At 71.4% G+C, this 112,368-nt stretch carries 98 protein-coding genes, 5 tRNA genes and 3 pseudogenes (1 of these 106 only partly in view); 68 read left to right on the top strand and 38 right to left on the bottom strand.

All coding sequences use genetic code 11. The annotated features are described in order from the left end of the window. Both recQ and LY625_RS00525 read right to left on the bottom strand, forming a co-directional pair. A protein-coding gene (recQ, locus tag LY625_RS00530; RefSeq protein WP_233737055.1) for a DNA helicase RecQ crosses the window boundary here: on the bottom strand, positions 1 to 1,707 show its 5' portion. 123 nt of this gene lie to the left of the window's left edge; 1,707 of the gene's 1,830 nt are visible here — the first part of the coding sequence; its start codon is at positions 1,705 to 1,707; its stop codon lies beyond the left edge, outside the window. A 71-nt stretch (positions 1,708 to 1,778) separates the two neighbouring features. Then, positions 1,779 to 2,258: pseudogene (locus LY625_RS00525) on the bottom strand (Dps family protein); the annotation flags it as partial. A 160-nt stretch (positions 2,259 to 2,418) separates the two neighbouring features. On the opposite strand from LY625_RS00525, the gene hrpA reads away from it, so the two are divergent. Next, entirely contained in the window at positions 2,419 to 6,525 is a 4,107-nt protein-coding gene (hrpA, locus tag LY625_RS00520; RefSeq protein WP_255703216.1) for an ATP-dependent RNA helicase HrpA, read from the top strand. A 3-nt stretch (positions 6,526 to 6,528) separates the two neighbouring features. On the opposite strand, the gene LY625_RS00515 is transcribed toward hrpA, so the two are convergent. Beyond that, a complete protein-coding gene (locus tag LY625_RS00515; protein ID WP_233737053.1) occupies positions 6,529 to 7,032 on the bottom strand; it encodes a hypothetical protein in 504 nt (167 codons plus the stop codon). 82 nt (positions 7,033 to 7,114) lie between these two features. On the opposite strand from LY625_RS00515, the gene LY625_RS00510 reads away from it, so the two are divergent. Then, a complete protein-coding gene (locus LY625_RS00510) occupies positions 7,115 to 9,274 on the top strand; it encodes a bifunctional (p)ppGpp synthetase/guanosine-3',5'-bis(diphosphate) 3'-pyrophosphohydrolase (RefSeq protein WP_233737052.1) in 2,160 nt (719 codons plus the stop codon). Between the two features lie 5 nt (positions 9,275 to 9,279). Here the strand turns inward: LY625_RS00510 and LY625_RS00505 are convergent, their stop codons facing one another. Further along, the gene (locus tag LY625_RS00505; protein WP_233737051.1) at positions 9,280 to 11,373 is read right to left on the bottom strand and encodes a glycosyltransferase; all 2,094 of its coding nucleotides are present in this window, start codon (positions 11,371 to 11,373) and stop codon (positions 9,280 to 9,282) included. A 277-nt stretch (positions 11,374 to 11,650) separates the two neighbouring features. Here LY625_RS00505 and mrcB point away from each other — a divergent pair. From mrcB to tsaB, 6 genes and pseudogenes are all read left to right on the top strand, one after another. After that, a pseudogene (mrcB, locus tag LY625_RS00500) lies at positions 11,651 to 13,846 on the top strand (penicillin-binding protein 1B); the annotation flags it as partial. A gap of 92 nt (positions 13,847 to 13,938) precedes the next feature. Then, complete coding sequence (locus LY625_RS00495) at positions 13,939 to 14,475, top strand: hypothetical protein (RefSeq protein WP_233737050.1); 537 nt, start codon at positions 13,939 to 13,941, stop codon at positions 14,473 to 14,475. Continuing rightward, positions 14,475 to 16,577, top strand: coding sequence for an ATP-dependent DNA helicase (locus tag LY625_RS00490; RefSeq protein WP_233737049.1), 2,103 nt, complete (start codon positions 14,475 to 14,477; stop codon positions 16,575 to 16,577). Before LY625_RS00495 ends, LY625_RS00490 begins: the two co-directional genes overlap by 1 nt. Before the next feature lie 63 nt (positions 16,578 to 16,640). Further along, the gene (locus tag LY625_RS00485) at positions 16,641 to 17,708 is read left to right on the top strand and encodes an alpha/beta hydrolase (RefSeq protein ID WP_233737048.1); all 1,068 of its coding nucleotides are present in this window, start codon (positions 16,641 to 16,643) and stop codon (positions 17,706 to 17,708) included. A gap of 125 nt (positions 17,709 to 17,833) precedes the next feature. Beyond that, a complete protein-coding gene (locus tag LY625_RS00480; protein ID WP_233737047.1) occupies positions 17,834 to 18,283 on the top strand; it encodes a hypothetical protein in 450 nt (149 codons plus the stop codon). Between the two features lie 61 nt (positions 18,284 to 18,344). After that, positions 18,345 to 19,067 (top strand): tRNA (adenosine(37)-N6)-threonylcarbamoyltransferase complex dimerization subunit type 1 TsaB, encoded by a 723-nt coding sequence (tsaB, locus tag LY625_RS00475; protein WP_233737046.1) that lies wholly within the window; start codon positions 18,345 to 18,347, stop codon positions 19,065 to 19,067. A 40-nt stretch (positions 19,068 to 19,107) separates the two neighbouring features. Here tsaB and LY625_RS00470 read toward each other — a convergent pair whose 3' ends face one another. The 3 genes from LY625_RS00470 to gshB all read right to left on the bottom strand — a co-directional run bounded on the left by LY625_RS00470 (position 19,108) and on the right by gshB (position 22,275). After that, complete coding sequence (locus LY625_RS00470) at positions 19,108 to 20,340, bottom strand: hypothetical protein (RefSeq protein ID WP_233737045.1); 1,233 nt, start codon at positions 20,338 to 20,340, stop codon at positions 19,108 to 19,110. A 112-nt stretch (positions 20,341 to 20,452) separates the two neighbouring features. After that, positions 20,453 to 21,325: an energy transducer TonB gene (locus tag LY625_RS00465; protein ID WP_233737044.1), complete on the bottom strand. Its 873-nt coding sequence runs from the start codon at positions 21,323 to 21,325 to the stop codon at positions 20,453 to 20,455. Next, positions 21,322 to 22,275, bottom strand: coding sequence for a glutathione synthase (gshB, locus tag LY625_RS00460; protein ID WP_233737043.1), 954 nt, complete (start codon positions 22,273 to 22,275; stop codon positions 21,322 to 21,324). The genes LY625_RS00465 and gshB overlap by 4 nt, the downstream gene beginning before the upstream one ends. Before the next feature lie 203 nt (positions 22,276 to 22,478). On the opposite strand from gshB, the gene pilG reads away from it, so the two are divergent. The 7 genes and pseudogenes from pilG to LY625_RS00425 all read left to right on the top strand — a co-directional run bounded on the left by pilG (position 22,479) and on the right by LY625_RS00425 (position 33,939). Then, positions 22,479 to 22,883, top strand: coding sequence for a twitching motility response regulator PilG (gene pilG, locus LY625_RS00455; protein WP_233737042.1), 405 nt, complete (start codon positions 22,479 to 22,481; stop codon positions 22,881 to 22,883). 25 nt (positions 22,884 to 22,908) lie between these two features. Beyond that, a complete protein-coding gene (locus LY625_RS00450; RefSeq protein ID WP_233737041.1) occupies positions 22,909 to 23,274 on the top strand; it encodes a response regulator in 366 nt (121 codons plus the stop codon). Between the two features lie 14 nt (positions 23,275 to 23,288). Beyond that, positions 23,289 to 23,831, top strand: a pseudogene (locus LY625_RS00445) (chemotaxis protein CheW); the annotation flags it as partial. Positions 23,832 to 23,886: 55 nt separating this feature from the next. Then, positions 23,887 to 25,908 (top strand): methyl-accepting chemotaxis protein, encoded by a 2,022-nt coding sequence (locus LY625_RS00440; RefSeq protein ID WP_233737040.1) that lies wholly within the window; start codon positions 23,887 to 23,889, stop codon positions 25,906 to 25,908. A gap of 84 nt (positions 25,909 to 25,992) precedes the next feature. Beyond that, positions 25,993 to 32,091, top strand: a complete 6,099-nt coding sequence (locus LY625_RS00435) for an Hpt domain-containing protein (protein WP_233737039.1) — start codon at positions 25,993 to 25,995, stop codon at positions 32,089 to 32,091. After that, positions 32,081 to 33,376: a chemotaxis protein CheB gene (locus LY625_RS00430; RefSeq protein ID WP_233737038.1), complete on the top strand. Its 1,296-nt coding sequence runs from the start codon at positions 32,081 to 32,083 to the stop codon at positions 33,374 to 33,376. The genes LY625_RS00435 and LY625_RS00430 overlap by 11 nt, the downstream gene beginning before the upstream one ends. After that, on the top strand, positions 33,373 to 33,939 hold the full coding sequence (locus LY625_RS00425) for a chemotaxis protein CheW (RefSeq protein ID WP_233737037.1): 567 nt from the start codon (positions 33,373 to 33,375) through the stop codon (positions 33,937 to 33,939). The genes LY625_RS00430 and LY625_RS00425 overlap by 4 nt, the downstream gene beginning before the upstream one ends. A 10-nt stretch (positions 33,940 to 33,949) precedes the next feature. Here LY625_RS00425 and LY625_RS00420 read toward each other — a convergent pair whose 3' ends face one another. Continuing rightward, complete coding sequence (locus LY625_RS00420) at positions 33,950 to 34,687, bottom strand: 16S rRNA (uracil(1498)-N(3))-methyltransferase (RefSeq protein WP_233737036.1); 738 nt, start codon at positions 34,685 to 34,687, stop codon at positions 33,950 to 33,952. 139 nt (positions 34,688 to 34,826) lie between these two features. Here LY625_RS00420 and nudE point away from each other — a divergent pair, with 139 nt between their 5' ends. From nudE to LY625_RS00370, 10 genes are all read left to right on the top strand, one after another. After that, positions 34,827 to 35,378 carry an ADP compounds hydrolase NudE gene (nudE, locus tag LY625_RS00415; protein ID WP_233737035.1) on the top strand — a complete coding sequence of 184 codons (552 nt, stop codon included), beginning with the start codon at positions 34,827 to 34,829 and terminating at the stop codon, positions 35,376 to 35,378. Between the two features lie 2 nt (positions 35,379 to 35,380). Then, positions 35,381 to 36,178 (top strand): 3'(2'),5'-bisphosphate nucleotidase CysQ, encoded by a 798-nt coding sequence (gene cysQ / locus LY625_RS00410; RefSeq protein WP_233737034.1) that lies wholly within the window; start codon positions 35,381 to 35,383, stop codon positions 36,176 to 36,178. A gap of 4 nt (positions 36,179 to 36,182) precedes the next feature. Further along, positions 36,183 to 37,013, top strand: a complete 831-nt coding sequence (gene mazG / locus LY625_RS00405; RefSeq protein WP_233737033.1) for a nucleoside triphosphate pyrophosphohydrolase — start codon at positions 36,183 to 36,185, stop codon at positions 37,011 to 37,013. Positions 37,014 to 37,102: 89 nt separating this feature from the next. Continuing rightward, the gene (locus LY625_RS00400; protein WP_233737032.1) at positions 37,103 to 37,813 is read left to right on the top strand and encodes a response regulator transcription factor; all 711 of its coding nucleotides are present in this window, start codon (positions 37,103 to 37,105) and stop codon (positions 37,811 to 37,813) included. A gap of 13 nt (positions 37,814 to 37,826) precedes the next feature. Then, entirely contained in the window at positions 37,827 to 39,113 is a 1,287-nt protein-coding gene (locus LY625_RS00395; RefSeq protein ID WP_233737031.1) for a HAMP domain-containing sensor histidine kinase, read from the top strand. A gap of 64 nt (positions 39,114 to 39,177) precedes the next feature. Beyond that, the gene (locus tag LY625_RS00390) at positions 39,178 to 40,680 is read left to right on the top strand and encodes an efflux RND transporter periplasmic adaptor subunit (RefSeq protein WP_233737030.1); all 1,503 of its coding nucleotides are present in this window, start codon (positions 39,178 to 39,180) and stop codon (positions 40,678 to 40,680) included. Continuing rightward, on the top strand, positions 40,677 to 41,402 hold the full coding sequence (locus LY625_RS00385) for an ABC transporter ATP-binding protein (protein ID WP_233737029.1): 726 nt from the start codon (positions 40,677 to 40,679) through the stop codon (positions 41,400 to 41,402). The genes LY625_RS00390 and LY625_RS00385 overlap by 4 nt, the downstream gene beginning before the upstream one ends. After that, positions 41,399 to 42,634, top strand: coding sequence for an ABC transporter permease (locus tag LY625_RS00380; RefSeq protein ID WP_233737028.1), 1,236 nt, complete (start codon positions 41,399 to 41,401; stop codon positions 42,632 to 42,634). Before LY625_RS00385 ends, LY625_RS00380 begins: the two co-directional genes overlap by 4 nt. 72 nt (positions 42,635 to 42,706) lie before the next feature. Then, complete coding sequence (locus LY625_RS00375; protein WP_233737027.1) at positions 42,707 to 43,717, top strand: isoaspartyl peptidase/L-asparaginase; 1,011 nt, start codon at positions 42,707 to 42,709, stop codon at positions 43,715 to 43,717. A 135-nt stretch (positions 43,718 to 43,852) separates the two neighbouring features. Further along, on the top strand, positions 43,853 to 44,524 hold the full coding sequence (locus tag LY625_RS00370; RefSeq protein ID WP_233737026.1) for a LysM domain-containing protein: 672 nt from the start codon (positions 43,853 to 43,855) through the stop codon (positions 44,522 to 44,524). A gap of 69 nt (positions 44,525 to 44,593) precedes the next feature. Here the strand turns inward: LY625_RS00370 and LY625_RS00365 are convergent, their stop codons facing one another. Continuing rightward, the gene (locus LY625_RS00365) at positions 44,594 to 45,130 is read right to left on the bottom strand and encodes a hypothetical protein (protein WP_233737025.1); all 537 of its coding nucleotides are present in this window, start codon (positions 45,128 to 45,130) and stop codon (positions 44,594 to 44,596) included. 194 nt (positions 45,131 to 45,324) lie between these two features. Between LY625_RS00365 and LY625_RS00360 the strand changes: the two genes are divergently transcribed. Genes LY625_RS00360 through LY625_RS00325 form a run of 8 tightly spaced genes read left to right on the top strand, consistent with a single transcriptional unit; the run spans position 45,325 to position 50,759 of the window. Next, the gene (locus tag LY625_RS00360; RefSeq protein WP_233737024.1) at positions 45,325 to 45,711 is read left to right on the top strand and encodes a diacylglycerol kinase; all 387 of its coding nucleotides are present in this window, start codon (positions 45,325 to 45,327) and stop codon (positions 45,709 to 45,711) included. A 45-nt stretch (positions 45,712 to 45,756) separates the two neighbouring features. Beyond that, positions 45,757 to 46,494, top strand: coding sequence for a TerC family protein (locus tag LY625_RS00355; RefSeq protein WP_233737541.1), 738 nt, complete (start codon positions 45,757 to 45,759; stop codon positions 46,492 to 46,494). A 60-nt stretch (positions 46,495 to 46,554) separates the two neighbouring features. Beyond that, positions 46,555 to 47,133, top strand: a complete 579-nt coding sequence (locus LY625_RS00350) for a LemA family protein (RefSeq protein ID WP_233737023.1) — start codon at positions 46,555 to 46,557, stop codon at positions 47,131 to 47,133. Continuing rightward, positions 47,126 to 48,064, top strand: coding sequence for a TPM domain-containing protein (locus tag LY625_RS00345; protein ID WP_233737022.1), 939 nt, complete (start codon positions 47,126 to 47,128; stop codon positions 48,062 to 48,064). The genes LY625_RS00350 and LY625_RS00345 overlap by 8 nt, the downstream gene beginning before the upstream one ends. Positions 48,065 to 48,072: 8 nt before the next feature. Further along, positions 48,073 to 48,561 carry a TPM domain-containing protein gene (locus LY625_RS00340; protein ID WP_233737021.1) on the top strand — a complete coding sequence of 163 codons (489 nt, stop codon included), beginning with the start codon at positions 48,073 to 48,075 and terminating at the stop codon, positions 48,559 to 48,561. A gap of 21 nt (positions 48,562 to 48,582) precedes the next feature. Then, positions 48,583 to 49,458 carry a prolipoprotein diacylglyceryl transferase gene (gene lgt, locus LY625_RS00335; RefSeq protein ID WP_233737020.1) on the top strand — a complete coding sequence of 292 codons (876 nt, stop codon included), beginning with the start codon at positions 48,583 to 48,585 and terminating at the stop codon, positions 49,456 to 49,458. 3 nt (positions 49,459 to 49,461) lie between these two features. Further along, positions 49,462 to 50,256 carry a thymidylate synthase gene (locus LY625_RS00330; protein ID WP_233737019.1) on the top strand — a complete coding sequence of 265 codons (795 nt, stop codon included), beginning with the start codon at positions 49,462 to 49,464 and terminating at the stop codon, positions 50,254 to 50,256. Further along, positions 50,253 to 50,759 carry a dihydrofolate reductase gene (locus tag LY625_RS00325; protein ID WP_233737018.1) on the top strand — a complete coding sequence of 169 codons (507 nt, stop codon included), beginning with the start codon at positions 50,253 to 50,255 and terminating at the stop codon, positions 50,757 to 50,759. The genes LY625_RS00330 and LY625_RS00325 overlap by 4 nt, the downstream gene beginning before the upstream one ends. Here the strand turns inward: LY625_RS00325 and LY625_RS00320 are convergent. The 8 genes from LY625_RS00320 to LY625_RS00285 form a co-directional block, all read right to left on the bottom strand. After that, entirely contained in the window at positions 50,756 to 51,751 is a 996-nt protein-coding gene (locus LY625_RS00320) for a symmetrical bis(5'-nucleosyl)-tetraphosphatase (protein ID WP_233737017.1), read from the bottom strand. The genes LY625_RS00325 and LY625_RS00320 overlap by 4 nt on opposite strands. Before the next feature lie 129 nt (positions 51,752 to 51,880). Beyond that, entirely contained in the window at positions 51,881 to 52,714 is an 834-nt protein-coding gene (gene rsmA / locus LY625_RS00315; protein WP_233737016.1) for a 16S rRNA (adenine(1518)-N(6)/adenine(1519)-N(6))-dimethyltransferase RsmA, read from the bottom strand. Further along, the gene (gene pdxA, locus LY625_RS00310; protein ID WP_233737015.1) at positions 52,711 to 53,706 is read right to left on the bottom strand and encodes a 4-hydroxythreonine-4-phosphate dehydrogenase PdxA; all 996 of its coding nucleotides are present in this window, start codon (positions 53,704 to 53,706) and stop codon (positions 52,711 to 52,713) included. The genes rsmA and pdxA overlap by 4 nt, the downstream gene beginning before the upstream one ends. Before the next feature lies 1 nt (position 53,707). Continuing rightward, complete coding sequence (locus LY625_RS00305) at positions 53,708 to 55,018, bottom strand: peptidylprolyl isomerase (protein ID WP_233737014.1); 1,311 nt, start codon at positions 55,016 to 55,018, stop codon at positions 53,708 to 53,710. Beyond that, on the bottom strand, positions 55,015 to 57,408 hold the full coding sequence (gene lptD, locus LY625_RS00300; protein WP_233737013.1) for an LPS assembly protein LptD: 2,394 nt from the start codon (positions 57,406 to 57,408) through the stop codon (positions 55,015 to 55,017). Before lptD ends, LY625_RS00305 begins: the two co-directional genes overlap by 4 nt. Positions 57,409 to 57,484: 76 nt before the next feature. Beyond that, positions 57,485 to 58,411, bottom strand: a complete 927-nt coding sequence (locus LY625_RS00295) for a histone deacetylase family protein (protein ID WP_233737012.1) — start codon at positions 58,409 to 58,411, stop codon at positions 57,485 to 57,487. An 18-nt stretch (positions 58,412 to 58,429) separates the two neighbouring features. Further along, positions 58,430 to 58,984: a cob(I)yrinic acid a,c-diamide adenosyltransferase gene (locus tag LY625_RS00290; protein ID WP_233737011.1), complete on the bottom strand. Its 555-nt coding sequence runs from the start codon at positions 58,982 to 58,984 to the stop codon at positions 58,430 to 58,432. Positions 58,985 to 58,997: 13 nt separating this feature from the next. Next, positions 58,998 to 59,585 carry a DUF6580 family putative transport protein gene (locus LY625_RS00285; protein WP_233737010.1) on the bottom strand — a complete coding sequence of 196 codons (588 nt, stop codon included), beginning with the start codon at positions 59,583 to 59,585 and terminating at the stop codon, positions 58,998 to 59,000. A gap of 41 nt (positions 59,586 to 59,626) precedes the next feature. Here LY625_RS00285 and ubiH point away from each other — a divergent pair, with 41 nt between their 5' ends. After that, on the top strand, positions 59,627 to 60,907 hold the full coding sequence (gene ubiH / locus LY625_RS00280) for a 2-octaprenyl-6-methoxyphenyl hydroxylase (RefSeq protein WP_233737009.1): 1,281 nt from the start codon (positions 59,627 to 59,629) through the stop codon (positions 60,905 to 60,907). After that, positions 60,904 to 62,160, top strand: a complete 1,257-nt coding sequence (locus LY625_RS00275; protein WP_233737008.1) for an FAD-dependent oxidoreductase — start codon at positions 60,904 to 60,906, stop codon at positions 62,158 to 62,160. Before ubiH ends, LY625_RS00275 begins: the two co-directional genes overlap by 4 nt. Here the strand turns inward: LY625_RS00275 and LY625_RS00270 are convergent. From LY625_RS00270 to LY625_RS00250, 5 genes are all read right to left on the bottom strand, one after another. Then, entirely contained in the window at positions 62,124 to 62,702 is a 579-nt protein-coding gene (locus tag LY625_RS00270) for a hypothetical protein (protein ID WP_233737007.1), read from the bottom strand. The two genes, LY625_RS00275 and LY625_RS00270, sit on opposite strands and share 37 nt — an antisense overlap. A 95-nt stretch (positions 62,703 to 62,797) precedes the next feature. Then, the gene (rlmM, locus tag LY625_RS00265) at positions 62,798 to 63,868 is read right to left on the bottom strand and encodes a 23S rRNA (cytidine(2498)-2'-O)-methyltransferase RlmM (protein ID WP_233737006.1); all 1,071 of its coding nucleotides are present in this window, start codon (positions 63,866 to 63,868) and stop codon (positions 62,798 to 62,800) included. Positions 63,869 to 63,874: 6 nt separating this feature from the next. After that, positions 63,875 to 64,450 carry a nucleoside deaminase gene (locus LY625_RS00260; RefSeq protein WP_233737540.1) on the bottom strand — a complete coding sequence of 192 codons (576 nt, stop codon included), beginning with the start codon at positions 64,448 to 64,450 and terminating at the stop codon, positions 63,875 to 63,877. Continuing rightward, positions 64,450 to 64,881 (bottom strand): hypothetical protein, encoded by a 432-nt coding sequence (locus LY625_RS00255; RefSeq protein WP_233737005.1) that lies wholly within the window; start codon positions 64,879 to 64,881, stop codon positions 64,450 to 64,452. The genes LY625_RS00260 and LY625_RS00255 overlap by 1 nt, the downstream gene beginning before the upstream one ends. 43 nt (positions 64,882 to 64,924) lie before the next feature. Beyond that, complete coding sequence (locus tag LY625_RS00250; RefSeq protein WP_233737004.1) at positions 64,925 to 66,694, bottom strand: glutamine--tRNA ligase/YqeY domain fusion protein; 1,770 nt, start codon at positions 66,692 to 66,694, stop codon at positions 64,925 to 64,927. A 110-nt stretch (positions 66,695 to 66,804) separates the two neighbouring features. On the opposite strand from LY625_RS00250, the gene LY625_RS00245 reads away from it, so the two are divergent. Beyond that, on the top strand, positions 66,805 to 67,074 hold the full coding sequence (locus LY625_RS00245) for a DUF2007 domain-containing protein (protein ID WP_233737003.1): 270 nt from the start codon (positions 66,805 to 66,807) through the stop codon (positions 67,072 to 67,074). A gap of 70 nt (positions 67,075 to 67,144) precedes the next feature. Here LY625_RS00245 and LY625_RS00240 read toward each other — a convergent pair whose 3' ends face one another. The 3 genes from LY625_RS00240 to ahpC all read right to left on the bottom strand — a co-directional run bounded on the left by LY625_RS00240 (position 67,145) and on the right by ahpC (position 70,446). After that, entirely contained in the window at positions 67,145 to 68,050 is a 906-nt protein-coding gene (locus LY625_RS00240; RefSeq protein WP_233737002.1) for a LysR substrate-binding domain-containing protein, read from the bottom strand. Then, a complete protein-coding gene (ahpF, locus tag LY625_RS00235) occupies positions 68,047 to 69,627 on the bottom strand; it encodes an alkyl hydroperoxide reductase subunit F (RefSeq protein ID WP_233737001.1) in 1,581 nt (526 codons plus the stop codon). The genes LY625_RS00240 and ahpF overlap by 4 nt, the downstream gene beginning before the upstream one ends. Positions 69,628 to 69,882: 255 nt before the next feature. Next, positions 69,883 to 70,446, bottom strand: coding sequence for an alkyl hydroperoxide reductase subunit C (gene ahpC, locus LY625_RS00230; protein ID WP_233737000.1), 564 nt, complete (start codon positions 70,444 to 70,446; stop codon positions 69,883 to 69,885). Positions 70,447 to 70,703: 257 nt separating this feature from the next. On the opposite strand from ahpC, the gene prmC reads away from it, so the two are divergent. Continuing rightward, entirely contained in the window at positions 70,704 to 71,531 is an 828-nt protein-coding gene (prmC, locus tag LY625_RS00225) for a peptide chain release factor N(5)-glutamine methyltransferase (protein WP_233736999.1), read from the top strand. Positions 71,532 to 71,575: 44 nt separating this feature from the next. Beyond that, the gene (gene pip, locus LY625_RS00220) at positions 71,576 to 72,523 is read left to right on the top strand and encodes a prolyl aminopeptidase (RefSeq protein ID WP_233736998.1); all 948 of its coding nucleotides are present in this window, start codon (positions 71,576 to 71,578) and stop codon (positions 72,521 to 72,523) included. Between the two features lie 2 nt (positions 72,524 to 72,525). Here the strand turns inward: pip and LY625_RS00215 are convergent, their stop codons facing one another. The 3 genes from LY625_RS00215 to LY625_RS00205 all read right to left on the bottom strand — a co-directional run bounded on the left by LY625_RS00215 (position 72,526) and on the right by LY625_RS00205 (position 74,701). Then, positions 72,526 to 73,023, bottom strand: a complete 498-nt coding sequence (locus LY625_RS00215) for an NUDIX hydrolase (RefSeq protein WP_233737539.1) — start codon at positions 73,021 to 73,023, stop codon at positions 72,526 to 72,528. Positions 73,024 to 73,154: 131 nt separating this feature from the next. Next, positions 73,155 to 74,096: a 5'-3' exonuclease H3TH domain-containing protein gene (locus LY625_RS00210; RefSeq protein WP_233736997.1), complete on the bottom strand. Its 942-nt coding sequence runs from the start codon at positions 74,094 to 74,096 to the stop codon at positions 73,155 to 73,157. Then, the gene (locus LY625_RS00205; RefSeq protein ID WP_233736996.1) at positions 74,084 to 74,701 is read right to left on the bottom strand and encodes a nitroreductase; all 618 of its coding nucleotides are present in this window, start codon (positions 74,699 to 74,701) and stop codon (positions 74,084 to 74,086) included. Before LY625_RS00205 ends, LY625_RS00210 begins: the two co-directional genes overlap by 13 nt. Before the next feature lie 130 nt (positions 74,702 to 74,831). Between LY625_RS00205 and LY625_RS00200 the strand changes: the two genes are divergently transcribed. Continuing rightward, a complete protein-coding gene (locus LY625_RS00200) occupies positions 74,832 to 77,192 on the top strand; it encodes a DUF1631 family protein (protein WP_233736995.1) in 2,361 nt (786 codons plus the stop codon). 24 nt (positions 77,193 to 77,216) lie between these two features. On the opposite strand, the gene LY625_RS00195 is transcribed toward LY625_RS00200, so the two are convergent. The 4 genes from LY625_RS00195 to LY625_RS00180 all read right to left on the bottom strand — a co-directional run bounded on the left by LY625_RS00195 (position 77,217) and on the right by LY625_RS00180 (position 79,159). Further along, positions 77,217 to 77,636, bottom strand: coding sequence for a DUF3106 domain-containing protein (locus tag LY625_RS00195; RefSeq protein ID WP_233736994.1), 420 nt, complete (start codon positions 77,634 to 77,636; stop codon positions 77,217 to 77,219). A 3-nt stretch (positions 77,637 to 77,639) separates the two neighbouring features. Then, positions 77,640 to 78,044: a hypothetical protein gene (locus LY625_RS00190; protein WP_233736993.1), complete on the bottom strand. Its 405-nt coding sequence runs from the start codon at positions 78,042 to 78,044 to the stop codon at positions 77,640 to 77,642. Beyond that, positions 78,041 to 78,622 (bottom strand): RNA polymerase sigma factor, encoded by a 582-nt coding sequence (locus tag LY625_RS00185; protein ID WP_233736992.1) that lies wholly within the window; start codon positions 78,620 to 78,622, stop codon positions 78,041 to 78,043. Before LY625_RS00185 ends, LY625_RS00190 begins: the two co-directional genes overlap by 4 nt. Positions 78,623 to 78,739: 117 nt before the next feature. Next, positions 78,740 to 79,159, bottom strand: a complete 420-nt coding sequence (locus LY625_RS00180) for a hypothetical protein (RefSeq protein WP_233736991.1) — start codon at positions 79,157 to 79,159, stop codon at positions 78,740 to 78,742. Between the two features lie 109 nt (positions 79,160 to 79,268). Here LY625_RS00180 and sufT point away from each other — a divergent pair, with 109 nt between their 5' ends. Both sufT and LY625_RS00170 read left to right on the top strand, forming a co-directional pair. Further along, entirely contained in the window at positions 79,269 to 79,826 is a 558-nt protein-coding gene (gene sufT, locus LY625_RS00175) for a putative Fe-S cluster assembly protein SufT (protein WP_233737538.1), read from the top strand. 3 nt (positions 79,827 to 79,829) lie between these two features. Next, positions 79,830 to 80,135: a hypothetical protein gene (locus tag LY625_RS00170; RefSeq protein WP_233736990.1), complete on the top strand. Its 306-nt coding sequence runs from the start codon at positions 79,830 to 79,832 to the stop codon at positions 80,133 to 80,135. 3 nt (positions 80,136 to 80,138) lie between these two features. Here the strand turns inward: LY625_RS00170 and LY625_RS00165 are convergent, their stop codons facing one another. The 3 genes from LY625_RS00165 to wrbA are packed head-to-tail and all read right to left on the bottom strand — an operon-like array spanning position 80,139 to position 81,616. Continuing rightward, positions 80,139 to 80,624: an asparaginase domain-containing protein gene (locus tag LY625_RS00165; protein WP_233736989.1), complete on the bottom strand. Its 486-nt coding sequence runs from the start codon at positions 80,622 to 80,624 to the stop codon at positions 80,139 to 80,141. Between the two features lie 51 nt (positions 80,625 to 80,675). Next, the gene (locus tag LY625_RS00160; protein ID WP_233736988.1) at positions 80,676 to 81,029 is read right to left on the bottom strand and encodes a DUF2069 domain-containing protein; all 354 of its coding nucleotides are present in this window, start codon (positions 81,027 to 81,029) and stop codon (positions 80,676 to 80,678) included. Then, a complete protein-coding gene (wrbA, locus tag LY625_RS00155; protein ID WP_233736987.1) occupies positions 81,026 to 81,616 on the bottom strand; it encodes an NAD(P)H:quinone oxidoreductase in 591 nt (196 codons plus the stop codon). The genes LY625_RS00160 and wrbA overlap by 4 nt, the downstream gene beginning before the upstream one ends. Positions 81,617 to 81,709: 93 nt before the next feature. On the opposite strand from wrbA, the gene LY625_RS00150 reads away from it, so the two are divergent. Genes LY625_RS00150 through yccX form a run of 3 tightly spaced genes read left to right on the top strand, consistent with a single transcriptional unit; the run spans position 81,710 to position 83,848 of the window. Continuing rightward, positions 81,710 to 82,972, top strand: coding sequence for a YihY family inner membrane protein (locus LY625_RS00150; protein ID WP_233736986.1), 1,263 nt, complete (start codon positions 81,710 to 81,712; stop codon positions 82,970 to 82,972). After that, the gene (locus LY625_RS00145) at positions 82,959 to 83,579 is read left to right on the top strand and encodes a TlpA disulfide reductase family protein (protein ID WP_233736985.1); all 621 of its coding nucleotides are present in this window, start codon (positions 82,959 to 82,961) and stop codon (positions 83,577 to 83,579) included. Before LY625_RS00150 ends, LY625_RS00145 begins: the two co-directional genes overlap by 14 nt. After that, positions 83,576 to 83,848, top strand: a complete 273-nt coding sequence (yccX, locus tag LY625_RS00140) for an acylphosphatase (RefSeq protein ID WP_233736984.1) — start codon at positions 83,576 to 83,578, stop codon at positions 83,846 to 83,848. Before LY625_RS00145 ends, yccX begins: the two co-directional genes overlap by 4 nt. Here the strand turns inward: yccX and LY625_RS00135 are convergent. From LY625_RS00135 to hemA, 3 genes are read right to left on the bottom strand one after another with little or no spacing between them, the layout of a single operon-like run. Next, a complete protein-coding gene (locus tag LY625_RS00135) occupies positions 83,828 to 85,546 on the bottom strand; it encodes a tetratricopeptide repeat protein (protein ID WP_343223435.1) in 1,719 nt (572 codons plus the stop codon). The genes yccX and LY625_RS00135 overlap by 21 nt on opposite strands. A 6-nt stretch (positions 85,547 to 85,552) precedes the next feature. Continuing rightward, positions 85,553 to 86,638 (bottom strand): peptide chain release factor 1, encoded by a 1,086-nt coding sequence (prfA, locus tag LY625_RS00130; RefSeq protein ID WP_233736983.1) that lies wholly within the window; start codon positions 86,636 to 86,638, stop codon positions 85,553 to 85,555. Continuing rightward, entirely contained in the window at positions 86,635 to 87,897 is a 1,263-nt protein-coding gene (hemA, locus tag LY625_RS00125; protein WP_233736982.1) for a glutamyl-tRNA reductase, read from the bottom strand. Before hemA ends, prfA begins: the two co-directional genes overlap by 4 nt. 51 nt (positions 87,898 to 87,948) lie before the next feature. On the opposite strand from hemA, the gene LY625_RS00120 reads away from it, so the two are divergent. From LY625_RS00120 to fusA, 24 genes are all read left to right on the top strand, one after another. Then, positions 87,949 to 89,676, top strand: a complete 1,728-nt coding sequence (locus LY625_RS00120) for a tetratricopeptide repeat protein (protein WP_233736981.1) — start codon at positions 87,949 to 87,951, stop codon at positions 89,674 to 89,676. Continuing rightward, positions 89,673 to 90,311, top strand: a complete 639-nt coding sequence (gene lolB, locus LY625_RS00115) for a lipoprotein insertase outer membrane protein LolB (RefSeq protein ID WP_233736980.1) — start codon at positions 89,673 to 89,675, stop codon at positions 90,309 to 90,311. The genes LY625_RS00120 and lolB overlap by 4 nt, the downstream gene beginning before the upstream one ends. After that, a complete protein-coding gene (gene ispE, locus LY625_RS00110) occupies positions 90,290 to 91,204 on the top strand; it encodes a 4-(cytidine 5'-diphospho)-2-C-methyl-D-erythritol kinase (RefSeq protein WP_233736979.1) in 915 nt (304 codons plus the stop codon). The genes lolB and ispE overlap by 22 nt, the downstream gene beginning before the upstream one ends. 7 nt (positions 91,205 to 91,211) lie before the next feature. Continuing rightward, positions 91,212 to 91,288: transfer RNA gene (locus tag LY625_RS00105), tRNA-Gln, on the top strand. A gap of 16 nt (positions 91,289 to 91,304) precedes the next feature. Then, on the top strand, positions 91,305 to 92,264 hold the full coding sequence (locus tag LY625_RS00100; protein ID WP_233736978.1) for a ribose-phosphate diphosphokinase: 960 nt from the start codon (positions 91,305 to 91,307) through the stop codon (positions 92,262 to 92,264). A gap of 87 nt (positions 92,265 to 92,351) precedes the next feature. Then, positions 92,352 to 92,996, top strand: coding sequence for a 50S ribosomal protein L25/general stress protein Ctc (locus LY625_RS00095; protein WP_233736977.1), 645 nt, complete (start codon positions 92,352 to 92,354; stop codon positions 92,994 to 92,996). After that, on the top strand, positions 92,993 to 93,583 hold the full coding sequence (gene pth, locus LY625_RS00090; protein WP_233736976.1) for an aminoacyl-tRNA hydrolase: 591 nt from the start codon (positions 92,993 to 92,995) through the stop codon (positions 93,581 to 93,583). Before LY625_RS00095 ends, pth begins: the two co-directional genes overlap by 4 nt. Continuing rightward, on the top strand, positions 93,584 to 94,675 hold the full coding sequence (ychF, locus tag LY625_RS00085; RefSeq protein ID WP_233736975.1) for a redox-regulated ATPase YchF: 1,092 nt from the start codon (positions 93,584 to 93,586) through the stop codon (positions 94,673 to 94,675). A 48-nt stretch (positions 94,676 to 94,723) separates the two neighbouring features. Further along, positions 94,724 to 94,809: transfer RNA gene (locus LY625_RS00080), tRNA-Tyr, on the top strand. A 58-nt stretch (positions 94,810 to 94,867) separates the two neighbouring features. Beyond that, positions 94,868 to 94,941 (top strand) — tRNA-Gly (locus tag LY625_RS00075). 38 nt (positions 94,942 to 94,979) lie between these two features. After that, positions 94,980 to 95,055, top strand: a tRNA-Thr gene (locus LY625_RS00070). A gap of 40 nt (positions 95,056 to 95,095) precedes the next feature. Next, positions 95,096 to 96,286, top strand: coding sequence for an elongation factor Tu (gene tuf / locus LY625_RS00065; RefSeq protein WP_233736974.1), 1,191 nt, complete (start codon positions 95,096 to 95,098; stop codon positions 96,284 to 96,286). Between the two features lie 131 nt (positions 96,287 to 96,417). Beyond that, positions 96,418 to 96,493 (top strand) — tRNA-Trp (locus tag LY625_RS00060). 44 nt (positions 96,494 to 96,537) lie between these two features. Further along, positions 96,538 to 96,915: a preprotein translocase subunit SecE gene (gene secE / locus LY625_RS00055; RefSeq protein WP_233736973.1), complete on the top strand. Its 378-nt coding sequence runs from the start codon at positions 96,538 to 96,540 to the stop codon at positions 96,913 to 96,915. Positions 96,916 to 96,928: 13 nt separating this feature from the next. Then, on the top strand, positions 96,929 to 97,519 hold the full coding sequence (gene nusG / locus LY625_RS00050; protein ID WP_233736972.1) for a transcription termination/antitermination protein NusG: 591 nt from the start codon (positions 96,929 to 96,931) through the stop codon (positions 97,517 to 97,519). Between the two features lie 183 nt (positions 97,520 to 97,702). Next, positions 97,703 to 98,131 carry a 50S ribosomal protein L11 gene (gene rplK, locus LY625_RS00045; protein WP_233736971.1) on the top strand — a complete coding sequence of 143 codons (429 nt, stop codon included), beginning with the start codon at positions 97,703 to 97,705 and terminating at the stop codon, positions 98,129 to 98,131. Positions 98,132 to 98,135: 4 nt separating this feature from the next. Next, a complete protein-coding gene (gene rplA / locus LY625_RS00040) occupies positions 98,136 to 98,837 on the top strand; it encodes a 50S ribosomal protein L1 (RefSeq protein WP_233736970.1) in 702 nt (233 codons plus the stop codon). Between the two features lie 347 nt (positions 98,838 to 99,184). Next, a complete protein-coding gene (rplJ, locus tag LY625_RS00035) occupies positions 99,185 to 99,709 on the top strand; it encodes a 50S ribosomal protein L10 (RefSeq protein ID WP_255703212.1) in 525 nt (174 codons plus the stop codon). A 70-nt stretch (positions 99,710 to 99,779) separates the two neighbouring features. After that, positions 99,780 to 100,151, top strand: a complete 372-nt coding sequence (gene rplL, locus LY625_RS00030; RefSeq protein ID WP_233736969.1) for a 50S ribosomal protein L7/L12 — start codon at positions 99,780 to 99,782, stop codon at positions 100,149 to 100,151. A 223-nt stretch (positions 100,152 to 100,374) separates the two neighbouring features. Further along, complete coding sequence (rpoB, locus tag LY625_RS00025; protein ID WP_233736968.1) at positions 100,375 to 104,544, top strand: DNA-directed RNA polymerase subunit beta; 4,170 nt, start codon at positions 100,375 to 100,377, stop codon at positions 104,542 to 104,544. A 127-nt stretch (positions 104,545 to 104,671) separates the two neighbouring features. Next, the gene (gene rpoC, locus LY625_RS00020; RefSeq protein ID WP_233736967.1) at positions 104,672 to 108,907 is read left to right on the top strand and encodes a DNA-directed RNA polymerase subunit beta'; all 4,236 of its coding nucleotides are present in this window, start codon (positions 104,672 to 104,674) and stop codon (positions 108,905 to 108,907) included. A 285-nt stretch (positions 108,908 to 109,192) separates the two neighbouring features. Next, on the top strand, positions 109,193 to 109,564 hold the full coding sequence (gene rpsL, locus LY625_RS00015) for a 30S ribosomal protein S12 (protein ID WP_027070518.1): 372 nt from the start codon (positions 109,193 to 109,195) through the stop codon (positions 109,562 to 109,564). A gap of 15 nt (positions 109,565 to 109,579) precedes the next feature. Next, entirely contained in the window at positions 109,580 to 110,047 is a 468-nt protein-coding gene (gene rpsG, locus LY625_RS00010; protein ID WP_233736966.1) for a 30S ribosomal protein S7, read from the top strand. Between the two features lie 143 nt (positions 110,048 to 110,190). Continuing rightward, positions 110,191 to 112,278, top strand: a complete 2,088-nt coding sequence (gene fusA, locus LY625_RS00005) for an elongation factor G (RefSeq protein ID WP_233736965.1) — start codon at positions 110,191 to 110,193, stop codon at positions 112,276 to 112,278. Positions 112,279 to 112,368 lie beyond the last annotated feature (90 nt).

Raw genomic sequence — 112,368 nt, 5'->3', positions numbered from 1 at the left:
CGCCCGCAGGGTGGCGTCATGGAAGATCACGTAGGCGGGCACGTTCTGCTCGCGGGCGGCTCCGGCGCGCCAGCGGCGCAGCGCCTCGAAGCGCTGGCGCTCCTCCAGCGACAGGTCCTCCAGCGAGGCGTCCACGGACGCGCGCTGGCGGGTGGCGCGCGGGGGGCGCGCGGCGTCCTTGCGGAAGGTCAGTTCGCGCTCGCCGCGCAGGACCGGGCCGGCGGCCTGGGTCAGGCGCAGGGCGCCGTGGCGTTCGTGGTCGGCCTCCAGCAGGCCGAGCGCGACCAGCTGGCGGAACACGCTGCTCCACTGCCGTGCCGTGAGCTCCGCGCCGATGCCCCAGGTGCTCAGGCGCTCGTGGCCGTGCTGGGTTGCCTTGTCGGTCGGAGTGCCGCGCAGCACGTCGATCACGTGTCCGGCGCCGAAGCGCTGGCCGGTCCGGTACACGCAGCTCAGGGCCATGCGCGCGGCCTCGGTGCCGTCCCAGCATTCGGGCGGGCTGAGGCAGTTGTCGCAGTTGCCGCAGGCGCCGGCGTGCTCCTCGCCGAACCAGCCCAGCAGGGCCTGGCGGCGGCAGCCGGTGGACTCGCAGAAGCCGAGCAGGGCGTCGAGCTTGCGCAGCTCCAGCCGTTTGCGCTCGTCGCCGGCCTCGCCCTGGTTGATCAGCATGCGCAGGTTGACCACGTCGCCCAGGCCGTAGCTGAGCCAGGCCACCGCCGGCATCCCGTCGCGGCCGGCGCGGCCGGTCTCCTGGTAGTAGCCTTCGATCGACTTGGGCAGGTCGACATGGGCGACGAAGCGCACGTCCGGCTTGTCGATGCCCATGCCGAAGGCGATCGTCGCCACCACCACCACGCCATCGCCCTGCAGGAAACGGCGCTGGTGCTCGGCGCGGGTCTGCGCGTCCATGCCGGCGTGGTAGGGCAGGGCGTCGATGCCCGCCTGCTGCAGCTGCTCGGCGACCGATTCCACCCGGCGCCGCGAGAACGCGTAGACGATGCCGCTCTGCCCGCGGTGGCGGGCGAGGAAGTCCAGCAGGGCGCGGGTGCCGCCGCCGTCCTTCTGCACCACGGTGTAGCGGATGTTGGGCCGGTCGAAGGAACTGGTGAAGCGCCGCGCGTCCTGCAGCGCCAGCCGCTCGGCGATCTCCTCGCGGGTCGGGGCGTCGGCGGTGGCGGTCAGGGCGATGCGCGGAATGTCCGGCCAGCGCTCGTGCAGGACCGTCAGCTGGCGGTATTCCGGGCGGAAGTCATGGCCCCACTGGGAAACGCAGTGCGCCTCGTCGATGGCGAACAGGGCGACGCCGGGGCCGCCGTGGGCGCGGTCGAGCAGCGACAGGAAGCGGGGCGTCAGCAGCCGTTCGGGCGCGACGTAGAGCAGGTCCAGCGTGCCATCCAGGAAATCGCGCTCCACCGAAGCGGCCCCGGCGGCATCCAGCGTGGAGTTCAGGAAGGCCGCCTTGACGCCGAGCTGGCGCAGGCCCTCGACCTGGTCCTGCATCAGCGCGATCAGCGGCGAGACCACGATCGCGCAGCCCTCGCGCAGCAGGGCGGGGAGCTGGTAGCAAAGCGACTTGCCGCCGCCGGTGGGCATGAGCACCAGCGCGTCGTCGCCCCGGGCCACGCAGTCGACGATGTCCGCCTGCTCGCCACGGAAGCCTTCGTGTCCGAAGGTGGTGCGGAGCAGTTCCAGCGCAGCCTGTTGCATGCCGCATAGGGTACCAGCCGGCCCGGGGGCGGGCCGGCCGGAACTGCCTTCGGCGGGGTGGGAAAAGCCTGTTACTGCAGCAGCGAACGCAGCATCCAGGCGTACTTCTCATGCGTCTGCAGGCGCTGGGTCAGCAGGTCGACCGTCGGGTCGTCCCCGGCGTCGTCGGCCGTGCGCAGCACGCGCCGCGCGGTCCGGCACACCGCTTCGTTGCCCTGCACCAGCTGGGCGACCATTTCCTTCCACTCCGGTGCCCGGTCCAGCCCGGTTTCCTCCTCGATCGAGGTCAGCGCGGTGAACTCCTGATAGGAACCCGGCGCGTTGTAGCCCAGGGCGCGAATGCGTTCGGCGATGTCGTCCAGGGCCTGCCACTGTTCGGTGTACTGGTCCTCGAACATCACGTGCAGGGCGTTGAACATGGGCCCGGTGACGTTCCAGTGGAAGTTGTGGGTCTTCAGGTAGAGCGTGTACGCATCGGCCAGGAAGGCGGACAACCCGGTGGAGATCTCCTTGCGGTCGCCGTCCTCGATCCCGATATCCAGTTGCGGTGCACGCGAGTCGTTCCCTGGCGAGGCGGCCGGACGGGTCCGGGTACCGGCCGATCCGCGGGCGCCCCTTGTGGTCTTCGCGGTCTTGGTGGTGCTGCGGGTCTTCTTCGCGGTTGCCATGTCGTGAGTACTCCTGAGTCGTCAGCGGCGACAATTGCCAGCAATGCAACCTACCCATCGCCATGACAAGCCTTCGTCACGACGCCGCGGCCGCGGCGGCGGACCCGTGCCGCCGCCGCTGGCGCGCGGCCGCGAGGCGATCGACACCGCACTGAGCCGGGACCGTGGGCGCCTGATGGGCCTGTGGTCGCGCTGGCGCGAGGAGCCCGAGGACGCGGAGCGGCGCGAACGCTTCGAGCAGGCCGTCCTGGAGTCCGCTGGCCGGCGGGAGGCGCGCGCGGCGAAGCTGCCGCAGGCGCCGGTCGACCCCGGCCTGCCGATCGCCGCCGAGGCCGACCGCATCGTCGGGCTGATCCGTGACCACCAGGTCGTGGTGATCGCCGGCGAGACCGGCTCGGGCAAGACCACCCAGATCCCCAAGCTGTGCCTGGCCGCCGGCCGCGGGGCGGCGGGGATGATCGGCTGCACCCAGCCACGGCGGATCGCCGCGCGCGCGGTCGCCCGCCGCGTGGCCGAGGAGCTGCAGGTCCCGATGGGCGGCGCGGTCGGCTACCAGGTGCGCTTCACCGACAACGTCGGCGAGGACACCGCGATCAAGTTCATGACCGACGGCATCCTGCTGGCCGAGATCGCCTCCGACCGCTGGCTCTCGCGCTACGACACGATCCTGATCGACGAGGCCCACGAGCGCAGCCTCAACATCGACTTCCTGCTCGGCTACCTCAAGCAGCTGCTGGCCAGGCGCCGCGACCTGAAGGTGATCGTCACTTCGGCGACCATCGATACCGCGCGCTTTTCCGCCCACTTCGGTGATGCCCCGGTGGTGCAGGTGGAAGGCCGCGGCTATCCGGTGGAGGTCCGCTACCGGCCGCTGGAGGGCGAGGGCGACCGGGAGGGCGAGCGCACCGTCACCGACGGCATCGTCGCCGCCTGCGACGAGATCACCCGCGAGGACCCGCGCGGGGACGTGCTGGTGTTCCTGCCCGGCGAGCGCGAGATCCGCGATGCCCACCAGGCCCTGGAGCGCCGCAAGTACCGCCACACCGAGGTGCTGCCGCTGTACGCGCGGCTGTCGGTCCGCGAGCAGGACCGGGTGTTCAACCCCGGCCCGCAGCGGCGCATCGTGCTGGCGACCAACGTCGCCGAGACCTCGCTGACGGTGCCGCGGATCCTGTACGTTGTCGACCCCGGACTGGCCCGGGTCAAGCGCTACAGCGCCCGCGGCAAGCTCGACCGGCTGCACATCGAGGCGGTCAGCCAGGCGAGCGCCAACCAGCGCGCCGGCCGCTGCGGGCGCATCGCCCCGGGCACCTGCTACCGGCTCTACGGCGAGGCCGACTTCGATTCGCGCCCGGAGTTCACCGATCCGGAGATCCGCCGCGCTGCGCTGGCCGGGGTGATCCTGCGGATGCTTTCGCTGGGCCTGGGCGAGATCGACCGCTTCCCGTTCCTGGAGCCGCCGGAGCCGCGCGCGGTCGCCGACGGCTGGCAGGAGCTGGCGGAGCTCGGCGCGATCGGTGAATCGCGCGACGGTACGCGCCCGCTGACCGCGACCGGCAAGCTGATGGCGCGCCTGCCGGTGGACGTGAAGCTGGGTCGGATGCTGGTGGCCGCCAACGACAAGGCCTGCCTGCGCGAGATGCTGGCGATCGCGTCCTTCCTGGGCATCCAGGACCCGCGCGAGCGCCCGCCGGAGCAGCGCGCTGCGGCCGACAACGCCCATGCCCAGTTCGTCGACTACAGCTCGGAGTTCGTCGGCATTCTCAAGCTGTGGCAGGCCTACCAGGACGCCCACGAGGAGTTGACCCAGTCGCAGCTGCGCAAGTGGTGCGAGAAGAACTTCCTCGGCTTCCTGCGCATGCGCGAATGGCGCGAGCTGCACCGCCAGTTGAAGCTGCTGGTACAGGAACTGGGCTGGTCCGCAACGTCACCCCCGCGAAAGCGGGGCTCCAGGGACGTCGCCGTCGACCGCAAGCCACCCGCGACTGAGGCCACCCCCACCGGCGACGCCGAAAGCGTCCGCCTCACTGCCCCCGAATACGCCACCCTCCACCGCGCAATCCTCACCGGCCTGCCCACCCAGGTCGGCCACCGCATCCCGCCCGCCGGCAAGCCATCCCCCGGCCCCCGAAAGCCCGGCGAGCGCCGCACGCCCGCCGAGTACGAAGGCCCGCGAGGGCGCCGCTTCGGCCTGTTCCCGGGCTCCTGGCTGATCCGCAAGCCGCCGCCGTGGGTGCTCTCGGCCACCCTGCTGGACACCGAGAAGGTCTGGGCGATGACCAACGCCTCGATCGAGCCGCAGTGGGCGATCGACGAGCTCGGCCACCTGCTCGCCCGGCGCCAGTTCGACCCGCGCTGGTCGCGCTCGCAGGGCCGGGTGCTGGGCAGCGAACAGGTCAGCCTGTTCGGGCTGGTGCTGGCGCCGAAGCGCCCGGTGCATTACGGGGCGATGTTCCCGGAGGAGAGCCGGGCGATCTTCGCCCGCGACGCGCTGGTCACCGGCGAGATCAACACCCGCAGCGCGTTCCTGGCACGCAACCTCGAGGTGCTGGAGCAGGCGCGGGAGGAAGAGGCCAAGCAGCGCCGCGCCGGCATCGTGGTCGACGAGGACTGGATGACGCGCTGGTACCTCGACCGGCTGCCCGCGCACGTCCACAACACCCATGCGCTGGATGCCTGGTACGGCAAGCTGCCGGCGAAGGAGCGGGCCGCGCTGGAGTGGAGCCTGGACGACCTGCTGGTCGGCGACGGCACCGACGCCGACCGCTTCCCGCCGGTGATCGCCCTCGGCGATGCGCGCCTGGAGGTGAAGTACCGCTTCGATCCGGGGGCGCCGGACGACGGCATGACCGTGGTCGTGCCGCTGCACCTGCTCAATGCGCTCGACGAGGTGCGGCTGGGCTGGCTGGCGCCGGGCTTCGTGGCCGACAAGGCCGCGGCGCTGATCCGGTCGCTGCCCAAGGCGCAGCGGCGCAACTTCGTGCCCGCGCCGGACTTCGCCCGCGCCTTCACCGAGGCCCACCCCGGCCTCGACGAGCCCGATGCATTCACCGGCACGCTGGCGCGGTTCCTGGGCAGGCTGACCGGCGCGGAACTCGCTCCGACCGACTTCGACCAGGCCGCGCTGGAGCCGCACCTGCGCACCAACGTCCGGCTGCTGGACCGCGATGGCCGCAGCGTGCTGGCCGAGTCGCGCGACCCGGGTGAGCTGCGGGCGCGTTTCGGGGAGCGCGCCGCGAAGGCCTTCGCCGCCCGCGCGGCCGAGGGCCTGGGCCGCCGCGGCCTGACCCGCTTCCCCGACGAGGCGATTCCCGAGCGCGTGCCCGGCGCGGCCGGGGTGCCGGCCTGGCCCGCCCTGCACGACGATGGCGACAGCGTTTCGCTGCAGGTCCACGCCGACCGCCAGCTGGCCGAACGCCAGCATCCGCGCGGCGTGCGCCGCCTGCTGCAGCTGGCGCTGGCCGACCGCCTGCGGCAGGCGCGCCGGCAGTTGCCGGTCAAGCCGAAGACCGGCCTGCTCTACGCCGCGATCGAGTCCACCGCCCCGCCGGAACTGCGCCGCGAGGGCGACCAGCTGCGCGCCGACCTGGTCGACGGCGCCTTCGAGGCGCTGCTCGGGCAGCACGCCGATGCAGTGCGCCAGGTCCGCGACCCGGCGGGCTTCGACACCCTGGGCGAGTCACTGGGGCGCCAGCTGTTCCCCGAGGCGATGACCCGGCTGCAACAGGCCGAAGCCATCCTTGAGGCGGTCGCCGAGGCCAGGAGGAAGCTGGAGTCGCCGCTGATGGGCTGGGCCAGCGGCAACCTCGATGACATGCGTGCCCACCTGGCGTCCCTGGTGCCGGCCGGCTTCCTGCGCGGGGTCCCCGGTCCGGTGCTGACCGAATACCCGCGCTACCTGAAGGCGCTCGCCCTGCGCGGTGAGCGCGCCCTGCGCGATCCCACGCGCGACCAGGCGCGGATGCTCGAGCTCAAGCCCTTCGTCGATGCCCTGGACGCGGCCGCCGCGCGCGGCGAGGCCGGAGACCCGGAGTGGCAGGCCCTGCGCTGGGACCTGGAAGAACTGCGGGTGTCGCTGTTCGCCCAGGAACTGGGCGCGCGCGGCATCTCCCCCAAGAAGCTGGCCACGCGCCTGGCGCGCCTGCAATAGGCTTTATTCCACCCGCTCGACCTTCGCCCGGGTGTTGTAGCCCTCCACCCGCATGTACCAGGCCCCGAACATGCCCGGGGCGATGGTCACCTGCGGTGCATCCAGGCTCACCCCGGCCAGCGTGGTGCTGTCGATCTGGCGCCACACCTGCCCGTTGTCCAGGCGGAAGCTGCGGCCATTGCCGAAGCCTTCGAAGCGGCCGCTCAGCCGCGCATCGACGCGTTCGCCGTCACGCGCGGAAAGGAAGCCGCGGCGCTCCTCGACCACGCGCGCCTCGGTGCGCTCGGCGGTCCGGCGGGACTCCGCCTGGACGGTCTGTCCGAGCCATTCGTTCAGCCTTGCCAGTTCGGCCGGCTCCAGCTTGTGCAGGCCGGCCGCCATGAACTCCTCCGCGCTCATCCGCCGCTCGATGGGCGCATCGGGCGACTGGGCCGCTGCCGGGAGCGCGGCCGCCAGGGCGGCGGCGAGGAGTGGCAGGCGCAGGTGGGACAGGAGGGGTGTGGACATGCGCATCGAACTGTTCCTGCAGGCGGTGGACGGCTAGTGTAGACACACAGTCCCGCCTCCCGGTACACCCGCCCGGCTCGCCATGAGCGCCCCTGCCCCCGACCCCGCCGGCGTCCTGGAACGCCTTCCCGCGACCGCCGTGCCCGCCGGGCTGCTGGACCGCATGCGCGAGGCACTGGCCGCCCCCGGCGCCGGCGACGACGCACGCGACCCGCCGCAGGTGGTGGAAGCGATGCTGCAGGCGCTCCAGGTGCTGGACGCCGACGGCGACACCCTGGCTGCGGCGCTGCTGCATACCTGGCCGCGGGTGCTGGACGCCCTGGGGCCGGGCTTCGAGGCCGGGCACCCGCGCCTGGCCGGCCTGCTGGAAGGCCAGCGCGCGGCCTCCCAGGTGTGGGCGCTGCATGCCGAGCGCGGGGAGCACCAGCACGGCGCCGGCAGCGAGGGCCTGCGCCGGCTGCTGCTGGCGATCGTGCGCGACCTGCGGGTGGTGCCGATCCTGCTGGCGCGCCAGCTGGCGCGGATGCAGCACGCAATGGGGCTGCCCGAAGACCGGCGCCTGGCACTGGCCCGGCTGACCCGCGACATCCACGCGCCGCTGGCCAACCGGCTGGGCATCTGGCAGCTCAAGTGGCAGCTGGAGGACCTGGCCTTCCGCTACCTGCACGCCGACACCTACAAGCAGATCGCCCGGCTGCTGGACGAGAAGCGGGTCGACCGCGAGCGCTACATCCGCGAGGTGGTCACCACCCTGGACGCGGCGATGGCCGCGCACGGCATACGCGCCGACGTGGCCGGCCGGCCCAAGCACATCTACAGCATCTGGCGGAAGATGCAGCGCAAGCAGGCGCCGATCAGCGAACTCTACGACCTGCGCGCGGTGCGCATCCTGGTCGACGACGTGGGCGCCTGCTACGCCGCGCTGGGCGTGGTCCACGCGACCTGGCTGCCGATCCCCAGCGAGTTCGACGACTACATCGCCCGGCCCAAGCCCAACGAGTACCGCTCGCTGCATACCGCGGTGGTCGGGCCCGAGGGCAAGACCCTGGAGGTGCAGATCCGCACCCGCGACATGCACCGCCAGGCCGAGCTGGGCGTCGCCGCGCACTGGAAGTACAAGGAAGGCGGCGGGATCGACGCGGCCCTTGAACGCAAGATCGCCTGGATGCGCCGGCTGCTGGAGCCCGGCGGCGAGGCCGACGGGGTGGCGCTGGCCGGCGAGCTGGGCGCGGAGCTGGCCGAGGAGCGGGTCTACGTGCTGACCCCGAAAGGCGAGGTCATCGACCTGCCGGCCGGTGCCACCCCGCTGGACTTCGCCTACCGCGTGCACACCGAGGTCGGCCACCGCTGCCGCGGCGCCAAGGTCGACGGCCGCATCGTGCCGCTCAACCACCGGCTGCACAGCGGCGACCGGGTCGAGATCATGACCGGCAAGACCGCCGAACCGCGACGCGACTGGCTGATGGAGGCCAACGGCTTCCTCGCCAGCGGCCGCTCGCGGGAGAAGGTCCGCGCCTGGTTCCACAAGCTCGACCGCGCCCGCAACGAGGCCGAGGGCAAGGAGCTGCTGGACAAGGAGCTGCGCCGGCTGGGCCTGCTGGGCGCGGACCTGGCCCCGGCCTGCGAGCGCTTCCATCTCGACAGCGAGGGCGACCTGCACGTGCTGGTCGCGCTGGGCGACCTCGGGCCGCACCAGGTCGGCCGGGTGCTGGCCGAGCACGAGCGGGCGCGCAATGCGCCGGTCGAAAAGGTCCCGACGGTCCACGTGTCCAGGCCGGCAGGAAGCGGCCGTGCCCGTCCCGATGCCTTCACCGTGCAGGGCGTGGACAACCTGCTGGTGCAGATGGCCCGCTGCTGCCAGCCGGTGCCCGGGGACGCGATCGCCGGCTACCTGACCCGCGGGCGCGGAGTGACCGTGCACCGCAGCGCGTGCGCGACCCTGCAGCGGCTGGGCGCCCGGCATCCCGAACGCGTGCTGCAGGTCGAGTGGGGCAGCGCCCGCGGCGGCTACGAGGCCGACGTCGAGGTGCTCGCCGTGGACCGCAAGTGGCTGCTGAAGGAGATCACCAACGTGATCGCCCAGGCCAACGCCAACGTGCTGTCGATCAACAGCGACCACCAGCGCAACGGCGCCCGGGTCCGGATTCGCATGCGGCTGCGGGTGTCGGACTTCGGCCAGCTGTCGACGCTGCTGGGCAGGCTTTCGGGGCTGGCGGGAGTGGAGGAGGCGCGGCGGGAGTAAGGCGGTCAGGCCAGGAGCTGGCGGATCACGCCGCGCGCGGCATCGGCGGAGAAGTGGCGGTGCACGTTCTCCCGTCCGTTGTCCGACAGCCTCTGCCACAGGGCATCGTCGGTCACCAGCTGCAGCACGGCCGCGGCGAATTCGTCCGCCTCGCCGCCCAGCATCACGTCCACGCCGGGGACCAGGTGCATGCCCTCGACCGCGCAGTTCGTCGCCACCACCGGCAGCCCGTGGGCCATCGGCTGGTTGACCTTGCCCTTGACCCCGGCGCCGTAGCGCAGCGGGGCGACGGCGACCCGGCAGCCTTCCAGCCAGGGCGTCAGGTCGGGCACGTGGCCGTGGATGGTGACGCCGGGGCGCGCGCCCAGCCGTGCGATCGGCTGCGGCACGTCGCCGCCGATGCAGTGGAAGCGCAGGCCGGGCTGCCGCGCCAGCACGCGCGGCCAGACCTCCTCGACGAACCACAGCACCGCGTCCACGTTCGGTGGATGGCGGAAGCCGCCGACGAACATGACGTCGCGGCGCTGCGCCAGCGGCAGGCCCGGGCCGCCAGGCTCGTGCAGGTTGGAGAGCACCTCGACCCGGGCGTCCGGGGCGTCGGTGCGCAGCAGTTCGCGTTCCACCGCGCTCACCACCAGGGTGAGGTCGCTGCGGTCGATCACGTCCAGTTCCAGTGCGCGGGTGCGTCCGGCCGCGCGCAGCGCCCCGGTGTCGCCGCTGACCTCGGCGCCGCGCCGCTCGCGCAGGTAGTGCAGGTCCACGCTGTCGAACACCAGCTTCGCCTGCGGGGCGTGGCGGCGCAGCAGTGGCAGCATTTCGCGCATGACGTAGTGGCGCCCGACCAGGGCGACATCGAAGCGCGCGCCGTGCTCGCGCAGCCAGGCCGGCCATCCGGCCATCTGCGGCGCATGCCAGGCCTCCACCCCCAGCCGCTGCAGCGCGGTGGTGTAGCCGCCGTCATGGGCGCGGTCGGCGGCGGCGAACACCACGTGCGCGCCCTCGCTGCGCAGCAGCCGCATCAGGTTGACCAGGCGCAGCGAGCCGGAGTCGCGGTCGGGGCGGGGGGTGAGGGCGTCGACCACCAGCACGGTGCGGCCGTAGAGCCGGTCGGTGAGGCTGCCTTCCGGAGCGCCCGGCGCCGGGTGGCCTTCCAGTTCGCGCGCCCAGCGCGTGGCGAAGCGCGCCTGGTTCACCACCTGGTGCGCCTTGACCCCATGGCGGGTATCGGTGCCGGCGGTGGCGCCCTCCACGTGCAGCACCTCCGAGAACGGGTTGCACAGCACCTGCAGCCCGCGGGCGCGGACCTTCATCGCCAGGTCGGTGTCCTCGTAGAAGGCCGGTGCATAGTGCGTGTCGAAGCCGCCGAGCTCCAGCATCAGCGCGCGGGGCAGGGCGATCGCGGCGCCGGAGCAGTAGTCGACCCGGCGCAGGAAGGAGAACGCCGGATGGGCCGGCCCGCGCAGCCGGCCGAGCTTGTCCGCCGAGCCGTCGCGGTAGACCACCCCGCCGGCCTCCTGCAGCCGCCCGTCGGGATAAAGCAGCCGCGAGCCGGCGATCCCGGTCCCCGGCTCCTGGTCGAAGGTCGCCAGCAGGGCGTCCAGCCAGCCCGGCTGCGGCACCGTGTCGTTGTTGAGGAAGACCACGTATTCGCCGCGCGCCGATGCCAGCCCGTCGTTGCAGGCGGCGATGAAGCCGCCGTTGGCCTCGCGCACGTGCAGGCGCAGGCCATCGATCTGGCGCAACAGCGCCACGGTGTCGTCGGACGAGCCGTCGTCGACCACGATCACCTCCACCGCGGCTGCCGGCGGTTGCGCGGCCAGCGCGCGCAGGCAGCGCACGGTGTGGGCCGACTGGTTGAACACCGGGATCACGATGCTGGCCCGCGGCGTTTCGCTGGCCGGCACGGCGAAGGGCGCGAACGGGGCGTCTTCCGGAACCCAGGCGCGGGCCCGCCGGGCGACCGGCACCGGCCGCAGCTGGCGTGCCACCCGCTCCAGCGTCGAGCGCAGGCCGCGGCTGCGCAGGCTGGACAGCCCCCGCCAGGCCAGGCCGGTCGCACGGTCGATCAGGAATCGCAGGTCGGCCGCGGAAATCGGCATCAGCTCGGCACCCGGGAACGGTCCGGTATTGGGCCGGCCATGATAGGCGGCCGGGGCGCATCAGCGGCGCCCGGAAGGGTACGAATGAATCCCCGCCCGCCGCGCTCGCCGGGACCCCGGGGTGCGGCACCGCGGCTGCGATAGACTCCGGGGCCACAAGGGCGTGGCCCTGTCATTGTCCCATGCCGTGGCGCGAAACCGACCGAACACCCAGCGCGACACCCAGCGCGAACCCCGTCCCCGGGACCCCGGGGTCCCGTCGCCCTGGCCGCGCCGCGTGGCCACCTGGCTGCTGGCGGCCGCCGGCCTGGCGCTCGGCTTCCTGGTGCCGTACACGGTGTACCTCAACCACGAGGTCAGCGAGCGCTTCGACCAGTTGCGCTGGCAGTTGCCGACCCGGGTCTACGCCCGCCCGCTGGAGCTGGCCTCCGGCATGCCGATGGACTCGGCCACGCTGAAGACCGAGCTCGACGCCGCCGGCTACCAGGAAGCCGATGGCGTGCGGCCCGGGACCTACCTGCGCGAGGGCGGGCGGTGGAAGATCGCCAGCCGTGGCTTCCATGACGTCGGCGGTCCGGCGGCGCCGCGCACCATCGAGCTCACCGTGGGCGGGGGGCAGGTCTCGCGCCTGCGCCAGGCCGGCGGCGAGGCGATCGCCTCCGCGCGGCTGGACCCGGCGCGCATCGCCACGCTCTACGGACAGAAACAGGAAGAGCGCCGGCTGGTGCAGCTGCACGAAGTCCCCGAGCTGCTGGTCACCAGCCTGCAGGCGGTCGAGGACCGTGACTTCGCCCACCACCATGGGCTCGACGTCAGCGGCATCCTGCGCGCGGTCTGGGTCAACCTGAGGGCCGGCGAGAAGCGCCAGGGCGCCAGTACCCTGACCCAGCAGCTGGCGCGCAGCGGCCTGCTGGGCATCGGCCGCGAGCAGACCTGGACCCGCAAGATCAACGAAATGATCTACGCGCTGCTGATCGAGGCGCGCTACGACAAGCAGGTCATCCTGGAGGCCTATTTCAACCAGGTGTATTGGGGCCAGCGCGGTTCGCAGGCGATCCACGGGGTTTCCGCGGCGGCGGAGTTTTGGTTCGGCCGCGACCTGGACGAACTGGAGACCGAGCACATCGCGCTGCTGATCGGCGTGGTCCGCGGGCCGTCCTACTACGATCCGAGACGGCACCCGGAGCGGGCGCAGTCCCGCCGCGACTTCGTCCTCGGCGAGATGCACGAGACCGGCCTGATCGGCGATGCCGAGTACCAGCGCGCGCTGCAGGCGCCGCTGGGGATCACCGCGCGGCCCGGCACGGTGAGTGCCAATCGTTTCCCGGCCTATGTCGACGTGGTGCGCCGGCAGCTGGCCAGCGATTACACCAGCGATGCCCTGGCCGGCGCCGGTCTGGCGGTGATGACCGCGATGTCGCCGTCCGCGCAGGCCTACGCCGAGGGCGCGGTGACCGGCACGCTGAAATCGCTGGAGAGCGAAAAGCGCCCGGCCCTGGAAGCCGCGCTGGTGCTGACCGACGTGCACCAGGGCGAGATCCTGGCGGTGGTCGGCAGCGGCACTCCGGCCGCGCACGGCTTCAACCGCGCGCTCGACGCGCAGCGCCCGGTCGGATCGCTGCTCAAACCCTTCGTGTACCTGATGGCGCTGGCCGACCCGCGGCACTGGTCGCTGGCCAGCTGGGTCGATGACAGCGCGGTCAGCATCACCCTGGACAACGGGCAGGTCTGGAGTCCGGGCAACTCCGACGGCAAGAGCCACGGTACGGTGCGGCTGATCGACGCGCTCGCGCATTCCTACAACCAGGCGACGGTGCGGGTGGGCATGGACGTGGGTCCGGCGGCCATCGCCAAGGTGGTGCGGGATCTGGCCGGGCTGAAGGCGCCGGCCAACCCCTCGCTGATCCTGGGTTCGATGGACCAGAGCCCGTACGCGATGGCCCAGCTGTACCAGTTCATCGCCTCCGGCGGCGAGATCCAGCCGCTGCGGGCAGTGCGCGGGGTGCTGGATGCCGATGGCCGTGCGCTCAACCGCTATGACCACGACCCCGCGCCGGCGAACGGCAACGATGCGGTCGCCGCCCGGCTGATCACCATCGCGCTGCAGCACGCGGTGTCCTCGGGCACCGGCCGGCGGCTGGTCGCCGACGGCCTGGGCGGGCTTGCCCCGGCGGGCAAGACCGGCACCAGCAACGACAGCCGTGACAGCTGGTTCGCCGGTTACACCGGCGACCACCTGGCGGTTGCCTGGGTGGGCAACGACGACAACGAGCCGACCGGGCTGTACGGCTCCACCGGGGCCATGCGGGTGTGGTCGCGGCTGTTCAGCCAGTTGCCCACCAGCACCCTGGAGGCGGGCGACGAGGGCATCGACTGGCGCTGGGTGACCGGCTCCAACGTGACCGATGCCGACTGCCCGGGCGCGCGGCGCTTTGCCTTCGTGGCGAACTTCGCGCCGGCCTACGTGCCGTGCCGGGTGCCCGAGCCGGAGCCGGCCGAGAGCGAGCGCCGGGGCCTGCTCGACTGGCTCGGCTTCGGCCGTGACCGCGACGGGGAGGACGGGGAATGAACTGCAGGTACCCGGGCGTGGTCGCGCTGGCGATGGCGGTGTCGATCGCCGGCTGCTCGGTCGCGCCGGTGCAGGAGCCGGCCGCGCCGGTCCCGGCCTACGATCCGGTCGCCATGGTCGCGGCGATCCGCGCCGCCGGCAACGAGGGCAAGGAGCTGGTGGTCACCCCGCTGGGCGATGCGGCGGTCACCGACCTGCGCGCGCAGGCCGGGCGCCAGCTGCAGGCCGGCGAGGTCCAGGCCGCCGCCGACAGCCTGGACCAGGCACTGTCGGTCACGCCGGATGATCCGGCGCTGCTGCAGGAGCGCGCCGAACTGGCCGTGCTGCTGCGCGACCTGGACGCTGCGGCGGCGCTCGCCCGGCGTGCGATCGGCGCCGGCAGCGGCGTCGGCCCGTATTGCCGCCAGCACTGGGAAACCCTCCACCAGGTGGCGCTGGCGCACGCCCATGCGGACCCGGCGCTGGCGGGCGTGGCGGCGGACGCGGGCCGCCAGCGCGACGCCTGCACCGTTGGCCCGCCGCCGCGTTACTGATGGTGGAATCCGGCGACGTACATCCGCTGGCGGCCGCCAGCCGCGCCGCCCTGAGCGAGGGCGGCGAACTGGCGCGCAACATTGCCGCCTTCGCCGCCAGGCCCGCGCAGCAGGACCTGGCGGCGGCGATCGCCGAGACCCTCGCCGGGCGCGGGGTGCTGATGGCCGAGGCCGGCACCGGCACCGGCAAGACCTTCGCCTACCTGGTCCCGGCGATCCTGTCGGGGCGCAAGACCATCATCTCCACCGGCACCCGTGCGCTGCAGGACCAGCTCTACCACCGCGACCTGCCGCGGGTGCGCGATGCCCTCGGGCGCGGGCTCAAGGCCGCCCTGCTCAAGGGACGCGCCAATTACCTGTGCCACTACCGGCTGGAGCAGGCCAAGGGCAGCGGGCGCTTCGCCAGCCGCGAGGTCGCCGCGCAGTTCCAGCGCGTGGTCGCCTGGGCCGGGCGTACCCGGATGGGCGACATGGCCGAACTGGAAGGCCTGCCCGACGACTCGCCGCTGCTGCCGATGGTGACCTCCACCGTCGACAACTGCCTGGGCAGCGATTGCCCGTTCCATTCGGAATGCTTCGTCGTCCATGCACGCCAGCGCGCCCAGTCCGCCGACCTGGTGGTGGTCAACCATCACCTGCTGCTGGCCGACCTGGCCCTGCGGCAGGAAGGCTTCGCCGAGATCCTGCCCGGCGCCGAGGCCTTCGTGATCGACGAGGCCCACCAGTTGCCGGAGCTGGCGGCGCAGTTCTTCGGCGAGGCGCTCAGTGCCCGGCCGCTGGTGGAGCTGGCGCGCGACGCGGTCACCGAGTCGCGCGAGTCGCCGGGCGCGCTTGCGGTGCTGCAGGCGCCGGCGCAGGAGCTCGAACAGGCCACCCGCGCGGTGCGCGCGGCGATGGACGACTTGCCGGTGCGCGGGACCCGGGCACGCGCGGCCGGGCTGCCGCAGGTCGAGGAGGCGCTGGACCGGCTGGCGGCCGCGCTGGAAAGCCTGCACGCCGCCTTGCTGCCCCTGCGCGAGACCGCGCCGGGGCTGGACGGCTGCACCGCGCGCGCGCGCGACTTCGCCAACCGCCTCAAGCGCTGGCGCGAGGAGGGTGCCGGCGCCGACGAGGCGGATGAGGCAATGGACGCCACGCAGGACGCCGCCGACCCGGTCCCGGCCGCCGGTGCCGAAGGACCGGAAACCGCGCCCGCCGATGACCGTGGCCCCCTCGTGGAGGACGGCGACCCGGCGGTGACCTGGTACGAGCTCACCGCGCGCGGGTTCCGCCTGAGCCGGACCCCGCTGGACGTGGCGGGCCCGCTGGCGCGCCACCGGGCGCGCTCGCAGGCCGCCTGGGTGTTCACCTCGGCCACCCTGGCGATCGGCGGGCGCTTCGAGCATTTCGCGATCAAGCTCGGCCTGTCCAAACCGCGCACCCTGCTTGCCCCCAGTCCGTTCGACTGGCCGCGCCAAGCCTTGTGCTACCTGCCACCCCGGTTGCCCGAGCCGTCCTCGCCCGACTACACCGCCTCGGTGGTGCGGGCGGTCTGGCCGGTGCTCCAGGCCTCCGGTGGGCGCGCCTTCCTGCTGTTCGCCTCGCACCGCGCACTGCGCGAGGCCGCCGGCCTGCTGCGCGGCGCACCCTGGCCCCTGTTCGTACAGGGCGAGGCGCCACGGCCGGTGCTGCTGGAGCGCTTCCGCGCCAGCGGGAGCGGCGTGCTGCTGGGCACCGCCAGCTTCCGCGAGGGCGTCGACGTGCCGGGCGATGCCCTGGGCGTGGTGGTGATCGACAAGCTGCCCTTCGGCGCCCCGGACGATCCGGTGTTCGAGGCGCGCCTGGACGCGATCCGCCGCGAGGGCGGCAATCCGTTCCGTGACGAGCAGTTGCCGCAGGCGGTGATCGCGCTCAAACAGGGAGCCGGCCGGCTGATCCGTACCGAGGGCGACCGCGGGGTGCTGGTGCTGTGCGATCCGCGGTTGACCGGGCGCAGCTACGGACGGGTGTTCCTGGACTCGCTGCCGCCCCTGCCACGTACCCGGGACCCGGCCCGGGTGGAGGCCTTCCTGACAGGCACCGGGGCGCCGGCGGAGCCCGATGCCCGGGTTTGCCCCAGCTGACCGGCGGCGACGGATGTGTTTGCATCGGGCGCAGTCACCCATCCACGGACGTGGAGCGCACGCATGACCGGTCCGGTTTCATTCGAATCCCAATCCCTGCAGCAGCTCTCGGCCTGGACGAGCGCGCCGCCACCCGACGGCATGGACGCGGCGGCGACGATGCAGTGGTGGAACGGCCTGTCGGGCGCCGAGCAGCAGGTTCACCTGTACGGGCAGCCCTCCGCCCTGGGCGGGATGGAAGGCCTGCCGGCGGAGGTGCGCCACGAGGCCAACCTGCAGGTCCTGCGCGGCGATGCCGCCGCCGGCAGCCAGCCGCAGGAGGCACAGGCGCTGCTGGACCGCATCGAGCAATCCTGGAACGGTCCCGAAGGCGAGCGCATCCACCTGCTCGACTACCAGCCGCCCGGGCGCGACGGCCAGGATGCGAAGGTGGTGGCCTCGATCGGCAATCCCGACCATGCCGACAACGTCGCGGTGTACGTGCCGGGCACCGGCAGCGACCTGGGCAACTTCGGCGGCTCGCTCGACCGTGCCGACGCCCTGCGCGCCCAGTCGGAGATGGTTCCCGGTTCGGGCGACACGGTCACCATCGCCTGGCTCGGCTACGACGCCCCCGACCACATCCCGGCCGCGGTCCTGCCCGGGTATGCCCTGGACGGCGCCCCGGAGCTGCAGTCCTTCACCCAGGGGCTGCGCGAAACCAATTCCGATGCCCGGGTGACCGTGATCGGCCACTCCTACGGCTCGACGGTGGTCGGCACCGCCGATGCGCTCGACGGCGGCCTCGGGGTCGACGACATCATCGCCCTGGGCAGCCCGGGCATGGGCTACGAGCAGCCCTCCAATGTCGGTTTCCTGTTCGACGACATCACGATCGGCGACGTCGGGGAGATGAACATCGACGCCGACCACTTCTGGGCCGGCGCCAACAGCAACGACGTGGTCACCTATACCCAGGCCCACGGCAACAGCCCGGTGGACTGGAGCTTCGGTGGCCAGCGCATCGCCACCGGCGACCTCTCGGGGCATTCGTCCTACTGGGACAACGGCAGCGAGTCGATGCGCAACCAGGCCTACATCATCACCGGCAACCACGAGCAGGTGACCACGGAACGCAGGCGTTTCGGGTGAGCCATGGGGACCGGCCCGAAGGGCCGCGCCGGCCGCGTGCCGCCGCGGCCCTTGTCGTGCTGGCTGCCGGCGCCATCCTGGCGGGCGGTTGCCGCGCGCCGGTCCACGGTGTAGAGAAGGGAACCATGCAGACAATTTCCAGCCGCGACGCCGCGCAGGCCTTTGCCCCGCGCGTGGAAGCCTTCCTCGACACGCTGCCGCTGCGGCGCGAGAAGTTCGAGGTCCGTGCCAACCGCTGCGCCGGCAGCGAGGGCGAGCAGCGCAACGACATCTACACGGTCTGGGTCGGCCTGCAGGCGGTCGCGCCAGGCAACGACGCCGCCCGGGTGCTCGGCGAGGTCCATGACCGCTGGCGCGACGACGGCTGGGAGATCACCCGCTGGCGCCGGCTCGAGAACGGCGGCATCAACCTGGGCGCGCGCGATCCGGACGGCAACGACTGGGTGCTCGACTCCGGGTTTGCCGCGGGGCCCGAAAGCTACGTGGTCGGGTTCTTCAACACTCCCTGCATGCTCGACCCGTCGGGCGCCGTGGATTTCGGGCCGATTGCCGCGCGCGCCGACCTGGTCCGCTGAGCGTCCCACCCGGCGCCGCCCGGCGCTACCCTGTCCGGCCGCCCGTTCCGGAGCCCGCCCGATGATCCTGCTCGCCCTGGAGACCTCCACCGAGGCCTGCTCGGTTGCCGTGCTGCACGGTGACCGGGTGCTGGAGCGCTTTGCCCTGGCACCGCGCCGGCACGCAGAGCTGGTCCTGCCCTGGTGTGGCGAGGTCCTGGACGAGGCCGGCCTGGCCCGCGGGCAGATCGATGCGGTCGCCGTCAGCCGGGGCCCCGGAGCGTTTACCGGCGTACGGCTGGGCATCGCGGTGGCGCAGGGCCTGGCCCTGGCGCTGGAGCGGCCGGTGGTCCCGGTTTCCACCCTGGCGGTGCTGGCAATGGAGGCGGCGGCGCTGGCGCCGGAGGACGCGGCCAGTGGGGTGCGGGTGCTGGCGAGCCTGGATGCACGGATGCAGGAGGTCTATGCCGGCTGCTTCGAGCTGACCGCCGGGGGTGTCGCCGCCATCGGACCGGAAACCGTCGGCCCGCCGGATGCGGTGGAGCTGCCCGGCAACGGCGGTGCCTGGGTGGGGGTCGGCACCGGACTGGGCGCACTGGAAGGCGCGCTGCAGTCACGGCTGGGCGATCGCCTCGCCGCGGCGGATGCCACCGGCCTTCCGCGGGCCGGGCAGCTCGCCCGGCTGGCCGCGGGGGCCTGGCGGCGCGGCGAGGCGGTCGCGCCGGAGCAGGTCGAGCCGGCCTACCTGCGCAACCGGGTCGCGTTGACGCTGGCCGAGCAGAAGGCATTGCGGGAGGCCCGCTGAGGCCGCGCCCGCACCCGGGCGAAAGCCGCGACCTCCAGCCTCAACGCCCCAGGATCCCGCGCAGCAAGCCGCGCGCGGCGTCCTTCACCGTCTCCCGCCCGGTCTCCCCGGCCACGTCCGCGGCATCGGGGACCGCGGCCTCCATGCCGGGCATCAGCATCGCGGTGGACTTGTTGCGAACCCGCACGTTCCACTCCGGGCGCCAGTCATTGCCGGCGCCGGCGGGACGGGGCTGGGGGATGTGGCTCTCGCCGCCGTAGGCGACCATCTGCACCATCGGGGCCACGGCATCGCCGCCTTCCCCGGCGAACACTTCGCGCGGAATGCTGCACGAGCGTGCATCGCGATCCAGCAGCACCCGCTCGCGGGTCCACTCGTCCAGCCTGGCGTTGGGCAGGTAGTCGACCAGTTCCGGCCCGGCGTCGCCGACTTCCGAACTGCTCCACATGACCAGGGTCTCGCCGCCGCGGTTGCCCATGGCGTGCAGGAAGTAGGCCCGGGCGCCATCGACCGGCTGCCATTCCAGGGTCAGTCCATCGGCCGCCGAGCCCTTGCGCTCGACCTGCAGGGCCGGCATGAAGTCATGCGCCTGCTGCAGCTCGAACTGCAGCGCGGCCGGCAAGGCCTCGCCGGTCACCTGGTGGCTCCCGCGCAGCGAGGCTTCGGCCGGCACCGCCTTGCGGTCCGAGGGGTTGGGCCACAGTGCGTACTGTGGGCCGGCGTCGATGCCGCCCTGGGGGACCTGCCGCGGAGTCATCGCGTTGCCGCTGGTGTGGGCGACCCCGTCGCGCACCTGGACCGTGAATTCCAGCGGCTGGCCCGGCCCCACCGAGCTGCCGCAACCCCAGTAATACAGGATCCGCATCTGCCCGCCGTCGGCCTGGCCGTACGGATTGGAGCCGGAACCCGGGCCAGCCGACCCCGCCACGCGCTCCGTGGGCGGCAGCAACTCCAGTTGCGCGCCCATCCGCGCCGCCCCGGGGATGGCCTGCCTGGCCGGGGTGCCCGGCTGGCGATGGTTGTGCAGGGCCACGTCCAGGTACTTGCCGGGCATCGCCGGGTGCCGCGCCATGCCGTAGCTGGCCTGCCCGCCGCCCACCAGGCCGGCCAGCCGGCCGGCCGCGCCCATCCCGGGCATCCCCGGGGCGCTGTGGGTGGCGACGTCGATGTACAGCTCGGCCTGGGTCGCCTGGGTGGACTGGGCCGCCGCCGGCGGGGCGAGGGCGAGCCCGGCGGCGAGCGCCGGGACGAAGATGCGGAAACACGTGCTCATGGGCGGGTACCCCGGGGTGTGGGCCGGAACGGCGGCCCTGCCGTGCCCGGAAGCCCCGGGACACCCGCTACAACGCGATCGGTGTCCGGGAACTGACAGGCGCGCCCGTGGCCTACCGGTCCACCAGCTCGCCGCCGGCCAGGAATGCCCAGGTCCGGGTGACATGCAGGATGTCGGGGTTCTCGTCAGTGCGCGGCAGCGGCGGGTAGGGCTCGGCCAATGCCGCGATCCGCAGCGCCGACTCGTCCAGCAGGGGGATGCCGCTGCTGCGCAGGATCCGTGACTGCTCCACGCTGCCGTCGCGGCGCACGGCGACGCTGATCACCACCTCGCCGGCCAGCTGGCGCCGGCGCGCCTCGTCGGGATAGTTGAGGTTGCCCACGCGCTCGACCCGGTCGACCCACTCGCGCAGGTAGCCGGCCCAGGCGTATTCGGTGGTGCTGGCGGAAACGAACTTGCGCGTCGGACGTTTGGCGTAGGCCTCCGAGCGCAGGTGGATCTCGGCGGCCAGCCGGGCCATTTCCGCGTCATGGGCAATGCGCTCGGGGCCACGGGGCAGGGCGCGGGTGTCCGTTTCCGGCGTTTCCCGGGCCGCGGCCAGGGGCCGCTCGCCGCGCGCGCTGTCCACCACCCGTGCTTCCGGCGGAGGCTGCGGGTCCGGGGCCTGGGCCCGCAGCTGCCGGGCCGCCAGCCCGGCCTCGGGCTGGGGCAGCGGTCCGGACTGGTTCTCGCGCGGGCGGGTGCTGCGATCGTGCTCGCCACCGCCCTGGTTGTTGGCCTGGGCCAGGAAGTCGGCCTGCTCGGGGCTGAGAACGGTATTGGTGCGGGTCAGGATGACATCCAGCGTCGGCACCACCGGGGCGGCGCGGTGGAGGGTGAAGCCCACGCCCAGCAGCAGGGCCGCATGCAGCGCCAGCGACAGCGCGAGGGTCGCCCCGAGACGCTGGCCGGAGCCCGGGTCGTGGCCCGCCAGGGTCGCGCTCATGACCCGGAAGCACGCGCCTCGATGGCGTCGAACAGCTGCCCGGCGATGTTCAGGCCGAACTGCGCGTCGAGCTCGCGGATGCAGGTGGGGCTGGTCACGTTGACCTCGGTCAGCCAGTCGCCGATCACGTCCAGGCCGACGAACACCATGCCGCGGCGCTTCATCTCCGGGCCGACCTGCGAGGCGATCCAGCGGTCGCGGTCGCTCAGGGGACGGCCTTCACCCCGCCCGCCCACCGCGAGGTTGCCGCGGAACTCGTCACCCTGGGGAATGCGCGCCAGGCAGTAATCCACCGGCTCTCCATCGACGAGCAGGATGCGCTTGTCGCCGTCGGAGATCTCCGGCAGGAACTGCTGGGCCATCGCCAGGCTCGCGCCCCCCCGGGTGAGGGTTTCCAGCACCACGTTGGTGTTCGCCTCGCCGTGCCCGAGCAGGAAGATCGAGCGTCCACCCATGCCGTCCAGTGGCTTGAGCACCGCGCGGCCCTGCTCGGCGAGGAACGCCTTGAGCGCGGCCGGGTCGCGGCTGACCAGGGTCGCCGGGCAGCACTGCGGGAACAGCAGCGCGGCCAGCTTCTCGTTGTAGTCGCGCAGCCCCTGCGGGTCGTTGACGACCAGCGCACCGGCCCGCTGGGCCAGGCCGAGGATCTGGGTGTCGTGGATGTACTCCGCGTCCACCGGTGGGTCGGTGCGCATCAGCACCACATGGCCGGGGCCCAGCGGGATCGTGGACCAGTCGCCCAGTCCGTACCAGCCCGACGGGTCCTCGCGCACCTGCAGCGGAGCCATGTGGGCGACCGCTTCGCCGCCGCGCAGCGCCAGCCCGCCCGGGCGCACGTAGTGCAGCCGGTGGCCCCGCCGCTGCGCCTCCAGCAGCATCGCGAACGTGGAGTCCTTGGTGATGTTGATGGACCCGATCGGGTCCATCACAACGACGATGTCCAGGGGCATGATCGCGCCGTCGGTGGCCTGCGCCGATGGTATCAGGCGTGCCGGCCGTGCCGGGCACCGCGGCGCGCGGGCGTGACGCAGGTCGCGGTGGCCGCCGGCGGCGTCCGATGCAGCTTGACACCCGGGCGCTTGCTTGAAATAAAGGGCGCCTCGCGACGCGCCGGGGAATCGCGTCGACGGATCGCCACAGGGGTGTCACTCAAATGCAGGATGTAGGTCGCAAGGGCAGCCTCGAAGGCTTGCGGGTCATGGTCATCGACGATTCGAGGACGATCCGCCGGACCGCCGAGACCCTGCTCAGGCGTGAGGGCTGCGAGGTGGTCACCGCCACCGACGGCTTCGAGGCACTGGCCAAGATCGCCGACCAGCAGCCGCAGATCATCTTCGTCGACATCATGATGCCGCGGCTGGACGGCTACCAGACCTGCGCGCTGATCAAGAACAACCAGGTATTCAAGGCCACGCCGGTGATCATGCTCTCGTCCAAGGACGGGCTGTTCGACAAGGCGCGCGGCCGGATCGTCGGCTCGGAGCAGTACCTGACCAAGCCGTTCACGCGCGAGGAGCTCCTCGACGCGATCCGTACCCACGTCAACAACGCACACTGACTGGCCCCAGGGGGGTGGGGCATTCATGGCACGCATCCTGCTGATCGAGGATTCGCCGACGGATACGGCGGTCCTGACCCAGTTGCTCGAACGCAACGGGCACTACGTACTGGCCTCGGACAACGCCGAGGACGGGATCGAGATCTGCCGCCGCGAGCGGCCGGACCTGGTCCTGATGGACATCATCCTGCCGGGCATGAACGGCTTCCAGGCCACCCGCGCGCTCTCGCGCGATGACGACACCCGCTCGATCCCGGTGTTGATCGTCAGCACCAAGGGCATGGAGACCGACAAGGCCTGGGGCCTGCGCCAGGGCGCCCGGGACTACATCGTCAAGCCGCCGCGCGAGGACGACCTGGTCGCGCGCATCAACGCGCTGCTGGAGCCGTGACCGGGCTCGCCGCCATGGCACTGGACGCCTTCGAGATCCTGCTCGACTACGAGCACCGCAGCCTGGGGCACGTCGCCGGGTTGCCCGAGCAGCTGGAGGCGCCGGGGCTGTGGCGCGGCGTGGGCTACCGCATCGGCCGCCGCCGGCTGGCGTCGGGCTTCGACGAGGTGGTCGAGATCCTGCCGTTGCCGCAGGTCACCCCGGTCCCCGGCTCGCAGCCGTGGATGCTCGGGCTGGCCAACGTGCGCGGCAACCTGCTGCCGGTCGCCGACCTCAAGCAGTTCCTGGAAGGCGGGCGCACCGTCCTGCACGAGGCCCAGCGGATGCTGCTGGTGCGCCAGGACGGTGGCGATGTCGCGGTGCTGATCGACGAGCTGTTCGGCCAGCGCAGCTTCGTCCCGGCGCAGCGCCTGGACGGGCCGGTGCTGGCCGCCTCCGGCATCCCGGCCGGCCGCTACTCCCACTTCATCGACCAGGGCTTCCGCCTGGATGGTCACGACTGGGGCGTGTTCAGCCTGGAACGGCTGACCCGCACCCCCGAATTCCGGCAGGCCGCCTGCGAGCTGGCCCGCCCGCACACCAGCGCCAGCGGCAACACACCCGAGGAACACCATGAGCACTGATATGAACTCCATGGCCGGCAAGGTCCGCAATGCCGGCGTCAATACCTGGCTGGTGCTGCTCGCGCTGGCCGTGCTCGTGTTCGGCCTCAATACCGGCTACGCCACCTGGAAGGGCGCGCGGCTGGGCGGGGCCAGCACCGCGGCCTCCGACCTGCGGGTGTACTCGCAGCAGCTGGCGGTGCAGGCGCGCGAAGCGGTCGGCGGCGACGCGGCCGCGTTCGGCGCGTTCAACGATACTCGCGGGCAGATCGACGGCACCCTGGCGCAGCTGACCGGGCAGTTCGGCGAGACGCCGGGCGTGGCAGGCCCGATCGAACAGGCCAACGCCACCTGGGCACCGCTCGAGCACAGCGCCGAGCAGCTCGCCGGAAGCCAGCAGGCGGTTCTGGGCCTGGCCGGCAGGGCCGACAGCTTCACCGCCGAGGTGCCGCAACTGCAGGCGCGCCTGGACGAGCTGGTACGCGCGATGTCGACCAGTGGCTCGCCGTCCTCGCAGGTCTACTACGCGCTGCGCCAGGTGGTGCTGTCGGGCACCATGGCCCGCCGGGTGACCGAGATCCGTGCCGGCGGCGCGGCGGCCACCGCGGCCGGCGACGGCCTGGCCCGCGACGCCTCGGTGTTCGGCAACGTGCTGGCCGGCCTGCGCTCGGGTGACGAGGCCTCCGGCATCGCCGCGCTGTCCAACGCCGGCGCGGTCGAGGCGCTGGGCCAGGCCGAGGCGCTGTGGGCGGAAATGAAGACCGACCTCGACGCGATCCTGGCCTCCTCCGATGCCCTGTTCGCCGCCCAGGCCGCGGCCGACGCGATCACCTCCGGCTCCGACAGCCTGCTCGACGAGGCGCGTTCGCTGTTCGACGCCTTCACCGCCTTCGGCTCGATGCGCGATACCAGCCTGCTGGGCAACATCTGGATCTCGATCGTCTCCGGCGCCTTCGCGCTGCTGGCCATCGGCGGCCTGCTGTTCTCGCTCAACCGCCAGCAGCAGGCGCGCTACGAGACCACCAAGGAGCTCAACGACCGCAACCAGGAGGCGATCATGCGCCTGCTGGACGAGATGGGCTCGCTCGCGGAAGGCGACCTGACCGTCAAGGCCACCGTCACCGAGGACGTGACCGGGGCGATCGCGGACTCGATCAACTTCGCCATCGAGCAGCTGCGCAGCCTGGTGCAGACCATCACCGACACCTCGGTGCAGGTCGCCGCCAGCGCCCAGGAGACCCAGGCCACCGCCATGCACCTGGCCGAGGCCGCCGAGCACCAGGCGCAGGAGATCACCTCCGCCTCCAGCCGCATCAGCGAGATCGCCGCCAGCATCGACCAGGTGTCGAAGAACTCCGCCGAGTCCGCCGACGTGGCGCAGCGCTCGGTGCAGATCGCCACCACCGGCGCCGGCGTGGTGCGCCAGACGATCCAGGGCATGGACAACATCCGTGACCAGATCCAGGAAACCTCCAAGCGCATCAAGCGCCTGGGCGAGAGCTCGCAGGAGATCGGCTCGATCGTCGAGCTGATCAACGACATCTCCGAGCAGACCAACATCCTGGCGCTGAACGCGGCGATCCAGGCGGCTTCGGCCGGCGAGGCCGGCCGCGGCTTCGCGGTGGTCGCCGACGAAGTGCAGCGGCTGGCCGAACGCTCCTCCAACGCGACCAAGCGCATCGAGTCGCTGGTGCAGACCATCCAGGCCGACACCAACGAGGCGGTCAGCTCGATGGAGCAGACCACCTCGGAAGTGGTCGCCGGCGCGCGCTTGGCCGAGGACGCGGGCACCGCGCTGGGCGAGATCGAGAAGGTGTCCTCGGACCTGTCCGGGCTGATCCAGGGGATCTCGCAGGCGGCGCAGCAGCAGTCCGGCGCGGCCGCCAACATCACCCGCACCATGAGCACGATCCAGCAGATCACCTCGCAGACCAGCCAGGGCGCCAACCAGACGGCCCAGTCCATCGGCAACCTCGCGCAGCTGGCCGCCGACCTGCGTCGCTCGGTGGCCGACTTCAAGCTTCCGGCCTGACCGGGGGCCGGGCAGACGGATGAACAGCCATACCCGCCGGGCGGCACGGCCGGCGCCCGGCCCCGCGGCCGGCGGGGATGAACGATGACAGTGATGCGCGACGCTATCGACACCACCACCCTGGGCTGGATCAAGCCCGAGCTGGACGAGACCCTGCGGCATGCCCGCGAGGAGATCGAGGCTTTCTCCCAGGCTCCGGAGGACGTCGAGCGCATGCGGGTGTGCGCCGGCCTGCTGCACCAGGTCCACGGCACCCTGCGGATGATCGAGCTATACGCCCCGGCGATGGTCGCCGAGGAGATGGAGCGGCTGGCGGTCGCGCTGGTGCACGGCTCGATCGACGACCGCGACGACGCCTGCGCGATGCTGATGCGCGGCGCGGTGCAGTTGCCTGACTACCTCGAGCGCCTGCAGGGCGGGCACCGCGACATCCCGATCGTCCTGCTGCCGCTGCTCAACGAGCTGCGTGCCACCCGCGGCGAGCCGGGGCTGAACGAGAGCATCCTGTTCGCGCCCGACCTGGACCGCCCGCTGCCGCAGGACCTGCCGGTGCCGGAACCGCGCCAGCCCACCTTGCCGGGCAGCGGCCGGCCGGCTCCGAGCCCGGCGCTGGGCGCGCTGCGCGAGGCGCTGGCACAGTGGCCCGAGGACGGCGCGCCGGCCGACCCGGAGCAACTCGCCACCACCGTCGACGAGCTGCTCTCGCAGGTCTCGGTGGAGCCGCTGCGGCGGATGCTGTGGGTGGCCTCGTCGGTCGCCGGGGCATTGCGCGATGGCGCGCTGCAGCCGACCCGCGCCCTGCGCGCGGCATTCAGCGGGGTCGAGCGCGAGGCGCGCCGCGCGCTGGCCGACACCGGCTTCGGCAGCCCCGAGGCCAATGCCGAGCCCACCCGCCAGCTGCTCTACCACGTCGCCCACAGCCAGGGCGGCCACCCGGCGCTGGACAACCTGCGCCGTACTTTCGAGCTCGACGCCGAGCTGCCCAGCGAATCGGAGATCGAGCACGCCCGCGGCAGCCTCAGCGGCCGCAACCGCGCGCTGCTGGACACCGTGTCCGCGGCGATCAAGGAAGACCTGCTGCGGGTCAAGGACGTGCTCGACCTGCACCTGCGCACCGGCCAGACCGGCGTCGACGACCTGCGCCCGCAGGTCGAGACCCTGGGCCGGGTCAGCGACACGCTGGGCATGATGGGCCTGGGCGTGGCGCGCGGGGTGGTGCTGCAGCAGCGCGACGCGATGCACGAGATCGTCGCCGGCCAGAAGCCGGCCGACGAGGCCTCGCTGCTCGACATCGCCGGCGCCCTGCTCTACGTCGACGCCTCGCTGGACGAGCAGGTCGCCCGGCTCGGGTTGCCCGACGACCGGGCCGATGCCGACCTGATGGCAGCCGAGTCGCGCCGCGTCCTGGAGGTCGTGGTGCGCGAGGCGATCGCCAACTTCGGCGATGCCCGCCAGGCCTTCGTCGCCTTCGTCGAAACCGGCTGGGACCACGCCGAGCTGGCCGAGATCCCGCGCCTGCTCGACGAGGTCGGCGGTGCGCTGCGTATCCTCGACCTGTCGCTGCCGGCCGACTACCTGCTGGGTATCCGCCGCTACACCGAGGTCGAGCTGCTGGACCGCAAGCGCGTGCCCAACAGCCGCCAGCTCGACACCATGGCCGACGCCCTGGCCAGCGTCGAGTATTACCTGGAAGCCCTGCGCGAGCAGCGCCCGAGCCGCGAGCGGATCCTGGACATCGCCCGCCAGAGCCTGGAGCGGCTGGGTTACTGGCCGGTGCCGGCCCCGCGCCCCGAGGAAGAGGGCGAGTCGCCGGTGAGCTTCGCCGACCGCGACGGGGCGGCCGCGGCGCTGGGAATGGACCTGGCCGACGGGACCGGATCCCCGCGACAGCCCGCTGGTGGGGAGGTCATCGCGGTGCCGGAAACCGGCGCTGCCGACACGCCTGTCCCCGTCCTGCCGGAGGCCGGATCCGGGACCGCGGCGACGGCCACGGACGCGGACGCGGAGGCCGTCCCGTTGTCGGCGCCGGCGGCCCCGGCAGTGGGCGGCTTCGAGCACAGCGCGGACATCGACGATGACATCCGCGAGGTCTTCCTCGAGGAACTCGACGAGGAGGTCGCGAACCTCGGCGGCCTGCTGCACGGCTGGCGCGAGGCGCCCAACGATGCCGAGCAGCTGCGCCCGATCCGCCGCATCTTCCACACCCTCAAGGGCAGCGGCCGGCTGGTCGGCGCGCGCGCGCTGGGCGAGTTCAGCTGGAAGATCGAGAACATGCTCAACCGGGTGCTCGACGGCAGTCGCGATGCCAGTCCGGCAGTCGTGGCGCTGGTCGGCCAGGCCCACGTGGTGCTGCCGCAGTTCCGCGCCGCCCTGCAGGGCGAGCAGGGCGTGGCCGCGGACCTGGAAGCAATGGAGGCGGTCGCCGAGCGCGTCGCCGCCGGCGAGGAAGCCCACTACCACGGGCCGCTGGAAGCCGCCGCAGCGGCCGCCGAAGCGCCCCCGGCAGCGGAGCCCCCGGCCGCCGCCCCGGCCGCGGATGCCGGAGCCGCCGGGCAGGCAGCTGCCCCGCGGGATGTCCCGGCTGCCGTCGACGCGGTCCTGCTGGAGATCCTGGCTGCCGAGGCCGGCGGCCACCTGGCCACCATCGCCGGCTGGCTGGAGGCCTCGCGGGAGGTGCCACAACCGGCCGACGACCGCCTCCAGCGCGCCATCCACACCCTCAACGGCGCGCTGGCGATGACCGAAGTACCGGTGATCACCGACATCACCTCGCCCGCGGAGGCCTATGTACGCCGGCTGCTGGGCAGCGGGCAGCCGGCCAGCGCCGAGGGCGTGGCGGCGATCGCGGCGGCGGCCGACGCCGTCGCCCGGACGCTTGCCGCACTGGAGTCGGAGCGCCCGCACGTCCCCCTGTTCGAAGGCTTGGCGGCTCGCGTGGAGGCCCTGCGCGACAGCCTGCCGCCGGTCCGCCCGGTGATGCCGGTGGAGCTGGAGGACGAGCCGGAGGCCGGTGCCGCGGAGCCGGACGCAGGGTTGACCGCGGTGGACATGAGCGCGCACCTGGACGTGGCGACGGGCGCTGCCGGCACCGCCGGGGAGCAGCCCATGGAGCAGCCCATGGAGCGGGCCCCCGCGGATGCCGGCGCCAACGATGCCGGGGATGCCGCCGCGCGTGCGGAAGTGGAACGGCTCGAGGCGGAGCTTCTCGAGGCGGAGCGCCTGGAAGCCGAGCGGCTTGAAGGCGAACGGCTGGAGGCCGAGCGCGTCGAGACAGGGCGCCTCGAAGCGGAGCGCCTCGAAGCCGAGCGTCTCGAGGCAGAACGCCTGGAAGCCGAGCGGCTTGAGGGCGAACGGCTGGAGGCCGAGCGCGTCGAGACAGAGCGCCTCGAAGCAGAACGTCTCGAAGTCGAGCGTCTGGAGGCAGAGCGCCTCGAAAGAGAACGCGCCGAGCACGAGCGGCTCGAGGCCGAGCGTCTTGCCGAAGAGGAGGCGGAGTACGCGCGCCTGGAGGCCGAATATGCCGAGGCCGACCGGCTGGCGCGTGAGCGCGCGTCCGCCGAGGCGGCTGCCGCGCAGGAGCACCAGGAGCAGGGGGAGCCGGAAGAGCCGGAGCAGCCGGAAACGGCCGGCATCGCGCCTGTGAAGGTGCGGATTCAGGACCCGGAGCAGCCGCTCGACCTGGCCGAGCTGGACCCGGAACTGGTGGACATCTTCGTCGAGGAGGGCAAGGACCTTCTCGACCATTCCGACGGGTTGCTGGCCGGCCTGCGCGAGTCGCCGGAGGACCGCGAACTCCTGGTCGGGCTGCAACGCGACCTGCACACCCTCAAGGGTGGCGCGCGCATGGCCGGGATCATGGAGGTCGGCGAGCTGGGCCACGCCATGGAATCGCTGCTGGAGGCCGTGGTCGACCAGCGCCAGGAGCTGGGCGCCGACGGGGTGCCGCTGCTGGAGTCCGCGTTCGACCGCCTGCATGTCATGGTCAGCCGGGTCGGCGACCGCCGGGCCATCGCCCTGCCGCAGGCGCTGATCGAGGAGTTCGATGCGCGCGCACGCGGCGAGCGTCCGGCCGCCGTGTCGCGGGAGGTACCGGCGCCGGCACCGGCAGTATCCGGACCGGACCGGGCAGGCGTGGAAGCAGCCGATGCTCCGCTGGCGTCCGATATCGCCGCTGACTCCGATGCTCCCGCGGCCGCACAGGCGCCAGCGGTACCGGCCCCGGCGCCGGCGGCGGTCCCGATCACGGAGCCGCTCAGCGCGATTCCGACGGCGGACACCCCCGGACTCGCCCCGCTGTCGCCCCCGGTCGAACCGGTGGCCGCGCCCCTGGACGAGGACGACATCGCGGTGCGCGCCCCGCAGGAACAGGTGCGCATCCGCGCCGACCTGCTGGACCGCCTGGTCAACTACGCCGGCGAGGTGGCGATCTACCGCGCCCGGCTCGAGCAGCAGCTGGGCGCCTTCCGCGGTGCGATCGCGGAAATGGCCGCCACCAACACCCGCATCCGCGACCAGCTGCGCCGGCTGGAGATGGAGACCGAGGCGCAGATCGTCGCCCGCTACCAGCGCGAGGGCGACCAGCGCGAACAGTCCTTCGACCCGCTGGAGCTGGACCGCTTCTCCGACCTGCAGCAGCTGTCGCGCGCGCTGGCCGAGTCGGCCGCCGACCAGGACAGCCTGCAGCAGACCCTGGATGACCTGACCCGCCAGTACGAGACCCTGCTGCTGCAGCAGTCGCGGGTCAGCTCCGAGCTGCAGGAAGGCCTCATGCGCACGCGCATGGTGCCGTTCGACAACCTGCTGCCGCGCCTGCGCCGGGTTGTCCGGCAGGCGTCGGGGGAGCTGGGCAAGCAGGTGGCGCTCAAGCTCGATGGCACCCAGGGCGAGCTCGACCGCAACGTCCTGGAGCGCATGACCGCACCGCTGGAGCACATGCTCCGCAACGCCGTCGCCCACGGCATCGAATCGCCGGAGCAGCGGCGGCAGGCGGGCAAGCCCGAAGAGGGCGTGGTCAACATCTTCGTGCGCCGCGAAGGCTCGGAAGTGGTGATCGAGGTCGCCGACGACGGCGGCGGACTGGACCGCGCGGCGATCCGCCGCCGCGGCGAGGAGCGCGGCCTGCTGCGCGCGGGCGCCGTGCTGGCCGACGCCGAACTCGACACCCTGATCCTGGAGCCGGGTTTCTCCACCGCCACCCAGGTCAACCGCCTGGCGGGCCGCGGGGTGGGCATGGACGTGGTCGCCAGCGAGGTCCGCCAGCTGGGCGGGGCGCTGGACATCCGCTCGCGCCCCGGCAGCGGGACCACCTTCACCCTGCGCCTGCCGCAGACCCTGGCGGTCACCCAGGCGGTGTTCGTGCGGGTGGGCGAGACCACCTTCGCGGTCCCGATCGCCTCGGTCCGCGGCGTCGCCCGGATCCCGCGCGAGCAGTTGCTGGAGGCCGAGCGCAGTGGCCGCGCGGCCAGCTACGATTACGGCGGCGACGAATACACCGTGCACGACCTGGGCCTGCTGGCCGGCAGCGCGCCGGTGCGCGGGGAAGGCCAGCTGCAGATGCCGCTGCTGCTGATCCGCGCCGGCGAGCTGCACGCCGCGGTGACCGTGGACCAGGTCCTGGGCAACCGCGAGATCGTGGTCAAGCCGGTCGGCCCGCAGGTCGCCTCGATCCCGGGCATCTTCGGCGCCACCATCATGGGTGACGGCCGGGTGGTGGTGATCCTGGACGTGGCCCCGTTGGTGCGCCGCCATGCCGCGCTGCCGGCCGCCCCGGCGCCGGCCCATGGCGACGGGCGGCGTCCGGTCCCGCTGGTCATGGTGGTCGACGACTCGGTCACCATGCGCAAGGTCACCGGACGCGTGCTCGAACGCCACAATCTGGAGGTGGTCACCGCGAAGGACGGCGTCGACGCGCTCGAGCGCCTGGCCGAGCAGGTGCCGGACCTGATGCTGCTGGACATCGAGATGCCGCGCATGGACGGCTACGAGCTGGCCACCCAGATGAAGGCCGACCCGCGCCTGCAGGAGATCCCGATCATCATGATCACCTCGCGTACCGGCGAGAAGCATCGCCAGCGCGCGATCGACCTGGGCGTGGAGCGTTACCTGGGCAAGCCCTACCAGGAGCCGGAACTCATGCGCAACGTGCTGGAACTGCTGGGGACGGACCGCGCCCATGGCCGCTGAACCGGTGCGTGTCGCCCTGCTTGCCCGTCCGGGCCCCGCCCGCGACCGCCTGCGCGCGGTGATCGAGGAAGCGGCCGTCGACTGCGTGCTCGAAGCCGACCCGGGGGAACTGGAGCCGGAGGCACTGGTCGCCGCGGCGCCGCAGCTGGTGCTGGTCGCGTTGGAGGCGCAGGTCGAGGAGGCGCTGGAACGGTTCGATCCGGTGCTGTTCGATCCGGCGGTGGACGTGGTCTACGAGGAGGCCGAACTCGCCGCGGGGCGCGAGGGCTGGGAGGTCGCGCGCTGGCAGCGCCACCTGGTCGCCAAACTGCAGCGCCATGGCAGCGTGCTGCCGCCCGGGCACGAGCCCGAGGAAGACGCCGCAGCGGGTGGCGGGCCGGGCGGGATGCCGGAGCCGCCCGCGCCGGAGCCGGAACCCGCTGTGCCGGCGGCCGAACCCGAACCGGCTGCAAGCCCCTTCGATCCGGTGCTGGCGGAGTCCGGCGACGAGGGCTTCGAGCCGGCACCCGCGTTCCCTCCGGAGCCTGCATCCGGTCCGGTGTCGCGGGAGCCGGTGCCGGAAGCGGAAGCGGGAGCGGAAATGGAAACGGCCGCGCGGCGGCCCGAGGTGCTCAGCCTTGACGATGGCGCCGGCATGGCGCCCGGCGGCGCCGACGAGGCCGAGGCCAGGGGCCGCTTCGAACGTGACCTGGACATCCTGGAGTCGCGTATCGCGGGGCTGCAGCTGGTCGACGATGCGCCGCCCGCAGCCGGTCCATCCGGTGCCGTCGTCGTACTGGCCGGAATCGGTGGCCCCGACGCGGTACGCCAGTTGCTCGGCGCGTTGCCGCCCACGCTGCCGCGGCCCGTGCTGGTCCGCCAGCAGCTCGACGGCGCGCGCTACGACAAGCTGGTCGCGCAGATGCAGCGCATCAGCCCGCTGCCGGTGACCCTGGCACAGCACGGCGCGCCGCTGGAGCGTGGCGTGGTCCATATCGTGCCCCCGGAGCTGGGCCTGGCGATGACGCCGGACGGCCCCCGTTTCACCACGGGCGGCGAACTGCTCGACGTGCTGCCGCCGGGCGACAGCGCGGTGGTCCTGCTCAGCGGCAGCGACCCCACCCTGGTCGACGGCCTGATGAAGCAGCGCCTGGCCGGCGCACTGGTCGTGGGCCAGGTCGCCGAGGGCTGTTATGACCCCGCGGCGTCACTGGCGCTGAAGAACCGCGGTGGCGACACCGCGACCCCGGTCCAGCTTGCCGCCCGCATCGCCGATCGCTGGCCCGGCGGCGGAGAGTCCGCATGAACATTCCACACGACCCCGGCGCGCCCGGCGCCGCCGCCCGCGACGGACAACGGGATATCCGCGGAGTCCTGATCCAGGTCGCGGGCGCACGCCTGCTGCTGCCGAACGCGTCGATCGCCGAGGTGCTGTCCTACGCCGAACCCGAGCCCGTGGCCGATGCCCCGGAATGGCTGCTCGGCCGCATCCGGTGGCGTGGCTGGCCGGTACCGCTGGTCGCCGCCGCGCGTATGGCCGGGGGCCGCGCCGCGGGCGACGAGCGGACCGATCTCGGGACCAAGGTGCTGGTGCTCAAGGCGCTGGGCGCGCGCCCGGGGCTGCCGTACTTCGCGATCCTCAGCAGCGGCTTCCCGCGGCTGGTCACGGTGTCGCGGAGCGCGCTGGAAGTGGAGGCCGCGGGCGTCGCGCTGCCCCCGCTGGTGCTGGCGCGGGTGGTGCTCAACGAGGAGAAGGCGCTGGTACCCGACCTTCACGGAATGGAAGCCCGGATCAGCGAAGCGCTCGAGGCGGCGGACGCGTCCGGAGGTGGATCCGCCACCGGCGAGGCCGGCGGCGCCGCGGACTGAGCCGCACCGGCTAGCGCAGGTCGCCGTAGCAGGCCTGCAGGGCGGCGACCGCCGCCAGTCCCGCGGTTTCCGTGCGCAGGATCCGTGGCCCCAGGCGCAGCCCCGCGAACCCGGCCCCGTGCAACTGCTCGCGGTCACGGTCCGACCAGCCGCCTTCCGGACCGATCGCCAGGTACACCGGCTCTCCCGCCGGTGGCCGCAACGCCGTCAGCGCCCGGTCACCTTCAGGGTCCAGCAGCAGCCGCAGGCCGCCGGCCGGCAGCGAGCCGAGCACTTCGGCCAGTCCGCGCGGCGGTGCGACCGCAGGCACGCGTGCCCGCCAGCTCTGCTCGCAGGCCGCGGCGACCACGCTGCGCCAGTGCGCCAGGCGCTTGGCGGCACGTGGCGGATCGAGCCTGACCTCGCTGCGATCGGACGACAGCGGGAGCAACTCCGCCACCCCCAGTTCGGTGGCCTTCTGCAGGATCAGGTCCATTTTCTCGCCACGTGCGATGCCCTGCAGCAGCACCAGCCGCAGCGGCGACTCGCGCTCGACCGGCTGCCCGGCGCCCACCCGGACCCGCACCACGCGGCGGTCGGCCACCAGCACGCTCGCCTGGTAATCGTGGCCGTCACCGCTGAACAGCACGAACGCGTCTCCGGCGCGCAGGCGCAGCACGCGCACCAGGTGCCCCGCTTGGGCTTCCGGCAAGTCGAGCTCCATCCCGGGCGCCAGCGGCAGTTCGACATGGATCCGGGTCACCCGCACAGGCCGTTCTCCTTCATGGTCTGGCCGCAACCGCGCTCTGCTAGCATCGAAGCATCGTGAGTCGTCATCCGCATCCCGCCATTATCCACCCACCCTCCGGCATCGTCCGCTCGCCCAGTGAAGGGTGGGGGGCCCGGTCGTGACCCGTCGCCTGCCGGTCGTCCACGGCACCAGCGTCGAGGAGGCCGGGCCGTACCGGCTCGAGCACCTGGACCTGGAGTTTTCCAACGGCGAGCGCCGCCGCTTCCAGCGCCTGCACAGCCGCGGCCATGGTGCGGTGATCGTGGTGCCCCTGCTCGATGACGACACCGTGCTGCTGGTGCGCGAGTACGCGGCCGGCATGCACCGTTACGAGCTTGGCCTGGTCAAGGGGCGGATCGATGCCGGCGAGGGGGCGCTGGAGGCGGCCGACCGCGAGCTCAAGGAAGAGGCCGGCTACGGCGCGCGTGAGCTGGTCGACCTGCGCCAGCTGACCCTGGCGCCGACCTACATGAGCCACAGCGCGCACATGGTGATCGCCCGCGACCTCTACCCCGAGCGCCTGCCCGGTGACGAGCCCGAGCCGCTGGAGGTGGTGCCGTGGAAACTCGACGCACTGCACGAGCTGGTGCTGCGCGAGGATTTCTCTGAAGGCCGCAGCATCGCCGCCCTGTTCATGGCGCGCGAGTGGCTGCGCCACCACCGGGCTTGAGGATGGAACTCGACACCGGCCTGCGCGAGGGCGTGATCGCGATCGCCAATGCCGCCGCCGCCGCGATCCTGGACGTCTACCGGCGCGACTTCGACGTGGTGCGCAAGGCCGACCAGTCGCCGGTCACCGCCGCCGACCTCGCCGCCCACCACTGCATCGTCGACGGCCTGCGTGCCCTGACCCCCGGCATTCCCGTGCTGTCGGAGGAGTCCGCGCCGGAGGAGATCGCCCGGCGCCGCCACTGGGACCGCCTGTGGCTGGTCGACCCGCTCGATGGCACCCGCGAGTTCATCAAGCGCAATGGCGAGTTCACCGTCAACATCGCCTATATCCAGGACGGCGTCGTCCGCTATGGCGTGGTGCAGGCGCCGGTGACCGGGACCGCCTGGCACGGCGGCGCGGAGCTGGGCGCATGGCGGCGCGATGCCGATGGCGAACGGCCGGTCCGGGTGCGCGCGCCGGCCACCGCCCCGCTGCGGGTGGCCGCCAGCCGCTCGCACCGCACCCGCGACGCCGAGGACTTCATTGCCCGCATGGGCGAGACCGAAGCGGTCGGGCTGGGCTCCTCGCTCAAGTTCTGCGTGCTGGCCGAGGGCGGGATCGACTGCTACCCGCGCTTCGGCCCCACCAGCGAGTGGGATACCGCCGCCGCCCAGGCGGTGGTCGAGGGCGCGGGCGGCCAGCTCGTCGACCTGCAGGGCCGCCCGTTCCGCTACAACTGCCGCGACAGCCTGCTCAACGGCGGATTCATCGCGCTCGGTGACCCCGCGCTGCCCTGGCGCGACTGGGCGGGGCGGTAGGCGCATGAAACAACGTCCCCCGGCCGGTTCGAACCTGGAGCGCCTGCTCGCGGTCATGGCCGCGCTGCGCGATCCCGACGGCGGCTGCCCGTGGGACCTGGAGCAGGATTTCGCCAGCATCGCCCCGTACACCATCGAGGAAGCCTACGAGGTGGCCGACGCCATCGACCGCGGCGACATGGACGACCTGCGCGGGGAGCTCGGCGACCTGCTGCTGCAGGTGGTGTTCCACGCCCGCATGGCCGAGGAGGAAGGGCTGTTCGGCTTCGACGAGGTGGCCGGGGCGATCGCCGACAAGATGGTCCGTCGCCACCCGCACGTGTTCGCCGGCGGCCAAGGCGACGGCAGCCCCGGGCAGTGGGAGGAGATCAAGCGCCGCGAGCGCGAGGCTGCCGGCGATCGGGACGCCTCGGCGCTGGCCGGCATCGCCCGTGGCCTGCCCGAATGGCAGCGCGCGGTGAAGCTGCAGAAGCGCGCGGCCCGGGTCGGCTTCGACTGGCCTGCGCCCGGTCCGGTGGTCGACAAGCTGCACGAGGAGATCGCCGAGGTCCAGGCGGAACTGGCGGCACCGGACCGGGGCAGTGCCGCGGCCCGGGCGCGGCTGGAGGAGGAGATCGGCGACCTGCTGTTCGTCGCCTGCAACCTGGCGCGGCACGCCGAAGTGGACGTGGGCACTGCGCTGCGGCGAGCGAACGGCAAGTTCGAGCGCCGCTTCCGCGCTATGGAAAAGTTGGCCGCCGGCGGCGGTGCCCCGATGCGTTCGCTGGACCTGGAAGCCCAGGAAACACTGTGGCAACGGGTCAAGCAAGCCGAGAAGGATAGCGGGCCGGCGTGAAACCAGCGGGTATGGCAGGTGAAATCCTTCACGCCGCCTAGACCTCCCGCGCGGCAGCCTTCACAAAATTGAAGGTGGGAGACAGTTCTATGCAGTCGAACCGGGACGGTGGCCTGGTCCTCCTGATCGAGGACAACCGCAACATTTCCGAAATGATGGGCGAATACCTTGAAAGCCGCGGCTTCGAGATCGATTACGCCGCCGACGGCCTGGACGGCTACCGCCTGGCCGCGGAGAACAGTTACGACGTGATCGTGCTCGACCTGATGCTGCCGCGGCTGGACGGGGTGGAAGTCTGCAAGCGCCTGCGCGAGGAGGCCCGCAAGTCCACGCCGGTGCTGATGCTCACCGCGCGCGATACCCTCGACGAGAAGCTCACCGGCCTGTCCGCCGGTGCCGACGATTACCTGACCAAACCCTTCGCGGTGCAGGAGCTGGAAGCCCGGCTGCGGGCGCTGATCCGCCGCGAGCGCCGCCAGGTGGGCGGCGAGGTGCTGAAGGTCGCCGACCTGGTGCTCGACCCGGCCAGCCTGCGGGTCACCCGTGGCGGCGCCGAGCTGCAGCTCTCGCCGATCGGCCTGCGCCTGCTGACCATCCTGATGCGCGAATCGCCGCGGGTGGTGAGCCGGCAGGAGATCGAACGCGAGATCTGGGGCAACGGCCTGCCCGACTCGGACACCCTGCGCAGCCACCTCTACAACCTGCGCAAGACCATCGACAAGCCGTTCGACAAGCAGCTGCTGCACACCGTGCAGTCCGCCGGCTACCGGATCGCCGACATCAGCCAGCCGCCCGAGTGACCGGCGGGCGGTAATGTCACCCGGGCTCCCACGTCGGATCAAGCTGGCGTTCATTGCGCAGGCCGCGGTCGCCAGCGTGCTGATCACCATCGGCATCGTGCTGGCCGGGGTGGCGGTGCGTGGCTCGGTGCTGGACGAGCGCATGCAGCGCGAGGCCGACATCTGGTGGTCCGCGCATGCGTCCGGCACCCCCGTGCGGTTGCCGCACACCAGCACGATGGCCGGATACTTCGCGCCGGCCGGCGGCGAGGAGACGGTTCCGGCCCACATACGCGGGCTCGAACCGGGCCGCCACCGGGTCGAGGAGGACGGCCGGCCGGGGGTGAAGCACGACGTGCTGGTCGACCGCCGGGAGCCGGGGACGTTCTACCTGTCCTTCGAAGCCGGGCACATCGACCGGGCGATCCTGTGGACCGGGCTGGCCTCGCTGCTGCTCTCGCTCGCGGCCACCTACCTGATGACCTGGCTGACCTACCGCACCTCCAAGCGCATGGTGCTGCCGGTGAGTTGGCTGTCGCGGGTGGTCTCGCGCTGGGATCCCCGGCATCCGGATACCGACGCCATCCGTCCGGGCAACCTGCCCGACGATGCCGGCGCGGAGGTCCACCAGCTCTCGCGCGCGCTGCTCGGGCTGGCCGAGCGGGTCGGGGATTTCGTCGAGCGCGAGCGTGACTTCACCCGCGATGCCAGCCATGAGCTGCGCACGCCGCTGACGGTGATCCGGGTGGCGGCGGACATGATGATCGCCGACCCGGACACCCCGGCGCGGACGCAGCGCTCGCTGGCGCGGATCCAGCGGGCCGGGCGGGACATGGAGGCGGTGATCGATGCCTTCCTGATCCTCGCCCGCGAGGCCGGCAACGCCCCGCAGAGCAGCGAGTTCGATGTCGCCGCGGTCGCCGCCGAGCAGGTCGAGCGGATGCGCCCGCTGGCGGCCGGCAAACCGGTGGAGATCGGGCTGGTGGACCATGGCGCCACCACCCTGTTCGGTCCGGCCCACGTGCTGGCGGTGATGCTGGGCAACCTGCTCAGCAACGCGGTGAAGTTCACCGAGCAGGGGCGGGTCGAGGTGCACCTGTACGGGGACCGGATCGAGGTCCGCGACACCGGCATCGGCATGGACCCGGAAACGCTGTCGAACGCCTTCAAGCCGTTCTTCCGCGCCGACGTGAACCGCGAGCAGAGCGCCGGGATGGGCCTGTCGATCGCGCGCCGCCTGGGCGAGCGGCTGGGCTGGCCGGTGTCGCTGGAGAGCCTGCCGGGCGATGGCACCCTGGCGACGATCCGCTTCATGGGCTGAACGGGGCGGTCAACCACTCCCCCGCCGGTGCGTTGGTGTCTCCAGTCACCCCTCCGAGGCCCGCATGGCACATCCCTCCCGTTCGCGCGCGGCCGCATCCGCGCACCGGCGCCGCTGGCGCACTCCCCTGGTCATTGCCGTCGTGGTGCTGCTCGTGCTGGCGGGCGCCTGGTGGTGGCAGGGCCGGGCAGGCGGGGACGCCGGCAGCGGTTACCGCACCGCAACCGTGGAGCGTGGCGACATCCGGGTGGTGATCTCGGCGACCGGTACCCTGCGGGCGATCTCCACGGTCGACGTCGGCAGCCAGATCTCCGGCCTGGTCACCGAGGTGCTGGCCGACTTCAACGACCAGGTGAGCCGCGGCCAGGTCATCGCCCGGATCGACCCCAGCACCTACCAGGCGCAGATCGAGCAGGGCACCGCCTCGGCCAACGCCGCGCGCGCCAGCCTGGCCACCGCCGAGGCGGCGCTGCGCAACGCCGAGGCCGATTACCGGCGCAAGTCCGAACTGGGCCGGTCGCAGCTGGTCTCGGCCAGCGACGTCGACGTGGCGCGCACCGCGCTCGACCAGGCCCGCGCCCAGGTCAACGCCGCGCGGGCGCAGATCACCCAGCAGCAGGCCTCGACCCAGACCTCGCGGCTGAACCTGGAGCGCACCGAGATCCGCTCGCCGGTCGACGGCGTGGTGCTGACCCGCACCGTGGAGCCGGGACAGACCGTGGCGGCCAGCCTGCAGGCGCCGGTGCTGTTCCAGATCGCCGAGGACCTGTCGCAGATGGAGATCGAGCTGGCGATCGACGAGGCCGACATCGGCCAGGTCGTCTCCGGCCAGGGCGTGTCCTTCACCGTGGATGCCTTCCCCGACCGGCGCTTCCGCGGCGAGGTCCAGCAGATCCGCCTGTCGGCCACCAACACCAACAACGTGATCACCTATCCGGTGGTGGTGGCGGTGGACAACGCCGACCAGGTGCTGCTGCCGGGCATGACCGCCAATGCCGAGATCGAGGTCAGCCGCCGCGACGCGGTGCTGCGGGTGCCCAACGCGGCGCTGCGCTACAAGCCGGCCGAGGATGCCGGCATCGCTCCGCCGCAGCGGGGCGCGGGCGGGTTCGACGGGGACATCGCCGCACTCGGGGCCGGGCTCGGGCTGGATGCCACGCAGCAGTCGGCGCTGGACGCGGCGCTGGAGCGGATGCGCGGGCAGGCGGCCCAGCGCCGCACCGCGGCCGCGTCCACGGGCGCGGGTGCGGGCGGTCCGGCCCCGCAGGCGGCGGGCGGTGCCCCCTCGGGCGACATGCAGGCCGCCATGCGCCAGCGGACGGGCGAGCGCCTGGCGGCCCAGTTCGCGGACTTCCGCGCCACCCTGGACGAGGTTCGCCAGGCCGAATGGGACCGCGGACTGGCGGCCCTGGCCGGTGCCCGCCGCGCACCGCTGTACCTGCTGGAGGGCGGCGGCGTGCGCGCGGTGATGGTGCGCGTGGGGGCGAGCGACGGCAGCTGGACCGAGGTCTCGGGCCCGCTGGAGGACGGCGACCAGGTGGTCGTCGGCAGCGAGCGTCCGTCGTGACCGGCCCCGCGCCGGCCGCGACCGTCGGCGATCGGCCGCCGGTCATCGAGACCCGCGGCCTGGGCAAGGTCTACTCGCCGGGCAGCCAGGCCGAGGTGGTGGCCCTGCGCGGAGTGGACCTGCGCATCGGACACGGCGAGTTCGTCGCCATCATGGGGCCCTCCGGTTCGGGCAAGTCGACCCTGATGAACCTGCTGGGCTGCCTCGACACCCCGACCACCGGCAGCTACCTGTGCGACGGGGTCGACGTGTCCACGCTGGACGCCGAGGCACTGGCGGTGCTGCGCCGGGACACGATCGGCTTCGTGTTCCAGGGTTTCAACCTGCTGCCGCGGATGACCGCGCTGGAGAACGTGGCGATGCCGATGGCCTACGCCGGCATTCCCGGCGCGGAGCGCACCGGGCGCGCGCACCAGGCGCTGGCCGCGGTGGGCCTGGCCAGTCGCGAGTCGCACCGGCCCAGCGAGCTTTCCGGCGGCCAGCAGCAGCGCGTGGCGATTGCCCGGGCGCTGATCAACCGCGCCCCGGTGTTGCTGGCCGACGAGCCGACCGGCGCGCTGGACAGCCGCACCGGCGAGGAGATCCTCGCCCTGTTCAAGCAACTGCGCGACGACGGCCACACCGTGGTGCTGATCACCCACGACCCCGAGGTCGCCGCGCATGCGGACCGGACCTACGTCATGCACGACGGCGAGCTGCACCTGCAGGAGGAGCCGGCATGAACGTCCTGGAAGTGCTGCGCACGGCGGCCTACGCGCTGCGCGGCAACTGGCTGCGCAGCGCGCTGACCTCGCTGGGCGTGATCATCGGCATCGCCGCGGTGATCGTGATGGTCTCGGTCGGGCAGGGTACCCAGTCGGAGATCGACAAACTGGTCTCCGGACTGGGCTCGAACCGGCTCGACATCAATCCCAATACCCGCCGCGTGGCCGGCGGTGTGCGCGCCAGCGCGACCAGCTTCTACACCCTGACCACCCGTGACGCGGAGGCGATCCGCGAGGAAATTCCCGAGGTCCAGTACGTCGGCGGGGTGCTGCGTGGCAGCACCCAGGTGGTGTTCGCCGAGAACAACTGGTCGGCCAGCTGGCAGGGCGTGCAGCCGGACTGGTTCGAGCTGGAGGCCTGGGGCCTGGCACTGGGTGCCGGTTTCGATGCGCGCGACTACGGCGGTTCGACCAAGCCGGTGATACTGGGCGAGACGGTGCGCCGGGAGCTGTTCGGCGACCAGGACCCGGTGGGCGAATCGATCCGCCTGGGGCGGGTGCCATTCACCGTGGTCGGGGTGCTGGACTCCAAGGGCCAGGGCGGCTGGGGCCAGGACCAGGACGACGTGATCCTGGTGCCGCTGGAGACCGCACGGCGCCGGCTGATGGGCTCGATGGGCCTGCCGCCGGGCGCGGTGCAGCAGATCGCGGTGGGGGTGACCCGCGCCGGGGACCTGGATTACGTGCAGGAGCAGATCGAGGCCCTGCTGCGCCAGCGCCACGACATCCAGCCCGGCGCGGAGGATGACTTCCGGGTCCGCAACATCGCCGAGATCGTCGCCACCCGGACCCAGACCACCCGCCTGATGTCGTTGCTGCTGGCCGCGGTGGCGACCATCTCGCTGGTGGTAGGCGGTATCGGGATCATGAACATCATGCTGGTCTCGGTGACCGAGCGGATCCGCGAGATCGGACTGCGCCTGGCAGTGGGCGCGGGGCCATCGGACATCCGCCGCCAGTTCCTTGCCGAGGCGATGCTGATCTCGCTGATCGGTGGCGCGCTGGGCATCGCGATCGGGGTGGTGGGGGCGCTGCTGGTCGGACGGTTCGGTTCCTTGCCGGTGGTGGTGGACCTGCAGGTGGTCGGGCTGGCGGCGGGTTTCTCGATCGCCACCGGCCTGTTCTTCGGCTACTACCCGGCGCGCAAGGCCTCGCAGCTGGACCCGATCGAAGCCCTGCGGCAGCAGTAGCCATGACCGTCGGCCGGTGACACGCGGCGGCCGGGGCGCCATGCTCCGGCCACCACCCCTCTGGAGCCGAACATGCGACCTTCCCTGCTGCTGGCCGTGCCATTGCTGGCCCTGGCCACCGGTTGCGCCCACGCCAGGCCTGACGACGCGGCTGCCGCGGGCCGCACCGCGCTGGTGATCCACGGCGGCGCCGGGGTGATCGAGCGCGGCTCGCTCGATCCGCAGGCCGAGCGCGCGATCCGCGCCACGCTGCAGCAGGCACTTGCCGCCGGCGGCGATGTCCTCGCCGGCGGCGGTGCCGCGCTCGACGCGGTGGAGGCCGCGGTGCGGGTGCTGGAGGAATCGCCCCACTTCAACGCCGGCAAGGGCGCGGTGTTCAACGCCGAGGGCGGTCACGAGCTGGATGCCTCGATCATGGAAGGCCACACCCGTCGCGCCGGCGCGGTGGCCGGGGTGACCACCGTGCGCAGCCCGATCCGCCTGGCGCGAGCGGTGATGGAGCATTCGCCCCACGTGATGCTGGCCGGTGGCGGCGCGGAAGCGTTCGCCGATACCCGTGGCGAGATCGAACGGGTGCCCAACGACTGGTTCGATACCGCGCCGCGCCGCCGTGCGCTGGAGCGCGCGCAGCGCCAGGCCGCGGCCGGCCGGGAAGACGCGGCCGCCTACTTCGGTACCGTCGGCGCGGTGGCGCTCGATGCCCGCGGACACATCGCCGCGGCCACCAGCACCGGCGGCATGACCAACAAGAAGTGGGGCCGGGTCGGCGATTCGCCGCTGGTCGGCGCCGGTACCTGGGCCGACGCGGGCTGCGGGGTATCCGGCACCGGCTGGGGCGAGTTCTATATCCGCAACGCGGTCGCGCATGACGTGTGCGCACGCATGGCCTATCGCGGCGACAGCCTGGCCACGGCGGCCGAGGCGGTGGTGAACGGCGTGGTCGTGGAGGCTGGCGGCGACGGCGGGGCGATCGCGCTGGATGCGCAGGGCAACATCGCCATGCCGTTCAATACCGCCGGCATGTACCGTGGCTGGATCAATCCCGACGGCAGCCGCGGAGTGGCGATCTACGCCGACGAGTGAAGGTCCCCCGGGGCGGCCCCATCTAGGGTTGCCCCCGGTTGTGGGCACCGCGGAAGCCGGACAACACTGCAGCCATCGAGGCCCCCTGCGGCCCTCCATACCACAGCCGGGGCCCGGCCCCGACGGAGAGGAACGATGACCGCCATCGGCAACCACAGCATCTCCTGGGGCGACACCCTGTCGGCCATCGCACAGCGCTACGGCACCAGCGTGAACGCGCTGATGGACGCCAACTCGCACATCACCAACCCCGACCTGATCTACGCCGGAGGGAGCCTCGCGATCCCCGGCGGCGCGACGGGCGCGACCGGCGCGACCGGCGCGGGCGGCACGGCCACGGCCGGTCCGGTGGGGTCCACCGGACCCGTCGCGGCCGGGTCCGGCAACGGCGCGGACGCCGCCGCCATCGCCGAAGGCCTGCTCGGCCGCAATGCCAGCGAGCTCAAGCACAGCGGCGACATCCCGATGGAAAGCTGGGTGCCCAACAACGTCAACTGCGCCAACTTCGTTTCCGGGGTGCTGCAGAAGGCCGGAATGATCGACTCCGGCCAGGCCAGCGCCTCGGTCGACGTGCTGGCCTCCAACCTCAAGGGCGCCGGCTGGCAGACCACCTCACTGGCCAACGCCAAGCCCGGCGACGTGGTGCTGATGCAGAAGAACGGCCAGTCGCACGTGGTCCTGTTCCACGGCTTCGAGAACGGCCAGCCGAAGTTCATCGGCTCCAACAACGTCAACGCCGACGGCAGCCAGCGCGTGAGCTGGGGCGGCGCTTCGGGCAACTACGAGATCATCACCCCGCCGCGTTGAGCCGGGCGGGCGATGTGAAAAGGCCGGGTGGCCCAGCCCCCGGCCTTTTTCGTTTCGGGGTATCCGGTTTCAGAACCCGAACACGGCCCTCGGTGCCGCGTGCTCCTGCGGCCATGTCAGCCAGCTGACGTCGCCCGGTCCGATCGCGTGGTCGAGGATCACCCATTCGCCGGGGCCGGTCGCGCAGCCGGCGGTGGCATCGCCGCTGTCCGCATCGACAGCGGCCTCCGGGACGGCGGCGGCGTCCGCCCCGGCCCCTGCGGGCGCCGGATCATGGCGCAACAGCGCCACGTAGACGTCCGACATGCTTCCGGCCGCCGCACGGTCGGCGTAGTCGGTGCCGCGGAAGTCCGGCCGCTGCCCGCCGGGGGTGCGCATGTTGCCCTGCAGGAACGCCCAGCGCCCCAGGCAGTCCAGGCGCTCGACCTCGACCACCACATGTTCGCCGAACAGCTGGCGCAGCGGGGCGGTGGCGGTTTCCAGCAGCGGTTGGTAAAGCGCGTCGTCCGGGTGCAGCGCCTGCGGTCTGGCCTGCGGGAAGGTGGCGGACATGGCGGTCCCCATGGCAAGGATGGCGAAGGTCCCGAGGATAGCAATCGGTCGCATGGAAGGTGTCCTGGGGTTGGCCCGGTACGGGTGATGCTGGCACGTCCCGGTGCCCGCGGGGTGAAGCCCCGGGCAGGGCCGGGACCACTGTGGCAGAATCGCCCGCTTGCGCGCAGCACCGGTCCCCTTTGAATGTCCCGCACAGCCGAGCAACGCCGTTCCACGCCCGCCCCCGAGCGGACGCACTGAGTCCAATGGCGGACGAGACCGGCCACCTTCCGCGGCGGCCAGCGCAGGTACTGGCCGCGGCCCGGTGGTCGCTGCAGGGCCTGGGCGCGGCCTGGTACCACGAATCCTCCTTCCGGCTGGAGGTCTACCTGTTCGTCGTGCTCGCCCCGCTGGCCTGGTGGCTGGGCACCGATGGCGTGGAACGGATGCTGCTGATTTCGCCGATGGTGCTGGTGCTGGTCGTGGAACTGCTCAACTCCGCCATCGAGGCGGTCATCGAACGCTACGGCGCGCAGCACCATGAACTGGCCGGGCGGGCCAAGGACATGGGCTCGGCCGCGGTGTTCCTCGCCATGCTCCTGGTCGCGCTGAGCTGGGCGGCCATCCTCTGGCCGCGCCTCGGCGCTGGCTGATCCAAACACCCCCGAATCACTGGAACGGAAACGCCCGTGTACGAAATGCTGCTCGATCCGGAAGTCTGGATCACCCTGCTGACCCTGAGCGCGATCGAGATCGTGCTGGGCATCGACAACCTGGTCTTCATCTCGATCGCCGTCAGCCGCCTGCCGGTCACGGTGCGCGAGCGGGCACGCAAGATCGGCATTGCGGTTGCCTGCATCTCGCGGATCGTGCTGCTGCTCACCCTGGCCTGGCTGGCCGGGCTGACCCACGATCTGTTCACGCTGTTCGGGCAGGGCATCTCGGTGCGCGACCTGGTGCTGATCCTCGGTGGCGCGTTCCTGCTGGTGAAGGGGGTGATGGAGATCCGCGACGGCATCGTCGGCGAGCCCGAGTCGGCCGACGTCCACGCCAGGCCGGCCGCCTCTTTCGGCATGGTCATGGCGCAGATCGCAGTGATCGACATCGTGTTCTCGCTGGACTCGGTGATCGCCGCGGTGGGCATGGCCGACCAGACCTGGATCATGGTCACGGCGATCCTGCTGGCGGTGTCGATGATGCTGCTGGCGGCGCGGCCGCTGGGCCAGTTCATCGACCGCAACCCCACGGTGAAGATGCTGGCGCTGGCCTTCATCGTGCTGATCGGCGCCTACCTGGTGACCGAGGGCTTCGACCTGCACGTGCCGAAGGGCTACATCTACGGCGCGATGGGTTTCTCGGCGGCGGTGGAGTTCCTGAACCTGTGGGCCAAGAAGCGCGCCGGCCTGCGCCGGTTCCCGGAGCACGGCGGGGCGTGAACCGCCCCTTCGCACGGCCGGTGGTGCAATGGCGCGGCCCCTTTTGGACGGAGTGATCGCATGGCCCGGTTGATGGCGCTGGTACTGGTACTGCTGCTCAGCGGTTGTGGCTACAACACCATCCAGCAGAAGGAAGAGGCGGTGGATGCGGCCTGGTCGCAGGTCATCAACGTCTACCAGCGGCGCGCTGACCTGGTGCCCAACCTGGTGGCCACCGTGCGTGGCTACGCCCAGCACGAGCAGCAGGTGTTCACCGAGGTGACCGAAGCACGCTCGCGGGTGGGCAGCGTCAACGTGGATGCCGGCGACCAGGCTTCGCTGGAGCAGTTCCAGCAGGCCCAGGGACAGCTGCAGAGCGCGATCGGGCGCTTGCTGCTGGTGGCCGAGAACTACCCGCAGCTCAAGGCCGACCAGAACTTCCTGCAGCTGCAGGCACAGCTGGAAGGCACCGAGAACCGCATCACCGTCGAGCGCCAGCGCTACATCGGCGCGGTGCAGGACTACAACACCTTCATCCGGCAGTTCCCGCAGAACCTCACCGCCAAGGTGTTCGGCTACCAGACCAGGCCGAACTTCACCGTCGACAACCTGCAGCAGATCCAGCAGGCGCCGCAGGTGGACTTCGGCTCGAATGGCTGAGCGCCTGCCCGGCGGGCGGCGCTGGCTGTCCGCCCTCCAGGCGTGCGGGCTGCTCCTTGCGCTGCTGCTTGCCCCGTGGACCCAGGCGCAGGAGCTGGCGCCGATCCCGGCCCTGGACTCGCCGGTGGTCGACACCACCGGCACCCTGGACGCGGGCACGGTGCGGCAACTGGAGGCGCAGGCACTCGCCCTGCAGCAACGCAAGGGCAGCCAGCTGCAGGTGCTGGTGGTCCCCACCACCGTGCCCGAGGACATCGCGCAATACGCGGTGCGGGTGTACGACCAGTGGCGGCTGGGCCGCCAGGGCGTGGACGACGGCCTGTTGCTGGTGGTCGCCATCGACGACCGCCGGGTCCGCATCGAGGTCGGCTACGGACTGGAGGGCGCGATTCCCGACGCGACCGCCTCGCGGGTGATCCAGGAGTACCTGGTCCCACGCTTCCGCGCGGGCGACTTCGCCGGCGGCATCGTCGAGGCGAGCGCGGTGCTGGTCGGGCTGGTCGACGGCGAGCCGCTGCCCGAGCCGATGGCCGGCCACCGGGCCTCCGGGTCCGGCGGCGGCTGGCTGGTCGGGCTGTTCGCCGCGTTCATCGCCGCGCAGGTGGTCCGCGGGATCTTTGCGCGCGCCCCGCGTCCGCTGCGTGGCGTGATCGGCGCCGGCGCGGCCGGCGGGGTGGCGCTGCTGCTGTCGGGGATGCTGCTGGTTGGCGGCCTGGGCGCGCTCATCGGCCTGCTGTTCGGCCTGGCCAGCCTGGCCCGGCCGGGCCGCTACGCGAACGACCGCGGCTGGGGTGGCGGCGGCTGGGGCGGACCTCCGTTCGGCGGTGGCGGCCGGGGCGGTGGAGGGTTCGGCGGCGGCTTCGGCGGCGGAGGTGGCTGGGGTGGCGGCGGTGGCTTCAGCGGGGGCGGTGGCGCCTCCGGCGGCTGGTGAGGGACGTGATGCGCCTGCTCAGGCACCTGTTCGCGCCCTCGGCGCGCACCCTGTTCCCGGCCGGATGCCTGGAAGAGATCACCCGGGCGATCGCCACCGCCGAGCAGCGCCACCGCGGCGAGATCTGTTTCGCGGTGGAAGCCTCGCTGCCGGCGGGCGCGCTGCTGTCCGGACTGGCTCCGGCGACCCGCGCCCGGCAGGTGTTCGGCGAACTGGGAGTGTGGGATACCGAGCTCAACAGCGGCGTGCTGGTGTACCTGCTGCTGGCCGACCACCACATCGAGATCGTCGCCGACCGCGGCTATCGCGGAAAGGTCGACGACGCACAATGGCGCCAGGCCTGCGACACTGTCGCCGCCGGCCTGCGCGAAGGGCAGCCCGGCGCCGGCATCCTGCGCGCGGTGGAGATGATCTCAGCGCACATGGAGCGCCATTTCCCGCAGGGCGGGGACGGGCGCGACGAGGACGAGCTGCCCAACCGCCCCCACCTACTGTGAATCCACCACGCCCGTGAGCGCATGATCCAGTTACACGACATCGACCCGATCGCATTGGCCCTGGGACCGGTGCGCGTGCACTGGTACGGGATCATGTACCTGCTCGGCTTCGGCATCGCCTGGTGGCTGGGCCGGCGGCGGATCCGCGCCGGGCGCCTGCCGGGCGTGAACGAGGAGGCCTTCGGCGACCTGCTGTTCTACGGGATCCTCGGGGTGATCCTGGGTGGGCGGATCGGCTACATCCTGTTCTACGTCTTCGACGAGTTCCTCGCCAATCCGCTGATGCTGCTGAAGGTCTGGGAAGGCGGCATGAGCTTCCACGGCGGCCTGCTGGGCGTGGTCGCGGCGGCCTGGTGGTGGTCGCGCAGGCAGCGGCTGCACCTGATGGATACGGTCGACTTCGTCGCCCCGCTGGTGCCGCCCGGCCTGGGCCTGGGGCGGCTGGGCAACTACATCGGCGGCGAGTTGTGGGGCAAGTTCACCGGCGGCAACTGGGGCGTGGTGTTCCCGCACTCGGACCTGGGGCCGTACACCGGGCTGCCCATGGAGCAGCTGCGCCGGCTGCATGCCTCCGGCGCGCTGGATCCGTTCGCGCGCCACCCCTCGCAGCTGTACCAGGCCGCGCTGGAGGGCCTGGTGATGTTCTGCGCGCTGTGGTGGTATTCGCGCCGGCCGCGCCCGCGCTACGCGGTCGCCGGGCTGTTCGCGCTGCTGTATGGCAGCTTCCGCTTCCTGGTGGAGTTCGTGCGGATGCCGGATGCGCAGCTGGGCTATCTCGCCTTCGGCTGGCTGACCATGGGGCAGGTGCTGAGCCTGCCGCTGATCGTCCTCGGCCTGGGCTGGCTGGCCTGGTCGCGGCGCCAGCCGGTGCTGCAGCCGGCACCGCAGGGGGAGTAGACGATGCGCCAGTATCTCGAGCTGCTCGGGCATGTGCTCGCGCACGGGACCGTGAAATCCGACCGTACCGGCACCGGCACGCGCAGCGTGTTCGGCTGGCAGATGCGCTTCGACCTGGCCGACGGCTTCCCCCTGGTGACCACCAAGAAGCTGCACCTGCGCTCGATCATCCACGAGCTGCTGTGGTTCCTGCGCGGCGATACCAACATCGGCTACCTGAAGGAAAACGGCGTTTCGATCTGGGACGAATGGGCCGATGCCCAGGGTGAGCTCGGGCCGGTCTATGGCAAGCAATGGCGGCGCTGGGCGCGGCCGGACGGCGGCGAAGTCGACCAGCTCCGCGACGTGATCGCGCAGATCAAGGCCAATCCGGATTCCCGCCGGCTGGTGGTCTCGGCCTGGAACGTCGCCGACCTGCCGGACATGGCATTGATGCCCTGCCACGTGATGTTCCAGTTCTACGTCGCCGATGGGCGCTTGAGTTGCCAGCTGTACCAGCGCAGCGGCGACATCTTCCTGGGCGTGCCGTTCAACATCGCCAGCTACGCGCTGCTGACCCACATGGTGGCGCAGGTATGCGGGCTGCAACCGGGCGAGTTCATCCACACCCTGGGCGATGCGCACCTGTACTCCAACCACCTGGAGCAGGCCCGCGAGCAGCTCTCACGCGCGCCGCGGGCGCTGCCCCGGCTGGTGCTCAACCCCGTCGTGCGCGACATCCTCGGCTTCCGCTTCGATGACATCGCCATCGAGGACTACGACCCGGCCCCGGCGATCCGCGCCCCGGTGGCGGTGTGAGTGGCACGCCGGAACTGGTGCTGCTCGCCGCGCTGGACCGCAACCGGGCGATCGGGCGTGACAACGACCTGCCGTGGCGATTGCCGGATGACCTCAGGCGCTTCAAGGCACTGACCTTGGGCCAGCCGCTGCTGATGGGGCGGCGCACCGCCGAATCACTGGGGCGCGCGCTGCCGGGCCGCCGCAACCTGGTGCTGACGCGCAGCGGACAGGTGCCGTGGGACGGCATGGAAGCGGTGGAGTCGGTTACCCGGGCGCTGCGCCTGGCCGCGGCGGACCGGGCACGGCAGTTGTGGGTGATCGGCGGGGGCGAGGTGTACGCGCTGTGCCTGCCGCGGGCGACGCGGATGCACCTGACCCATGTCGACACCGCGGTCGAAGACGCCGATACCTTCTTCCCGTCCTTCGATCCCGCTCAGTGGCAGGTGATGGCGCGCGAGCCGCACCCGACGGATGGACGGCACGCGCACGCTTTCGAGTTCGTCGACTACCGGCGCCGCTAGGCGCGTCCGCCGGCGGGGCCGGACGTGCCCGGCGGGGCGGCGTCCCGTGCCGGTCCGGTGGCTTCCACGTCGGACCGTCCCCCGTTGCGCTGCCCGCCGCCACGGCGGCGGCCACCGCCGGAACGGCCGCCACCATCACGCCGGGGCGGCCGCGCGCGTGGCGGACTGGCCGGCACGTCGCGCCCGGGCACCTGGACCACCTGGAGCCCGTCGGTGTCCAGGCGGAGCGCGGTAAGCCGCCCCCCCCAGACCGCGCCGGTATCGATCGCATGCACTCCGCCACTGATGTGCAGGCCCAGCGTGGACCAGTGGCCGCAGGCCAGCTTCAGGTCGCGCTCCACCCGCCCGGGCACCGAGAACCACGGGTACAGCCCCGGCGGCTGGGTGCCCGGGGCCCCCTTGTCCTCGTAGGAGATCCGCCCGCGCGGCGAGCAGTAGCGCATGCGGGTGCAGATGTTGATGATCGCGCGGTGCCGGTCGGTGCCCTGCAGGCGCGGGTTCCACGCCGGGCCATCGCCGTACATGTTGCGCAGCAGCCGCTGGTAGTTGGGCCCGTGCAGGACCGCCTCGACCTCGGCGGCGTACTTCTCGGCCATCTGGGTGGTCCATTTCGGCCCCAGGCCGGCATGCACCATCATCCAGCCCAGGTCGCGGTCGACGTGGACCAGCTTCTGCCCGCGCAGCCAGCCCAGCAGCTGCGCGGCATCCTCGGCCAGTACCACCCGCTGCAGGTCCGGGTTGACCTTGCGCTTTTCTTCCTCGCGGCGCTCGCCGATCGCCAGCAGCGACAGGTCGTGGTTGCCCAGCACCACGGTGGCCTGTTCGCGCAGCGAGTGCACCAGCCGCAGGGTCTCCAGGGACTGGCCGCCGCGGTTGACCAGGTCGCCACAGAACCAGAGCCGGTCCGACGCCGGGTCGAAGCCGATCTTCTCCAGCAACCGTTGGGTGGCGTCGTAGCAGCCCTGCAGGTCGCCGATGGCCCAGACGGCCATCAGCCGTGCGCTCCGTGGCGACGGCGGGCGGGAGGAGGGGCAGGGTCGGGGCAGGCAGGCATGGCGACAGTGTAATGAACCCGGTGCCGGCCGGACGCATGCGGCAGCGGGATTTCCGGTTCCGCCGGCTCAGCCGTGGCCGGCGCGCACGCCTTCGCGCGCCAGGTGGTTGGCGAGCGCGATGAAGTCCGCCACCGGCACCTGCTCGGCGCGCACCTTTGGAGACACGCCGGCGGCGTCCAGGGTGGCCGCATCGCAGGTACGCGCGAGCGCGTTGCGCAGGGTCTTGCGCCGCTGGCCGAAGGCCTCCCGCACCACCTGGGCGAACAGCGCCCGGTCCTGCACGCGGACCTGGTCCGCCGGCAGCGGCACCAGCCGCACCACGGCCGAGTCGACCTTCGGCGGGGGGCGGAACGCACCCGGCGGCACGGTGAACAGCGGAATCACCGTGCAGAACGCCTGCAGCATCACCCCCAGCCGGCCGTAGACCTTGCTGCCGGGACCGGCGGCCATGCGGTCGACCACCTCCTTCTGCAGCATGAACACCATGTCGGTGATCGCCGCGGCGTGGTCCAGGGCATGGAACAGGATCGGCGAGGACAGGTTGTAGGGCAGGTTGCCGACCAGCCTGATCCGCGGGGATTGCGCGCCGGAGAGCTCGCGGGCGAGTGCGCTGAAATCGACCGACAGCACGTCGCGGTTGATGATCCGCAGGCTCCCGAGCCCGTCGGCCGCCGCGGTGAGCGGGGCGACCAGGTCGCGGTCGAACTCGATCACCGTCAACGCCCCGTCGCGCCGCAGCAGCGGGAAGGTGATCGCCCCCTGTCCCGGGCCGATCTCCACCAGCGCCTCGCCCGGCCTCGGGTCGACCGCGCGGACGATCCTGTCGATGACCGTGCGTTCGTGCAGGAAGTGCTGCCCGAGGTGCTTCTTCGCCGGCTCGCTGAAGCCCTGGCTGGTCATGCCGTCGTTGCTCCGGTGTCGCGCCGGGCCAGCGCGATGGCCGCGCAGGCATCGACCGCGGCGAACAGGCTGGAGGGATCGGCCACGCCGCGCCCGGCCAGGTCCAGCGCGGTGCCGTGGTCGACCGCCACCCGCGGGTAGGGCAGGCCCAGGGTGAGGTTCACCGCCTGTTCGAAGCCGCTGTACTTGAGCACCGGCAGGCCCTGGTCGTGGTACATGGCCAGCACCGCATCGGTGCCGGCGAGCCGGGCGGGAAGGAAGGCGGTGTCGGCGGGCAGCGGGCCCTCCAGTTCCATCCCCTCGCCGCGCAGTGCCTCCAGCACCGGGATGAGCACGTCGATCTCCTCGCGGCCGAGATGGCCCTGCTCGCCGGCATGGGGGTTCAGGCCCAGCACCGCGATGCGCGGCCGGGACACACCGAAGTCGCGCCGCAGGGCCGCATGCAGGATCCGCAGGGTCCGTGCGAGCGCGGTGCCGGTCACCGCGTCGGCGACCTCCCGCAGCGGCAGGTGGGTGGTCACCAGCGCCACCCGCAACCCCGGGTTGGCCAGCATCATCACCACCTCGCACCCGGCATGGCCCGCCAGCAGGCCGGTGGTCCCGGTGTAGGGAATGCCGGCGTCGTTGACCACCGCCTTGTGCACCGGACCGGTGACCAGTCCTTCGAAACCGCCCGCGATGCAGCCTTCGGCGCCCAGCAGGAGGGCATCGATGACGGCACGTGCGTTGGCCGGGTCCGGATGGCCCGCGCGCACCTCCGCGGCGACGGGCACCGGCGACAGGGCAAGCTCGCCAGGACCGGCATCGGCCGCGCGCCCGGCGGGCAGCAGGCGCAACGGCAGGCCCAGTCGGGCTGCCGCCTGCTCCATCACCACCGGGTCGGCCAGTGCGACCAGCGCGGCCGGGTTGCGGCGCTGGGCGAGCCGCACGCACAACTCTGGCCCGACGCCGGCCGGTTCTCCCGGGACCAGCGCGAGCCGGGGGCGCTGCATGTCAATCGGCCTGGGCGTCGTCGTCCGGGGCCGAGGCGCGCAGGTCGACGTAGGCCTCGTTGCGCATTTCGCGCACGAAGCGCTCCCAGCGGTCCTCGAGCTTGCGCCGGCCGAGCATCTCGCGCACCTGGGCACGCCGGCTCTGGTCGCCGATGTCGGCTTCGCGGGTGCCGGTGAGCTTGACGATGTGCCAGCCGGCCGGGGTCTGGAACGGCTGTGACAGCTCACCGTCGCGCAGCCCCGCCAGCACGGTGGCGAACTCCGGGCCGTATTCCTGCGGCATGAACCAGCCCAGGTCGCCGCCGTTGGCCTGCGAGCTGGTGTCCTGCGACTGCGTACGGGCGAGTTCCTCGAAGGAGGCGCCGCCGACCAGCCGGGCGTGCAGGGTGTCGGCCTCGGCCCTGGCTTCCGCCGGGTCCGTGCCCTCGGCGGTCCGGATCAGGATGTGGCTGGCGCGTACCTGGGTGGCCATCTGCGTACCGGCCTGGGAGCCGTCGCGTGCGTCCACCAGCTGGACCAGCTGGAAGCCGCTCGGCCCGCGGATCGGCGCGGTCACCTCGCCCGGGCTCATTTCCGCCACCAGCTGGGAGAATGCCGAAGGGATCTCGTTGCGGCCGCGCCAGCCCAGGTCGCCACCTTCCAGCGCGTTGGGGCTGTCGGAGTAGCGCACCGCGGCAGCGGCGAAGTTCATCTCGCCACGGTCGAGCAGGGCCTTGATGCCTTCGATCTTCTGCTGCGCGGTATTGATCTGCTCGGGGGTGGCGCCTTCCGGCAGGCCGACCAGGATGTGGGCGATGTGGTACTGCTGGCCACCCCCGGCCTGGGCCTGTAGCGCAGCGTCGACCTCGGCGTCGGTCACCGCGATCTCGCTCTGGGCGAAGCGGTTGCGCAGGTGCTGGATCATCAGCTCCTCGCGCACCGAGTCGCGGAACTGCTCGAAGTCCAGGCCGTCGGCGGCAAGCTGGGCCACCAGCTGCTGCGTGGTGGCGCCGTTCTGGCCGGCAATGGCGGCGATGGCCTGGTCGACTTCCTGGTCGCCGACCCGGACGCCGGTGTCACGGGCGCGGGCGACCTGCAACTTGAGCAGCACCAGCCGCTCGGCCACCTGGCGCTCGAGCACGGCGGCCGGCGGCAGCTGGTCTTCGCGACCGACGTACTGGGAGCGGATGTTGGCGATCGCGCGATCCAGCTCGCTGCGCAGGACGACGTCCTCGTCCACTACTGCGGCGATGCCGTCGATCGGCTCCACCTGTGCATGCGCTGGCCCCGCCAGCAGTGCCCCGACGAGGAGGCAGGCGAACAGTTTCTTCATGGGATCGGATCGAGGGAGGAGTCGAAGGAGTCGCTGTCCAGCGAGGAGGGCGGGACCAGGTAGAGGTCGTCGCGCTCGTAGCCGAGAATAGCACGGCGCAGCAGCTCGCCGGATTTCTGCCCGGCCGAGCCCAGGCCCTTGAGCTCGATCTCGAAACGCAGGGAATCGTCGAGCTCGCCGCTGCGGTGGCGGATGTAGCGGCGGGCCACCAGGCGCACCGCCATGCAGCAGCTTTCCCACTGCACGCCGCCGATCGACTCGATCAGCTTGCGCTGGTCGAGCGAGTAGTAGTAGCGGCCGACCAGGCTCCAGTCCCGGCTGACCGGGTACAGGAACGAGAAGTCCACCTGCTCGGCCAGGTTGCGGCGGTAGCGGTAGCCCAGGTTCACCACGCCGGTATCGCCGACCAGGTAGCGCGTGCGCAGGCTGATCAGGTCCTCCCGGCGCTCCTTCGGGTCCCACTGGTAGGACGCGTTGATGGTCCAGCGGTCGCCCGGTGCGACGCCCACGTCGGCCACCCACGCCGACCGGCCACGTTCCAGCGGCGCCTGGTTGCGGTTGAGGGTGACCCGGCTGTCCTCGAAGTAGTGGATCTGGCCGATGCTGGCCGCCAGCCGCTCGCGGCCGTCCTCTTCGCTGATCAGGCGGGTGGTCACCGCGGTGGTCAGCTGGTTGGCGTCGATCTGCCGGTCCGGTCCGGTGAAGCGGTTGTCGCGGAACAGCTGGCCCCAGCTGAAGGTCATCGGGTTGGTGTCGAAGCGCGGCAGCCCGGCCTGGTCCTCGTAGGGGACGTTGAGGTAATAGATCCGCGGCTCGAGCGTGTTGAGGAAGCTTTCGCCGGCAATCTCCACCTGCCGGTCGAAGAACAGCCCGGCATCCAGCGAGGTGATCGGCAGGCTGCGGGTGGGCGAGTCCTCGCCGCCGTTGGCCGCGGCCAGCGCGTCGTCTAGCTGCCAGGCGGTGTAGCGCCAGGCCAGCTTCGGGGTGACGTACCAGCTCGGGCCTTCCAGCGGCATCGCCAGGTATGGCTTGAGGTCCAGGCGCGAGCCCTCGTCACGCACGTCGTGCTGGAACTTCACCGCCTCGGCGTTGATGCCGGCCTCGAACCAGTCGCCGACCGGCTGCGCCCAGTTCAGGTAGCCGCGCGGCATGCGGTCGTAGCGCAGGTTGCGCTCGGTGAGGGTGTAGTCGGCGAGCTGGTTGTGGTCGGCCATCACTCCGGCATCCCAGTACCGGCCGCGGCCGTACACACCCAGCGCGCTGCGGATGTTCCAGGCCGACATCCCGTACTGGCTGTTGCTGAAGTCCTCGAGGTAGTGCGGGTCGCTGACCCAGCCCAGGTTGGCCTGCGCCCGCCAGTTGCCCCACAGCGCGTGGGTGGCGTTGAACTTGAAGGTGCCGCGGTCGTCGGTCGGCGGGGTGCGCGAGCCGGCATAGCGCTCCGGTTCGTTCTCCGGCAGCTTGTCGGTCGGCATCCAGGCTCCTTCGAGGATGCCGCGGCCGCCCCTGTAGAGCCAGCGGAACTCGGCGCCGAGCATCGCCCCGCGCTCGGTCATGATGCGCGGGGACAGGGTGGCGTCGTAGTTCGGCGCCAGGTTGAGGTAGACCGGCTGCTCGTAGTCGAAGCCGTTGCGTCCGGACAGCCGGATCGAAGGCCACAGCAGGCCGGTGCGCCGGCGGTCGTCGATCGGGAACATCAGCCAGGGCACGTACAGCACCGGCACCTTGCCGATCCGGATGCTGGCCTGCCGGGCGACGGCCAGGCCTTCCTCGGTGTCGATGTCGATGCGGTCGGCGCGCAGTTCCCAGCCGCGCTCCGAGGGCGGGCAGGTGGAGTAGGTCGAGCCCAGCAGCAGGCCCTGTTCGCCCTGCAGCTCGATCTTCTCGGCGCCGCCGTTGCCACGGCGTTCGATCAGCTGGTAGCGCAGGTCCTCGATGGTGTGCCGGTCGGTCTCCTGGTCGCCGTGGGCGCGCTCGGCGAGGATCCGCATCCCGGAATCCTGGTAGCGCACGCTGCCCTCGGCGACATAGGTGCCGGTCTCGCTGTCGTAGGTGAGCTGGTCGGTGCCCAGGAACTGGTCGCCGCGGGTCAGCTCGACGTTCCCCTGGAAGACCGTGCTCGCGGACTCGCTGGCATCGAGCGCGTCGCCGGCGATGTCGGTCGGCAGGTTCTCGCGATCGGCCGGCGTGCCGACCGGCTCGGGCGCGTCAAGGAACGGCGGGACCGCATCCTCCAGCGGACACAGCCGCCAGTCGTCATCGAGTCCCTGTGCATGGACCGGCAGGGCGGCAGCGATGCACAGCGACAAGGGAAGGAAACGGAAGCTGTTTCGCACGCGGCCATCCGGTTGGGCGGGAAAAACGTCCGCTAGCTTGCCGGAAGTGCCCATTCACCGGCAATGCGGGGGGTGCCCGCTTCTGCGGGCGTTCACCCTTGCACGCACCGGGTGAAGAAGCTGCGCAAGCTCAGGCCAGCGCGCCGACGTGCGCCGTCACCGCCTCGGCAAGTGCCGGCAGCGAGTAGCCGCCTTCGAGCGTGGACACCAGCCGTCCGCCGGCGTGCCGGTCGGCGATGGCGCGGATGCGCGTGGTCAACCAGGCGAAATCGTCGGCATCCAGGCGAAGGTCGGCGAGCGGATCCAGGCGGTGGCCATCGAAGCCCGCCGAGACCAGCACCAGTTGCGGCCGCCAGGCGTGCAGCGCCGGAAGCAGGTGCTCGTCCCAGGCCTGGCGGAACCCGCTGCTGCCGGTGCCGGGCGCCAGAAGCCGGTTGAGCGCATTGCCGCCGCCGTCGCTGCGGCCGGTGTCCGGAAACAGCGGCGACTGGTGGCTGGACAGGTACAGCATCGACGGCTCCCCGGCGAGGATCTCCTGGGTGCCGTTGCCGTGGTGCACGTCGAAGTCGACGATCGCCACCCGCGACAGCCCGTGCCCATGCACCGCGTGGGCGGCGGCGACCGCGACGTTGTTGAGCAGGCAGAAGCCCATTGGCGTGGAGTGCCCGGCATGATGGCCTGGTGGGCGTACCGCGCAGAAGGCGCGTGCCGCCCCGCCGGCGATCACCGCATCGACTGCCGCGATCCCCGCGCCGGCGGCCCGCAGCGCGGCGCCGGCCGAGCCGGGGCCGACCACGGTGTCGGGGTCCAGGTGCATCGGTGGATCGCCTTCGGCGAAGCGGCTGTCCAGCACCAGCGCCAGGAGCGAGGGGTCATGGACGCGCAGCAACTGGGCGCGGGTCGCCTCGGGTGCGCTGTGCCAGGGCAACCCGGGAAAGGCATCCGACAGCGCCCCGGTCACCGCCTCCAGCCGTGCCGGCACCTCGACGTGTGCCGCACCGGGAACATGCCCCAGGCAGGCGGGATGGGTATAGAGATGGACGCGCGCGGCGTCCATCAGCGACGGGCGCGGGCCTCAGCCCTTGCGGCGTTCATGGTTCCACAGCACTTCGCCGTGCCCGCTGGCCCGGGCCAGCACGCGGGCGAGCACGAACAACAGGTCGGACAGGCGGTTGAGGTAGCGCACCGGCTCGGCGCGCACGTCCTCGTCGCGGGCCAGCGCGATGGTTTCGCGTTCCGCGCGGCGCACGATGGTGCGCGCCAGATGGCAGCGCGCCGCCGCCTCCCCACCGCCGGGGAGGATGAACTCGCGCAGCGGCGGCAGGTCCTCGTTGAAGCGGTCCAGGTGTGCCTCGAGCCGGTCGATGTCGGCGGCGTGGATCGCGGCGTGGCCGGGGATGCACAGCTCGCCGCCGAGGTCGAACAGCTGGTGCTGGACGGCGGTCAATACCTCGCGGACGGGGTCCGGCACATCGGTGGCCAGCACCAGTCCGATTGAGGAATTGGCCTCGTCCACGGTGCCGTAGGCAGTGACCCGCACCGAGTCCTTGCCGACCCGGCTGCCGTCGCCCAGCCCGGTCGAGCCGTCATCGCCGGTGCGGGTGTAGATCTTCGACAGCCGGTTGCCCATGGAACAGGCGGCCTCAGGCGGTCTGGGCGCGCAGCACCGGGACCTGGCGGCGCAACAGGGCGAAGCCGCCGAACAGCGCGGCCGCGTAGGCCAGCGTGCCCAGCACGGTCCACTGGAAGAACGGCAGGCCGGCGACATAGGCCGCACCCAGTCCGGCGGCGTTCTTCGGGTACATCGGGTCCATCAGCCAGGCGCCGGCGTTGGTCACCAGGAAGAAGAACACCGAGGCGCCCAGCGAGTATCCCAGCACGCTGGCGCCGCCGACGCGGCCACGCAGGCCGAATCCCATCACCGCGATCGCGGCGGTGGCGGCATAGACCAGCCAGATGCCGGTGCTGGAGAACCAGCTGCCGTACAGCCCGCCATGCATCCGCGCCAGCACCAGGTCGGAGATCGCCAGCGCCAGCACCGGGACCAGGACCGCCCAGCGCCGGTTGAGGAAGTAGGCGCCACCGAACAGCGCCAGCGCCGCCACCGGCGAGAAGTTCGGCGGATGCGGCAGCACGCGGGTCAGCGCGGCCACGACGATCAGGCCCAGCAGGACGAGCGGACCAGCGGTGAACAGACCGCCGAGCGGCGACTTGGAAGCGGTAGGGGTCATGGTGCGGAGTACGGGCCGACGGGAGCCGCTAGCATAGCGCAATGACCACGACCGACCCCGCCCCGGCCCCTCCCGCCCCGGCTGTCCAGGACCCGTCCACGACCCACGACGTGGTGATCGTGGGCGGCGGCCTGGTGGGCGCCAGCCTGGCGATCGCGCTGGAGGGCTCCGGACTGGACGTGGTGCTGCTGGAGGCCAGCGCCGGTGCGATGCCGGCGGTGTTCGACCAGCGCAACCTGAGCTTCGCCGAGGCCACCGTGAATGCGTTGGCCGCGCTGGGCGTGATGCGGCATTTGCAGGGAGCGCCGGCGCCGATCCGCCGGATCCACGTCAGCCGCGCCGGTGATTTCGGACGGGTCGTGCTGGAGGCCGGCGCGCACGGGCGCGAGGCGTTCGGGCAGGTGGTGGTGGCGCGCGATTTCGGCCATGCGCTGGAGGCGCGGCTGGCGGAGATGCCCGGCTTGCGGCGCCTGCGTCCGGCGCGGTTCCTGAGGCTGGAAGACGGCGACGGAGCCGCGCGCGTGCTGTGGATCGCCGATGCGCAGGGCGAGCGCACGCTGCGCACCCGGCTGCTGGTCGGGGCCGATGGCGCCGGTAGTGCGGTCCGCGGCGCGCTGGGCATCGGCATCGGGACCCACGATTACGCCCAGACCCTGTTCGTCGCCCGCCTGCAGGCCGACCGGGTGCCGGACGGCACCGCGTTCGAGCGCCTCGGCGATGACGGCCCGGCGGCACTGCTGCCACGCGCCGACCGCCACTACGGGCTGGTGCTTGCGGTGCCGCGGACGCGGGCGGACGAGGTCGCGGCGATGGACGAGGCGGCCTTCGTGCAGCTGGCGCAACGGCGCTTCGGCTGGCGTGCGGGGCGTTTCATCGCCTGCGGCCCGCGCACGGCCTATCCGGCAGTGCGCACGGTTGCCGCGGCGCTGGTCGCGCCGCGCGCGGTGCTGGTCGGCAACGCCGCCCAGGCCATCCACCCGGTCGGCGCCCAGGGCTTCAATCTGGGCCTGCGCGATGCGCTGACCCTGGCCGAGGAGATCCGCGCCGCGCGTGCGGCCGATCCGGCGGCCGATTGCGGCGCCGCCGGCCTGCTCGCCCGCCACGCCACGCGCCGCGTGGAAGACCGCGCCCGCACCCTGGCGTTCTCCGACGGCCTGGCCCGGGTGACCGCCAACTCCGCCCCGCTGTTGCGCCCGCTGCGCAGCCTTGGCCTGCTGGCGACCGGCCTGTCCGCCTCGCTCCAGGCCGGGCTGGTCGGCGGAGCAATGGGCTATCGCGGTGACGTGCCGGCGCTGTGTCGTGATCCGGGAGTGGCCGCATGAGCCGGCGCGCGCCGAGGCGGCATGAGCTCGATGCCGTGGTGGTCGGCGCCGGGGTGGTGGGCACCGCCGCGGCGCTGGGCCTGGCGCGTGCGGGGCTGCAGGTGGCGCTGGTCGAGGCCCGCGAGCCGCCGCGCTGGCAGGCCGATGCGCCCGACCTGCGGGTGTTCGCCGTGGCCCCCGACAACGGTGCGTTGCTGGATCGCCTCGGTGCCTGGCAGCCGATCAGCCGGGCGCGCGTCCAGCCCTACCGGGCGATGCGGGTGTGGGACGCCGGTGGTGGCGAGGCGCTGGTGTTCGATGCCGACCGGCTGGGCCGGCGCGAGCTGGGCTGGATCATCGAGAACCGCCTGCTGGTCGATCGCCTGTGGGCGGCGGCGCAGCAGGCCGGGGTCCGGCTGCATTGCCCGGACCGGATCACCGGACTGGAGCAGGGGCTGGACGGCGCGGGCGTGGAGCTGGAATCCGGGCAGCGGCTGCGGACGCGGCTGGTGGTCGGGGCCGATGGCGCCGGATCGCGGGTCCGTGAGCTGGTCGGCGTGGAAACCCGCGGGCGCAGCTACGGTCAGCGCGGGCTGGTGGCCTATGTCGAGCATTCGCTTCCGCACCAGGCGACCTGCTGGCAGCGTTTCCTGCCGGGGGGTCCACTGGCATTCCTGCCCTTCGCCGGCACGCCGGAGGGGAGGCATCGCAGCTCGATTGTCTGGAGCCTGCCGGAGACCGAGGCCGAGCGCCTGTTGCAGGTCGACGATGCGCGTTTCCTGGCCGAGCTGTCGCGTGCGTTCGATGGCCCGCTGGGTGGGTTGGACGCGGTATCGGCACGCGCTGCGTTTCCCCTGCGTCGCCAACTGGCGCGGACCCAGCTGCAGGGGCGGGTGGTGCTGGTGGGTGATGCCGCCCATGTCGTCCATCCGCTGGCGGGACAGGGCGTCAACCTCGGGCTGCGCGACGTGGCGGGGTTGCTGGACGCGCTGAGGACCGATGCCGGCGGGGATGTCGGGGCTCCTGCTCGCCTGGCGCGCTGGCACCGCCGGCGGCGCAGCGACAACACGGTCTCGGCCCATGCCTTCGACCTGATTGACCGGGTCTATTCCAACGAGGCCCCGCTGCCGGCACTGCTGCGGGGCCACCTGCTGGGCCTGGCCGGGCGCATGCCGCCACTGACGCGTGCGCTATGGCGGCATGCGGCAGGGATGGCGGAAGGCGGTGCCAGCGGCCCTCACCGTTCGTCGAGCGGTTCGACCTCGTCCGGGTGATCGCCCTGCGCCGCTGCATCGGCGGTGGGCGGCGCCGGGGGCGAGGGCGGCAGCGTATTGGCGCGCGAGGTGGCCACCGCGGCGGCGCCAGCGACCCGGCTCGCGTCCTGCGCAGCATGGCTGGCCTCATGCGCCTCGCGCGCGGCGCGATCGGCCTGTGCGGCGGCACCGGCCATCTGGTCGCCCACGGCCGCCGCGGTGCCGGCCCCGCTCGCTTCCCGCGCGGCGTGGCCCGCGCGCTGCGCGGCCCGGTCGGCGTCGATCGCGGCGTGGTGGGCGACATCGGCTGCAGTCGCCGCCATTGCCTCGCCATCGCGGCTGGCCGCCTGCACGTCCCTGTCCAGGGCGCCGGCGGTGCGCGCCGCGTGCCGGGCCTGTTCGGCGGCACGCCGGGCCTGCACAGCCTGGTTGCGCGCGGCCTCGGCGGCGTCCGCGGCCGCGGCCCGGGCCGCGGTATCGCTTCCGTTGTGCTGGGCGAGGGCGCCGCCGCTGCCGACCGCGGCCAGCAACGCCAGGATCAGTGTCTGGGAACGGATGCTCATCGGACGCCTCGCGCTGTGGGGAGTCCGCGACCCTAGCGCCGGACCGGTCAACAGCCGGTACAGGGCGAGGCAACGCCCGGTAAACGACGCGGGCGTCAGTCCACGCTGCTGGCGTAGACCGTGATCTCCTCGCGGTCGTGGTAGAGCTGCCGGGCGCGCAGCCGCACCGGATAGCCGGCTTGCGAGGTGAACAGGTCCAGGCACAGCCGGGTCTCGTCCCAACGCTTTTTCATCGGCAGCTTGAGGTTGAACACGGCCCGGCGACACCAGTCGTTGGCGAACCACTCGGCCATGCGCGCCGCCACCCGCCGCGGCTGCTCGACCATGTCGCAGACCATCCAGTCGAGCTTCTGCCTTGGCTGCCAGCGGAAACCGTCTTCGCGCACGTGGCGCACCCGGCCGGCGGCCAGCAGCTCCTCGTGCATCGGACCGTTGTCCACCGCGGTGACCATCAGCCCGTGGCGGGCCAGCACCCAGCTCCAGCCCCCCGGGGCGGCCCCGAGGTCCGCGCCCTGCATGCCTTCGCGCAGCAGGCGCTCGCGGTCGCCGGGGGCAAGCAATACCAGCAGTGCCTCCTCCAGCTTCAGCGCCGAGCGGCTCGGGGCATCCGGGTGCATGCGCAGCCGCGGGATGCCCAGTGGCCACGGGGCGCTGTCGGCCGGGTGGCTGCGGGCCAGCAGCAGGTGCCGGCCGCCCAGCAGGACCACGTGCAGCCGCGGCGCGGCCGGTTCGTCGCGCGGCGTGAGCCGGCCGGCCTTGCGCAGCGCCGGGCGCAGGGCGTTGCCGAAACTGCGCGCCAGCCCGGCCAGTGGGCGACCGTCATCGGAATCGGCGTGTTCGACCCACAACTGGCCGAAGGGCGGCAAGCCGCCGGCGGCCAGCGTGTCCAGTACCCGCAGGACCGGTCCGACGCGGTCGCCCCCCTCCAGCTCGCGCAACTCGGCCAGGCGCAGAAGCTTCTGGCGGGCGAACACCAGATCGCGGAACCGCAGCGCATGGTCCAGGCCAGTGGCATCGCCGTCGGCGGGGAAGAATTCGACCAGGCCGCTGCCGCGGCTGGTGCGGGCATGCCCCGGATGGCCGGCCAGCGCCGCGCGCTCGCCGAGCTCGGCTGCCAGCTCCGGCTCGAAGCCGGCGCGGCAGAAGCACAGCAGGCCGTCACCCATCGGTCGTCAGTAGTTCGGGCCGCCGAGCTGGCCGTAATCGGCCAGTACCCCGCGGGCCCGGTCACGCAGGATGTCGCGGCGGACCTGGATGCCGCGGCGCTCGAGCTCGCCGGTCCAGTCCGCCGGCAGCGGGCCCTCGTCGAACTCGGTCAGTGCCTCCACGTCCTCGCTGCGGGCACCGATCAGCAGGTGGTCGATGCCGGCCCAGAAGCTGGCGCCATAGCATTGGCAGCACGGCTGGGCGGAGGTCGCCAGGGTGACCGGGCCCAGGCTGTTGCCGGCCTCGTCCTCGTTGAGACGGCGGCGCTGGGTGCGTTGCTGGGCGAGCATGAAGGCCATGGTTTCGGCATGGGCCAGCGAGCAGGTATGCGGCACCACGCGGTTCACGCCGACGGCGATGATCCGGTCATCGGGGCCGAACACCGCGGCGCCGAACGGGCCGCCGGTCTGCGCGTCGACGTTGCGCCGGGACAGTTCGATCGCCAGTGCGACCTTGTCCTCGTCGGACGGATGGGCGCGGGTGGCGTCGACCGCTTCGTGCACCCATACCGGCAGGGTGAGGTGGACCTGGGCCTTGAGCATCATTCGAGCATTGCCTCTCTTCTGTTGTCCTTGCAGCTGCCCTGCACGCACTGGCACCCGGCGATCTCCGGGAACCCGCAGACGCCGGCGCGGCCTTCCGCCGCGCATTTCGCCTGCACGCCCTCCGGGTCGGTGGGGCTGTCCACGTTCACGCAGGCCGGGTAGTAGCCACAGCAGTTGCCGACGTTCTTGACCGTGCAGTCGGCATCGGTGTCGCAGCTGCGGTCGGGTTGCACCGCGTCACCGCTGGCGGCCGGCCCGCCGCCGATGCGCGGGGCATTGGGGATCGGCCCGCGGTGGACGACCGGACTGCCGTCGTCCCCGGCGCCGGAGGGCGCGCCGGCGTGCGATGCGTCACCGGGCGCGGCGCAGCCAACCAGCAGGAGCGCCAGGCCGAGTGCGAGGGCGGGAAGGGCGCGGAGCAGGTTCATTGCGATCTCCTTGTCCGGGGCGCCCGTGCCCGGGCGGGTCCGCTCAAGCCTTGCCGGCCCAGGTGTCACGCAACGTGACGCTGCGGTTGAACACCGGCGCGCCGGGCGCGTGGTCGTGGCGGTCGGCGACGAAGTAGCCCAGGCGCTCGAACTGGAAGGCGTGTTCCGGCGGGACGTCCGCCGCCGCCGGTTCGACCCAGCCACGGACGGTCCGGCGCGAGTCCGGGTTCAGGTGGTCCTGGTAGGTCTTGCCGTCCCGGTCGTCGTCGGGCTCGGCGACATTGAACAGGCGGTCGTAGAGGCGGATCTCGGCGGCAACGGCATGGCGCGCGCTGACCCAGTGGATGGTGCCCTTGACCTTGCGGTTGGCGCCTTCCATCCCCGGCCGCGACTGCGGGTCGAGCGTGCCGCGCAGTTCGACCACGTTGCCTGCGTGGTCCTTGACCACTTCGTCGCAGCGGAAGATGCCGGCGCCGCGCAGGCGCACCTCGCCCCCCGGCACCAGGCGCTTGAAGCCCTTGGGCGGGACCTCGGCGAAGTCCTCGCGCTCGATCCAAAGCTGCGCCGAGAACGGCACCCGGCGACTGCCGAAGGCCTCGTCCTTGGGGTGGTTGGGGAACTCGAGCGACTCCTCGTGTCCGTCGGGCAGGTTGGTGACCACCAGCCTCAGCGGCTCGACCACGGCCATGCGGCGCGGCGCGGCGGCGTCCAGGTCCTCGCGCAGGCAGCCCTCCAGCACCGAGAAATCGATCACCGAGTTCTGCTTGCTCACGCCCAGCCGGTCGGCGAACAGGCGCAGCGAGGCCGGGGTGTAGCCGCGCCGCCGGATGCCCTGCAGGGTCGGCATGCGCGGGTCGTCCCAGCCGTCCACCAGCCCGGCCTGCACCAGCGCCATCAACTTGCGCTTGCTCATCACCGTGTAGTTGATGTTCAGGCGCGAGAACTCGATCTGCCGTGGCTTGGCCGCGGTGTTGGGCAGGCCGCGCGCCACCAGCGGCGCCATCAGTTCCGGGTGGCCGGCCAGGTCCACCCGGTCCACGCACCAGTCGTACAGCGGCCGGTGGTCCTCGAACTCCAGCGTGCACAGCGAGTGGGTGATGCCCTCGACCGCGTCGCCCAGCGCGTGGGCGTAGTCGTACATCGGGTAGATCGGCCAGGCGTCGCCGGTGTTCTGGTGCGGGACCTTCTTGATCCGGTAGATCGCCGGGTCGCGCATGTTGATGTTGCCGCTGGCCATGTCGATCTTCGCCCGCAGGGTGCGGCTGCCATCGGCGAAATCGCCGGCACGCATGCGCCGGAACAGGCCCAGGTTCTCCTCGACGCCGCGGTCGCGGTAAGGCGACGCGGTACCCGGTTCGGTGAGGGTGCCGCGGGTGGCGCGCACTTCCTCCTGCGACAGGTCGCAGACGAAGGCGTCGCCCTGCCGGATCAGCTTCTCCGCCGCCAGGTAATACACCTCGAAGTAGTCCGAGGAGTGGCGCAGCTCGTTCCATTCAAAGCCCAGCCAGCGCACGTCGTCCTGGATCGCGCGCACGTACTCGGGGTCTTCCTTCACCGGGTTGGTGTCGTCCAGGCGCAGGTTGCAGACCCCGCCGAACTCGTCGGCGATGCCGAAGTCCAGGCAGATCGCCTTGGCATGGCCGATGTGCAGGTAGCCGTTGGGCTCGGGCGGGAAGCGGGTGCGGATGAAATCGTGCTTGCCACTGGCCAGGTCGTCGCGGACGATCTGGCGGACGAAGTCCTGCTTCAGCGGCGCCGGCTCGGTGGCCGGGGCCAGGGTCGGGGGCGCGGGACGGGAAGGCGTGTCGGACATGCGGCAGCCGGGCAGGAGAAGGGGACCGTCCAGTTTAGCCGGTGCACGGCGGATTGGCGCGGCGGTGGCAGCCCCGGCGTATGCTGGACCGGCCCCGCGAGGACTCCGCCATGCGTACCGTCTACGAAGCCGCCAACCTGATCGACGCCCACCTGGTCCGCCATGCGCTGGAGGGAATCGGGATCCCGGTGTTCCTGGCCGGGGAGGCACTGGCCGGGGCGATGGGCGAGCTGCCGCTGTTCGGCCTGGTGCGGGTACAGGTGCCCGACGTGGCCTGGCCGGCGGCCCGGGCCGAGGTCGAGGCGCTGGGTTTGGGGGAGCCGGCGCCAGCGGTGGAAGGCGCCGATCTGCCCGACGGACTGGCACCCCACGCTCCGTAGCCCGGGTAACGCCAAAGACCACGTAGCCCGCATCCGTAGCCTTGCCCCGGGTGCGCTGCGCTTACCCGGGCTACCGGGGCGGGTGGAGCAGGTGGGAGGGGAGTTTGCGGATTTCGGCGGCGATGGCTTGCAGCAGGCCGTCGATCGCCGAGCTGCGGCGCCAGACCAGGGCCACCCGGCGGAACGGCGGGGTGCCGCTGAACGGCACCAGCCGCAGGTCGGGCGAGGGCGGGACCGGCGGCTGCACCGCGAGTACCGGCAACAGGGTGCTGCCCACCCCGGCGGCGACCATCTGCCGCAGGGTCTCCAGGCTGGTCGCGCGGAAGTCGCGCTCGCCGGCACCGGCCAGACGGCACACGTCCAGTGCCTGCTCGCGCAGGCAGTGGCCTTCCTCCAGCAACAGCAGGCGCTGCTCGTCGAGGTCATCGATGCCCAGCGGACCGCGGCCGGCGAGCGGATGGCCGGCGGGCGTGGCCAGCACGAACGGCTCGTCGAACAGCGGCTCGGCGTGCAGCTGCCCGTCGGCCAGCGGCAGGGCCAGCACCGCGGCGTCCAGGCGGCCGTCGTGCAGGCGCTCCAGCAGCGCGTCGGTCTTGTCCTCCACCAGCAGGAACTCGAGCCGTGGGAAGCGCTGGCGCAGGCCGGGGAGCACGTGCGGCAGCAGGTAGGGACCGAGGGTGGGAAACAGCCCGAGGCGGATGGTACCGGCCTCGGGGTCCTGGCTGCGACGGGCGATGTCGGCCATCTGGTCGACGTCGGCGAGTACCTTGCGTGCGCGTTCGACGATCTCGCGGCCGACCGGGGTCAGCATGACCTTGCGCGGCGCGCGCTCGAACAGCGCCACCCCGAGTTCCTCCTCCAGCTTGCGGACCTGCGTCGACAGCGTGGGCTGGCTGACGAAGCTGGCCTCGGCCGCCCGGCCGAAGTGGCGATGCTCGGCCAGGGCGACCAGGTAGCGGAGGTCGCGCAGGTTCACGCGGCTTGTGCGGCGGCCGGGGCGGAGGTGCGGATCAGGTGGTCGAAGGCGCCCAGCGCGGCGGTCGAGCCGGCGCCCATGGCGATCACGATCTGCTTGTACGGCACGGTGGTGGCGTCGCCGGCGGCGAGCACGCCCGGGACCGAGGTCTGGCCGCGCTCGTCGATGACGATCTCGCCGCGCGCGCTGAGCTCGACCGGGGAGCCCTTGAGCCACTCGGTGTTGGGCAGCAGGCCGATCTGCACGAAGATGCCGGCCAGCTCGACGGTGTGGGTCTCGCCGGTGCCACGGTCCCTGTAGACCAGGCCGGTGGCCTTCTGGCCGTCGCCCAGCACCTCGGTGGTCTGCGCGTTGAGCAGGATGTCCACGTTGGGCAGGCTGCGCAGCTTGCGCTGCAGGACCTCGTCGGCGCGCATCTGCGTGTCGAACTCGACCAGGGTGACGTGCTCGACGATGCCGGCCAAGTCGATGGCCGCTTCCACGCCGGAGTTGCCGCCGCCGATCACTGCCACGCGCTTGCCCTTGTACAAGGGGCCGTCGCAGTGCGGGCAGTACGCCACGCCCTTGGTGCGGTACTGCTCCTCGCCGGGCACGCCCATCTGGCGCCAGCGGGCGCCGGTGGCCAGGATCACCGACTTCGACTTCAGGCTGGCGCCGTTCTCCAGCTGCACCTCGATGAGGCCGCCCGGCTCGCTCGCCGGGACCAGCTTCGTCGCGCGCTGCAGGTTCATCACGTCCACGTCGTACTCGCGCACGTGCTGTTCCAGCGCGGTCGCCAGCTGCGGGCCTTCGGTGTACTTGACCGAGATGAAGTTCTCGATCGACAGGGTGTCCAGCACCTGGCCGCCGAAGCGCTCGGCCGCCACGCCGGTGCGGATGCCCTTGCGGGCGGCATAGATGGCCGCCGCGGAACCAGCGGGGCCACCGCCCACCACCAGCACGTCGAAGGCGTCCTTGTTCGCGATCTTGCCGGCCTCGCGCTCGGCGGCGCCACTGTCGAGCTTGGCGACCAGCTCCTCGACCGTCATCCGGCCCTGCCCGAACGGCTTGCCGTTGAGGAAGATGGTCGGGACGCTCATCACCTCGCGCGCTTCGACCTCATCCTGGAACAGGGCGCCGTCGATGGCGACATGGCTGATGTTGGAGTTGAGCACGCTCATCGCGTTGAGCGCCTGCACGGTGTCCGGGCAGCTCTGGCACGACAGCGACATGTAGGTCTCGAAGACGAACTCGCCCTCCAGGTCGCGGACCTGGTTGGCCAGCTCCCCGTCGACCTTCACCGGATGGCCGCCGACCTGCAGCAGCGCCAGCACCAGGGATGTGAACTCGTGGCCCATCGGGATGCCGGCGAAACCGACCGACACGTCGGTCCCGGCGCGCACGATGCGGAACGAGGGCCTGCGCGCATCGTCGCCGTCGCGGCGGGTGATCCGCTCGGAGGTGGAGGCGATCTGGTCGAGCAGCGCGTCGAGCTCGCGCGCCTTGTCGCTGTCGTCGAGGGAGGCGACCAGCTCGATGGGCTGGGTCAGCTTCTCCATGTAGGCCGTCAACTGGGCCTTGAGGTTTTCGTCAAGCATCGTGGGGGCTCCAGCAATGGGGGGAGGGAGGGGAGAGGCGAACGCCTGAAGCAGCGGCCTGGCCTTGGGGGAGGGGAGCCGGAGGGGAGGCCGGCGACGCAGGCCGCTGGTTCAGAAGAACGCATCCAGGGAGCGTGTCCGGGAGAGCGCCGGTGGGAAGCGCGTCCGGGGAAGCTGCGGAGGCGGGCGGCGCGTGCCGCCCGCTCCGGGGCCGGCCGGGGCTGGGCCCCGGCTGGCGTACCGCGTACTGCAGGGTCAGATCTTGCCGACCAGGTCCAGCGACGGGGCCAGGGTCTTCTCGCCTTCCTTCCACTTGGCCGGGCAGACCTCGCCCGGATGGGCGGCGACGTACTGGGCGGCCTTGACCTTGCGGACCAGGTCGTTGGCGTCACGGCCGATGCCCTCGGCGGTGACTTCCATCGCCTGGATGGTGCCGTCCGGATCGATCACGAAGGTGCCGCGGTCGGCCAGGCCCGCGTCTTCGCGCATCACCTCGAAGTTGCGGGTGATCGCGCCGGTCGGATCGCCGATCATGGTGTAGCGGATCTTCTTGATCGCCTCGGAGGTGTCGTGCCACGCCTTGTGCGAGAAGTGGGTGTCGGTCGAGACGCTGTAGACCTCCACGCCCATCTTCTGCAGCTCGTCGTACTTGTCGGCCAGGTCTTCCAGCTCGGTCGGGCAGACGAAGGTGAAGTCGGCCGGGTAGAAGAAGAACACCGACCACTTGCCCTTCAGGTCGGCGTCGGAGACTTCGATGAACTTCCCGTCCTTGAAGGCCTGGGCCTTGAACGGCTTGACTTGGGTGTTGATCAGGGACATTCGCGGTTCCTCTTGGAGTGCGGGTGGAGAGAGTGGAACTACTCTAGTCCCGCCTATCGACAAGGACAAATCGATTGATTTGATCAATTCAATAGGCAGGGTCTATCGCAGGCGTGGGTTCTGCAGGTGTCGGTAATGACGCTGCCAGGCCGCCCCCCGGGCGGTCCGGATCACATCGTGGCGGGAAGGCGCGTTATCAAGCCGCGCCCGGAGGGCAAGCGCGTAGCATTGCCGCCAGTCCGCAGCTGCCCGTCCACATGCCGGCCCACGTCGATTCCGCCCTGCGCCACGCCCGCGCCCGCCTTGCCCCCGGGGAGGCCGAGCTGTTGCTCATGCACGTGCTCGGGCGCGGCCACGCCTGGCTCTACGCGCATGGGGACGCGCCGCTCGCCGCAGCCGATGCGGAACGGTTCGACGAGCTGGTGGCACGGCGCGAAGCCGGTGAGCCGGTGGCCTACCTGACCGGCCGTCGGGGGTTCTGGTCGCTGGAGCTGCAGGTGGGGCCGGCCACCCTGATCCCCCGGGCGGAAACCGAACGACTGGTGGAACTGGCGCTGGAACGCCTGCCGCCCGACACCGGGTGCCGGGTGGCCGACCTGGGCACCGGCAGCGGGGCGGTCGCGCTGGCGATCGCCAGTGAGCGGCCACGGGCACGGGTGGTCGCCACCGATGCCAGCAGCGCGGCACTGGAGGTGGCGCGGGCCAACGCCGGTGCACTGGGGCTTGCGAACGTGGAGTTCCGCCACGGCGACTGGTTCGCGCCGCTGGCCGGCGAACGCTTCCACCTGGTCGCCAGCAACCCGCCCTACATCGCCGAGGGCGACCCCCACCTGGCGCGGGGCGACCTGCGCCACGAGCCGCCACGGGCACTCGCCTCCGGTCCCGACGGCCTGGACGACATCCGCGCGATCACCGCCGTCGCGGCCGCGCACCTGGAGCCGGACGGCTGGTTGCTGCTCGAGCACGGACATGACCAGGGCGGGCCGGTGGCGGCGCTGTTGCAGGAGGCGGGCTTCTGCGCGGTCGCCACGCTCGCCGACCTGGAAGGGCGCGCGCGGGTGAGCCTGGGCCGGCGACCGGCCTGAGGCGCGCGGCTACACTCCCGGTTCCCCAGACAACCGGAGGCCGGATGTGCACCCTGTACCCCGAAATCGAGCCCTTTGATGCCGGCACCCTCGCCGTCGACGAGCGCCACACTCTCTATTACGAGCAGTGCGGCAACCCCGACGGCAAGCCGGTGGTGCTGCTGCACGGCGGCCCGGGGGGCGGTTGCAGCAGCAAGATGCGGCGTTTCCACGATCCGTCGAAGTACCGGATCATCCTCTTCGACCAGCGCGGCGCCGGGCGTTCGACGCCGCATGCCGACCTGGTCGACAACACCACCTGGCACCTGGTCGAGGACATCGAGAAGCTGCGGGTGCACCTGGGCGTCGACCGCTGGCAGGTGTTCGGCGGCAGCTGGGGCTCGACCCTGTCGCTGGCCTATGCCCAGCGCCACCCGGGCCGGGTCACCGAGCTGGTGCTGCGCGGGATCTTCATGCTGCGCCGCTGGGAGCTGGAGTGGTTCTACCAGGAAGGCGCCAGCCGGCTGTTCCCGGAAGCCTGGGAGCAGTACGTCGCCGCGATTCCGCCGACCGAGCGCCACGACCTGATCAGTTCCTTCCACCGCCGGCTGACCGGCGACGACGAGGCGGCGCGGCTTGCCGCGGCCCGGGCCTGGAGCGTCTGGGAAGGCGCGACCAGCTTCCTGCACGTGGACGAGGACTTTGCCGCCAGCCACGAGGACCCGCAGTTCGCCCTGGCCTTCGCCCGGATCGAGAACCACTATTTCGTCAACAGCGGCTTCTTCGAGGTCGACCACCAGCTGCTGCGCGATGCCGGCAGGATCGCCGACATCCCCGGCGTGATCGTCCACGGCCGCTATGACGTGGTCTGCCCGGTGCAGAACGCCTGGGACCTGCACAAGGCCTGGCCGAAGGGCGAGTTGGTGATCACCCCCGCATCCGGCCATTCCGCCTTCGAGGCCGAGAACGTCGATGCGCTGGTGGCGGCCACCGACCGCTTCGCCGCCGGCTGATCTCAGCGGACCGGCGTGCCGTCCGGGGCGTGGCTGGCGAGCCACAGCCCGCCCCACAACTTGAGGTCCACCTCGCAACCTTCGGCCATCCTGCGCTGCAGCCACGCCGGCACCTGTTCCAGCGGCACGGTATGGACGGTGATCTCCTCGCCGTCCACGCCGCCGCCGTCGCCGATCTTGCGCAGGCCGGTGGCGCGTACGTAGGCGATGCGTTCGTTGCTCATCCCGGCCGAGGTCGGGCCGGTCAGCAGCACCTCCACGGCGGAGGCGGCCCAGCCGGTCTCCTCGACCAGCTCGCGGTGCGCCGCCGCGGCCAGGGTATCGGCATCGTCCTCGTCGCCCACCAGCCCGGCGGGCAGTTCGATCGCGCGGGACTGCAGCGGCACCCGGAACTGTTCGACCAGCAACAGCTCGCCGGCCGGTGTGAGCGCGATGACGATCACCGCAAGCCCGCGGCCGTTGGTGCGCTCGACGTATTCCCAGCGCCCGCGGCGCAGCATGCGCAGCCAGGGACCTTCGTAGATGAGCTCGGGGGTGCCCGGACCGCCCGCCGCGGGAGCGGCGGCCTCGGGCCGGGTCGCAACCGGCCGGGTTGCCGTGGGATCGATTGCCATGGCGCCGATGGTAGCGCTCAGGCCGCCGGCGCGAACGCCAGCCCGGCGGCTTCGTGCAGCCGCCTGCGGGTCATCGGGCCGAAGCGCACGGCCTCGCACAGCGCCTGCAGCGCGTCGGCATCGCCATTGCCCCGGCGGAAGTGGCCGCCCGCGCCGGGCAGCTGCACGTCGCAGGCGATCGTCGCCAGCTGCCGGTAGAGCAGGGCCTGCTCGCGGTGGCCGCGCAGCCGTGCCGCGCAGGCCGCCGCCCCGCGCAGGCGCAGGAAGGGAATCTCGTCCACCCGCTCCAGCATCGCCTGCAGGCTGCCGAAATGGGCCAGCAGGGCCGCCGCGGTCTTGGCGCCGATGCCCGGCACGCCGGGGATGTTGTCGACCGCATCACCGGTGAGGGCGAGGAAGTCGGCCATCTGGTGCGCCTCCACGCCGTGGCGCCCGGGCACGCCGGCGGCACCCCAGCGCTGCCCGCGGGCGAAGTCCCACTGTTCGTCGTGTTCGCCGAGCAGTTGCGAGAGATCCTTGTCGGCCGAGACCAGCACCGAGCGGAAACCGGCCGCCCGCGACTGCACGCAGGCGCTGCCGATCAGGTCGTCGGCCTCGTACTCCACGTCGGCCAGCACCACCAGCCCCAGCGCCCGGCACAGCGCCCGGCAGTGGGCGAACTGCCGGCGCAGCGCCTCCGGCGCGGCTTCGCGGTTGGCCTTGTAGGCCGGGTACAGGCGGTTGCGGAAGCAGTCGTCGAGCGCCTCGTCGAAGGCCACCGCGATGTGCTGCGGCCGTGCCCGGTCGAGCAGCTCCAGCAGGAACCGGGCGAACCCGTGTACCGCGTTGGCCGGCCAACCGTCGGCGCCCTGCAGGTCCGGCGGCAGGGAGTGCCAGGCCCGGAACACATAGAGGCTGGCGTCGACCAGGTACAGGGTGGCGGACGGGCGCGCGGCTGGCGCGCCGGTCACGGCTGCCATCGGGTCAGCAGGGCCGCGGGGTCGGGACGCTCGCGCTCGGGGATCCCCGCCTTGGGCGTGCCCAGGTGGATGAAGCCGGTGACGTGCTCGTCGGCGCCCAGGCCAAGGATCTCCGCCACGCCGCGGTCGTAGGCTGCCCAGCCGGTCAGCCAGCATCCGCCGAACCCGGCCGCCTGCGCGGCCTGCAGCAGCACCAGGCAGGTGCAGCCGGCGGTCAGCAGCCGCTCCTGTTCGGGGATCTTGGCGTCGGGGCCGAGCCGCGCCACCACGACCACGATCACCGGGGCATGCAGCCAGCGGTCGCGGTCCTTGGCCAGCAGGGCTTCGGGGGTATCGGGGTCGAGCATGCGGTGGCGGTGGGCGACCTTTTCGCCGAACACCCGGCGGGCATCGTCCTGCAGCGTGATGAAGCGGAACGGGACGCGCTTTCCGTGGTCGGGCACGCGCACCGCGCTGGCCAGCAGCCGCAGCAGGGTCGCCGGGTCAGGACCGGGGGCCTGCAGCTGGACCGCGGGCACCGAGCGGCGACGGTCGATCGCCTCGCCCAGCGGCGGCGCGGGACGCCACTGACCGGCAACGGGTGGAACGGTACTATTTTCCGACATCGGTCACAGTTCAGGAGGCAGGGACGTAAGCTGACGTATCTTGCCACTATGCTGACGCTTGCGTCGTCCCGTAGACGCGAGCCCGAGGGTGCAGGCCGTGTCAGTTCCCCCGTCCGGTGTTGTCCCGACCATGCGGCCCGATCCCACCCGTGTGCTGGAGGACATCAAGCGCATTGCCCTGGAACGCCTGGGCGGGCTCCCGGGGCAATTGTATCCGCCGGTCGAGCAGGCGCTGGCGACGGCCGCGGGCAAGGCCGAGGACGCGCGTACCCCGCAGGTGCTGTACCAGAGCCAGGCCGCGCTGTGGGTCCTGCGCCAGCACCATGCCGCGCACCTGATGCGCTACCGCCAGCAGGTCGCCGAAGCCTTCGACCGGTTCCGCGTGGCCCGTGCCCGCGACCGCGACGAGGCGCCGCTGGGGCTGATCGACGAAAGCCAGATCGACATGCACCTGGCCGGCCAGTCGCTGGCCGAGGCGCTGGACAAGCGCCACGGGGTCATCCTGCATTCCATCGACGAGCGCCTGCGGGTGCTCTCGCGGGTGCTGGGCATCGAGCCGCCCGGCAACCCGGTCTCGCCGATGCGGCTGGCGGCGGCGTTCGTGGAGACGCTGTCCGACGAGCAGGTGCCGGAAACCCTGCGCGGCCTGCTGTTCCGCCACTACGAGCACGCGCTGGAGGACGTGCTCGAAGAACTCTACGCCGCGGTGGATGCCCGGCTCGCCCAGGCCGGCTACGGCACCGCGTGGCGCCCGGCCCAGGTGCCGCCGGCACCGGCGCCCCCGCCGCCACCGGAAGGCTGGGCCGCACCGATACCGCACCCCGCGGCCCCGGGCTTGGGTGGCCAGGGTGGTGCCGGAGGCGGCTATCACGGCGCGACAGGCGGCGGCCAAGGTGGCGCGGGTGGCCACGCTGGCGCAGCCGGCGCGGCGGGCCACGGGGTTGCAGCCCAGTCGGGTGCGCCCGGTCCGGGCGGCGGAGTCATGGCCGGCGGGCACTCCGCCGGTGCGCCGGGTGGCCCGGGTGCCGCGACCGGCTGGGGCGGACTGTCCGGCGATGCGCCGAGTTCGGCCGAGCTGGGCGAGCTGCGCCAGTTGCTGCATGCCTGGCGGGAGGGGGAGATCGAGCGTCGGGAGGTGGACGCACGCGATGACACCGGTCCGCAGCGCCAGGCCCGCGAGCTGCGCCTGGAGGAAGTGTTCAGCGTCGCCTCGCTGCTGCAGGCCGAACCCTCCGACATGTTCGCCCGCGCGCTGGCGGGGAACGGGTCCTTGGCCGAGGTGATCCGCGAGCAGCTCAACGACGGGTCCCGGCGGCTCGGCCTGGACCCCGGGCGGGTCCGGCTGAGCCTGCACGAGCAGGACGCGATCGACCTGGTCGCGATGCTCTTCGACTCACTGTTCCGCAGCCAGCAGCTGCAGGACCGCGCCCGGCGGCTGTATGGCCGGCTGGTGCTGCCCTACGTCAAGGTCGCGCTTACCGACCAGCAAATGTTCGTCGAGCCCGAGCACCCGGCGCGGCGGCTGTTCGATGCGATCACCGAGGCGGTGGCCGGCAACCGCGGCGAGACGCCGCAGGAGCGCGAGCTGCTCGACCGCGCCACCGCGGTATCGCAGCGGGTGGTCGCCGAGTACAACGAGGACGTGGCGATCTTCGAGACCGCCCACGCCGAACTCGACGCGCTGCTGCGCCAGCAGCGCCGCCGGGTCCAGCTGCAGGCCGAGCGCGCCGCCAAGGCGACCTACGGCCGCGAGCGGCTGGTCGCCGCGCGCGCCCGCGCCGACGAGGCGGTGGCCCGTCGCCTGGCCGCCCCGCCACTGACCCCGGCGGTCGCCGAGTTCCTGTCCACCACCTGGCGCCACCACCTGATCCAGGTCGCGTTGCGCGACGCGGGCGAGGGTGAAGCCTGGGCCGGGGCGGTGAAGCTGGGCAACGGCCTGGTCGAGGCCGACCGGATCGCCTCCGAGGCGCGCGGTGGCGAGCTTGCCCGCCACCTGCTGTCCATCGAGCCCGCGCTGACCGCCTGCCTGGCGTCTTCGGGCCTGGACTCCTCCGCCGCCGAACACGGCATGGCGATGCTGGTGAAGGGCCTGGTCTATCCGGCCGCCCGGCGCGACCTGCACCCGCCACCGCCGGCCGAGCGCGACGAGGATGCGCAGGAGCGCAGCCTGTGGATCGCCGGCGGCAGCGACACCCTCAGGTTCGACCGCGACGAAGCCGAGCGGATGCGCGAGCTGCCCGCCGACACCTGGTTGCGGGTCACCGACACCCGTGGCGAGGCGGTGGACGCGAAGATCGCCTGGATCAGCCCGCTGACCTCGCGCCGGCTGCTGGTCAACCGGCGCGGCATGCGGGTGCTGGTGGCCTCGCCGGAGGAGCTCGCCTCGCTGGTCGCCGCGGGGCGGCTGCAACTGGGGGTTGAGCCCACCCCGTTCGAGCAGGCGATGCAACACGTGCGGCGACAGCTCGACGAGGCCGGCGGCCGGGCCTGAGCCCCCGCCCGGCCGCCCTCCTTGTCAGTCGCCGCGGGCGGGCGCCGGGTGGGCCTGCACCCACTTGCGGCGCTGGTCGGCGTCCATCTGCTTCCATTCACGCTTCAGTTCGCCGCGCGCCTCGGGCGTCAACGTGCGCATGTGCGAGTAGAACGCACGCGCCTCCTCGCGCTGCTCGGGGTTCATGTGCTTCCAGCGGTCCATGCCGCGGTGGGCATTGCGGCGCTGCTCCGGGCTGAGCTGCCGCCAGCGCTCGGCGCGCTCGAGCATCTCCGCGCGGGCGCCGGGGTCGCTGTCCCAGCGCTCGCGCATGGGAGCGACCAGCGTCGCGCGCTGGGCCGGCTCGAGCTTCTCCCACTCCGGCAGTTGCGGGTCGGCGGCCGCGGCGGGCGCGGCCCAGGCCAGGGACAGCAGGAGGGTGGCGGCGGTGATGCGGATCTTCATCGGTCAGTACTCCAGTGCGGGCAGGGCGTCGTCGTTGGCGGCCAGCCAGAGATAGAAATCGGGGTTGTTGTCGAGTGACTCGAGCATCAGCGCGAGCTCGGGATCGCTGCTTGCCAGCGATGTGGCCACGGGTGTGGCGGGGGCCTGTACGAGCCGGGTCTCCGTGGCCGGCTGCGGCGGCCGTTCCAGGCCGAGGGTGGCGACCACCGCCAGCGCCAGCGCCGCGGCCATGCCGGCGGGCCACCAGCGCTGCATCCGCAGCGCGCCCGGGGGGGCGGACAGCGCATCGCGGCGGGCGGCGCGCAGCCGCGCGTGGGTCGAGGCCGGGAGCTGCTCCAGTGACTGGCGGTACAGCTCGCGGGCACGGCCGTCGAAGGCACCCGGATCGGGGCAGTCGATGGTGTTCATTTCCAGTCCTCCAGTTGCCGCTGCAGGGCACCGCGGGCGCGCGAGAGGTGGGTTTTCACCGAACCCTCGCTGCAACCCATGGCGCGGGCCGTGTCGGCCACGTCCAGTTCCTCGAGTACCCGCAGGGTGAACGCCTCGCGCTGGCGTCGCGGCAGCTCCGCCACCGCCGAGGCGAGGCGGGCATAGGCTTCCCGACCCTCATGGGCACGTGACGGGTCCGGCCCGTCGTCGGCCCATTCCGGCATCGAGCCGTCCTCGTGCGGGGCGGCCGGGGACATCCAGCGCAGGCGGAAACCGCGACGTCGCTGGATGTCGACGATGCGGCTGCGCAGGATCCGCCAGAACAGCGGTGTCCATTCCGCCGCGGGGCGGTCCTGGTAGCGCAGCACGCGGATCATGGCGTCCTGCACCGCGTCCATCGCATCCTCGCGGTGGCGCAGTCCGAGTTCGGCGAAACGGAAGGCGCGGGCACCGACATCGGCGAGGAAGGCCTCCATCGAGGCAGGCTCGCGGCCAGGGCCGGAGTCCGGGGCGTCGGTCGTGGGCTTGCGGAGGCGTTCGTCGGCATCGCTGGTCACGGGGCGAGCATATCGGGAGGGCGTGACCGCCGGGAGGACGACCGCGCACAGCAGGGCTGCAGCATGGGGAACGCGCCCGGGCGCGTCCGGTTGACACGCCGCCCCCGCAGGCCCGGCCTAGCGCGATGCGAGTCCCGCGACCACCAGGGCAAGCACCACCATGGCCAGCTCCGGCACGCCGTTGGCCAGCTGCGCCAGGGTCCATGCGTGGTGGGCGCCCAGCTTGAGGGCCGACTGCAGCGGGGTGAGCCCCAGCATGCGTCCGAGTTGCCCGGCGATCACCAGCCAGTTGCTGGCGACGATCAGCGCCGCGGTGCCGGCGACCGCCACCAGCATGCGGCCGCGACCGCGCGGCCAGCGCCCCAGGCGCAGCATCAGCACCACGTCCAGCGCGCCCGCCACCGCCATCCAGCCGTGCTGCCGCCCGGTTGCCAGCGACAGCGTGCTCCACAGCGCGATGAAGCCGGCCACGCCGAGCAGCAGCAGGAACAGGGACAGCTGCGTCGGGCGTGTGCCGCGGGGGCGGGAGGGTGGCATGCGGGACTGACCGGAAGGCAAGCGCCACAGCATAGCGGGCACGTCGTGGCAGGCATATTGGACTAGAATGGTCCGACTTGAATTCCGCCTCCCCCGCGATCCGCGAATGATGTATTCCCGCAGCAGTGAACCGGTCCGCTTCGAGCGCGACTGCCCCGCCGTCCTGGTCCCACAGGGCGACCACGTCACCCTTCCGGTCGGCAGCGCCGGCTACATCACCCAGGCGCTGGGCGGCAGCTACACGGTGTTCGTCGACGGCAACCTGTTCCGCATCGCCGGGCAGGACGCGGACGCCATCGGCAAGGAGCCGGTGCCGCCGCTTGAACTGCCGGAAGGGGCCTCGGTCGAGGACGTGGAGCGGATGATGTGGAGCCAGCTGCGGACCTGTTTCGACCCGGAGATCCCGATCAACGTGGTCGACCTGGGCCTGGTCTACGAGGCGACCCTGGACGCGCACCCGGAGAAGGACGGCGAGTACCTGGCCAGCGTCCGCATGACCCTGACCGCGCCCGGTTGCGGGATGGGGGACATCCTCGTCGCGGACGTGCGCGATGCCCTGGAGCTGATCCCGACCCTCGCCGAGGCCGACGTGGAGCTGGTGTTCGACCCGCCCTGGACCCAGCACATGATGTCCGAGGCGGCCCGGCTCGAAACCGGGATGTTCTGAGCCGTGGCGGCCGGCGGCCAGCAGCGTTTCATCATCCGCTTCGCTGACCGCGACCGCCCCGCGGCCGGCAGCCCCGAACTGCGGCAGCGCCTGCAGGCGATTGCCGCGCAGGCCGGGTTCGACGGGCTGGACTGGCAGCGCCGGCTCGCCGTCGGCGCCGACCTGGTGGCGACGCCGGCGCCGCTGGACGCCGCCGGGGCGGGGCGCCTGCTGCAGGCCATGAACGGGCGGCCCGACGTCGACTACGCCGAGACCGATTCACTGGCGACCGTCGCGTCGGGCGGACCGGTGCCGCCGCCGGCGGAATAGGCCTCAGGCCGCCTCGAAGCGGTTCGCGGCGACGTTCTTGCGCACGTGGCGCGGATCCCAGATCCGCCCGTTCATCGCGATGTACACGCCCGGCGCCAGCGCCTGCACCGCGCCCACCGCGGTCCCGATGTTGAACTCCGCGTCCGAGCCATGGAAGCGCGCCGGGTTCAGCGCGCCGGTCAGGACGATGGTCTTGCCGGGGACCGCTTCGAGCACCTTCGCCGTGGCCACCATCGAGTCGGTGCCATGGGTGACCAGCACGTGCCGGGCATCCTGGGCGGTGATGGTGTCGCGGATCAGCTCGCGGTCGGCATCGGTCAGGTGCAGCGAGTCCTTGCGCAGGATCGGAATCACCCGGTAGCCGAACGCCACGCCCAGCTCATCGAGGATCCGGCCGATCTGCGGCTCGCCGATCTGGAAGTCCGACTTGTCATCGAAGTAGATCTTGTCGATGGTGCCGCCGGTGGTGACGATGCAGAGCTGGTCCATTGCAGGCCGGTGATGCTTGGGGAACGCGGATTATAGGCGCCGGGCGCCGGTTCACGGCTTGCGGCGCCGCCCGCGCGCGGCCTTCAGCCCCGGCAGGCAGGCGGCGAACAGCACCACCAGCGCCAGTGCGGTCTCGCCCAGCGCCAGCCAGCGCTCCGGCGGGCGGGTCATGGCCACCATGATGCCGTGGCTGAACCAGCCCAGCGACAGCGTCGCCGCCCAGATCGCCAGCTTGCGCCGGCCGATCCACAGACCGGTCGCAAGCCACAGCGGCGGAAGCGCGAAGACCGCCGCGGCGACCAGCTCGCGCGCCGGGACGAACCACGCCAGGTACAGCACCACCAGCACGCCCAGCGTGGCGATCAGGGTGGGCTCGCCGGCCGGGCGGGTGCGCGTCCCGCTCATGCCAGCCGCTCCGCGGTCGCGGCGACCCGGCGGCCGAGCGCGCGCGCCAGGCGGGCTTCCTCGTCGGTGGTCCGCGGGTCGTCTTCCGGCCCGCTCACATGGCTGGCGCCGTAGGGCGTGCCGCCGCTGCGGGTGGTCGACAGCAAGGGCTCGGTGAAGGGGATGCCCATCACCAGGCAGCCGTGGTGCAACAGGGGCAGCATCATCGTCAGCAGGGTCGACTCCTGGCCGCCGTGCATGCTTGCCGTCGAGGTGAACACCGCCGCCGGCTTGCCGACCAGGGTGCCGCTGGCCCATTCCGCGCCCAGGCCGTCGAGCCAGTGCTTGAGCGGGGCGGCCATGTTGCCGAACCGGGTCGGGCTGCCCAGCAGCAGGCCGGCGCACTCCTCCAGGTCCGCGCGCTCCACGTACGGCGCCCCGTCCTCCGGCACCGGCGGTTCGGCCACCCGGGTCACCGCGGCCACCGGCGGCACGGTGCGTACCCGGGCCTGCATTCCGTCGACCTCGCCCACCCCGCGGGCGACCTGCCGGGCCAGTCGGGCGACCGAACCGCCACGGCTGTAATAGAGCACCAGGATTTCGGGCATCGCGTCGTGGTCCAGGCCAACAGGGCGCACAAGGATAGAGCAGCCGCGGCGGGCTGCCGCGCCCGCCACCGCGCTTCGGGTACGCTGCCGCCGATGGAGCTGCGGCGGATCATCCACGACTGGGCGGGGCGCGCGCGCGACCGGGCGCGCATGCGCAGCTTCGGCCGCTTCCTGCTGCACCGCGTGCTGGAGGACAACGTCTTCCAGGCCGCCGGCGCGCTGGCCTACACCACGGTGTTCGCCCTGGTGCCGCTGTCGATGGTGGTGTTCGGGGTGCTCTCGGGTTTCCCGGTGTTCGCCGAGTGGAGCGAGCGGCTCAGCGACTACATCTTCTCCAACTTCGTGCCTTCGGCCGCGCGCTCGATGGAAGGCTGGCTGCTGCAGCTTTCGGGCAATGTCGGCCAGCTGACCGCCGCCGGCACGGTGGCCCTGGTGATTTCGCTGCTGATCACCCTCAACGGGGTGGAGGCGACCTTCAACCGGATCTGGCGGGTGCCCTCGGCGCGCCCGCGGCTGATCCGCTTCCTGGTCTACTGGACGGTGCTGACCCTGGGCGCGTTGCTGGGTGCGGCCAGCCTGGCGATGTCGGCGCGGTTCTTCGCGCTGTCGGTGTTCGACACCAGTGCCGGGGTGCTGCTCGAGCAGCAACTGCTGCGCCTGGCACCGATGGCGCTGGAGCTGCTGGTGTTCATCGCGGTCTACAAGGTCGTCCCGCACCGCACCGTGCAGTTGCGCCACGCGGTGGCCGGGGCGCTGCTGGCCACGGTGCTGTTCGAACTGGTGCGCTGGGGCATCGGCGCCTACCTGGGGCTGTTCACCGGCTATGCGCGCATCTACGGGACCCTGGCGTTCGTGCCGGTGTTCCTGCTGTGGGTGTTCCTGGGCTGGGTGGCGGTGCTGCTGGGCGCCTCGGTGGCGTCGGCGATCGCCGCCTTCCGCTACCAGCCGGTGTCGTTGCGGATCCCGGAGGGCTACGAGCTCTACGGCCTGCTGCGGCTGCTGGGACGCTTCGCGCAGGCGCGCGGGAAGGGGCACGGCCTGCACACCGACGAGATCGTGGAACTGGAGCCGATCCTCACCGACAGCCTGGTGCAGGAGATGCTCGGCCAGCTGGAATCGATCCGCGTGGTGGTCCGCGCCGAGGGCGGTGAATGGGTCCTGGCACGCGACCTTGATACGCTCAGCCTCGCCGAGCTGTATGAGAGCGGCGCGCTGCGGATCCCGGTCGCCGAGGCGCACCTGCCGCGCCAGGACGACGCACTGGGCCGCTCCGCCCGCGATGCCCTGGACGAGCTGCGGGTCCCGTTGCGCGAGCTGCTCAAGCGCCGGGTGTCGAGCATCCATGCCGAGGAGTAAGGACATCGTGCGAATCACTGCTGCCGCCCTGCTGGCCGTGCTGGCCCTCTCCGCCTGCCAGCGCGGCGGGCCGGAGGCCACGGGCAACAACCAGGCCGGGGCCGGGGCGGCACCGGCGCCGGACGTGGCGGCGCCGGCCACGCCATCAACGGCGAAGGTCCCCTCCCTGCAACTGACCACGCTGGATGGCGCCGCCTACGACCTGGCCGCGCACCGCGGCAAGTGGGTGGTGGTGAACTACTGGGCGACCTGGTGCGCCCCGTGCCTGGAGGAGATGCCCGAGCTGTCCGCGCTGGCGAGCCTGCGCAGCCATGTCGAGGTGCTCGGCCTGGCCTATGAGGACATCGAGCCCGGCGTGATGCGCGAGTTCCTCGACCGCCATCCGGTCACCTATCCGGTGGCGATCATCGACACCCTCGATCCGCCCGCCGACTTTCCCGCCCCGCCGGGGCTGCCGATGACCTGGCTGATCGCACCCGACGGGACCCGTGCCGGGGAGTTCCTCGGGCCGGTCACCGCGGCCTCCCTGGAGCAGGCGATCGCCGCGGCCGGCGGTCCCGCGCCGGGCGAGGCGGTGGCTCCGCCGGCCGACGGGGACGGAGCATGAGCAGCGCCGCCCGCTTCATCATCGAGGGCCGCGTGCAGGGCGTGTCCTTCCGTGCCGGCACCCGTGAACAGGCCGCACGGCTGGGACTGCGCGGCTTTGCCCGGAACCTTCCAGGTGGCGGCGTGGAAGTGCTGGCGGCCGGGGAGCCGGAGGCGATCGATGCGCTGGCCGCCTGGCTGCGGCGTGGTCCGCGGCAGGCGCGGGTGGACGCCCTGGAACGGACGGATGCCGCCCCGGCCGAGGCGGGATCAGGCTTCCAGGTGCGCTGAACCGGCGGGGTACTGCGGCCGCGCCATGAGCGCCGCCGCGGCGACGAAGTCGGCCGCGAACCCGTCCATGTCGAACAGCCCGCTGTCGCGTCGCTGCCGGACCAGCCGTGCACGCAGGTCCGCCAGCGCGGCCCGGTCGTTGCCCAGGGTAATGGCCCGCTCCACGAAGGCGTCGTCGTCGCCGGCATTCATCTCCGGCATCCCGAGGTGGTGGTTGAGGCTGCCCGCCACCCGGGAGGCGAATGTCCCGCCCGGGCAGGTCAGTACCGGGCACCCGGCCCACAACGCGTCCGAAGCGGTGGTGTGGGCGTTGTAGGGGTGGGTGTCGAGGAACAGGTCGGCCAGCTGCAGCCGGGCCAGGTACGCGGCGTGCGGCTGCTTGTCCATGAACACCAGCCGGGCCGGGTCGAGGCCGCGGGACCGGGCCTGTTCGCGCAGTCGGCGATCGGCCCCGCCCGGGCCTGAAAGCAGCCACAGCACGCTGCCCGGCACCCCCGCCAGCACCCGGAACGCGCGGTCCATGCTGCGCGGGTTGAGCTTGTAGCTGTTGTTGAAGCAACACAGCACCACCGCGTCGGCGGGCAGGCCACAGGTGTCGCGCGGTGGCGCGGGCGGCAGCCCGCGGGTGGTGTCGGACGGCTGGAAGCAGCGCGGCAGCCGCAGCACCTTCTCGCTGAAGTGTGCAGCCAGCGACGCGGGCAGCACGAAGCTGTCGGCGAGCACGTAATCGATCCACGGCGCGCCCGAGGTGCCCGGATAGGCAAGCCAGTTCACCTGCACCGGGGCCGGCCGCGAGGCCAGCACCCGCGGCCGGCCGCCGCCACCCCAGCCGCGCAGGTCGAACAGCACGTCGATTCCCGCCTGGTGGATCGTGCCGGCGACCTGTGCATCATCCCGGCCGGCGAGCGCGTGCAGCCTCGCCGCCTCCCCGAGCCGCTGCCTGACCCGGCTGCCGTCGTCCGGATCGAGCGCGAACAGGTGCAGTCCGGCCGCGGCCGATGCGGCGATCGCCTCCATCATCGCGACCACCAGCAGCCCGGTGGGGTGGGCGCCGAAGCCATTGGACAGGAAGCCCAGGCGCAATGGCCGGTCGGCGGGCCGCGCCGGCGCCGGCGGCAGCGGCCGGACCGAGGCGGCGACCGGCGCGGCCCAGCGCCGGGCACATTGCAACTGCTCGGCGGCGCTTGCGTCCTCGGCCAGGAAGGCGAACGGCTCCACGGCGGCGTGGCCGCTGCGCACCGCGGCCCGCACCTGTGCGCCCAGGGCGTCCAGGTCCCGCCAGTCGCACAGCCGCCGCCGCCAGGCGAGCAGGTGCGCGGCGATCTGCGGCTCGCCGGGCGCCAGCGCATGGGCGCGTGCATAGGCGAGCGCGGCCTCCTCCGGCGCGCCGGCGTCTTCCAGCGCATGGCCCAGCCACAGCGCGATCCCGGGATGCCCGGGCGCGGCCGCGGCGGCCGCGCGCAGGCTTGCCGCCGCCTCGCCATGGCGGCCCAGCATCCACTGCGCGCGGCCCAGCCGGGCCAGCGCCTCGGGATGGCCCGGGGCAAGGGCCAGGGCGCGATGGCAGGCGGCCTCGCCGGCGCGGGGATCGCCGGCGTCCAGTTCGGCCTCGGCCAGCATGATCCACGCGCCGGGGTGCCCGGGGTGCCGGCGGACCACCTCACGTGCCTGCGGGCGTGGGTCGCCGCTGGTGGCCACGCCGGTTCAGTCCTCCCCGGTCAGCCGGGCCAGCTCGTCGGCCTGGTGCTCGGACTGCAAGCGTTCCAGAAGCGCATCCAGGTCGCCCTCGAGCACGTTCGGCAGGTCGTACAGGGTCAGGCCGTCCACCCGGTGGTCGGTGATCCGTCCCTGTGGATAGTTGTAGGTGCGGATGCGCTGGCTGCGGTCACCGGTGCCGACCTGCAGCTTGCGGTCGGCGGCGATTGCGGCCGCGGCCTTGCTCGCCTGCTGCTCGGCGAGGGTCGCGGCCAGCCGCTTCATCGCCTTGTCGCGGTTGGCGTGCTGGCTGCGCTCGGTCTGGTTCTCGACCACGATGCCGGTCGGCAGGTGGGTGATGCGGATCGCCGAGTCGGTCTTGTTGACGTGCTGGCCGCCGGCACCGGAGGAGCGGAAGGTGTCGATCCGCAGGTCGGCGGGGTTGAGTTCGACCGGCTCGCCTTCCGGTTCCACGGCGATGATCGCCACGGTCGCCGCCGAGGTGTGGATCCGGCCCTGGGACTCGGTCTCGGGCACGCGCTGGACGCGGTGGGTGCCGGACTCGAACTTCAGCCGGGAGTACGCGCCCCGACCCTCGATCCGGGCGATGACCTCCTTGAAGCCGCCATGCTCGCCGGGATTGGCCGACTCGACCTCCACCCGCCAGCCCTGGCGCTCGGCATGCCGCGAGTACATGCGGAACAGGTCGCCGGCGAAGATCGCCGCCTCGTCGCCGCCGGTGCCGGCACGCACCTCCAGGTAGAGGTCGCCCTCGTCGCGGGGATCCTTCGGCACCAGGTGGGCGAGCAGCTCGGCATCCAGTGCCTCCAGCCGTGCGCTGGCGGTGACGATCTCCTCCTCGGCCAGCTCGCGCAGCTCCGGGTCGCCGCGCATCGCCTCGGCCGCGGCCAGGTCGGCCCGCGCCGCCGCTTCGTCCGCCAGGGCGTTGGCCAGCGGCTCGAGCTGGGCGAACTCGCGCGAGAACTGGCGGAACTGCCTGGCATCGCCGATCACCCCCGGGTCGGCGAGCAGCCGCTCGAGCTCCTCGCGGCGCTCGGCAAGGGCCTCGAGCTTGTGTCGCAGGTTCGGGTTCATTCCGGGTCGCCCCCGGCCGCGCCGAACAGGCGCCGGGCGGCGCGGGCCAGCTCCCCGTCGCCCGCGGCCGCGGCCTCCCGCAGTGCCAGGGTAGGGGCATGCAGCAGGCGGTTGGTCAGGGTGTGGGCGAGGTAGCCCAGGACCTGTTCCGGATCCTCGCCGGCGGCCAGTCGTGCGCGGGCGCGGGCCAGCGTGTCCTCGCGCGCCGCCTCGCCATGGGCGCGCAACTGGCGCAGCGGGGCGCTGCCCGCCCGTACCGCCAGGCCTTCCATGAAGCGGGCGACCTGCAGCTCGATGATCGCCTCGGCCGCCTCGGCGGCCTCGCGGCGGCTACGGCGGTTGTCCTCCACCGAGCGCTCCAGGTCGTCGACGGTGTACAGGTAGACGTCGCGCAGCGTGCCCGCTGCGGGTGCGATGTCGCGGGGGACGGCGAGGTCCAGTGCCAGCATCGGCCGGTTCCGGCGGCGCGCCAGTGCCTGGGTGAAGTGCCCGGCATGCAGCACCGGCTCGCGGGCGGCGGTGGCCGAGATGACCACGTCCGCCTCGCCCAGGTGCTGGCCCAGTTCGGCCAGCGGCAAGGCGAAGCCGCCATGGCGGCTGGCCAGTTCCTGGGCATGGGCCAGGGTCCGGTTGGCCACCAGCAGGCGCTTCACCCGGGCCTGCACCAGGTGCCGGGCGGCCAGTTCGATGGTCTCTCCCGCGCCGACCAGCAGGACCGTCGAGTCCTCCATCGGCGCGAACGATTCCTGCGCCAGGCGCACCGCGGCCGAGGCGACCGAAACCGGATTGGCGCCGATCGTGGTGTCGGTGCGCGCCCGCTTGGCGGTGGTGAAGGCGTGCTGGAACAGCCGGTCCAGCTGCCCGCCCAGGCTCCCCGCGCCCCGTGCCCCGGCCCAGGCCTGCTTCACCTGCCCGAGGATCTGCGGCTCGCCCAGTACCAGCGAGTCCAGCCCGGTGGCGACCCGGAACAGGTGGCGTGCGGCGTCCGCGTCGGCGTGGCGGTACAGGTAGTCGTGCAGCCCCGTGCCGCCCTCGTCGGCATGGCGGGCCAGCCAGTCCGCCACCGCCTGTCCGCCGTCGCCGGCGACGGCGTAGACCTCGGTGCGGTTGCAGGTCGACAGCACCGCGGCCTCGCGCACCGGACCCAGGCCGCGCAGCTCGTCGAGCGCCCGCGGCAGCGAGTTGGCCGGAAACGACACCCGTTCGCGCAGGCTGACCGGCGCGGTCTGGTGGTTGATGCCGAGGACGAGCAGGTTCATGCGGGGCAACCGGACACGGCCGGCCAGGGTCCTTGCGCTAAGCTGCGCGCGATGAAAGCCGACATTCTAGCGGCCGGTCGGCCGGTCCCGTACTCCACGCGGCGCGCGGTCGCGCGGATGTTCATGCTTTCCACCGTGCTGGGCCTGGCCATGCTGCTGCCGCTGGCGGCCACCGCCGGCCCCCCGCCGGAGCAGGAGGCGGACCCGCTCGCGGGCGCCCTGCAGCCGTTGCTCGAGGCGGAATTCGCCCTCCAGGCCGGGCGCCTGGACGAGGCCGGGCGTGGCTATCTCGAAGCCGCCCGGCTCACCGGCGAGCTCGGCCTGGCCCGCCGCGCCGCGGCGATCGCGCTGCTGGCGCGCGACGACCAGGCGGCCGGCGAGGCATTGGAGCTGTGGCGCGCACACGGCGAGGGTGGGGTCGACCTGACCGCCGCCGAGGCCACCGTCGCCCTGCGCAAGGGCCGGGAACGGGCGGCGCTGAAGCACCTGCAGGCGCTGCTGGACAGTCCCGGGGACGCGGGCTGGCGACGTGCGCTGGGGGTACTGGCCTCGGCCGATCCGGAGCGCTCGGCGGAGGTGCTGTCGCGCCTGGTCCGGCAGGACAGGATCCCTGACACGCTGCAGGCGTGGCTGGCCTTCGGCGGCCTCGCCCAGCGCCTGGAACAGCAGGAACTGGCCGAGCGGATCGTCGCCGGGGTGGTCCGCCGGTTCCCGGATGAGCCGCGGGTCGCCCTGCTGCATGCGAGCCAGTTGCGCCAGGCCGGCGACACCGGGCAGGCGCGCGAGGTCCTGGCCGGCGTCTCGACCGGTGCCGCGTACGACGCCGAGCTGCGCCTGGCGGTGGCGTTCGAGTACGACGCCCTGGGCGATCCGCAGGCGGCCGCGGAGGTCCTGGCCGACGGGCCGCAGGATGAGCGCAGCTATGCCATGCGTGCCTCGCTGCTGGCCCAGGCGGAGGACAAGGAGGCGCTGGCGGCGTTGTACGCCGAACTGCGCGAGGGCGCATCCGAGCCCGACCCGCGCCGGCGCCTGCTGCTTGGCCAGATCGCCGAGTACCTCGAGCACCAGGAAGAGGCGCTGGAGTGGTATCGCGGGGTGCCCGGTGGCCCGCAGCGCTGGGTCGCGCGGCTGCGCAGCACCAGCGTCCTGCACGGCCTGGAGCGCGGCGCGGAGGCAGTGGCGCAACTGCACGGCCTGCAGTCCGAGGCCGACGCACCCGACGAAGTCCGCCGCGACGCCTACCTGATGGAGGCCGCGCTGCACGCGCAGGACGATGACCTGGCGGCCGAATCGGATGCCTACGCCCGGGGCCTGGCGGCCTTTCCGGACGAACTGGAGATCCTCTATGCCCGCGCCCTGGCCTGGGAGCGTCGCGACGACATCGCCCGGGCCGAGGCCGACCTGCGGCGGATCCTGGTGATCGAGCCGGAGTCGGTGGCCGCGCTCAACGCACTGGGCTACACCCTCACCGACCGCACCGACCGCCACCAGGAGGCGCTGGAGCTGATCAACCGCGCCCGCGCCGCCGAACCCGACAACGCCGCGATCGTCGACAGCTACGGCTGGGTGCTGTACCGGCTGGGCCGCCACCAGGAGGCACTGGCGGAGCTGCGGCGGGCCTACTCGCTGCAGAAGGATGCCGAGATTGCCGCCCATGTCGGCGAGGTGCTGTGGGTGCTCGGCCGGCGTGACGAGGCGCGGCGCTGGTTCGACCAGGCACGCGAGATCGACCCCGACAACCGCTCGCTGCAGCGTGCCCTGGAGAACACCGGCGCATGAGTCCCCGGCATCTTCTGTCCGTCGCGGCGTGTGCCGCCGTGCTGCTGGCCGCCTGCGCCAGCGCCCCGCCGCGACCGGCGGCGGTCGGCGACCCGGCGCTGCGCGCCACCTTCGAACTCGCCCAGCAGCGCCGTGAGCAGGCGTTGCGCGCCGATGGGGACTGGGCACTGGGCGGCCGCATCGCGGTGTCCAATGCCGGCCGCGGCGGCAGTGGCCGCCTCGAGTGGCGGCAGCACGGCGAGGCGTTCGAGGTTTCGGTCAGCGCGCCGGTGACCCGGCAGAGCTGGCATCTGGGTGGAGGAGGCGGCCAGGCGGTGCTGGAAGGCCTGGAAGGTGGATCGCGGCAGGGCCCCGATGCACGGCTGCTGCTGCTGGAGGCGACCGGCTGGGACGTGCCGCTGCACGCGCTGCCGGCCTGGGTGCGCGGCTTGCGCGCCGAAGGCCTGGGCCCGGCCCGGATCGACTACGGTGTCGACGGCCTGCCCCTGTCCATCGAGCAGGACGGCTGGCGGATCGAATACGCCTGGCCGCAGGAGCCGGCGACAGCCCGTTCCCTGCCGGGGCGGGTCGACGCCACCCGGGACCAGGCGCGGGTGAAGCTGGTGGTCGATGAATGGTCGGGCACGGCGGAGTGAGCGGCGCGGGAGGTGGCTGGAGCGACTGGCCGGCGCCGGCGAAGCTGAACCTGTTCCTGCGCATCCCGGGTCGCCGGGCCGACGGCTACCACCTCCTGCAGACGGTGTTCCGGATGCTTGGCTGGGGCGATACGGTGCATCTGCGGGTACGCACGGACGGCCGGATCGAGCGCCTCGGCGAGACCGTCCCGGGCGTGGCGGCGGAGGACGACCTGGTGGTGCGCGCCGCCCGCGCGCTGCAGCAGGCCTCCGGCACCGGGCTGGGGGCCGACCTGCGCGTGGACAAGCGGATCCCGGCCGGCGGCGGCTTCGGCGGCGGGTCATCGGATGCCGCCACCGTGCTGCGCGCGCTGGACGCGCTGTGGGCAACCGGCCTGGGCCCGCAGCGGCTGGCCGCCCTGGGGCTGCAGCTGGGCGCGGACGTGCCGGTGTTCGTGCACGGCGCCAACGCCTGGGCGGAAGGAGTGGGGGAGCGGTTGCGGCCGCTGCGGCTGCCGCCCGCCTGGTACCTGCTTGCCGATCCGGGTGTCCAGGTCCCCACCGCCGTGCTCTTCCAGGCCACTGAATTGACGCGCGATGCGCCGCCCGTGACAATAGCCGACTTCGCTTCGGGCCGGCAGCTCGGGAATGCCTTCGAGCCGGTGCTGCGCGGGCGCGAACCGGCCGTGGAGGCCGCCTTCGCCGCCTTGGCGCGCTTCGGCACGCCCCGTCTGACCGGTACCGGGAGCGGCTGCTTCGTCGAGTTCGCCAGCCGCGCGGACGCCGAAGCGGCGCTGGCGCAGGTGCCGGCCGGGCTGCACGCCTGGCTGGTGGCCGGGGCGCCGCGCTCGCCGCTGCTGGACGTGCTCGAAGCACGAGGTTTCCCGGCCCCTGGCTCCCAGGTGCCGGCCTGACGTCAAAAGGGGCGTCGCCAAGTGGCCCAAGGCACCGGGTTTTGATCCCGGCATCCGCAGGTTCGAATCCTGCCGCCCCTGCCAAAACAGTCAGTCGACCATGCAGACCGATCGCAACCTCCTCGTATTCAGCGGCAACGCCAACCGCCCCCTGGCCGAGGCGGTGGGCCGCGAGCTGGGCGTCCGGCTGGGCAAGGCGCTGGTCAGCCGCTTCTCCGATGGCGAGGTCCAGGTCGAGATCGAGGAGAACGTCCGCCGCCAGGAGGTGTTCGTCATCCAGCCGACCTGCGCCCCGAGCGCGGAGAACCTGGTCGAGCTGCTGGTGCTGATCGATGCCCTCAAGCGTGCCTCGGTGGCCAGCGTGACCGCGGTGGTGCCGTACTTCGGCTACGCCCGGCAGGACCGCCGCCCGCGCTCGTCGCGGGTGCCGATCACCGCCAAGGTCGCCGCCACGATGTTCAGCGCGGTCGGCTGCGACCGGGTGCTGACCATCGACCTGCACGCCGACCAGATCCAGGGCTTCTTCGACATCCCGGTCGACAATGTCTACGCCTCGCCGTTGCTGCTGGCCGACATCTGGCGCGCGCACGGCACCGACAACATGGTCGTGGTCAGCCCGGACGTGGGCGGCGTGGTCCGCGCCCGGGCGATCGCCAAGCGCCTGGACGACGCCGACCTGGCGATCATCGACAAGCGCCGCCCGCGCGCCAACGTGGCCACGGTGATGAACATCATCGGCGACGTCGAGGGCAAGACCTGCGTGCTGGTGGACGACATCGTCGACACCGCCGGCACCCTGTGCGCGGCCGCCGCGGCGCTCAAGGCCAACGGTGCCAACAAGGTCGTCGCCTACTGCACCCATCCGGTGCTGTCGGGCGCGGCGATCAGCAACATCAGCGGCTCCCAGCTCGACGAGCTGGTGGTCACCGACACCATCCCGCTCAGCCCGGCGGCCCGCGACTGCGGCCGGGTGCGCCAGCTGAGCGTCGCCGAGCTGCTGGCCGAGACCATCCGCCGGATCGCCTTCGGCGAGTCGGTCAGCTCGCTTTACGTCGACTGACCCCGTCCTTTCCGGCTCGCCTGGTCGCGGGCGAGCCCACCCGCCGCCGCGAGGCGGTCCAACGCAGTACCACAAGAGCAAACGCAAATGTCCACACACACCACCATCAAGGCCACCGGCCGCAGCGTCGAGGGTAAGGGTGCGAGCCGCCGCCTGCGTCGCGACGGGGCCCTTCCCGGCATCATCTACGGCGGCAAGTCCGAGCCGCAGCTGATCCAGCTCGACCAGGAAAAGGTCTGGCTGGCGCAGCAGAACGAGTGGTTCTACTCCTCGATCCTGGACCTGGAAGTCGACGGCAAGGTCGAGAGCGTCATCCTGCGCGACATCCAGCGCCACCCGTACAAGCAGGTGATCATGCACCTGGACTTCCAGCGCATCGACCAGAAGCAGGCCCTGCGCGCCTCGGTGCCGCTGCACTTCATCAACGAGGAGACCTCGCCGGCCGGCAAGAACGCCGAGGTGATCGTGATGAAGGAGCTCAACCAGGTCGAGGTCAGCTGCCTGCCGAAGGACCTGCCGGAGAACATCGTCGTCGACCTGGCCAACCTGGAACTGGGTGACACCATCCACCTGTCCCAGGTCCAGCTGCCCGAGGGTGTCGAGATCCCGAGCCTGGCGCTCGGCCCGGACCAGGACATCGCCGTGGTCGTGGCCCGCAAGGGCCGCACCGGCGGGACCGACGAGGAAGTCGACGGCGAGGCGGCCGGGGACGGGGAGTCCGGCGGCGAGTGACCGGAAACGACGGTCTGCGCCTGATCGTGGGGCTGGGAAATCCCGGCCCCGAGTACGCCCGGACCCGGCACAACGCCGGGTCCTGGTTTGTCGACGCCCTGGCAAGCACGCTCGGGGCGCGATTCGCGGTGGATGCCAGGCTGTTCGGCGAGTCGGCGCAGGCCAGCGTCGGCGGCACCACCCTCCGGCTGCTCAAGCCGGCCACTTTCATGAACCTGTCCGGCAAGTCGGTCACCGCGGCCCTGCGCTACTGGAAGATCGAGCCGGAGCAGGCCCTGCTCGCGCATGACGAGCTCGACCTGCCGCCGGGCACCGCGCGGCTGAAGTTCAATGGCGGCCATGGCGGCCAGAATGGCCTGCGCGACACCATGCGGCTGCTCGGGCATGGGCGCTTCCACCGCCTGCGGGTCGGCATCGGCCACCCGGGGCACAGGGACCTGGTGACTCCGTGGGTGCTCGGCCGGCCTTCGGGCGAGGATGAGACCCTCATCCACCGTGCCATCGACGACGCCCTGGACGTGCTTCCGCTGGCGATCGAGGGCGACTTCAACGAGGCCATGAAACGCCTCCACACGGGCAAGAACTGAATGGGCATCAAGTGCGGCATCGTCGGCCTGCCGAACGTCGGCAAGTCGACCCTTTTCAACGCGCTGACCAAGGCGGGCATCGCCGCGGCCAACTTCCCCTTCTGCACCATCGAGCCCAACGTGGGCGTGGTGCCGGTCCCGGACCTGCGGCTGAATGCGCTGGCGGAGATCATCAACCCGCAGAAGGTGATCCCGACCGCGGTCGAGTTCGTCGACATCGCCGGCCTGGTCGCCGGCGCCGCCAGCGGCGAGGGCCTGGGCAACAAGTTCCTGGCCCACATCCGCGAGGTCGATGCGATCTGCCACGTGGTGCGCTGCTTCGAGCACGGCGACATCGTGCATGTCGCCGGCCGGGTGGACCCGGTGTCGGACATCGAGACCATCGACACCGAGCTGGCGCTGGCCGACCTGGATTCGACCGAGCGCGCGCTGCAGCGCGCCGAGCGCAACGCCAAGTCCGGGGACAAGGACGCGAAGGTGCGGGCCGAGGTGCTCGGCCGGGTCCGCGACGGGCTGGCCGAAGGCCGGCCGGTGCGCGCGCTGGATCTGTCGGACGACGACCATGCCGCGATCCGCGACCTGTTCCTGCTCACCTCCAAGCCGGTCATGTACGTGGCCAACGTGCTGGAGGACGGCTTCGACGACAACCCGCTGCTGGACGCGGTGCGTGAGCGGGCGGCGGGCGAGGGCGCCGGGGTGGTGCCGGTGTCGGCGGCGATCGAGGAAGAGCTGAGCCAGCTCGACGACGAGGACCGCGACACCTTCCTGGCCGACCTCGGGCTGGCCGAGCCCGGTCTGGACCGGGTGATCCGCGCCGCGTACATGCTGCTCGGCCTGCAGACCTACTTCACCGCCGGGGTCAAGGAGGTCCGTGCCTGGACCGTGCGGGCCGGCGCGACCGCCCCGCAGGCGGCCGCGGTGATCCATACCGACTTCGAGAAGGGCTTCATCCGCGCCGAGACGATCGCCTACGACGACTTCATCCGCTATCGTGGCGAAGCGGGCGCGCGGGAGGCCGGCCGGCTCCGGCTGGAGGGCAAGGAGTACCGCGTGCAGGAGGGCGATATCCTGCATTTTCGCTTCAATGTCTAAAAAGGCGTTGACTTCCAATTCCGGCATCGCCAGAATTGCGGGCTCGCTGGAGGGATACCCAAGCGGCCAACGGGGGCAGACTGTAAATCTGCTGGCTTACGCCTTCGGTGGTTCGAATCCACCTCCCTCCACCAGTTCCATCCGGGTGCCTTACCAGCCTCCGGCAGCAACACCCAAGCAGGCGTGTCCGGCGCGGGAGTAGTTCAATGGTAGAACCTCAGCCTTCCAAGCTGATGGTGCGGGTTCGATTCCCGTCTCCCGCTCCATTGATGCCGCGACGATCCACCTGCCTGGCAAAAGATTCGCTCACGTAGCTCAGTCGGTAGAGCACCTCCTTGGTAAGGAGGAGGTCACTGGTTCGATTCCAGTCGTGAGCACCACACTCATCCGTACCCCTGTACGACTTCATCGAGAAAAGCCATGGCCAAGGGTAAGTTCGAGCGCACCAAGCCGCACGTGAACGTGGGCACCATCGGTCACGTCGACCACGGCAAGACCACGCTGACGGCGGCGCTGACGAAGGTGGGCGCGGAGCGTTTTGGCGGCGAGTTCAGCGCCTATGACGCGATCGACCGTGCGCCGGAAGAGAAGGCGCGTGGCATCACGATCTCGACCTCGCACGTGGAGTACGAGTCCGACAGCCGCCACTACGCGCACGTGGACTGCCCGGGCCACGCCGACTACGTGAAGAACATGATCACCGGTGCGGCGCAGATGGACGGTGCGATCCTGGTGTGCTCGGCGGCGGACGGCCCGATGCCGCAGACCCGCGAGCACATCCTGCTGGCGCGCCAGGTCGGTGTTCCGTACATCGTGGTGTTCCTCAACAAGGCCGACATGGTCGACGACGAGGAGCTGATGGAGCTGGTGGAGATGGAAGTGCGCGAGCTTCTGTCCAAGTACGAGTTCCCGGGCGATGACACCCCGATCGTGAAGGGTTCGGCGCTGAAGGCGCTGGAAGGCGACCAGAGCGACATCGGCGTGCCGGCGATCATCAAGCTGGTCGACGCGCTCGACAGCTGGATCCCGACCCCGGAGCGCGACGTCGACAAGACCTTCCTGATGCCGGTCGAGGACGTGTTCTCGATCTCCGGCCGCGGCACGGTGGTCACCGGGCGCATCGAGCGCGGCGTGATCAAGGTGGGCGAGGAAGTCGAGATCGTCGGCATCCGCCCGACCACCAAGACCACGGTCACCGGCGTGGAGATGTTCCGCAAGCTGCTGGACCAGGGCCAGGCGGGCGACAACGCGGGCCTGCTGCTGCGCGGCACCAAGCGTGACGACGTGGAGCGTGGCCAGGTGCTGGCCAAGCCGGGTTCGATCCAGCCGCACACCGGCTTCGAGGCCGAGGTGTACGTGCTGAGCAAGGACGAGGGCGGGCGCCACACCCCGTTCTTCAAGGGCTACCGTCCGCAGTTCTACTTCCGCACCACCGACATCACCGGTGCGGTGACGCTGCCGGAAGGCACCGAGATGGTGATGCCGGGCGACAACGTGAAGATGGTGGTCGAGCTGATCAACCCGATCGCGATGGACGAGGGCCTGCGCTTCGCGATCCGCGAAGGCGGCCGTACCGTCGGCGCCGGCGTGGTGGCGAAGATCCTCAAGTGATGCACCGGCGCGGCTGCGCGTAAGCGCAGCCGCCTGTGCCGGCGCGTCATCCCCGCGGAAGCGGGGATCCACAATCGCCGGGAATGGCAGGGCGGCGCAGGCCGCCGTTGCCTTTTCCGGAACCAGTACATACGCCAGTAGCTCAATTGGCAGAGCAGCGGTCTCCAAAACCGCAGGTTGGGGGTTCGAGTCCCTCCTGGCGTGCCACCTGATGACGCGGTCGCGCAAGCGGCACGCGCGACGCGAGACGGATGAACAGCAAGGTCGAGCAGCCCCGCCCCCAGAACGCCGGCGACATCGTCAAGCATGTTGCCTCGGTGCTGCTGGTCCTCGCCGGAGTGTTCGTCTTCTACTGGTTCAGCCAGTGGCCGGGCGCGATCCGGGCGCTCGCCGTCCTCGCCGGGCTGGCCGTGGGCCTGGGCCTGTTCATGACCACCGCCCTGGGCGCGCAGACCCGCGGCTTCCTGTCGGAATCGCGTTTCGAGCTGCGCAAGGTCGTCTGGCCCACCCGCCAGGAAGCGACCCGGACCACCTGGGTCGTGGCCATCGCCGTGATCATCATCAGCCTGCTGATGGCCGGCTTCGACGTGCTGATCCAGGCGGCGGTCAAGTGGCTTCTGGGCCAGTAAGGAGATGACTCAGGTGCAAGACGATAACGAGGTCCAGACGCCCGACGGCCGCCGCTGGTACGTGGTGCACGCCTATTCGGGTTTCGAGAAGTCCGTGGCGCAGGCGCTGCGCGACCGCATTGCCCGCGCCGGCATGGAGGAGCGCTTCGGCGAGGTCCTGGTGCCCACCGAGGAAGTGGTCGAGATGCGCGGCGGGCAGAAGCGCCGTTCGGAGCGCAAGTTCTTCCCCGGCTACGTGCTGGTGCAGATCGCCACCCACGACGAGGGCGGCATCCCGCGCATCGACAGCGAGTGCTGGCACCTGATCAAGGAAACCCCGAAGGTCATGGGCTTCATCGGCGGCACCGCCGACCGTCCGCTGCCGATCGCCGACCACGAGGCCGCGCAGATCCTCGACCGGGTCCAGGAAGGCGTCGAGAAGCCGCGTCCGAAGGTCCTGTTCGAGCCGGGTGAGATGGTCCGCGTCACCGACGGTCCGTTCAACGATTTCAACGGCGTGGTCGAAGAGATCAACTACGAGAAGAGCCGCCTGCGCGTGGCAGTGCTGATCTTCGGCCGGTCCACTCCGGTGGAGCTGGAGTTCGGGCAGGTCGAGAAGGCCTGAACGGCCTCAGGCGCTCCGCCTGGACGGCGGCGCGCCCGTTGCTATAATGCCCGGCTCGCCTGCGCGAGTGCCGGGCAAAGGTCCAGGCGTTTGCCGGGCCAGCACCAGACGTGATGCCGGGACACGTACCCTCCCGGTCCGATGGGGAGCCCTGAAGGGCGTTCGCACCCGGAGAACTCGCAAATGGCTAAGAAAGTAGTCGGCTACATCAAGCTGCAGGTCAAGGCCGGTCAGGCCAATCCGTCGCCGCCGGTCGGTCCCGCGCTGGGCCAGCGCGGCCTGAACATCATGGAGTTCTGCAAGGCGTTCAACGCAGCCACGCAGAAGCTCGAGCCCGGCCTGCCGATCCCGACCGTGATCACCGCGTACTCGGATCGCACCTTCACCTTCATCACCAAGACGCCGCCCGCGACCATCCTTCTGAAGAAGGCCGCTGGCGTGCAGAGCGGTTCCAAGCGCCCGAACACCGAAAAGGTGGGCAAGGTCACCCGTGCCCAGCTCGAGGAGATCGCCAGGTCGAAGGAGCCCGACCTGACCGCGGCCGACCTGGAAGCAGCGGTCCGCACCATCGCGGGCACCGCCCGCTCCATGGGCCTGTCGGTGGAGGGCTGAAGAGATGGCAATGAACAAGCGTGAGAAGGCCATCAAGGCCGCCGTGGTCCCGGGCAAGGCCTATCCGTTCGAGGAGGCCATCGCCATCATCAAGAACACCGCGCGTGCCAAGTTCGTCGAGTCCGTCGACGTCGCCGTGCGCCTGGGCGTCGATGCGCGCAAGTCCGACCAGCAGGTGCGCGGCTCGACCGTGCTGCCCGCCGGCACCGGCAAGAGCGTGCGCGTGGCGGTGTTCGCCCCCGCCGGTGCCAAGGCCGACGAGGCCCTGGCCGCCGGTGCCGACATCGTCGGCATGGACGACCTGGCCGAGAAGATGCAGGCCGGCGACCTGAACTACGACGTCGTGATCGCCACCCCCGACGCCATGCGCGTGGTCGGCAAGCTGGGCCAGCTGCTCGGCCCGCGTGGCCTGATGCCGAACCCGAAGGTCGGCACGGTATCGCCGAACGCGGCCGAGGCGGTCAAGAACGCCAAGGGCGGCCAGGTGCGTTACCGCACCGACAAGGCCGGCATCATCCACTGCACGATCGGCAAGATCGACTTCGAGGACGGCAAGCTGAAGGACAACCTCGAGGCGCTGCTGTCGGACCTGGTCAAGGCCAAGCCGGCGACCGCCAAGGGTGCGTACCTGCAGAAGGTGTCCATCAGCTCGACGATGGGCCCCGGCGTGCCGGTCGACCAGTCGAGCCTCGCGCTCGCGCGTTGATAGCAATTCCGGCGGGCCGCCCGGTGCGGCCCGCCGAAGGGTTTTGAGGGCGGTTGTCCCGGTTCGCCGGGACGATGGCCGTCAAAGACCGCAGGCGCGGACAGCGCGTGGCGGAGGCGGGCAGGGAAGCTCGTACTGGCAGGGAATCGCCGCCGCCACCAACGGGTCCGCTTAATCCAGTCCCCCGGGGCCGGGCCTGCGCAGATGGTTGCCGACCCTCCAGGTTTCCTGGAAACGGCCACCACCGGACACCTCCAGGTGTCCCCGGCGCCGGGCCAGACGGTGCCGGCCGAAGTACCGCCGACGTGCATGTCGCACCCGGTGGAGTTGAAGTACGGAGGAGTGCAATGGCTCTCAATCTGACCCAGAAGCAGGAAGTCGTTGCCGAACTGGCCGAGGTCGCCTCCACGGCGCACTCGCTGGTCGCCGCGGAGTACGTGGGCCTCACGGTCGGCCAGCTGACCGACCTGCGCAAGAAGGCCCGTGAGTCGGGCGTGTATCTGAAGGTTGCCAAGAACACGCTGGTCTCCCGGGCGGTGGAGGACACCGACTATGCCGTCGTCAAGGACGAGCTGGTCGGCCCCCTGCTGTATGCCTTCTCGCAGGAGGACCCCGGCGCTGCCGGACGCCTGATCAAGGAGTTCGCCAAGGCGAACGACAAGCTGAAGCCGCGCCTCGTCTCGCTGGGCGGGCAGAAGTACCCGGGCACCCATGTGGATGTCCTGGCTTCCCTGCCGACCCGTGATGAAGCGCTGTCGATGCTGCTCAGCGTCATGACCCAGCCCGCCACCCAGCTTGTGCGCCTGCTCAGCGAGCCGGCGTCGCAGGTCACCCGCGTCATCAACGCGGCTGGCCAGGCTAAGGCGGCCTGAAGACCCAGTTCGGTTGCGGCATTCCCGTGACCCAAGACGTTTCCAAACCTAAAAACCCGAGGTAATAGCAATGTCCCTGAGCAACGAGCAGATCATCGACGCGATCGCCGAGAAGTCCCTCATGGAAGTGATGGAGCTGGTCAAGGCGATGGAGGAGAAGTTCGGCGTCTCCGCCGCCGCCCCGGTCGCCGCCGCGGCCCCGGCCGCCGCTGCCGCCGCCGTCGAGGAGCAGACCGAGTTCACCGTCGTGCTGAAGGCCGCCGGCGAGAAGAAGGTCGAGACCATCAAGGTCGTCCGCGCCATCACCGGCCTGGGCCTGAAGGAGGCCAAGGACCTGGTCGAGAGCGCGCCGAAGGAAGTGAAGGAAGGCCTGTCGAAGGACGAGGCCGAGAAGATCAAGAAGGATCTCGAGGCCGCCGGCGCCAGCGCCGAGCTGAAGTAAGCAGTACTTGCGTCGCCTGGCAACACCGGCGACCAGCCAGGGCTGGGGGCGAAAGCCCCCGGCCTTTGGCCGTTCCAAGAGGCGGTGAGTTGACAGTCGGAAGTAGCGGGAGAAGGCGTGCTGGTGCCGGCAATACCAGCGACTTCCAACTGGCAATTCCCACACGTTCCCCCGGGGCCGCCCAGGCGCGGCCCGCAGCAGACCCCCGAGGCGGTAGCCCATCATGACCACAGCGTCCACGACGAATTACTCGTTCACCGAGAAGAAGCGCATCCGCAAGGATTTCGGCAAGCGCAAGTCGATCCTGGAGGTCCCCTTCCTGCTGGCGATCCAGGTCGACTCCTACCGCCAGTTCCTGCAGGAAGACGTCGACCCGGCCAAGCGCGCCGACCGCGGCCTGCATGCCGCCCTCAAGTCGGTCTTCCCGATCACCAGCTACAACGGCAACGCCGCGCTGGAGTACGTCGGCTACAAGCTGGGCGAGCCGGCGTTCGACGAGCGCGAGTGCCGCACCCGCGGGATGAGCTACGGCGCCCCGCTGCGGGTGACCGTGCGCCTGGTCATCTACGACCGCGAGTCCTCCAGCAAGTCGATCAAGTACGTGAAGGAGCAGGAGGTCTACATGGGCGAGATCCCGCTCATGACCGCCAATGGCACCTTCATCGTCAACGGCACCGAGCGGGTCATCGTCAGCCAGCTGCACCGCAGCCCGGGCGTGTTCTTCGACCACGACCGCGGCAAGACCCACTCCTCGGGCAAGCTGCTCTACAGCGCCCGCATCATTCCCTACCGCGGCTCCTGGCTGGACTTCGAGTTCGACCCGAAGGACGCGCTGTTCACCCGTATCGACCGTCGCCGCAAGCTGCCGGTGACCGTGCTGCTGCGCGCACTCGGTTACAGCAACGAGGAGATGCTGGCCGAGTTCTTCGAGATCAACACCTTCCAAGTCGACCCGAAGGAAGGCGTGCAGCTGGAGCTGGTACCCGAACGCCTGCGCGGCGAGACCCTGGACTTCGACCTGGCCGATGGCGACAAGGTCATCGTCGAGGCCGGCCGGCGCATCACCGCGCGCCACGTCAAGCAGCTCGAGGCCTCCGGCATCGAGGCCCTTGCCGTGCCCGACAGCTATCTGGTCGGCCGCATCCTGTCCCATGACGTGGTCGACGCGGGCACCGGCGAGCTGATCGCCGCGGCCAACGACGAGATCACCGAGGAGCACCTGGAGGCGTTCCGCAAGGCCGGCATCGAGACCGTCGGCACCCTGTGGGTGAACGACCTGGACCGCGGCCCGTACCTGTCCAACACCCTGCGCATCGATCCCACCCGCAACCAGCTCGAGGCGCTGGTGGAGATCTACCGCATGATGCGCCCGGGCGAGCCGCCGACCAAGGACGCCGCGCAGAACCTGTTCCACAACCTGTTCTTCACCTTCGAGCGCTACGACCTGTCCTCGGTCGGCCGCATGAAGTTCAACCGCCGCCTCGGCCGCAAGGAAACCGAGGGCGCCGCGGTGCTCTACGACGCCCGCTACTTCGCCGAGCGCAAGGACGAGGAGTCGCGCCGCCTGGCCGAAGCCAACGGCGACGCCTCGGACATCCTCGACGTCATCCGCGTGCTGACCGAGATCCGCAACGGGCGCGGGATGGTCGACGACATCGACCACCTGGGCAACCGTCGCGTGCGCTCGGTCGGCGAGATGGCCGAGAACACCTTCCGTGTTGGCCTGGTGCGCGTGGAGCGCGCGGTGCGCGAGCGCCTGTCGATGGCCGAGGCCGACGGGCTGACCCCGCAGGACCTGATCAACGCCAAGCCGGTCGCCGCGGCGGTGAAGGAGTTCTTCGGCTCCTCGCAGCTGTCGCAGTTCATGGACCAGAACAACCCGCTGTCGGAGGTCACCCACAAGCGCCGCGTGTCGGCCCTTGGCCCGGGCGGCCTGACCCGCGAGCGCGCGGGCTTCGAGGTCCGCGACGTGCACCCGACCCATTACGGCCGCGTGTGCACCATCGAAACCCCGGAAGGCCCGAACATCGGCCTGATCAACTCGCTGGCGGTGTTCGCCCGCACCAACGACTACGGGTTCCTGGAGACCCCGTACCGCAAGGTGGTGGACGGCAAGGTCGGCGACGAGGTCGAGTACCTGTCGGCGATCGAGGAGAACGAGTACGTCATCGCCCAGGCCAATGCGCCGCTGGACGACGAGAGCCGCCTGAGCGAGCAGTTCGTCGACGTGCGCTACCAGGGCGAGAACCTGCTCAAGCCGCCGGCCGAGGTCCAGTTCATGGACGTCTCGCCGATGCAGACCGTATCGGTCGCCGCCGCGCTGGTGCCGTTCCTGGAGCACGACGACGCCAACCGCGCACTGATGGGCGCCAACATGCAGCGCCAGGCGGTGCCGACCCTGCGTGCCCAGAAGCCGCTGGTGGGTACCGGCATCGAGCGCGCCGTGGCGCGTGACTCGGGCGTGACCGTCAACGCGCTGCGCGGCGGCACCGTCGAGCAGATCGACGCCGGCCGCATCGTGGTCAAGGCCAACGAGGACGAGATCGCCGGCGAGGCCGATGCCGGCGTCGACATCTACAACCTGGTCAAGTACACCCGCTCCAACCAGAACACCTGCATCAACCAGCGCCCGCTGGTGAACGTGGGCGACGTGGTGGCGCGCGGCGACGTGCTGGCCGACGGCCCGTCCACCGACATCGGCGAGCTGGCCCTGGGCCAGAACATGCTGGTCGCCTTCATGCCGTGGAACGGCTACAACTTCGAGGACTCGATCCTGCTGTCGGAGCGGGTGGTCACCGAGGACCGCTACACCACCATCCACATCGAGGAGCTGACCGCGGTCGCCCGCGACACCAAGCTGGGGCCGGAGGAGATCTCCGCCGACATCCCCAACGTCTCCGAGCAGGCGCTCAACCGCCTGGACGAGTCGGGCGTGGTGTACATCGGCGCCGAGGTCCGGGCCGGCGACATCCTGGTCGGCAAGGTCACCCCGAAGGGCGAGAGCCAGCTGACCCCCGAGGAGAAGCTGCTGCGCGCGATCTTCGGCGAGAAGGCCTCCGACGTTAAGGACAGCTCGCTGCGCGTGCCGCCGGGCATGGACGGCACGGTCATCGACGTGCAGGTCTTCACCCGCGACGGCATCGAGAAGGACAAGCGCGCCCAGCAGATCGAGGACTCCGAGATCCGCCGGGTCAAGAAGGACTTCGACGACCAGTTCCGGATCCTCGAGGCGGCGATCTACGACCGCCTGCGCGGCCAGCTGATCGGCAGGGCCGCCAACGGCGGCGCCGGGCTGAAGAAGGGCGAGACGGTCACCTCCCTGGTGCTCGACTCGATGCCGAAGAAGGACTGGTTCGGCCTGCGGATGAAGGACGAGGAGGCGGTCGAGGCGATCGAGCGCGCGCAGAAGCAGATCGCCGCGCACGAGCAGGAGTTCGAGCGCCGCTTCGCCGACAAGCGCGGCAAGATCACCCAGGGCGACGACCTCGCCCCGGGCGTGCTGAAGATGGTCAAGGTGTTCCTGGCGGTGAAGCGCCGCATCCAGCCGGGCGACAAGATGGCCGGCCGCCACGGCAACAAGGGCGTGGTGTCGACCATCGTGCCGGTCGAGGACATGCCGTACATGGCCGATGGCGAGACCGTCGACATCGTGCTCAACCCGCTGGGCGTGCCGAGCCGCATGAACATCGGGCAGATCCTGGAAACCCACCTGGGCTGGGCCGCGAAGGGCCTGGGCCGGAAGATCCAGGGCATGCTCGAGGCGCAGGCCAAGGTCAACGAGCTGCGCAAGTTCCTCGACCAGATCTATAACCACGACGACAAGCTTGCCGGGCAGCGCGTGGACCTGGGCCAGTTCTCCGACGAGGAGCTGCTGGGCCTGGCGCGCAACCTGACCGATGGCGTGCCGATGGCGACCCCGGTGTTCGATGGCGCGGAGGAGTCCGAGATCAAGAAGATGCTCGAACTCGCCGGGCTGCCCAGCTCCGGCCAGGCCACCCTGCACGACGGCCGCACCGGCGAGGCCTTCGACCGTCCGGTGACCGTGGGCTACATGCACATGCTCAAGCTCAACCACCTGGTCGACGACAAGATGCACGCCCGCTCCACCGGTCCGTACTCCCTGGTCACCCAGCAGCCGCTGGGCGGCAAGGCGCAGTTCGGCGGCCAGCGCTTCGGCGAGATGGAGGTCTGGGCACTGGAGGCCTACGGCGCCGCCTACACCCTGCAGGAGATGCTGACGGTGAAGTCCGACGACGTGCAGGGCCGCAACCAGATGTACAAGAACATCGTCGATGGCGAGTACGAGATGGTTGCCGGCATGCCGGAGTCGTTCAACGTGCTGGTCAAGGAGATCCGCTCGCTGGGCATCAACATGGAACTCGAGGAGGACTGAGGCGGGAACGGGGAACGGGGAACCGGGAACGAAAGCGCGCATCCACACGCAGCGTCGTTCCCGGCTCCCGGTTCCCGCTCCTGACCCCGCCTTCCCCCCAGGATTTACTCCTCCACGGAGAAAGAAAATGAAAGACCTGCTCAACCTGTTCAACCAGCAGCGTCCGGCGCTCGACTTCGACTCGATCAAGATCGGCCTGGCGTCGCCGGACCTGATCCGTTCGTGGTCGTTCGGCGAGGTCAAGAAGCCCGAGACCATCAACTACCGCACCTTCAAGCCCGAGCGTGACGGGCTGTTCTGCTCGGCCATCTTCGGGCCGGTGAAGGACTACGAGTGCATGTGCGGCAAGTACAAGCGCATGAAGCACCGCGGCGTGGTCTGCGAGAAGTGCGGCACCGAGGTGACCCTGGCCAAGGTGCGCCGCGAGCGCATGGGTCACATCGACCTGGCCAGCCCGGTCGCGCACATCTGGTTCCTCAAGTCGCTGCCCTCGCGCATCGGCCTGATGCTGGACATGACCCTGCGCGACATCGAGCGGATCCTGTACTTCGAAGCGTTCGTGGTCACCGAGCCGGGCCTGAGCCCGCTCGAGCGCGGCCAGCTGCTCAATGAAGAGCAGTACATGCAGATGCGCCAGGAGCACGGCGACGACTTCGAGGCCGCGATGGGCGCCGAGGCGGTCTACGACCTGCTGCGCACCCTCGACCTGCAGGCCGAGATGGTGCAGCTGCGCGAGGACATCGCCGCCACCGGCTCGGAGACCAAGCTCAAGCGCCTGACCAAGCGGATCAAGCTGATCGAGGCCTTCGTCGAGTCGGGCAACAAGCCCGAGTGGATGATCATGACGGTGCTGCCGGTGCTGCCGCCGGACCTGCGTCCGCTGGTGCCGCTGGACGGTGGCCGCTTCGCGACCTCCGACCTCAACGACCTGTACCGCCGCGTCATCAACCGCAACAACCGCCTGCGCCGCCTGCTGGAGCTCAACGCGCCGGAGATCATCGTGCGCAACGAGAAGCGCATGCTGCAGGAGTCGGTCGATGCGCTGATGGACAACGGCCGCCGTGGCCGCGCCATCACCGGCACCAACAAGCGTCCGCTCAAGTCGCTGGCCGACATGATCAAGGGCAAGCAGGGCCGGTTCCGCCAGAACCTGCTCGGCAAGCGCGTGGACTACTCCGGCCGTTCGGTGATCGTGGTCGGCCCGTACCTCAAGCTGCACCAGTGCGGCCTGCCCAAGAAGATGGCGCTGGAGCTGTTCAAGCCCTTCATCTTCGCCAAGCTGCAGCGCCGCGGCCTGGCCACCACCATCAAGGCGGCCAAGAAGCTGGTCGAGCGCGAAGAGGCGGAGGTCTGGGACATCCTCGAGGAGGTCATCCGCGAGCACCCGGTGATGCTGAACCGTGCGCCGACCCTGCACCGCCTGGGCATCCAGGCCTTCGAGCCGGTGCTGATCGAGGGCAAGGCGATCCAGCTGCACCCGCTGGTGTGCACCGCGTTCAACGCCGACTTCGACGGTGACCAGATGGCCGTGCACGTCCCGCTGAGCCTGGAGGCCCAGCTGGAAGCGCGTGCGCTGATGATGTCGTCCAACAACATCCTCTCGCCGGCCAACGGCGAGCCGATCATCGTGCCGTCGCAGGACGTCGTGCTCGGCCTGTACTACATGACCCGCGCCCTGGAGAACCGCAAGGGCGAGGGCATGGTGTTCGCCAACATCGCCGAGGTGAAGCGCGCCTACGACAACCGCGTGGTCGAGCTGCACGCCAAGGTCAAGGTGCGCATCACCGAGACCGTGATCGACGACGACGGCAACCGCTACCAGGTCAACTCCATCGTCGACACCACCGTCGGCCGTGCGCTGCTGCACGACATCCTGCCGGTGGCGCTGCCGTTCGAGCTGGCCAACGTCGAGCTCAACAAGAAGAACATCAGCCGGCTGATCAACTCCTGCTACCGCCGCTTGGGCCTGAAGGAGACCGTGGTCTTCGCCGACCAGCTGATGTACACCGGCTTCGCCTACGCCACCCGCGCGGGCGTGTCGATCGGCATCGACGACATGACCATCCCGGACGAGAAGAAGGGGATCCTGGACGAGGCCGAGGCCGAGGTCATGGAGATCCAGGAGCAGTACCAGTCGGGCCTGGTCACCGCCGGCGAGCGCTACAACAAGGTGGTCGACATCTGGTCGCGCACCAACGAGCGCGTGGCCAAGGCGATGATGGACACCATCGGCTTCGAGAAGGTCAAGACCGCCAAGGGCGAGACCGTCGAGCAGAAGTCGATGAACTCGGTCTACATCATGGCCGACTCCGGCGCGCGTGGTTCGCAGGCGCAGATCCGCCAGCTGGCCGGCATGCGCGGCCTGATGGCCAAGCCGGACGGCTCGATCATCGAGACCCCGATCACCTCGAACTTCCGCGAGGGCCTGAACGTCCAGCAGTACTTCATCTCGACCCACGGCGCCCGCAAGGGCCTGGCCGACACCGCGCTCAAGACCGCGAACTCCGGCTACCTGACCCGCCGCCTGGTGGACGTGGCGCAGGACGTGGTGATCACCGAGGACGACTGCGGCACCACCGAAGGCGTGACCATGACCCCGATCGTCGAGGGTGGTGACGTTGTCGAGCCGCTGCGCGAGCGCGTGCTGGGCCGCGTGGTGGCCGAGGACGTGTACCTGCCGGGCAACGACGAGGAGCCGATCGTCACCCGCAACACCCTGCTCGACGAGAAGTGGGTGGTGCGGCTGGAGGAGGCGGGCGTGCAGCTGCTCAAGGTCCGCTCGACCATCACCTGCACCTCGGCCTTCGGCGTGTGCTCGAACTGCTACGGCCGCGACCTGGCCCGTGGCCACCTGGTCAACCACGGCGAGGCCGTGGGCGTTGTCGCCGCGCAGTCGATCGGCGAGCCGGGCACCCAGCTGACCATGCGGACCTTCCACATCGGTGGTGCGGCCTCGCGTGCGGCGGCGATCGACAACGTCACGGTCAAGACCACCGGCACCATCAAGTTCAACAACCTCAAGCACGTCGCCCACGCCAACGGAAGCCTGGTCGCGGTGTCGCGCTCGGGCGAGCTGTCGGTGCTCGACGGCTACGGCCGCGAGCGCGAGCGCTACAAGCTGCCGTACGGCGCGACCGTCGACGTCAAGGACGGCGCGGAGATCAAGGCTGGCCAGACCGTGGCCCACTGGGATCCGCACAACCACCCGATCGTCTCGGAAGTGGCCGGTTTCGTGCGCTTCATCGACTTCGTCGACGGCGTGACCGTCATCGAGAAGACCGACGAGCTCACCGGCCTGGCCTCGCGCGAGATCACCGATCCCAAGCGCCGCGGCTCCCAGGCCAAGGACCTGCGCCCGATCGTGCGCATCGTCGACAAGAATGGCGACGACCTGAACATCCCGGGCACCGACCTGCCGGCGCAGTACCAGCTGCCGCCGCGCTCGATCGTCAACCTGCAGGACGGCGCCCCGGTGGGCGTGGGCGACGTGGTCGCCAAGATCCCGCAGGAGGCGTCCAAGACCCGCGACATCACCGGCGGCCTGCCGCGCGTGGCCGACCTGTTCGAGGCGCGCAAGCCGAAGGACCCGGCGATCCTCGCCGAGCGTTCCGGCGTGATCAGCTTCGGCAAGGAGACCAAGGGCAAGCAGCGCCTGGTGATCAGGGATGCCGACGGCAGCGAGCACGAGGAGCTGATCCCGAAGTACCGCCAGGTCATCGTGTTCGAGGGCGAGCACGTCGAGAAGGGCGAGACCGTGGTCGACGGCGAGCCGACGCCGCAGGATATCCTGCGCCTGAAGGGTGTCGAGGAGCTGGCGGCCTACCTGACCAAGGAGATCCAGGACGTCTACCGCCTGCAGGGCGTCAAGATCAACGACAAGCACATCGAGGTGATCGTCCGCCAGATGCTGCGCAAGGTCGAGATCACCGACACCGGCGACAGCCGGTTCCTGGTGGGCGAGCAGGTCGAGCGCCAGCGTTTCGTCGAGGAGGTCAACCGGGTCGCGGCCATGGACGCGGGCATCATCCCGCGTGGCGAGCCGGTGCTGCTGGGCATCACCAAGGCCTCGCTGGCGACCGAGTCGTTCATCTCCGCGGCCTCGTTCCAGGAGACCACCCGCGTGCTCACCGAGGCGGCCGTGCGCGGCACCCGTGACCGCCTGCGTGGCCTGAAGGAGAACGTGATCGTCGGCCGGCTGATCCCGGCCGGCACCGGCCTGGCCTACCACAAGCAGCGCCGCAAGGACGCCAGTGGCCTGACCGAGTCCGAGATGGCGGCCCTGGCCGCGCCGGTCGGCGGCGACAGTGCCGAACCGGCGGCCGAGGCGGCCGACGTGGCCGGGCAGGAGTCCGGCGAGCAGTAATATCGCGGTACCCGGCGCCCGTCCATGGGCGCCCAGATCACCAAATGAGGCGCACGGAGCGCCTCGTGTTGGGCCCAGGGAAGGGCGGGATCGATGGCATGTCCCCGGCGGCGTGGCGCGTGTGCCCGCGGCCGGGGAACCCGTGCACAGGCACGCGTTGACAAGGCGCGCCTGTGCACGTTATGCTTTTCCGTCTCGGTGGGCCGGGTGTATCCGGCTTGCCGTTCGTTTTTTTCACATGGCACGCCGGCAGTCCGCGGCCCGCCAATCACCAAAGAGCTCCAGATGGCGACGATCAATCAGCTGGTCCGCAAGTCGCGGCAGGCGCCTACCTACAAGAGCGACTCTCCGGCGCTCGAGAACTGCCCGCAGCGCCGCGGCGTCTGCACCCGCGTGTACACCACCACCCCGAAGAAGCCCAACTCGGCCATGCGCAAGGTGGCCAAGGTGCGCCTGACCAACGGGTACGAGGTCATTTCGTACATCGGTGGCGAGGGCCACAACCTGCAGGAGCACTCGGTGGTGCTGATCCGCGGCGGTCGCGTCAAGGACCTGCCGGGCGTGCGTTACCACACCGTGCGTGGCTCGCTGGACGCCGCCGGCGTCGCCAAGCGTCGCCAGCGCCGCTCCAAGTACGGCGCCAAGCGCCCGAAGTGATGAGGAACTGATCCAATGTCGCGTAAAGGCTCCGCACCGCAGCGTTCCATCCTGCCCGATCCCAAGCATGGCAGCGAGACGATCGCGCGTTTCATCAACATGGTCATGAAGAGCGGCAAGAAGTCCGTCGCCGAGCGCATCGTCTACGGTGCGATGGACGTCATCGGGGAGAAGAACCCGGCCCCGCTGGAACTGGTCGAGAAGGCCCTGGGTAACGTCTCGCCGGCGGTGGAGGTCAAGTCCCGCCGTGTCGGTGGCGCGACCTACCAGGTGCCGGTCGAGGTCCGCGCCTCCCGTCGCATGGCGCTGGCGATGCGCTGGCTGATCGAGGCCGCCCGCAAGCGCGGCGAGAACTCGATGCCGCGCAAGCTGGCCGCCGAGCTGATGGACGCCTCCGAAAGCCGTGGTGGCGCGATCAAGAAGCGCGAGGAAATCCACCGCATGGCGGAAGCCAACAAGGCGTTCTCGCACTACCGCTGGTAACACCCCGATGTCCCGCCGGCCACCGGCGGGACATCGTGCATCGCCTCAGAGTGGTGCCACGGCGGCCCGGCCGCCATGTGAACCGGACCCGCTCCCGCGGGCTCCGGCCATCCGGAAACCAAGAATCCATACGAGAGGGTCCCGTGGCTCGCACCACTCCCATCGAGCGTTACCGCAACTTCGGCATCATGGCCCACATCGATGCCGGCAAGACCACCACGTCCGAGCGCATCCTGTTCTACACCGGCGTGAACCACAAGCTGGGCGAGACCCACGATGGTTCGGCGACCATGGACTGGATGGAGCAGGAGCAGGAGCGCGGCATCACCATCCAGTCGGCGGCCACCACCGCGTTCTGGAAGGGGATGGACAAGACCCTGCCCGAGCACCGCTTCAACATCATCGACACCCCGGGCCACGTCGACTTCACCATCGAGGTCGAGCGCTCGCTGCGCGTGCTCGACGGCGCGGTGTTCGTGCTGTGCGCGGTCGGCGGCGTGCAGCCGCAGTCCGAGACCGTCTGGCGCCAGGCCAACAAGTACCACGTGCCGCGGCTGGCGTTCGTCAACAAGATGGACCGCACCGGCGCCAACTTCGACAAGGTGGTGGGCCAGCTGAAGTCCCGCCTGGGTGCCTATCCGGTGCCGATGCAGGTGCCGGTCGGCGCCGAAGACGACTTCGACGGCGTGATCGACCTGATCAAGATGAAGCGCATCCACTGGGACACCGCGTCCCAGGGGACCACCTTCGAGTACGGCGAGATCCCGGCCGAGCTGGCTGACAGGGCCGCCGAGGCACGCGCGTTCATGGTCGAGGCGGCCGCGGAGGCCACCGAGGAGCTGATGGAGAAGTACCTGGAGGGCGGCGAGCTCTCCGAGGACGAGATCCTGGCCGGCCTGCGCGAGCGCACCCTGCGGACCGAGATCGTGCCGGTGTTCTGCGGCACCGCGTTCAAGAACAAGGGCGTGCAGGCGATGCTCGACGGCGTCGTCCAGCTGCTGCCGTCGCCGGTGGACGTGCCTTCGGTAAGCGGCATCGACGAGAACGAGCAGGAGGCAACTCGCAAGTCGTCCGACGACGAGAAGTTCGCCGCGCTGGCGTTCAAGGTCATCACCGATCCGTTCGTCGGTTCGCTGACCTTCTTCCGCGTGTACTCGGGCGTGCTCAATGCCGGTGACCAGGTCTACAACCCGGTCAAGAGCAAGAAGGAGCGCATCGGCCGCCTGCTGCAGATGCATTCCAACGATCGCAAGGAGATCAAGGAAGTCCGTGCCGGCGACATCGCCGCCGCGGTCGGCCTGAAGGACGTCACCACCGGCGAGACCCTGTGCGCCGCCGACGCGGTGATCACCCTGGAGCAGATGGTGTTCCCGGAGCCGGTGATCTCGATGGCGGTCGAGCCCAAGACCAAGTCCGACCAGGAGAAGATGGGCATCGCGCTGGGCCGCCTGGCCCAGGAAGACCCCTCGTTCCGCGTCAAGACCGACGAGGAGTCCGGCCAGACCATCATCTCCGGCATGGGCGAGCTGCACCTGGACATCATCGTCGACCGCATGAAGCGCGAGTTCAACGTCGAGGCCAACGTCGGCAAGCCGCAGGTCGCGTACCGCGAGACCATCCGCAAGCCGGTCAAGGTCGAAGGCAAGTTCGTCCGCCAGTCCGGCGGCAAGGGCCAGTTCGGCCACGTGTGGATCGAGCTGGCGCCGCAGGAGCCGGGCGCGGGCTACGTGTTCGAGAACGCGATCGTCGGCGGCGTCGTGCCGAAGGAATACGTGCCGGCCGTCGACAAGGGCATCCAGGAGGCGGCCGCCAGCGGCATCCTCGCCGGCTACCCGATCGTCGACGTCAAGGTCCGTCTGGTCGATGGCTCGTACCACGAGGTCGACTCCTCGGAAATGGCGTTCAAGATCGCCGGCTCGATGGCGTTCAAGGAAGGCTTCAACAAGGCCAGCCCGGTGCTGCTGGAGCCGATCATGAAGGTCGAGATCGTCACCCCCGAGGATTACCTCGGCGACGTGATGGGCGACGTGAGCCGCCGTCGTGGCGTGCTGCAGGGCCAGGACGAGAGCCCGTCGGGCAAGATCATCAACGCGATGATCCCGCTGGGCGAGATGTTCGGCTACGCCACCCAGCTGCGCTCGATGTCGCAGGGTCGCGCGACCTACACGATGGAGTTCGACCACTACGCCGAGGCGCCCTCCAACATCGCCGAGGCGGTGGTCAAGAAGTAGGCATCCGCCGGTTCCACGCCGGCACGGCCCCCGGACGCCCGTCCGGGGGTTTCCCCAGGATCAACACACAGAGGCACAGAGGTAATCCAG

The sequence above is a fragment of the Lysobacter sp. GX 14042 genome, from assembly GCF_021390425.1.
Taxonomy (GTDB): Bacteria; Pseudomonadota; Gammaproteobacteria; order Xanthomonadales; family Xanthomonadaceae; genus Novilysobacter.
Note: the sequence above shows the minus strand (reverse complement) of the source record. Positions and strands in the feature narration are given on the sequence as shown.

Bases quoted from the DNA above. Each gene is read 5' to 3' on its own strand.
- LY625_RS00320 (WP_233737017.1), bottom strand. From the start codon at position 51,751: ATGGCCGTCTGGGCCATCGGCGACCTGCAGGGCTGCTACGACGCCACC.
- LY625_RS00245 (WP_233737003.1), top strand. From the start codon at position 66,805: ATGCGTACCGTCTACGAAGCCGCCAACCTGATCGACGCCCACCTGGTC.
- LY625_RS00515 (WP_233737053.1), bottom strand. From the start codon at position 7,032: ATGTCCACACCCCTCCTGTCCCACCTGCGCCTGCCACTCCTCGCCGCC.
- LY625_RS00470 (WP_233737045.1), bottom strand. From the start codon at position 20,340: ATGAGCACGTGTTTCCGCATCTTCGTCCCGGCGCTCGCCGCCGGGCTC.
- lolB (WP_233736980.1), top strand. From the start codon at position 89,673: ATGAGTCCCCGGCATCTTCTGTCCGTCGCGGCGTGTGCCGCCGTGCTG.
- LY625_RS00205 (WP_233736996.1), bottom strand. From the start codon at position 74,701: ATGTCGGAAAATAGTACCGTTCCACCCGTTGCCGGTCAGTGGCGTCCC.
- LY625_RS00145 (WP_233736985.1), top strand. From the start codon at position 82,959: ATGCCGAGGAGTAAGGACATCGTGCGAATCACTGCTGCCGCCCTGCTG.
- LY625_RS00505 (WP_233737051.1), bottom strand. From the start codon at position 11,373: ATGCCGATTTCCGCGGCCGACCTGCGATTCCTGATCGACCGTGCGACC.
- LY625_RS00350 (WP_233737023.1), top strand. From the start codon at position 46,555: ATGGCCCGGTTGATGGCGCTGGTACTGGTACTGCTGCTCAGCGGTTGT.
- cysQ (WP_233737034.1), top strand. From the start codon at position 35,381: ATGGAACTCGACACCGGCCTGCGCGAGGGCGTGATCGCGATCGCCAAT.
- LY625_RS00200 (WP_233736995.1), top strand. From the start codon at position 74,832: ATGCGGCCCGATCCCACCCGTGTGCTGGAGGACATCAAGCGCATTGCC.
- hrpA (WP_255703216.1), top strand. From the start codon at position 2,419: ATGCAACCTACCCATCGCCATGACAAGCCTTCGTCACGACGCCGCGGC.
- LY625_RS00495 (WP_233737050.1), top strand. From the start codon at position 13,939: ATGAACTGCAGGTACCCGGGCGTGGTCGCGCTGGCGATGGCGGTGTCG.
- pilG (WP_233737042.1), top strand. From the start codon at position 22,479: ATGCAGGATGTAGGTCGCAAGGGCAGCCTCGAAGGCTTGCGGGTCATG.
- LY625_RS00390 (WP_233737030.1), top strand. From the start codon at position 39,178: ATGGCACATCCCTCCCGTTCGCGCGCGGCCGCATCCGCGCACCGGCGC.
- ubiH (WP_233737009.1), top strand. From the start codon at position 59,627: ATGACCACGACCGACCCCGCCCCGGCCCCTCCCGCCCCGGCTGTCCAG.
- LY625_RS00210 (WP_233736997.1), bottom strand. From the start codon at position 74,096: ATGGCAGCCGTGACCGGCGCGCCAGCCGCGCGCCCGTCCGCCACCCTG.
- LY625_RS00330 (WP_233737019.1), top strand. From the start codon at position 49,462: ATGCGCCAGTATCTCGAGCTGCTCGGGCATGTGCTCGCGCACGGGACC.
- LY625_RS00305 (WP_233737014.1), bottom strand. From the start codon at position 55,018: ATGAAGAAACTGTTCGCCTGCCTCCTCGTCGGGGCACTGCTGGCGGGG.
- LY625_RS00480 (WP_233737047.1), top strand. From the start codon at position 17,834: ATGCAGACAATTTCCAGCCGCGACGCCGCGCAGGCCTTTGCCCCGCGC.
- LY625_RS00285 (WP_233737010.1), bottom strand. From the start codon at position 59,585: ATGACCCCTACCGCTTCCAAGTCGCCGCTCGGCGGTCTGTTCACCGCT.
- LY625_RS00295 (WP_233737012.1), bottom strand. From the start codon at position 58,411: ATGGACGCCGCGCGCGTCCATCTCTATACCCATCCCGCCTGCCTGGGG.
- LY625_RS00370 (WP_233737026.1), top strand. From the start codon at position 43,853: ATGACCGCCATCGGCAACCACAGCATCTCCTGGGGCGACACCCTGTCG.
- LY625_RS00250 (WP_233737004.1), bottom strand. From the start codon at position 66,694: ATGTCCGACACGCCTTCCCGTCCCGCGCCCCCGACCCTGGCCCCGGCC.
- prfA (WP_233736983.1), bottom strand. From the start codon at position 86,638: ATGAACCCGAACCTGCGACACAAGCTCGAGGCCCTTGCCGAGCGCCGC.
- LY625_RS00430 (WP_233737038.1), top strand. From the start codon at position 32,081: ATGGCCGCTGAACCGGTGCGTGTCGCCCTGCTTGCCCGTCCGGGCCCC.
- secE (WP_233736973.1), top strand. From the start codon at position 96,538: ATGAACAGCAAGGTCGAGCAGCCCCGCCCCCAGAACGCCGGCGACATC.
- LY625_RS00510 (WP_233737052.1), top strand. From the start codon at position 7,115: ATGAGCGCCCCTGCCCCCGACCCCGCCGGCGTCCTGGAACGCCTTCCC.
- rplJ (WP_255703212.1), top strand. From the start codon at position 99,185: ATGGCTCTCAATCTGACCCAGAAGCAGGAAGTCGTTGCCGAACTGGCC.
- sufT (WP_233737538.1), top strand. From the start codon at position 79,269: ATGTATTCCCGCAGCAGTGAACCGGTCCGCTTCGAGCGCGACTGCCCC.
- LY625_RS00355 (WP_233737541.1), top strand. From the start codon at position 45,757: ATGCTGCTCGATCCGGAAGTCTGGATCACCCTGCTGACCCTGAGCGCG.
- LY625_RS00255 (WP_233737005.1), bottom strand. From the start codon at position 64,881: ATGAACCTGCTCCGCGCCCTTCCCGCCCTCGCACTCGGCCTGGCGCTC.
- yccX (WP_233736984.1), top strand. From the start codon at position 83,576: ATGAGCAGCGCCGCCCGCTTCATCATCGAGGGCCGCGTGCAGGGCGTG.
- LY625_RS00345 (WP_233737022.1), top strand. From the start codon at position 47,126: ATGGCTGAGCGCCTGCCCGGCGGGCGGCGCTGGCTGTCCGCCCTCCAG.
- rplK (WP_233736971.1), top strand. From the start codon at position 97,703: ATGGCTAAGAAAGTAGTCGGCTACATCAAGCTGCAGGTCAAGGCCGGT.
- tuf (WP_233736974.1), top strand. From the start codon at position 95,096: ATGGCCAAGGGTAAGTTCGAGCGCACCAAGCCGCACGTGAACGTGGGC.
- mazG (WP_233737033.1), top strand. From the start codon at position 36,183: ATGAAACAACGTCCCCCGGCCGGTTCGAACCTGGAGCGCCTGCTCGCG.
- LY625_RS00490 (WP_233737049.1), top strand. From the start codon at position 14,475: ATGGTGGAATCCGGCGACGTACATCCGCTGGCGGCCGCCAGCCGCGCC.
- LY625_RS00275 (WP_233737008.1), top strand. From the start codon at position 60,904: ATGAGCCGGCGCGCGCCGAGGCGGCATGAGCTCGATGCCGTGGTGGTC.
- LY625_RS00450 (WP_233737041.1), top strand. From the start codon at position 22,909: ATGGCACGCATCCTGCTGATCGAGGATTCGCCGACGGATACGGCGGTC.
- lgt (WP_233737020.1), top strand. From the start codon at position 48,583: ATGATCCAGTTACACGACATCGACCCGATCGCATTGGCCCTGGGACCG.
- pdxA (WP_233737015.1), bottom strand. From the start codon at position 53,706: ATGCAGCGCCCCCGGCTCGCGCTGGTCCCGGGAGAACCGGCCGGCGTC.
- LY625_RS00375 (WP_233737027.1), top strand. From the start codon at position 42,707: ATGCGACCTTCCCTGCTGCTGGCCGTGCCATTGCTGGCCCTGGCCACC.
- LY625_RS00260 (WP_233737540.1), bottom strand. From the start codon at position 64,450: ATGCTCAAGGCCCAGGTCCACCTCACCCTGCCGGTATGGGTGCACGAA.
- LY625_RS00160 (WP_233736988.1), bottom strand. From the start codon at position 81,029: ATGAGCGGGACGCGCACCCGCCCGGCCGGCGAGCCCACCCTGATCGCC.
- rpoB (WP_233736968.1), top strand. From the start codon at position 100,375: ATGACCACAGCGTCCACGACGAATTACTCGTTCACCGAGAAGAAGCGC.
- hemA (WP_233736982.1), bottom strand. From the start codon at position 87,897: ATGAACCTGCTCGTCCTCGGCATCAACCACCAGACCGCGCCGGTCAGC.
- LY625_RS00190 (WP_233736993.1), bottom strand. From the start codon at position 78,044: ATGAACACCATCGACTGCCCCGATCCGGGTGCCTTCGACGGCCGTGCC.
- ispE (WP_233736979.1), top strand. From the start codon at position 90,290: ATGGTCGGGCACGGCGGAGTGAGCGGCGCGGGAGGTGGCTGGAGCGAC.
- LY625_RS00440 (WP_233737040.1), top strand. From the start codon at position 23,887: ATGAGCACTGATATGAACTCCATGGCCGGCAAGGTCCGCAATGCCGGC.
- lptD (WP_233737013.1), bottom strand. From the start codon at position 57,408: ATGGGCACTTCCGGCAAGCTAGCGGACGTTTTTCCCGCCCAACCGGAT.
- LY625_RS00195 (WP_233736994.1), bottom strand. From the start codon at position 77,636: ATGAAGATCCGCATCACCGCCGCCACCCTCCTGCTGTCCCTGGCCTGG.
- gshB (WP_233737043.1), bottom strand. From the start codon at position 22,275: ATGCCCCTGGACATCGTCGTTGTGATGGACCCGATCGGGTCCATCAAC.
- rsmA (WP_233737016.1), bottom strand. From the start codon at position 52,714: ATGACCAGCCAGGGCTTCAGCGAGCCGGCGAAGAAGCACCTCGGGCAG.
- LY625_RS00215 (WP_233737539.1), bottom strand. From the start codon at position 73,023: ATGCTGCGCCGCGGGCGCTGGGAATACGTCGAGCGCACCAACGGCCGC.
- LY625_RS00180 (WP_233736991.1), bottom strand. From the start codon at position 79,159: ATGCCACCCTCCCGCCCCCGCGGCACACGCCCGACGCAGCTGTCCCTG.
- rpsG (WP_233736966.1), top strand. From the start codon at position 109,580: ATGTCGCGTAAAGGCTCCGCACCGCAGCGTTCCATCCTGCCCGATCCC.
- LY625_RS00150 (WP_233736986.1), top strand. From the start codon at position 81,710: ATGGAGCTGCGGCGGATCATCCACGACTGGGCGGGGCGCGCGCGCGAC.
- ahpF (WP_233737001.1), bottom strand. From the start codon at position 69,627: ATGCTTGACGAAAACCTCAAGGCCCAGTTGACGGCCTACATGGAGAAG.
- LY625_RS00365 (WP_233737025.1), bottom strand. From the start codon at position 45,130: ATGCGACCGATTGCTATCCTCGGGACCTTCGCCATCCTTGCCATGGGG.
- prmC (WP_233736999.1), top strand. From the start codon at position 70,704: ATGCCGGCCCACGTCGATTCCGCCCTGCGCCACGCCCGCGCCCGCCTT.
- LY625_RS00380 (WP_233737028.1), top strand. From the start codon at position 41,399: ATGAACGTCCTGGAAGTGCTGCGCACGGCGGCCTACGCGCTGCGCGGC.
- ychF (WP_233736975.1), top strand. From the start codon at position 93,584: ATGGGCATCAAGTGCGGCATCGTCGGCCTGCCGAACGTCGGCAAGTCG.
- LY625_RS00425 (WP_233737037.1), top strand. From the start codon at position 33,373: ATGAACATTCCACACGACCCCGGCGCGCCCGGCGCCGCCGCCCGCGAC.
- pip (WP_233736998.1), top strand. From the start codon at position 71,576: ATGTGCACCCTGTACCCCGAAATCGAGCCCTTTGATGCCGGCACCCTC.
- LY625_RS00340 (WP_233737021.1), top strand. From the start codon at position 48,073: ATGCGCCTGCTCAGGCACCTGTTCGCGCCCTCGGCGCGCACCCTGTTC.
- rpsL (WP_027070518.1), top strand. From the start codon at position 109,193: ATGGCGACGATCAATCAGCTGGTCCGCAAGTCGCGGCAGGCGCCTACC.
- LY625_RS00400 (WP_233737032.1), top strand. From the start codon at position 37,103: ATGCAGTCGAACCGGGACGGTGGCCTGGTCCTCCTGATCGAGGACAAC.
- LY625_RS00290 (WP_233737011.1), bottom strand. From the start codon at position 58,984: ATGGGCAACCGGCTGTCGAAGATCTACACCCGCACCGGCGATGACGGC.
- ahpC (WP_233737000.1), bottom strand. From the start codon at position 70,446: ATGTCCCTGATCAACACCCAAGTCAAGCCGTTCAAGGCCCAGGCCTTC.
- rplL (WP_233736969.1), top strand. From the start codon at position 99,780: ATGTCCCTGAGCAACGAGCAGATCATCGACGCGATCGCCGAGAAGTCC.
- tsaB (WP_233737046.1), top strand. From the start codon at position 18,345: ATGATCCTGCTCGCCCTGGAGACCTCCACCGAGGCCTGCTCGGTTGCC.
- LY625_RS00095 (WP_233736977.1), top strand. From the start codon at position 92,352: ATGTCCACACACACCACCATCAAGGCCACCGGCCGCAGCGTCGAGGGT.
- rplA (WP_233736970.1), top strand. From the start codon at position 98,136: ATGGCAATGAACAAGCGTGAGAAGGCCATCAAGGCCGCCGTGGTCCCG.
- wrbA (WP_233736987.1), bottom strand. From the start codon at position 81,616: ATGCCCGAAATCCTGGTGCTCTATTACAGCCGTGGCGGTTCGGTCGCC.
- LY625_RS00485 (WP_233737048.1), top strand. From the start codon at position 16,641: ATGACCGGTCCGGTTTCATTCGAATCCCAATCCCTGCAGCAGCTCTCG.
- LY625_RS00120 (WP_233736981.1), top strand. From the start codon at position 87,949: ATGAAAGCCGACATTCTAGCGGCCGGTCGGCCGGTCCCGTACTCCACG.
- LY625_RS00465 (WP_233737044.1), bottom strand. From the start codon at position 21,325: ATGAGCGCGACCCTGGCGGGCCACGACCCGGGCTCCGGCCAGCGTCTC.
- LY625_RS00100 (WP_233736978.1), top strand. From the start codon at position 91,305: ATGCAGACCGATCGCAACCTCCTCGTATTCAGCGGCAACGCCAACCGC.
- LY625_RS00395 (WP_233737031.1), top strand. From the start codon at position 37,827: ATGTCACCCGGGCTCCCACGTCGGATCAAGCTGGCGTTCATTGCGCAG.
- rpoC (WP_233736967.1), top strand. From the start codon at position 104,672: ATGAAAGACCTGCTCAACCTGTTCAACCAGCAGCGTCCGGCGCTCGAC.
- rlmM (WP_233737006.1), bottom strand. From the start codon at position 63,868: ATGGGTGACGGCCTGCTGTGCTTCTGCCGCGCCGGCTTCGAGCCGGAG.
- LY625_RS00360 (WP_233737024.1), top strand. From the start codon at position 45,325: ATGGCGGACGAGACCGGCCACCTTCCGCGGCGGCCAGCGCAGGTACTG.
- LY625_RS00435 (WP_233737039.1), top strand. From the start codon at position 25,993: ATGACAGTGATGCGCGACGCTATCGACACCACCACCCTGGGCTGGATC.
- LY625_RS00165 (WP_233736989.1), bottom strand. From the start codon at position 80,624: ATGGACCAGCTCTGCATCGTCACCACCGGCGGCACCATCGACAAGATC.
- LY625_RS00270 (WP_233737007.1), bottom strand. From the start codon at position 62,702: ATGAGCATCCGTTCCCAGACACTGATCCTGGCGTTGCTGGCCGCGGTC.